Origin of the sequence: Kitasatospora sp. McL0602, from assembly GCF_052076145.1 — a bacterium.
Lineage (GTDB): Bacteria > Actinomycetota > Actinomycetes > Streptomycetales > Streptomycetaceae > Kitasatospora.
Genome location: NZ_CP197246.1, coordinates 5,342,609 through 5,454,874, shown reverse-complemented (window position 1 = coordinate 5,454,874; position 112,266 = coordinate 5,342,609). Strand labels below are relative to the sequence as shown.

At 72.4% G+C, this 112,266-nt stretch carries 103 protein-coding genes, 1 tRNA gene and 2 pseudogenes (2 of these 106 only partly in view); 50 read left to right on the top strand and 56 right to left on the bottom strand.

What is annotated here, in order from left to right; translation table 11 throughout:
* A protein-coding gene (locus tag ACR68M_RS24840) for a DHA2 family efflux MFS transporter permease subunit (protein ID WP_441246323.1) crosses the window boundary here: on the bottom strand, positions 1-1,957 show its 5' portion. It extends 146 nt beyond the left edge of the window; 1,957 of the gene's 2,103 nt are visible here — the first part of the coding sequence; it begins with the start codon at positions 1,955-1,957; its stop codon lies beyond the left edge, outside the window.
* Positions 1,958-2,180: 223 nt separating this feature from the next.
* Here ACR68M_RS24840 and ACR68M_RS24835 point away from each other — a divergent pair, with 223 nt between their 5' ends.
* Positions 2,181-3,062 (top strand): peptidoglycan-binding domain-containing protein, encoded by an 882-nt coding sequence (locus tag ACR68M_RS24835; protein ID WP_441246322.1) that lies wholly within the window; start codon positions 2,181-2,183, stop codon positions 3,060-3,062.
* A gap of 23 nt (positions 3,063-3,085) precedes the next feature.
* Here the strand turns inward: ACR68M_RS24835 and ACR68M_RS24830 are convergent, their stop codons facing one another.
* The 4 genes from ACR68M_RS24830 to ACR68M_RS24815 form a co-directional block, all read right to left on the bottom strand.
* Positions 3,086-3,670, bottom strand: a complete 585-nt coding sequence (locus ACR68M_RS24830; protein ID WP_441246321.1) for a TMEM165/GDT1 family protein — start codon at positions 3,668-3,670, stop codon at positions 3,086-3,088.
* 208 nt (positions 3,671-3,878) lie between these two features.
* Positions 3,879-4,625, bottom strand: coding sequence for an ABC transporter permease (locus ACR68M_RS24825; RefSeq protein ID WP_441246320.1), 747 nt, complete (start codon positions 4,623-4,625; stop codon positions 3,879-3,881).
* Positions 4,626-4,631: 6 nt separating this feature from the next.
* Positions 4,632-6,284, bottom strand: a complete 1,653-nt coding sequence (locus ACR68M_RS24820; protein ID WP_441246319.1) for a dolichyl-phosphate-mannose--protein mannosyltransferase — start codon at positions 6,282-6,284, stop codon at positions 4,632-4,634.
* Between the two features lie 143 nt (positions 6,285-6,427).
* Positions 6,428-7,732, bottom strand: a complete 1,305-nt coding sequence (locus ACR68M_RS24815; RefSeq protein WP_441246318.1) for an MFS transporter — start codon at positions 7,730-7,732, stop codon at positions 6,428-6,430.
* A gap of 121 nt (positions 7,733-7,853) precedes the next feature.
* Here ACR68M_RS24815 and ACR68M_RS24810 point away from each other — a divergent pair, with 121 nt between their 5' ends.
* The 3 genes from ACR68M_RS24810 (at position 7,854) to ACR68M_RS24800 (ending at position 13,985) form a co-directional block, all read left to right on the top strand.
* On the top strand, positions 7,854-8,423 hold the full coding sequence (locus ACR68M_RS24810) for a MarR family winged helix-turn-helix transcriptional regulator (protein WP_441246317.1): 570 nt from the start codon (positions 7,854-7,856) through the stop codon (positions 8,421-8,423).
* Between the two features lie 293 nt (positions 8,424-8,716).
* Positions 8,717-12,610 carry a Pls/PosA family non-ribosomal peptide synthetase gene (locus ACR68M_RS24805; RefSeq protein WP_441246316.1) on the top strand — a complete coding sequence of 1,298 codons (3,894 nt, stop codon included), beginning with the start codon at positions 8,717-8,719 and terminating at the stop codon, positions 12,608-12,610.
* A gap of 4 nt (positions 12,611-12,614) precedes the next feature.
* Positions 12,615-13,985 (top strand): M1 family metallopeptidase, encoded by a 1,371-nt coding sequence (locus ACR68M_RS24800; protein ID WP_441246315.1) that lies wholly within the window; start codon positions 12,615-12,617, stop codon positions 13,983-13,985.
* An 85-nt stretch (positions 13,986-14,070) separates the two neighbouring features.
* Here ACR68M_RS24800 and ACR68M_RS24795 read toward each other — a convergent pair whose 3' ends face one another.
* The 7 genes from ACR68M_RS24795 to ACR68M_RS24765 form a co-directional block, all read right to left on the bottom strand.
* Positions 14,071-15,933 carry a glycosyl hydrolase family 18 protein gene (locus ACR68M_RS24795; protein ID WP_441246314.1) on the bottom strand — a complete coding sequence of 621 codons (1,863 nt, stop codon included), beginning with the start codon at positions 15,931-15,933 and terminating at the stop codon, positions 14,071-14,073.
* Between the two features lie 395 nt (positions 15,934-16,328).
* Positions 16,329-16,829: a hypothetical protein gene (locus ACR68M_RS24790; RefSeq protein ID WP_441246313.1), complete on the bottom strand. Its 501-nt coding sequence runs from the start codon at positions 16,827-16,829 to the stop codon at positions 16,329-16,331.
* Between the two features lie 41 nt (positions 16,830-16,870).
* Positions 16,871-17,434 (bottom strand): DoxX family protein, encoded by a 564-nt coding sequence (locus ACR68M_RS24785; RefSeq protein WP_441246312.1) that lies wholly within the window; start codon positions 17,432-17,434, stop codon positions 16,871-16,873.
* A 120-nt stretch (positions 17,435-17,554) separates the two neighbouring features.
* Positions 17,555-18,322 (bottom strand): hypothetical protein, encoded by a 768-nt coding sequence (locus ACR68M_RS24780; protein WP_441246311.1) that lies wholly within the window; start codon positions 18,320-18,322, stop codon positions 17,555-17,557.
* 76 nt (positions 18,323-18,398) lie between these two features.
* Entirely contained in the window at positions 18,399-19,049 is a 651-nt protein-coding gene (locus ACR68M_RS24775; protein WP_441246310.1) for a bifunctional 4-hydroxy-2-oxoglutarate aldolase/2-dehydro-3-deoxy-phosphogluconate aldolase, read from the bottom strand.
* Complete coding sequence (locus ACR68M_RS24770; protein ID WP_441246309.1) at positions 19,046-20,674, bottom strand: N-acyl-D-amino-acid deacylase family protein; 1,629 nt, start codon at positions 20,672-20,674, stop codon at positions 19,046-19,048. The genes ACR68M_RS24775 and ACR68M_RS24770 overlap by 4 nt, the downstream gene beginning before the upstream one ends.
* A complete protein-coding gene (locus ACR68M_RS24765; RefSeq protein ID WP_441251707.1) occupies positions 20,674-21,942 on the bottom strand; it encodes an alanine racemase in 1,269 nt (422 codons plus the stop codon). The genes ACR68M_RS24770 and ACR68M_RS24765 overlap by 1 nt, the downstream gene beginning before the upstream one ends.
* A gap of 139 nt (positions 21,943-22,081) precedes the next feature.
* Here ACR68M_RS24765 and ACR68M_RS24760 point away from each other — a divergent pair, with 139 nt between their 5' ends.
* From ACR68M_RS24760 to ACR68M_RS24735, 6 genes are all read left to right on the top strand, one after another.
* Positions 22,082-23,107, top strand: a complete 1,026-nt coding sequence (locus tag ACR68M_RS24760) for a sugar kinase (protein ID WP_441246308.1) — start codon at positions 22,082-22,084, stop codon at positions 23,105-23,107.
* Positions 23,104-23,853 carry an IclR family transcriptional regulator gene (locus tag ACR68M_RS24755; RefSeq protein ID WP_441246307.1) on the top strand — a complete coding sequence of 250 codons (750 nt, stop codon included), beginning with the start codon at positions 23,104-23,106 and terminating at the stop codon, positions 23,851-23,853. Before ACR68M_RS24760 ends, ACR68M_RS24755 begins: the two co-directional genes overlap by 4 nt.
* A 37-nt stretch (positions 23,854-23,890) precedes the next feature.
* Complete coding sequence (locus ACR68M_RS24750; RefSeq protein WP_441246306.1) at positions 23,891-24,289, top strand: RidA family protein; 399 nt, start codon at positions 23,891-23,893, stop codon at positions 24,287-24,289.
* A gap of 68 nt (positions 24,290-24,357) precedes the next feature.
* Entirely contained in the window at positions 24,358-24,999 is a 642-nt protein-coding gene (locus ACR68M_RS24745; RefSeq protein ID WP_441246305.1) for a MarC family protein, read from the top strand.
* Positions 25,000-25,078: 79 nt separating this feature from the next.
* Entirely contained in the window at positions 25,079-25,567 is a 489-nt protein-coding gene (locus ACR68M_RS24740; protein ID WP_441246304.1) for a MarR family winged helix-turn-helix transcriptional regulator, read from the top strand.
* Positions 25,568-25,674: 107 nt separating this feature from the next.
* Positions 25,675-27,108, top strand: a complete 1,434-nt coding sequence (locus ACR68M_RS24735; protein ID WP_441246303.1) for a DHA2 family efflux MFS transporter permease subunit — start codon at positions 25,675-25,677, stop codon at positions 27,106-27,108.
* A gap of 72 nt (positions 27,109-27,180) precedes the next feature.
* On the opposite strand, the gene ACR68M_RS24730 is transcribed toward ACR68M_RS24735, so the two are convergent.
* From ACR68M_RS24730 to ACR68M_RS24710, 5 genes are all read right to left on the bottom strand, one after another.
* Positions 27,181-27,846, bottom strand: a complete 666-nt coding sequence (locus ACR68M_RS24730) for a response regulator (protein ID WP_441246302.1) — start codon at positions 27,844-27,846, stop codon at positions 27,181-27,183.
* Entirely contained in the window at positions 27,843-29,111 is a 1,269-nt protein-coding gene (locus ACR68M_RS24725; RefSeq protein WP_441246301.1) for a sensor histidine kinase, read from the bottom strand. The genes ACR68M_RS24730 and ACR68M_RS24725 overlap by 4 nt, the downstream gene beginning before the upstream one ends.
* Before the next feature lie 58 nt (positions 29,112-29,169).
* Positions 29,170-29,997 (bottom strand): ABC transporter permease, encoded by an 828-nt coding sequence (locus ACR68M_RS24720; RefSeq protein ID WP_441246300.1) that lies wholly within the window; start codon positions 29,995-29,997, stop codon positions 29,170-29,172.
* Positions 29,994-30,947: an ABC transporter ATP-binding protein gene (locus ACR68M_RS24715; RefSeq protein WP_441246299.1), complete on the bottom strand. Its 954-nt coding sequence runs from the start codon at positions 30,945-30,947 to the stop codon at positions 29,994-29,996. Before ACR68M_RS24715 ends, ACR68M_RS24720 begins: the two co-directional genes overlap by 4 nt.
* Positions 30,948-31,090: 143 nt before the next feature.
* A complete protein-coding gene (locus ACR68M_RS24710; RefSeq protein WP_441246298.1) occupies positions 31,091-31,528 on the bottom strand; it encodes an Lrp/AsnC family transcriptional regulator in 438 nt (145 codons plus the stop codon).
* 188 nt (positions 31,529-31,716) lie between these two features.
* On the opposite strand from ACR68M_RS24710, the gene ACR68M_RS24705 reads away from it, so the two are divergent.
* A complete protein-coding gene (locus tag ACR68M_RS24705) occupies positions 31,717-32,547 on the top strand; it encodes a tryptophan 2,3-dioxygenase (RefSeq protein WP_441246297.1) in 831 nt (276 codons plus the stop codon).
* Positions 32,544-33,770 carry a kynureninase gene (kynU, locus tag ACR68M_RS24700; protein WP_441246296.1) on the top strand — a complete coding sequence of 409 codons (1,227 nt, stop codon included), beginning with the start codon at positions 32,544-32,546 and terminating at the stop codon, positions 33,768-33,770. The genes ACR68M_RS24705 and kynU overlap by 4 nt, the downstream gene beginning before the upstream one ends.
* Here kynU and ACR68M_RS24695 read toward each other — a convergent pair.
* From ACR68M_RS24695 to ACR68M_RS24675, 5 genes are all read right to left on the bottom strand, one after another.
* The gene (locus ACR68M_RS24695; RefSeq protein ID WP_441246295.1) at positions 33,745-36,711 is read right to left on the bottom strand and encodes a TIR-like protein FxsC; all 2,967 of its coding nucleotides are present in this window, start codon (positions 36,709-36,711) and stop codon (positions 33,745-33,747) included. The genes kynU and ACR68M_RS24695 overlap by 26 nt on opposite strands.
* A complete protein-coding gene (locus ACR68M_RS24690) occupies positions 36,701-37,708 on the bottom strand; it encodes an AAA family ATPase (protein ID WP_441246294.1) in 1,008 nt (335 codons plus the stop codon). The genes ACR68M_RS24695 and ACR68M_RS24690 overlap by 11 nt, the downstream gene beginning before the upstream one ends.
* A 34-nt stretch (positions 37,709-37,742) precedes the next feature.
* Positions 37,743-39,614 (bottom strand): VMAP-C domain-containing protein, encoded by a 1,872-nt coding sequence (locus ACR68M_RS24685; protein WP_441246293.1) that lies wholly within the window; start codon positions 39,612-39,614, stop codon positions 37,743-37,745.
* A gap of 12 nt (positions 39,615-39,626) precedes the next feature.
* The gene (locus ACR68M_RS24680) at positions 39,627-40,004 is read right to left on the bottom strand and encodes a CU044_2847 family protein (RefSeq protein WP_441246292.1); all 378 of its coding nucleotides are present in this window, start codon (positions 40,002-40,004) and stop codon (positions 39,627-39,629) included.
* Between the two features lie 104 nt (positions 40,005-40,108).
* Positions 40,109-41,365 carry a choice-of-anchor A family protein gene (locus ACR68M_RS24675; RefSeq protein WP_441246291.1) on the bottom strand — a complete coding sequence of 419 codons (1,257 nt, stop codon included), beginning with the start codon at positions 41,363-41,365 and terminating at the stop codon, positions 40,109-40,111.
* A 323-nt stretch (positions 41,366-41,688) separates the two neighbouring features.
* Between ACR68M_RS24675 and ACR68M_RS24670 the strand changes: the two genes are divergently transcribed.
* Positions 41,689-42,171, top strand: coding sequence for a hypothetical protein (locus tag ACR68M_RS24670; protein ID WP_441246290.1), 483 nt, complete (start codon positions 41,689-41,691; stop codon positions 42,169-42,171).
* Between the two features lie 26 nt (positions 42,172-42,197).
* Here ACR68M_RS24670 and ACR68M_RS24665 read toward each other — a convergent pair whose 3' ends face one another.
* The 5 genes from ACR68M_RS24665 to ACR68M_RS24645 all read right to left on the bottom strand — a co-directional run bounded on the left by ACR68M_RS24665 (position 42,198) and on the right by ACR68M_RS24645 (position 47,018).
* On the bottom strand, positions 42,198-43,103 hold the full coding sequence (locus tag ACR68M_RS24665) for an amidohydrolase family protein (protein WP_441246289.1): 906 nt from the start codon (positions 43,101-43,103) through the stop codon (positions 42,198-42,200).
* A complete protein-coding gene (locus ACR68M_RS24660; protein WP_441246288.1) occupies positions 43,096-44,730 on the bottom strand; it encodes an acyl-CoA dehydrogenase family protein in 1,635 nt (544 codons plus the stop codon). Before ACR68M_RS24660 ends, ACR68M_RS24665 begins: the two co-directional genes overlap by 8 nt.
* The gene (locus ACR68M_RS24655) at positions 44,714-45,340 is read right to left on the bottom strand and encodes a TetR/AcrR family transcriptional regulator (RefSeq protein ID WP_441246287.1); all 627 of its coding nucleotides are present in this window, start codon (positions 45,338-45,340) and stop codon (positions 44,714-44,716) included. The genes ACR68M_RS24660 and ACR68M_RS24655 overlap by 17 nt, the downstream gene beginning before the upstream one ends.
* 100 nt (positions 45,341-45,440) lie before the next feature.
* On the bottom strand, positions 45,441-46,268 hold the full coding sequence (locus ACR68M_RS24650; RefSeq protein ID WP_441246286.1) for a S1 family peptidase: 828 nt from the start codon (positions 46,266-46,268) through the stop codon (positions 45,441-45,443).
* A gap of 117 nt (positions 46,269-46,385) precedes the next feature.
* Positions 46,386-47,018, bottom strand: a complete 633-nt coding sequence (locus tag ACR68M_RS24645; RefSeq protein ID WP_441246285.1) for a TetR family transcriptional regulator — start codon at positions 47,016-47,018, stop codon at positions 46,386-46,388.
* Between the two features lie 115 nt (positions 47,019-47,133).
* Here ACR68M_RS24645 and ACR68M_RS24640 point away from each other — a divergent pair, with 115 nt between their 5' ends.
* Together ACR68M_RS24640 and ACR68M_RS24635 are read left to right on the top strand one after the other, a co-directional pair.
* Entirely contained in the window at positions 47,134-47,286 is a 153-nt protein-coding gene (locus tag ACR68M_RS24640; protein WP_441246284.1) for a hypothetical protein, read from the top strand.
* A gap of 33 nt (positions 47,287-47,319) precedes the next feature.
* A complete protein-coding gene (locus ACR68M_RS24635) occupies positions 47,320-47,574 on the top strand; it encodes a DUF4190 domain-containing protein (RefSeq protein WP_441246283.1) in 255 nt (84 codons plus the stop codon).
* 99 nt (positions 47,575-47,673) lie between these two features.
* Here ACR68M_RS24635 and gcl read toward each other — a convergent pair whose 3' ends face one another.
* The gene (gene gcl, locus ACR68M_RS24630) at positions 47,674-49,452 is read right to left on the bottom strand and encodes a glyoxylate carboligase (RefSeq protein WP_441246282.1); all 1,779 of its coding nucleotides are present in this window, start codon (positions 49,450-49,452) and stop codon (positions 47,674-47,676) included.
* Between the two features lie 290 nt (positions 49,453-49,742).
* Positions 49,743-50,663: an undecaprenyl-diphosphate phosphatase gene (locus tag ACR68M_RS24625; protein ID WP_441246281.1), complete on the bottom strand. Its 921-nt coding sequence runs from the start codon at positions 50,661-50,663 to the stop codon at positions 49,743-49,745.
* 226 nt (positions 50,664-50,889) lie between these two features.
* Between ACR68M_RS24625 and ACR68M_RS24620 the strand changes: the two genes are divergently transcribed.
* From ACR68M_RS24620 to ACR68M_RS24600, 5 genes and pseudogenes are all read left to right on the top strand, one after another.
* Positions 50,890-52,293 (top strand): FtsW/RodA/SpoVE family cell cycle protein, encoded by a 1,404-nt coding sequence (locus tag ACR68M_RS24620; protein ID WP_441246280.1) that lies wholly within the window; start codon positions 50,890-50,892, stop codon positions 52,291-52,293.
* Positions 52,294-52,337: 44 nt separating this feature from the next.
* Positions 52,338-53,019 (top strand): annotated as a pseudogene (locus ACR68M_RS24615) (PhzF family phenazine biosynthesis protein).
* Between the two features lie 115 nt (positions 53,020-53,134).
* Entirely contained in the window at positions 53,135-53,530 is a 396-nt protein-coding gene (locus tag ACR68M_RS24610) for a hypothetical protein (RefSeq protein ID WP_441246279.1), read from the top strand.
* On the top strand, positions 53,527-54,138 hold the full coding sequence (locus ACR68M_RS24605; protein ID WP_441246278.1) for a hypothetical protein: 612 nt from the start codon (positions 53,527-53,529) through the stop codon (positions 54,136-54,138). The genes ACR68M_RS24610 and ACR68M_RS24605 overlap by 4 nt, the downstream gene beginning before the upstream one ends.
* A 4-nt stretch (positions 54,139-54,142) precedes the next feature.
* Positions 54,143-54,454 (top strand): hypothetical protein, encoded by a 312-nt coding sequence (locus ACR68M_RS24600; RefSeq protein WP_441246277.1) that lies wholly within the window; start codon positions 54,143-54,145, stop codon positions 54,452-54,454.
* Here the strand turns inward: ACR68M_RS24600 and ACR68M_RS24595 are convergent.
* Positions 54,364-55,002 carry a GNAT family N-acetyltransferase gene (locus ACR68M_RS24595; protein ID WP_441246276.1) on the bottom strand — a complete coding sequence of 213 codons (639 nt, stop codon included), beginning with the start codon at positions 55,000-55,002 and terminating at the stop codon, positions 54,364-54,366. The genes ACR68M_RS24600 and ACR68M_RS24595 overlap by 91 nt on opposite strands.
* Before the next feature lie 47 nt (positions 55,003-55,049).
* The gene (locus tag ACR68M_RS24590; protein WP_441246275.1) at positions 55,050-55,511 is read right to left on the bottom strand and encodes a VOC family protein; all 462 of its coding nucleotides are present in this window, start codon (positions 55,509-55,511) and stop codon (positions 55,050-55,052) included.
* A gap of 280 nt (positions 55,512-55,791) precedes the next feature.
* On the opposite strand from ACR68M_RS24590, the gene ACR68M_RS24585 reads away from it, so the two are divergent.
* From ACR68M_RS24585 to ACR68M_RS24575, 3 genes are read left to right on the top strand one after another with little or no spacing between them, the layout of a single operon-like run.
* Positions 55,792-56,136, top strand: a complete 345-nt coding sequence (locus ACR68M_RS24585) for a DUF6879 family protein (protein ID WP_441246274.1) — start codon at positions 55,792-55,794, stop codon at positions 56,134-56,136.
* Positions 56,137-56,149: 13 nt separating this feature from the next.
* Complete coding sequence (locus ACR68M_RS24580; protein WP_441246273.1) at positions 56,150-57,004, top strand: Scr1 family TA system antitoxin-like transcriptional regulator; 855 nt, start codon at positions 56,150-56,152, stop codon at positions 57,002-57,004.
* The gene (locus ACR68M_RS24575) at positions 57,005-57,262 is read left to right on the top strand and encodes a hypothetical protein (protein ID WP_441246272.1); all 258 of its coding nucleotides are present in this window, start codon (positions 57,005-57,007) and stop codon (positions 57,260-57,262) included. It begins immediately after the preceding gene.
* 178 nt (positions 57,263-57,440) lie between these two features.
* Here ACR68M_RS24575 and ACR68M_RS24570 read toward each other — a convergent pair whose 3' ends face one another.
* Positions 57,441-58,214: a maleylpyruvate isomerase family mycothiol-dependent enzyme gene (locus ACR68M_RS24570; RefSeq protein ID WP_441246271.1), complete on the bottom strand. Its 774-nt coding sequence runs from the start codon at positions 58,212-58,214 to the stop codon at positions 57,441-57,443.
* Positions 58,215-58,422: 208 nt separating this feature from the next.
* Here ACR68M_RS24570 and ACR68M_RS24565 point away from each other — a divergent pair, with 208 nt between their 5' ends.
* Complete coding sequence (locus ACR68M_RS24565; protein ID WP_441246270.1) at positions 58,423-58,827, top strand: hypothetical protein; 405 nt, start codon at positions 58,423-58,425, stop codon at positions 58,825-58,827.
* Between the two features lie 321 nt (positions 58,828-59,148).
* Positions 59,149-61,884, top strand: a complete 2,736-nt coding sequence (locus ACR68M_RS24560; protein ID WP_441246269.1) for a bifunctional glycosyltransferase/CDP-glycerol:glycerophosphate glycerophosphotransferase — start codon at positions 59,149-59,151, stop codon at positions 61,882-61,884.
* Between the two features lie 35 nt (positions 61,885-61,919).
* On the opposite strand, the gene ACR68M_RS24555 is transcribed toward ACR68M_RS24560, so the two are convergent.
* Positions 61,920-62,657 carry an SDR family oxidoreductase gene (locus ACR68M_RS24555; RefSeq protein WP_441246268.1) on the bottom strand — a complete coding sequence of 246 codons (738 nt, stop codon included), beginning with the start codon at positions 62,655-62,657 and terminating at the stop codon, positions 61,920-61,922.
* 153 nt (positions 62,658-62,810) lie between these two features.
* Here ACR68M_RS24555 and ACR68M_RS24550 point away from each other — a divergent pair, with 153 nt between their 5' ends.
* Positions 62,811-63,386: a TetR/AcrR family transcriptional regulator gene (locus ACR68M_RS24550; RefSeq protein ID WP_441246267.1), complete on the top strand. Its 576-nt coding sequence runs from the start codon at positions 62,811-62,813 to the stop codon at positions 63,384-63,386.
* 77 nt (positions 63,387-63,463) lie between these two features.
* Here the strand turns inward: ACR68M_RS24550 and ACR68M_RS24545 are convergent.
* Positions 63,464-63,535, bottom strand: a tRNA-Val gene (locus ACR68M_RS24545).
* A 181-nt stretch (positions 63,536-63,716) separates the two neighbouring features.
* Between ACR68M_RS24545 and ACR68M_RS24540 the strand changes: the two genes are divergently transcribed.
* The 3 genes from ACR68M_RS24540 to ACR68M_RS24530 all read left to right on the top strand — a co-directional run bounded on the left by ACR68M_RS24540 (position 63,717) and on the right by ACR68M_RS24530 (position 65,766).
* On the top strand, positions 63,717-64,967 hold the full coding sequence (locus ACR68M_RS24540) for a hypothetical protein (protein WP_441246266.1): 1,251 nt from the start codon (positions 63,717-63,719) through the stop codon (positions 64,965-64,967).
* Positions 64,968-65,050: 83 nt separating this feature from the next.
* Positions 65,051-65,524, top strand: a complete 474-nt coding sequence (locus ACR68M_RS24535; protein WP_441246265.1) for a DUF4442 domain-containing protein — start codon at positions 65,051-65,053, stop codon at positions 65,522-65,524.
* A 29-nt stretch (positions 65,525-65,553) separates the two neighbouring features.
* On the top strand, positions 65,554-65,766 hold the full coding sequence (locus ACR68M_RS24530) for an FmdB family zinc ribbon protein (RefSeq protein WP_441246264.1): 213 nt from the start codon (positions 65,554-65,556) through the stop codon (positions 65,764-65,766).
* A gap of 39 nt (positions 65,767-65,805) precedes the next feature.
* Here the strand turns inward: ACR68M_RS24530 and ACR68M_RS24525 are convergent, their stop codons facing one another.
* A complete protein-coding gene (locus ACR68M_RS24525) occupies positions 65,806-66,660 on the bottom strand; it encodes a patatin-like phospholipase family protein (protein ID WP_441246263.1) in 855 nt (284 codons plus the stop codon).
* 121 nt (positions 66,661-66,781) lie between these two features.
* Between ACR68M_RS24525 and ACR68M_RS24520 the strand changes: the two genes are divergently transcribed.
* Complete coding sequence (locus tag ACR68M_RS24520; protein WP_441246262.1) at positions 66,782-67,303, top strand: TetR/AcrR family transcriptional regulator; 522 nt, start codon at positions 66,782-66,784, stop codon at positions 67,301-67,303.
* Positions 67,304-67,339: 36 nt separating this feature from the next.
* On the opposite strand, the gene ACR68M_RS24515 is transcribed toward ACR68M_RS24520, so the two are convergent.
* The 3 genes and pseudogenes from ACR68M_RS24515 to ACR68M_RS24505 all read right to left on the bottom strand — a co-directional run bounded on the left by ACR68M_RS24515 (position 67,340) and on the right by ACR68M_RS24505 (position 71,911).
* Positions 67,340-68,203: an HAD family hydrolase gene (locus ACR68M_RS24515; protein ID WP_441246261.1), complete on the bottom strand. Its 864-nt coding sequence runs from the start codon at positions 68,201-68,203 to the stop codon at positions 67,340-67,342.
* A pseudogene (locus tag ACR68M_RS24510) lies at positions 68,200-70,748 on the bottom strand (phosphoribosyltransferase). Before ACR68M_RS24510 ends, ACR68M_RS24515 begins: the two are co-directional and overlap by 4 nt.
* Complete coding sequence (locus ACR68M_RS24505; RefSeq protein ID WP_441246260.1) at positions 70,745-71,911, bottom strand: HpcH/HpaI aldolase/citrate lyase family protein; 1,167 nt, start codon at positions 71,909-71,911, stop codon at positions 70,745-70,747. Before ACR68M_RS24505 ends, ACR68M_RS24510 begins: the two are co-directional and overlap by 4 nt.
* 329 nt (positions 71,912-72,240) lie before the next feature.
* Here ACR68M_RS24505 and ACR68M_RS24500 point away from each other — a divergent pair, with 329 nt between their 5' ends.
* Positions 72,241-73,287 (top strand): TerD family protein, encoded by a 1,047-nt coding sequence (locus tag ACR68M_RS24500; protein WP_441246259.1) that lies wholly within the window; start codon positions 72,241-72,243, stop codon positions 73,285-73,287.
* A gap of 38 nt (positions 73,288-73,325) precedes the next feature.
* Here ACR68M_RS24500 and ACR68M_RS24495 read toward each other — a convergent pair whose 3' ends face one another.
* On the bottom strand, positions 73,326-74,054 hold the full coding sequence (locus tag ACR68M_RS24495) for a TerD family protein (protein WP_441246258.1): 729 nt from the start codon (positions 74,052-74,054) through the stop codon (positions 73,326-73,328).
* 308 nt (positions 74,055-74,362) lie between these two features.
* Here ACR68M_RS24495 and ACR68M_RS24490 point away from each other — a divergent pair, with 308 nt between their 5' ends.
* A complete protein-coding gene (locus tag ACR68M_RS24490) occupies positions 74,363-75,466 on the top strand; it encodes a DUF2637 domain-containing protein (RefSeq protein WP_441246257.1) in 1,104 nt (367 codons plus the stop codon).
* An 80-nt stretch (positions 75,467-75,546) separates the two neighbouring features.
* Here the strand turns inward: ACR68M_RS24490 and ACR68M_RS24485 are convergent, their stop codons facing one another.
* From ACR68M_RS24485 to ACR68M_RS24465, 5 genes are all read right to left on the bottom strand, one after another.
* A complete protein-coding gene (locus tag ACR68M_RS24485) occupies positions 75,547-76,623 on the bottom strand; it encodes a DUF475 domain-containing protein (protein ID WP_441246256.1) in 1,077 nt (358 codons plus the stop codon).
* A gap of 55 nt (positions 76,624-76,678) precedes the next feature.
* Positions 76,679-77,254, bottom strand: a complete 576-nt coding sequence (locus ACR68M_RS24480) for a TerD family protein (protein WP_441246255.1) — start codon at positions 77,252-77,254, stop codon at positions 76,679-76,681.
* A gap of 309 nt (positions 77,255-77,563) precedes the next feature.
* Positions 77,564-78,139 (bottom strand): TerD family protein, encoded by a 576-nt coding sequence (locus tag ACR68M_RS24475; protein ID WP_441246254.1) that lies wholly within the window; start codon positions 78,137-78,139, stop codon positions 77,564-77,566.
* 189 nt (positions 78,140-78,328) lie between these two features.
* Positions 78,329-78,787, bottom strand: coding sequence for a peroxiredoxin (locus ACR68M_RS24470; RefSeq protein ID WP_441246253.1), 459 nt, complete (start codon positions 78,785-78,787; stop codon positions 78,329-78,331).
* Between the two features lie 232 nt (positions 78,788-79,019).
* Positions 79,020-79,457, bottom strand: coding sequence for a DUF3052 domain-containing protein (locus ACR68M_RS24465; protein WP_441246252.1), 438 nt, complete (start codon positions 79,455-79,457; stop codon positions 79,020-79,022).
* A gap of 616 nt (positions 79,458-80,073) precedes the next feature.
* Here ACR68M_RS24465 and aceE point away from each other — a divergent pair.
* The gene (gene aceE, locus ACR68M_RS24460) at positions 80,074-82,824 is read left to right on the top strand and encodes a pyruvate dehydrogenase (acetyl-transferring), homodimeric type (protein WP_441246251.1); all 2,751 of its coding nucleotides are present in this window, start codon (positions 80,074-80,076) and stop codon (positions 82,822-82,824) included.
* Positions 82,825-82,897: 73 nt separating this feature from the next.
* Here aceE and ACR68M_RS24455 read toward each other — a convergent pair whose 3' ends face one another.
* Together ACR68M_RS24455 and ACR68M_RS24450 are read right to left on the bottom strand one after the other, a co-directional pair.
* On the bottom strand, positions 82,898-84,613 hold the full coding sequence (locus ACR68M_RS24455) for a serine/threonine-protein kinase (RefSeq protein WP_441246250.1): 1,716 nt from the start codon (positions 84,611-84,613) through the stop codon (positions 82,898-82,900).
* A 115-nt stretch (positions 84,614-84,728) separates the two neighbouring features.
* The gene (locus tag ACR68M_RS24450; protein ID WP_441251706.1) at positions 84,729-86,213 is read right to left on the bottom strand and encodes an MFS transporter; all 1,485 of its coding nucleotides are present in this window, start codon (positions 86,211-86,213) and stop codon (positions 84,729-84,731) included.
* A gap of 316 nt (positions 86,214-86,529) precedes the next feature.
* On the opposite strand from ACR68M_RS24450, the gene ACR68M_RS24445 reads away from it, so the two are divergent.
* The 7 genes from ACR68M_RS24445 to ACR68M_RS24415 all read left to right on the top strand — a co-directional run bounded on the left by ACR68M_RS24445 (position 86,530) and on the right by ACR68M_RS24415 (position 93,460).
* Positions 86,530-87,210, top strand: a complete 681-nt coding sequence (locus ACR68M_RS24445; protein ID WP_441246249.1) for a TetR/AcrR family transcriptional regulator — start codon at positions 86,530-86,532, stop codon at positions 87,208-87,210.
* Positions 87,211-87,253: 43 nt separating this feature from the next.
* Positions 87,254-88,546, top strand: a complete 1,293-nt coding sequence (locus ACR68M_RS24440; RefSeq protein ID WP_441246248.1) for a sensor histidine kinase — start codon at positions 87,254-87,256, stop codon at positions 88,544-88,546.
* Positions 88,543-89,217, top strand: a complete 675-nt coding sequence (locus ACR68M_RS24435) for a response regulator (RefSeq protein ID WP_441246247.1) — start codon at positions 88,543-88,545, stop codon at positions 89,215-89,217. The genes ACR68M_RS24440 and ACR68M_RS24435 overlap by 4 nt, the downstream gene beginning before the upstream one ends.
* A gap of 122 nt (positions 89,218-89,339) precedes the next feature.
* Complete coding sequence (locus ACR68M_RS24430) at positions 89,340-90,485, top strand: alpha/beta hydrolase (RefSeq protein WP_441246246.1); 1,146 nt, start codon at positions 89,340-89,342, stop codon at positions 90,483-90,485.
* Positions 90,475-91,683 carry an acyltransferase family protein gene (locus tag ACR68M_RS24425; RefSeq protein ID WP_441246245.1) on the top strand — a complete coding sequence of 403 codons (1,209 nt, stop codon included), beginning with the start codon at positions 90,475-90,477 and terminating at the stop codon, positions 91,681-91,683. The genes ACR68M_RS24430 and ACR68M_RS24425 overlap by 11 nt, the downstream gene beginning before the upstream one ends.
* 18 nt (positions 91,684-91,701) lie before the next feature.
* On the top strand, positions 91,702-92,076 hold the full coding sequence (locus ACR68M_RS24420) for an MmcQ/YjbR family DNA-binding protein (RefSeq protein ID WP_441246244.1): 375 nt from the start codon (positions 91,702-91,704) through the stop codon (positions 92,074-92,076).
* Positions 92,077-92,230: 154 nt separating this feature from the next.
* Positions 92,231-93,460, top strand: a complete 1,230-nt coding sequence (locus ACR68M_RS24415) for an alpha/beta hydrolase (RefSeq protein WP_441246243.1) — start codon at positions 92,231-92,233, stop codon at positions 93,458-93,460.
* Here ACR68M_RS24415 and ACR68M_RS24410 read toward each other — a convergent pair.
* Complete coding sequence (locus tag ACR68M_RS24410) at positions 93,441-94,415, bottom strand: helix-turn-helix transcriptional regulator (RefSeq protein ID WP_441246242.1); 975 nt, start codon at positions 94,413-94,415, stop codon at positions 93,441-93,443. The genes ACR68M_RS24415 and ACR68M_RS24410 overlap by 20 nt on opposite strands.
* A 103-nt stretch (positions 94,416-94,518) precedes the next feature.
* Between ACR68M_RS24410 and ACR68M_RS24405 the strand changes: the two genes are divergently transcribed.
* Positions 94,519-95,082 carry a TIGR03086 family metal-binding protein gene (locus tag ACR68M_RS24405; protein WP_441246241.1) on the top strand — a complete coding sequence of 188 codons (564 nt, stop codon included), beginning with the start codon at positions 94,519-94,521 and terminating at the stop codon, positions 95,080-95,082.
* A gap of 119 nt (positions 95,083-95,201) precedes the next feature.
* Here the strand turns inward: ACR68M_RS24405 and ACR68M_RS24400 are convergent, their stop codons facing one another.
* Together ACR68M_RS24400 and ACR68M_RS24395 are read right to left on the bottom strand one after the other, a co-directional pair.
* Positions 95,202-96,206, bottom strand: coding sequence for an aldo/keto reductase (locus tag ACR68M_RS24400; RefSeq protein WP_441246240.1), 1,005 nt, complete (start codon positions 96,204-96,206; stop codon positions 95,202-95,204).
* Positions 96,203-96,682: a MerR family transcriptional regulator gene (locus ACR68M_RS24395; RefSeq protein ID WP_441246239.1), complete on the bottom strand. Its 480-nt coding sequence runs from the start codon at positions 96,680-96,682 to the stop codon at positions 96,203-96,205. The genes ACR68M_RS24400 and ACR68M_RS24395 overlap by 4 nt, the downstream gene beginning before the upstream one ends.
* A gap of 106 nt (positions 96,683-96,788) precedes the next feature.
* On the opposite strand from ACR68M_RS24395, the gene ACR68M_RS24390 reads away from it, so the two are divergent.
* Complete coding sequence (locus tag ACR68M_RS24390) at positions 96,789-97,616, top strand: serine hydrolase domain-containing protein (RefSeq protein WP_441246238.1); 828 nt, start codon at positions 96,789-96,791, stop codon at positions 97,614-97,616.
* 26 nt (positions 97,617-97,642) lie between these two features.
* Here the strand turns inward: ACR68M_RS24390 and ACR68M_RS24385 are convergent, their stop codons facing one another.
* Complete coding sequence (locus ACR68M_RS24385) at positions 97,643-98,419, bottom strand: pirin family protein (RefSeq protein ID WP_441246237.1); 777 nt, start codon at positions 98,417-98,419, stop codon at positions 97,643-97,645.
* Between the two features lie 279 nt (positions 98,420-98,698).
* On the opposite strand from ACR68M_RS24385, the gene ACR68M_RS24380 reads away from it, so the two are divergent.
* The 5 genes from ACR68M_RS24380 to fabF all read left to right on the top strand — a co-directional run bounded on the left by ACR68M_RS24380 (position 98,699) and on the right by fabF (position 103,693).
* Entirely contained in the window at positions 98,699-99,853 is a 1,155-nt protein-coding gene (locus ACR68M_RS24380) for a PucR family transcriptional regulator (RefSeq protein WP_441251705.1), read from the top strand.
* A 90-nt stretch (positions 99,854-99,943) separates the two neighbouring features.
* Positions 99,944-100,897, top strand: a complete 954-nt coding sequence (locus ACR68M_RS24375) for an ACP S-malonyltransferase (RefSeq protein WP_441246236.1) — start codon at positions 99,944-99,946, stop codon at positions 100,895-100,897.
* Between the two features lie 23 nt (positions 100,898-100,920).
* Positions 100,921-101,946: a beta-ketoacyl-ACP synthase III gene (locus ACR68M_RS24370; protein WP_441251704.1), complete on the top strand. Its 1,026-nt coding sequence runs from the start codon at positions 100,921-100,923 to the stop codon at positions 101,944-101,946.
* A gap of 110 nt (positions 101,947-102,056) precedes the next feature.
* The gene (locus ACR68M_RS24365) at positions 102,057-102,305 is read left to right on the top strand and encodes an acyl carrier protein (protein ID WP_441246235.1); all 249 of its coding nucleotides are present in this window, start codon (positions 102,057-102,059) and stop codon (positions 102,303-102,305) included.
* A 122-nt stretch (positions 102,306-102,427) separates the two neighbouring features.
* On the top strand, positions 102,428-103,693 hold the full coding sequence (fabF, locus tag ACR68M_RS24360) for a beta-ketoacyl-ACP synthase II (RefSeq protein ID WP_441246234.1): 1,266 nt from the start codon (positions 102,428-102,430) through the stop codon (positions 103,691-103,693).
* An 83-nt stretch (positions 103,694-103,776) separates the two neighbouring features.
* Here the strand turns inward: fabF and ACR68M_RS24355 are convergent, their stop codons facing one another.
* The 3 genes from ACR68M_RS24355 to ACR68M_RS24345 all read right to left on the bottom strand — a co-directional run bounded on the left by ACR68M_RS24355 (position 103,777) and on the right by ACR68M_RS24345 (position 106,131).
* Entirely contained in the window at positions 103,777-104,271 is a 495-nt protein-coding gene (locus ACR68M_RS24355; protein WP_441246233.1) for a DUF3145 domain-containing protein, read from the bottom strand.
* A gap of 357 nt (positions 104,272-104,628) precedes the next feature.
* The gene (locus ACR68M_RS24350; RefSeq protein WP_441246232.1) at positions 104,629-105,057 is read right to left on the bottom strand and encodes an organic hydroperoxide resistance protein; all 429 of its coding nucleotides are present in this window, start codon (positions 105,055-105,057) and stop codon (positions 104,629-104,631) included.
* A gap of 48 nt (positions 105,058-105,105) precedes the next feature.
* The gene (locus tag ACR68M_RS24345; protein WP_441246231.1) at positions 105,106-106,131 is read right to left on the bottom strand and encodes an NADP-dependent oxidoreductase; all 1,026 of its coding nucleotides are present in this window, start codon (positions 106,129-106,131) and stop codon (positions 105,106-105,108) included.
* Positions 106,132-106,239: 108 nt separating this feature from the next.
* Here ACR68M_RS24345 and ACR68M_RS24340 point away from each other — a divergent pair, with 108 nt between their 5' ends.
* Together ACR68M_RS24340 and ACR68M_RS24335 are read left to right on the top strand one after the other, a co-directional pair.
* A complete protein-coding gene (locus ACR68M_RS24340; protein WP_441246230.1) occupies positions 106,240-106,710 on the top strand; it encodes a MarR family winged helix-turn-helix transcriptional regulator in 471 nt (156 codons plus the stop codon).
* A 178-nt stretch (positions 106,711-106,888) separates the two neighbouring features.
* Complete coding sequence (locus tag ACR68M_RS24335; protein ID WP_441246229.1) at positions 106,889-108,400, top strand: LCP family protein; 1,512 nt, start codon at positions 106,889-106,891, stop codon at positions 108,398-108,400.
* Here the strand turns inward: ACR68M_RS24335 and ACR68M_RS24330 are convergent.
* Genes ACR68M_RS24330 through ACR68M_RS24320 form a run of 3 tightly spaced genes read right to left on the bottom strand, consistent with a single transcriptional unit; the run spans position 108,387 to position 111,256 of the window.
* Positions 108,387-109,376, bottom strand: a complete 990-nt coding sequence (locus ACR68M_RS24330) for a 1-aminocyclopropane-1-carboxylate deaminase/D-cysteine desulfhydrase (protein WP_441246228.1) — start codon at positions 109,374-109,376, stop codon at positions 108,387-108,389. The genes ACR68M_RS24335 and ACR68M_RS24330 overlap by 14 nt on opposite strands.
* A 9-nt stretch (positions 109,377-109,385) precedes the next feature.
* Positions 109,386-110,675 (bottom strand): MFS transporter, encoded by a 1,290-nt coding sequence (locus tag ACR68M_RS24325; protein WP_441246227.1) that lies wholly within the window; start codon positions 110,673-110,675, stop codon positions 109,386-109,388.
* Positions 110,675-111,256, bottom strand: a complete 582-nt coding sequence (locus tag ACR68M_RS24320; protein WP_441246226.1) for a helix-turn-helix domain-containing protein — start codon at positions 111,254-111,256, stop codon at positions 110,675-110,677. Before ACR68M_RS24320 ends, ACR68M_RS24325 begins: the two co-directional genes overlap by 1 nt.
* 204 nt (positions 111,257-111,460) lie before the next feature.
* Between ACR68M_RS24320 and ACR68M_RS24315 the strand changes: the two genes are divergently transcribed.
* On the top strand, positions 111,461-112,266 hold the 5' portion of the coding sequence (locus ACR68M_RS24315; RefSeq protein ID WP_441246225.1) for a deoxyguanosinetriphosphate triphosphohydrolase. 481 nt of this gene lie beyond the right edge of the window; the window shows 806 of its 1,287 coding nt (coding positions 1-806); it begins with the start codon at positions 111,461-111,463; its stop codon lies beyond the right edge, outside the window.

Below are 112,266 nucleotides of genomic sequence, written 5' to 3'. Positions count from 1 at the left end.
GCTTGCCGAGTTGGCTGCGGCGGGCGGCGACCAGCTTGATGGCGGCTTCCTCGCCGGGCTCGGTGAGCCGCAGCGGGAGGCCGTTGCGGACGGCGAGGCCCCGGCTCTCGACCTCGCGGGCGGCGTCCTCGATGACGTTGATCGGGACGATCCGGCGTTCGGCGAGTTCGGCGGGCTCGGCGGAGCCCTGGTGGTGCATCTGGAGCAGCAGCCAGCTGGAGGCGGGGTGCAGGTCGAGCCCGGCCTCGGCGGTGATGCGGCGGAAGAGGTCGCGGCGGGCGTCGCGGGTGCTGAGCACCGAGAGGGCGCGGGCGATCTCGTCCAGCGAGGAGCGTTCGACGGGGTTGAGGCCGATCGACTCGCTGAGGTCGGGGGCGGTGACGGTGGAACGGAGCTTCTGCTCGCGGATGAAGAGCGAGAGGACGAAGGCGACGACCGCGACGGGGACGGCGTAGAGGAAGACCCGGGTGATCGACTCGGCGTACGCGTGGTAGATCCCGCTCTGGAGCGCGGGCGGGAGGCCGGCGATGACGTGCGGGTCCGAGGTGACGGCGGCGGGGTTGAAGCCGGGCGGCAGCGGCACGCCCGCGACGGCGTCCGCGAGCCGGTCGTTCAGGCCGCTGGCGAAGATGCTGCCGAAGATCGAGACGCCGAAGGAGGCGCCGATGGAGCGGAAGAACGTCGCCCCGGCGGTGGCGACGCCGAGGTCCTCGTACCCGACGGAGTTCTGGACGATGAGCACCAGCACCTGCATGACCAGGCCGAGGCCCAGACCGAAGACCAGGAAGTAGAAGCTCATCTCGGTGGTGCTGCTGTGCTCGGTGAGCCGGGAGAGCAGGAACAGGCCGACGGTGGTGACGGCCGTGCCGAGGATCGGGAAGATCCGGTAGTGGCCGGTGCGGGCGACGATCTGGCCGGAGCCGATCGAGGTGAGCAGCATGCCGAGCACCATCGGCAGCATGTGGATGCCGGACATCGTCGGCGAGACCTGCATGACGACCTGGAGGAAGGTCGGCAGGAAGGTCAGCGCGCCGAACATCGCGAAGCCGACCACGAAGGAGACCACGGCGACGAGGCTGAAGGTGCGGGAGCGGAACAGCCGCAGCGGCAGCACCGGCTCGGCGGCCGCGCGCTCGACCGAGACGAACGCGACCAGCAGGACGACGCCGAGCACGCCGAGGCCGATGATCTGCCAGGAGCCCCACGGCCAGCTGGTGCCGCCGAGCGAGGTCATCAGCACCAGGCAGGTGGCGACGGAGGCGATCAGGAAGGTGCCCAGGTAGTCGATCCGGTGCTGCCGCTTGGTCTCGCCGGCGTGCAGCACGGCGGCGATGACGACGAGGGCGACGGCGCCGATCGGCAGGTTGATGTAGAAGACCCACCGCCAGCTCAGGTTGTCGACGAAGACACCGCCGAGCAGCGGCCCGAGCACGCTGGTGACACCGAAGACGGCGCCGAACAGGCCCTGGTACTTGCCCCGGTCACGCGGGGAGACGAGGTCGCCGACGATGGCCTGGGAGAGCACCATCAGGCCGCCGCCGCCCAGGCCCTGGAGGGCACGGAAGGCGATCAGTTCGCCCATGTTCTGGGCGATGCCGCAGAGCGCCGACCCGACCAGGAAGATCACGATGGAGGTCTGGAAGAAGCGCTTCCGGCCGTACATGTCGCCGAGCTTGCCCCAGAGCGGGGTGGCCGCCGTGGAGGCGAGCATGTAGGCGGTGACCACCCACGAGAGGTGTTCCAGGCCGCCGAGGTCGCTGACGATGGTCGGCAGCGCGGTGGAGACGATGGTCTGGTCGAGGGCGGCCAGCAGCATCGCCAGCAGCAAGGCGCTGATCGGCACCCAGAGGTTGTGCGGCGTCACCTCCGGGGGGCCTGCGGCCGGGGTGGTGACACGCTGGGCCGCCGGGTCCGCCATGGCCAGCTCCTCGGTGGTGAGGCCCGGCGCGCCGGGCATCTCGACTGATGATCATTCAGTCTGACCATCATGGCCCGGAATACACCGTTCCACGGCATTTGACTGGGCCATCCGCACCCGAGGCCCCACAAACCGTTCACCGATTCGATATCAGCAACAACCGGGACAATCCCTGCCGAGAGCGGATCACCCTCCCTGTCACCGCCTCCGAACCTGCTGCATAATCAGGCGCGTCCGCCACCCGAACCGAGGAGGACCGGCCATGCCGGGACAGCACCCGGGGCACCCGGCCCACCCGGACCACCCGCAGCACCCGCAACGCCCGGAGCACCCCGACTTCGAGGACACCGCCGTCCTCCCGCACATCGAGGGCCCCCCGCTGGTCCGCCCGTACGTGTCGGCGACCACCCCCTCGGTGGCCGACCAGGACCCGGTGCTGCCGGCGCCGGCCTACGAGCCCGTCCCGTACCGGACGACCACCCCCGGGCCCGCCTACGAGTACCAGGGCGGCCGGGCCGAGCGGCGGGTGCAGGAGCGCGGCAGATCCGGCCGCAGACGGGCCGTCATCCTCGCCGCGGGCGCCGGGATAGCCGCCGTGGGCGCGGGCCTCGCGCTCGTGCTCACGCCCTCCGGCGGCGGCACGGCGGCCGCCCTGCCGAGAACGACCGACAGTACGCAGCCGGATCTCCTGCTGCCCGCACCGAGCGTGGCACCGGCCGCCGCGACGAAGTCCGCGAGCCCCTCGGCCTCCCGGACGAGCGCCAGCCGCAAGCCCAGCCCCTCTGCCAGCCGCACCCCGTCGGCCTCGGCCAGTCCGACCCCTCCCCCCACGCCGTCCCCGAGCGCCGTCACCTCCTCCGCACCGCCGCCGCCCGTGACGCAGCCCCCCTCCTCGGCCCCGCCGACCAGCACCGGCCCCCGGACGCTGACCATGGGCATGTCCGGCGCCGACGTCTCGGACGTGCAGCAGCAGCTGGCCGACGCGCTGTTCTGGAAGTACGACAGCTCGCTCGTCACCGGCACCTTCGACGCCGAGACCCAACGCGCCGTCAAGTACTTCCAGCGGATGGCCGCCGTCTCCGGCGACCCCTCGGGCGTCTACGGCCCGAACACCCGCGAAGCCATGGCCAACTACGCCGGCTGAGGAGGCGGGCCCCCGACCGGGCGTCAGCCGGTGACGGCCTTGAAGATGCTGAAGGCCGCCATCAGCAGCATGATGCCCGCCGCGACCTTGACGATCACCTTCATCGGGACGTACTGCAGCAGCTTCTGCCCGCCCACGATGGCGATGCCGCCCACCGCGCAGAGGGCCAGCCAGGCGCCGATGCCGACCGAGAGCGGGTCGGCGTACTTGGCGGCCAGGTTGGCGGTCATGATCTGCGTCAGGTCGCCGAACTCGGCGACGGCGACGACGGCGAAGCTGGCCCCGGCAACCCGCCAGAAGCTCGCGGAGGAGGGCTCCTTGGCCTCGTGGCCGTCCTCGCCGTCGTCCTTGTGCCAGAGCAGCATCAGGGCGCCGAGCAGGAAGAGCGCGCCGGTCACCCCCTCGACCCAGCGCTGCGGCAGCATCGCGAGCAGGCTGCCGGCCGCCAGCGCCAGGCCGACCTGGAGGGCGAAGGCGGCGGCGATGCCGGCGAAGACGTAGCTCGCGCGGTAGCGGGTGCCGAGCACGAGGCTGGCCAGGGCGGTCTTGTCCGGCAGTTCGGCCAGGAAGATGATGCCGAAGGTGAGTGCGGCAATGGTCAGGCTCATCGGTGGCGGGATTCCCTAGGTAGGGCTGCCGGGCCGGTGCTCCGTCAGGGGACGCCTCGGCCCGCCAGCACTGGTCATGGTCACAGCACTGCGGCCGAAGGTCTCGCCGACACCCCCGTACGGGCAGGTGTCCCGGGCGCCGGGCCCACGAATGGGCCAGTATGTCGACGGTCCGGTGGAGGGCTACTCCCCTTCAACAACGACCACCCTACCCGGTGACCCGCCCGCGACCGACCAGCTCCAGCACCACCACGACCGCCACCGCCTCGACCGCGAGCAGCGCGATCAGTACGAAGAGCTGCACCGCCCCGGCCTGCACGGGTGTCGCCCCGCCGAGCAGCATGCCGACGAAGGCGCCGGGCAGCGTGACCAGGCCCACCGTCCGGGTCTGGTCCAGGGCGGGGACGAGCGAGGTCGCGGCGGCGGTGCGGCAGATCTCCAACCGGGCGTCGCGGTCCTCGAAGCCGAGCGCGAGCGCCGCCTCGACCTCGCCGCGCCGCTGGCGCAGCTCGTCCAACGCCCGGCGGCCCGCCAGCGAGGTGGCGGTGAGGCCGCCGCCGATCAGGATGCCCGCGACGGGGATCAGCGAGATGCCCTGCCGGGGCAGCAGCCCGCTGCCGAGCAGCAGGGCGAGCACCGGCAGCACGCCGAGGCCGATCGGCGCCGCCGCCCAGACCCACTCCGGCCCGGCCGTCATCCGCCGCCCGGCCGTCCGGACGGCCACCGTGAACATCAGCACGACGAACAGCGCGGAGGTCCAGAGCGAACCGACCACCCAGGCGATCACCGCCGCGACCGCCGCGAGCTGCACCACCGCCCGCGCCCCTGCCCGCAGCACGGCCCAGCCGTGCCCGAGCAGCCCCCACCCGGCGGCCGCGACGGCGCCGAGCAGCAGCACCCCGGTGATCACGCCGAGCAGCGGGGTGACGGGCAGCAGCTGGTTGGAGGCGGCCACGGGCCGTCAGATCCAGCTGGTGAACCACATCCGGGCCTGCCAGTCCGACATCGGGATCACCCCCGCCGTGTAGAGCGGGTAGAAGAAGAGGAAGCAGCCCATGATCGCCAGCACGATCGCCCCGGCGGCCGCCGCGCCGATCTGCCGCCGCCGGGGCGAGCAGCCGGGCGGGCCGAGGATCGCGCCGAGCATCTGGGCCACGGCCAGGCAGAGGAAGGGCACCAGCACCACCATGTAGAACGAGAAGATGGTGCGGTGCTGGTACTGGAACCAGGGCAGGTAGACGGCCGCGACCCCGGCCAGCACGGCGCCCGAGCGCCAGTCCCGCCGCATCGCCCAGCGCCAGAGCAGGTAGACCAGCGCCGCGCAGGCCGTCCACCAGAGCAGCGGGGTGCCGAGCGCGAGGATCTGGCTGGCGCAGCCGCCGGAGGCGGTGCAGCCCTGGCGGCCGAGCGGCACCTGCTCCCAGTACATGCTGACCGGGCGGCCCTGGACGAGCCAGCTCCACGGGTTCGACTGGTACGTGTGCGGGGTGCTCAGACCGGTGTTGAAGTCGTACATCTGCGCCTGGTAGTGCCACCAGCTGCGCAGGCTCTCGGGCACCCAGCTCATCGACACCTGCGGCAGGGGGACGTCCAGCACCGGCGTACGCGGCGGGGAGAGCCCGGCCCGGCCGTCGGCCCACTGGCGGTCGTAGCCGCCCTTGGTCGCGAACCAGCCCGACCAGGACCCGACGTACACCACCGCCGCGACGCAGACCGTCGAGGCGAAGGCGGGCAGCGCGTCACGCCGGAGCATGCTGCGCAGCGGGCGGCGGGCGCCCGCCCAGCGGCGGCCGGCCTGGTCCCACAGGACGGTCAGCAGGCCGAGGACGGCGAGGATCTGCGCGCCGTTCCACTTCACCGAGCAGGCCGCGCCGAGCAGCAGCCCGGCGGCGAGCCGCCAGGGGCGGAGGCCGAGCCGGACCTCGTCCCCGGCGGTGCCGCCCTCGGCGCGGGCGGCGCGGAGCGTCTCGCGGGTGTGGTCGCGGTCGACCAGGAGGCAGCCGAAGGCACCGAGGACGAAGAACATCAGCACGCCGTCGAGCAGCCCGACCCGGCTCATCACGAGCTGGAGGCCGTCCACCGCCATCAGCAGCGCCGCCGTGCAGCCGAGCAGGGTCGAGGAGAACAGCCGGCGCCCGATCCGGGCCAGCATCAGCACGGTGACGGTGCCGAGCAGCGCGACCGTCACCCGCCAGCCGAAGGGGTGCAGGCCGAAGGCCCCCTCCCCCAGCGCGATCATCCACTTGCCGAGCGGCGGGTGGGCGATGAACTCGGGCGCGGAGGTCAGCGGCACGACCTGCGGGACGGCCAGGATCTCGGAGTTGGCGTTGTCCGGCCAGACGCCCTCGTACCCCTGCTGGAGCAGCGACCAGGCGTCCTTCGGGTAGTACGTCTCGTCGAAGACGAAGGCGTTCGGGTGGCCCAGATCCCAGAACCGCAGCAGCCCGGCGAAGAGCGCCACGGCGAGCGGCCCCAGCCAGCCCGACCGGCGGACGGCCCAGCGGACGGCCGGGACCTGGAGCGCCCAGGCCTGGAGCGCCCTGGCCGTCCGGAGCGGCGGCCAGGCGGAGGCGGTCCCGGGGGCCGGGGTTTCGGTGACTACCGCGTGCGCCATGACCTCGCCGATTCATCTCTGGTGCAACGTGCTGACGGGCAGGCAGCCCCCACTGACACTATGTCGTGCCTGCTGGGATCACCTAGCCCGCCACCCGGGGCGGCCACGGCGGGGGCCGACCCGGGGGTGTGGAGCAACGACGGCTACGCCGCGGTCTGCAGTTCCCGGACGGGGGCCGGTACCGGGGCCGGGGCGGCCGCGTTGTCCTGGGCCGGCGTCAGGTGGTGCCGCAGGCGCAGGGCCAGGGTGACGACCAGCAGGGTGCAGAGCGCCATGGTCGCAAGGTAGAGCGGCCAGGTGCCGGAACCGACCAGCAGGACGCCGACGGCCGGGCCGACCGCGATGGCGATCTGCTTCACCAGGGAGTACCCGGAGTTGTAGGTGCCGAGCAGCCGGGCGGGGGCGAGATCGGCGACGATCGGGCCCAGGGTCGGGGCGAGCAGCGACTCGCCGACGCCGAAGAGCGCGTAGACGGCGACGATCGCGACGGTGGCGGCGAGCGCCTCGCCCCGGATCAGGCCGGCGACCAGGGCCATCGTCCAGGCGCCGAGCCAGACCACACCGGCGGCGGCCATCGCGGTGGTGCGGCGACGGCGCTCGGTGAGCCGGACGACGAACATCTGGAGCACGACGATGGTCAGGCCGTTGACGCCGATGGCCAGGCCCAGGATGGACGGCGGGGTGCCGACGGTGTCGGTGGCGAAGGCCGCGACGCCGGACTCGAACTGGCCGTAGCAGGTGAAGAAGATCAGCCCGGCGAGCAGGCAGAGCCGCAGCATCGCCTTGTCCGCGACCAGCGCCCGCAGCCCGCTCGGGCCGTTCGCGGGGCCCTGCAGCAGCACGGGTGCGGCGGCCGGGATGCGGGCGGCGCCGGTGACGGCGGCCAGGCCGAGGAAGGTGAGCGCCTCGATGGTGAAGAGCCGGGTCAGGCTGGCCGGGTCGGCGGGGTCGACGATCTGCCCGCCGACCAGGGCGCCGATGCTCATACCCAGGTTGACCAGGGTGAACTGGAGCGCGAAGGCCCGCGAGCGGGTCGCCCGGGTGGAGCAGCGGACGATCATCGTGGCCAACGCGGGCTGGCAGGTGGTGACGCCTCCGCCGAAGAGGAAGGAGGAGATCAGCAGCATCGGCGTGCTGGTCGCGTGGCCGAAGGCGAACGCCCCGGTGGCGGCGAGCGCGGCGCCGGCGAGCAGCACCGGGCGGGGCCCGTACCGGTCGATGCCGCGTCCGGTGAACGGCAGCACGGCGAGCGCCGCGAGCGCGAAGACGGTGAAGACCATCCCCGCCGCGAGCGAGCCCAGGCCACGCACCTGGTCCACGTAGACGAACATGTACGGCATCGTGAAACCGCTGCCGAACGCACTGAGCGCGTTGCCGATCTGGACGCGGCGCAGCGGGCCGCCCGCCCCATGACGCCGCTGCCTCTGCTGCTTCACCGTGCCGGTCACCGTGCACACCCTTTCACTGGATACTTTTAAGCTCGGAAGATTTCAGAGCTAAAGTCTATGTAGCGAAAGCTTAACGTGTCAAAGGCTTAAGTCCCGCAGGTCCACGTGGGACACTGGGCCCATGAGCGAACGCAAGCCCGCCGCGCCGAGCTGCACACCCGGCGACGAGCTGGCCATCGGCGCGCAGGTCGCCGCCTATCAGCGGGAATTCCCCGACGTCGACCCCCAGGTGGAGACGATCGTCTCGACCCTCTCCCGGGTAGCTCGGCGGATGGGCGTGGCCTACAGCAGGCAGCTGACCGTGCTCGGGATCACCTCCGCCGAGTGGGAGGTGCTCAAGGCCCTGGTCGTCGCGGGCAACCCGTACCGCCTCGGCCCCGGCGACCTCGCCAAGCGGCTCGGGCTGACGCCCGCAGCGATGACCCACCGGATCGACCGGATGGTCACGGAGGGCCTGGTCACCCGGGAGCGGGACGAGAACAACCGGGTCCGCGTGATCATCGAGCTGACCGAGGAAGGCCGCGACAAGTGGCTGGAGTCGATGCGGATGGCGGCGGTCTTCGAGGAGGAACTCCTCCAGGACGTCACCCCGCAGGAGCGCCCGGCCCTGTCCCAACTGCTCGGCCGGATGCTGCAGCGGATCGAGCAGACCCAGCCGGACGCCCTGGGCCGCACGGACGACCTGACGTAGCCAGACCCACCGACTGCGCCGTCGGGGCGAAATCCCGCCGCCACCGGCGTGGCGTGAGTCACATTCTCGAGAACCGGGCTGACGGACCGTCAGATTGACTGACGCTCCGTCATATCTCTTGCCGACCATGCCTTCCATCTACTGACTGTTCGTCAGATCAGCTCGGGTTCCGACCAGTTGGGACGGAGATCGACCAGTCGGGCGCCCTGGCACTCCACAACGGCGGGGCTACTATCGATGAGTTGTCCGCTTCGGCAGAGGTCACGGAGGGGTACGAGGGACGAGGAGCACCCATGGTCGTCACGACGCAGAGCCGCACCGCACCGGAGCCGGAGGCCTCGGCACCCGCCCTGTTCCCGGGCCGCCCGGCCACCGCACCGCGCACCCTGGTGGACCTGCTGGACGAGACCGTCCGGGCCCATCCGCAGGAGCCCGCCCTCGACGACGGCCGCACCACCCTCAGCTACCGCGCTCTGGCCGCCGAGGTCGAGACCCTGCGGCGGCGCCTCGCGGCGACCGGGATCGGCGTCGGTGACCGGGTGGGTGTGCGGGTGCCGTCCGGCACCAACGACCTGTACGTCTGCATCCTGGCCGTGCTCGCCGCCGGGGCCGCCTACGTCCCGGTGGACGCCGAGGACCCGGACGAGCGGGCCGAGCTGGTGTTCGGCGAGGCGGCCGTCAGCGCCGTCCTGGGTGCCGGGCGCAGCATCACCCCGACCGGCATCACCCCGACCGGCATCGGCACGGACGAGCACGCCCCCGGCCGGCCGGGCCCGGAGCACGACGCCTGGATCATCTTCACCTCCGGCTCCACCGGCAGGCCCAAGGGCGTCGCCGTCACGCACCTGGGCGCCGCCGCCTTCGTCGACGCCGAGGCCGCGCTCTTCCTCCAGGACGAGCCGATCGGCCCCGGCGACCGGGTGATGGCCGGGCTGTCGGTCGCCTTCGACGCCTCCTGCGAGGAGATGTGGCTCGCCTGGCGCTACGGCGCCTGCCTGGTCCCCGTGCCGCGCTCCCAGGTGCGCAGCGGCGCCGACCTCGGGCCCTGGCTGGCCGAGCAGGAGATCACGGTCGTCTCCACCGTCCCCACGTTGGCCGCGCTCTGGCCCGCCGAGGCGCTGAACGAAGTCCGGCTGTTGATCTTCGGCGGCGAGGCCTGCCCGCCCGAGCTGGTGCAGCGGCTGGTCACCGAGGGCCGCGAGGTCTGGAACACGTACGGCCCGACCGAGGCCACCGTCGTCGCCTGCGCCGCGCTGCTGACCGGCGACGGACCGGTCAGGATCGGCCTGCCGCTGGACGGCTGGGAGCTGGCCGTGGTAGACGAGGCCGGCCTGCCCGTCCCGATGGGCGCCAGTGGCCAGCTGGTGATCGGCGGCGTCGGGCTGGCCCGCTACCTGGACGCCGAGAAGGACGCCGAGAAGTACGCCCCGCTGGAGTCGCTCGGCTGGCGGCGCGCCTACCGCAGCGGTGACCTCGTCCAGGCCGAGCCCGAGGGCCTGCTGTTCCTCGGGCGCGCCGACGAACAGATCAAGCTCGGCGGCCGCCGGATCGAGCTCGGCGAGGTCGACGCGGCGCTGCAGGCGCTGCCCGGCGTGGCCGGTGCGGCTGCGGCCGTCCGGACGGCCAAGGGTGGCAACCAGCTGCTGGTCGGCTACCTGGTCACCCAGGACGGCTGGGACAAGGCGGCGGCCGTCGAGCGGCTGCGCGCCGAGCTGCCCGCCGCCCTCGTCCCGCTGCTCGCCCCCGTCGAGTCGCTGCCCACCCGCACCTCCGGCAAGGTCGACCGGAACGCCCTGCCCTGGCCGCTGCCCGGCTTGGAGGGCAAGGGCCCCACCGCCGAGCACCTCTACGGCACCGAAGCCTGGCTGGCCGAGCAGTGGAGCGAGATCCTCGGCGTGCCGGTCACCAGCGCCGACGAGGACTTCTTCGCCGTCGGCGGCGGCAGCCTCGCCGCCGCCCAGCTCACCACCCTGCTGCGCCGCCGCTACCCCTCGGCCGCCGTGCTCGACATCTACCAGCAGCCGGTGCTGCGCAAGCTGGCCCGCCTGCTGGAACGTTCCGCCCAGGGCGAGGGCGCCGTGCGCCCGGTCGCGCCGGTGCCGGTCCGGGCGCAGCTCGTGCAGACGCTGCTGCTGGCACCGCTCATGACACTGGTCGGCCTGCGCTGGACCACCGGGCTGCTGGCGCTCGGCAACGTGCTGGGCTGGTTCGGCGACTACCCGTGGGCGCCGACCGCCTCCTGGTGGCTGGTCGGCGCCGCCGCGCTGCTGCTGTTCAGCCCGCCCGGCCGGCTCGCCGTCGCGGCCGGGGGCGCCCGGTTGCTGCTGCGCGGGCTGAAGCCCGGCAGCTACCCGCGAGGCGGCGGGGTCCACCTGCGGCTGTGGACGGCCGAGCGGCTGGCCGAGCTCAGCGGAGCGACCTCGCTCTCCGGCGCCTGGCTGGTCCGTTACGGGCGGGCACTCGGCGCCCGGATCGGGCCCGAGGTCGACCTGCACTCGCTGCCGCCCGTCACCGGCATGCTCCGGCTCGGCCGGGGCTGCGCGATCGAGGCGGAGGTGGACCTCGCGGGCTACTGGCTGGACGGCGACCTGCTGAAGATCGGCCAGGTCCGGGTCGGTTCCGGCGCGGTGGTCGGCACCCGCAGCGTGCTCTTCCCGGGCTCCCGGGTCGGCAAGCGGGCCGAGGTCGCGCCCGGCTCCGGCGTCACCGGTCAGGTGCCCACCGGCCAGCGCTGGAGCGGCGCGCCCGCCGTCAAGCTCGGCAAGGCCGACCGCACCTGGCCCAAGCAGCGCCCGCCGCACCGGGCCGGCTGGTCCGCCGGCTACGGCGCGACCGGCCTCGCGCTGACGCTGCTGCCGGTGGTCTCCGGGCTCGCCGCGCTCGCCGTGATCAGCCTCTTCGTCCATCCGGACGACACCCTCGGCGCGGCGGTGACCGGCGCGCTGACCGGCCTGGCGCCCGCCACGCTGGCCTTCGGCCTCACCTACGCCGCGCTGCTGCTGGCCGGGGTCCGGCTGCTCAGCCTCGGCCTGCGCACCGGCCACCACCCGCTGCACGGGCGGATCGGCTGGCAGGCCTGGACGGTCAGCCAGCTGATGGACCTGGCCCGCGAGACGCTCTTTCCGCTCTACGCGGGCCTGATCACGCCCGTCTGGCTGCGGGCCCTGGGCATGAAGATCGGCAGCCGGGTGGAGGCCTCCACCGTGCTGGCGCTGCCCAGCCTGACCACCGTCGGCGACGGCGCCTTCCTGGCCGACGACACCCTGATCGCCCCCTACGAGCTCGGCGGCGGCTGGCTGCGGCTCGGCGAGGCGGAGATCGGCGAGCGGGCCTTCCTCGGCAACTCCGGGATGACCGCACTCGGGCGTTCCGTGCCGGACCGGGGGCTGGTGGGCGTGCTGTCGGCCACCCCGAAGAAGGCCAAGAAGGGCAGCTCGTATCTGGGCATGCCCCCGATGAAGCTGCCGCGCGCCGCCGCCGGGGGCGACCAGAGCCTCACCTACGACCCGCCGGCCCGGCTGCTCTGGGCGCGCGGGCTGGTCGAGGTCTGCCGGCTGGTGCCGGTGCTGGCCTCCGCCGCCGTCGGGGTGCTGACGCTGGCGGCGCTCGCCTGGCTGGCCACCACGTCGGTCGCCATGGCCGCGCTGCTCTCCGGGGTGGTGCTGCTGGGCGGCGGGCTGCTGGCCTGCCTGGTGTCGCTGGCCGCGAAGTGGCTGCTGGTCGGCCGGTTCCGCGCGGTCGAGCACCCGCTCTGGAGCAGCTTCGTCTGGCGCAACGAGCTGGCCGACACCTTCACCGAGGTGCTGGCCGTGCCGTGGCTGATCGGCTCGGTGCCCGGCACGCCGGTGATGAACCTCTGGCTGCGGGGCCTGGGCGCCCGGATCGGCCGGGGCGTCTGGTGCGAGAGCTACTGGCTGCCCGAGGCGGACCTCGTGACGCTGGGCGACGGCGTGAGCGTCAACCGGGGCTGCGTGCTGCAGACCCACCTCTTCCACGACCGGATCATGCGGATGGATACTGTGATCCTTCGCGAGGGCGCCACACTCGGCCCTGGCGGAATCGTGCTGCCCGGCAGCACCATCGGGGCCCGTAGCACGTTGGGGCCGGCCTCCCTGGTGATGCGAGCGGAGTCCGTACCGGCCGACACCCGCTGGCTCGGCAACCCGATCGAGGCCTGGCAGGCGTAGCCAGATGGACGCCAGCAGCCAGGGAGCGTACGAACCCGTGAGTCCCAAGCAGGTGCCCGCCCCCGGCGTGGACCCGTACTTCCCGACCCACGGGGACGCCCGCTACCGCGTCCACCGGTACGAACTCGCGCTGGACTACCGCCCCGGCCCCAACCGGCTGGCGGGCTCGGCCCGGCTCAGCGCGGTGGCGGGCGGCGAGCCGCTGCGCGAGTTCGCGCTCGACCTGGCGGAGTTCCGGATCGGCCGGGTGCTGGTGGACGGCAAGGCCCAGCACTACACCCACCGGGCCGGGAAGCTGCGCGTCCGGCCCGCAAAGCCGCTGCCGGCGGGGGCCGCGTTCACCGTCGAGGTGCACTACAGCGGCAACCCGAAGCCGGTGCGCAGCCAGTGGGGCGGCCTGGGCTGGGAGGAGCTGACGGACGGTGCGCTGGTGGCCAGTCAGCCCGTCGGCGCGCCCTCCTGGTACCCGTGCAACGACCGGCCGGCCGACAAGGCCACGTACCTGGTCTCGATCACCACGCCGTCCCCCTACACCGTGATCGTCGGCGGCCGGCTGCTCACCCGGACCACCCACTCCTCCAGCACCACCTGGGTCTACGAGCAGGCCGCACCCACCTCCAGCTACCTGGTGACCGTCTCGATCGGCCACTACCAGAGCGTCCTGCTGACCGAGGCGGACCCAGCCACCCGCCGGGTGCCGCAGACCGCCCACCTGCCGGCCCGGCTGCTGCCGGACTTCACCCACGACTTCGGGCGGCAGGCCCGGATGATGCCTTTCTTCGAGGAGCTGTTCGGCCCCTACCCGTTCGGGGAGTACGCGGTGGTGATCGCCGACGAGGAGCTGGACGTACCCGTCGAAGCCCAGGGCGTGGCCACCTTCGGGACCAACCACCTGGACGGCGCCCGCACTTCGGAGCGGCTGGTCGCGCACGAGCTGGCCCACCAGTGGTTCGGCAACAGCGTGTCGATCGCCGACTGGCGGCACATCTGGCTGAACGAGGGCTTCGCCAAGTACGCGGAGTGGCTCTGGTCCGAGCACGTGGGCGGCCGGACGGCGGCCGAGCACGCGGCCGTGGCGCATGCGCTGCTTGCCGGCCTGCCGCAGGACATGCGGCTCGCCGACCCGGGGAAGAAGCTGATGTTCGACGACCGGCTCTACGAACGCGGCGGGCTGACCATGCACGCGCTGCGCCTCGCGCTCGGCGACCCGGCCTTCTTCCGGATGATCAAGGACTGGGCCGCGATACACCGCCACGGCGTGGTCGCCACCGCCGAGTTCACCGCCCACGCCGGGCAGTACGCGGCGGACGGATCGCTCGACGGGTTCTTCGACGCCTGGCTGTGGGAGACGGCGCTGCCCGCACTTCCCCACTGAGCGGGGGCAGGGGTACGCCGCAGCCCCGGACGAGTGGTCGTCCGGGGCTGCGGGTGGTGGTCCGTCAGAACCAGGATTCAGCGGGTCAGCAGGGGCCGTTGTCGGCCCAGACGCCCCACTGGCCGCTGGCGGTCGGGTCCTCGTTCGTGGTCCACCACTTGTTGGTCCAGTAGTGGCCCTTCCACGAGACCTTCGTGGCGGTCGCGTAGGTGGCGGAGGCGCTCCAGCTCGGGGCTGCCGTGCAGGAGGTGCTCGGCGAGGTCGACGGGCTGCTGGAGGGCGAGCTCGACGGCGAGGAGGACGGGCTGCTGCTCGGGCTGCTCGACGGGGAGCTGCTCGGGCTGCTGCTCGGGCTGCTGCTGGGGCTGCTGCTCGGCGAGGAGGACGGGGAGGACGACGGCGAGGCCGAGGTCGACGGCGCCGGGCAGCTCGCCGCGGAGCCGTCGGTGGCGCTGGCCATCTTGTCGAACAGCGTGGTCTGGGTGCCCATGTCGTACAGCGAGAAGGCGAACGAGCCGCCGAGGCCGTTGCAGTGCGCGTAGTCGAGCTTGGCCTGGATCGACTGGGCGTTCTCGCCCGTCCAGAAGGTGGTGCCGTCGTAGAAGTACGAGGTCTTGGCGGTGTCGTCCCAGTAGGTGTACGCCGGGTTGTCGACGAAGCCGTTCAGCTCCTTGTACATCCGGATGCCGTTGACGTTGCCGGACATGGCAGCACCGGTGGCCGGGCCGGTCGCGCTCTGGAAGAGGCCGTGGTTGGCACCTGCGGGCACGCCCGTCCAGCCGCGGTAGTAGAACGGCACACCCATGTTGATCTTGCTGGCTGGGAAGCCGCCCTTGATCCCGTACTGGGAGTCGCCGACCGTCCACGCCTTGATCGCGTTGTCGATCGAGTACTTGCCGTTGCCCGGCTTGACCGGCGTCATCGGGTCGTTCGGGCCCGAGTAGAGCGGCGCCTGGTGGTTCGTCGGGCCGGTCGCGTCCCACGCACCGTGCATGTCGTAGGTCATGACGTCCAGGAACGTGAGGTACTGGCCGAGCTTGTCGGTCTCGACGTTCTGGATCTTGTCCTGGCCGGCGCCGACCGCCGCCGAGAGGGCGTAGGTCTTGCCGTCGGCCTTGCCCTGGGCGTCCAGCTGCGAGCGCAGCTCGGCCATCAGCAGGGTGTAGTTCTGCTTGTCGGCCGCCGAGGAGTGGTTGCCGGTGTGGCCGCCGCCGCCCGGGTACTCCCAGTCGATGTCGAAGCCGTCGAAGATCCCGGCCGCCGAGCCCGGACCGCCGAAGCCAGCGTCCACGGGCAGGTTGCCCTTGATGAACATGTCGATGCAGGAGGAGACGAAGGCCTTGCGGTTGGCGTCGCTGGCGGCGACGTCGGAGAAGTACTTGGAGTACGTCCAACCACCGATCGACATCAGGATCTTGAGCTTCGGGTTCTTCGCCTTCAGCTTCTTCAGCTGGTTGAAGTTGCCCGTGATCGGCTGGTTCCAGGTGTCGGCGACGCCGTCCACGCTGGTGTCCGCGCCGTAGGACTTCTGGTAGTCCGCGAAGGCGTCCGCCGCGCCGTCACCGGCGTTCGGGTCGTCCTCGTTCTGGGAGGCGGCCTTGGTGGCCTCGAAACACTTCAGCGACGTCGGGTTGATGTTCGCGAAGTCGTAGATCATGTAGTCCAGCTTCCCGGCTATGCCGGTGTCCTGGACGGTCTTCGGGTAGTACGCATTGCCGTACACCGACCACTGGTCGAAGTAGGCGACCTTGATGCCGCCGCTGGTGGCGGGGGCACCGGTGCTGTTGGTGGCGGCGGCCTGGGCGGTGGCGCCGGCACTCAGCACGAGGCCGGTGCCGAGCAGCAGGGAGGCGGCGGTGCCGAGGGCGAGGGCGGCGAGGCTCTTCGGGCGGCGCTTGCGACCCGGCTCCTGGAGAGCCTCTCGGGGAGCGTGGACAGCACGATTCATGGGTGCATGACTCCTGGTTGTGGGGGAACTGCCGTACCTCGTCGGGAGGGACACACGGGGTGGGGCCGCATGGCCAGGGGCATGACAGCTGGGAATCGAGCAGGGGCCTGGTCTGACGGAGGCCGGGATGCGCCGAACCGGCGCCGGAGGTCTGGACCACCGGCGCCGGCCCAGGGGCTCCCTGCACCTGGCATAAAAATGGACTAGACCAACTCCCCCGTCAAGAGCCCTGATTGCCCCTTGAGCCCCCCTTAAGGTTCCCCGCCCCCGCCGCCCGCCCCGGCCGCACCCCGCTGACCAGCAGAACACCGGCCCGCAGGGCAAGCGGGCCGGTGCACGGGTGACGCAGAGATGATCAGGGTCCGTCAGTTCGTACTCGGCCCCTCAGGCCGGATTCAGTACCTCAGGGCTGCGCCGACCTTCGCCGTCACCGTGCCGGAGAGGTTGCGGTTGCTCCGGGCGGTGGCCTGGGCGGTGGCCGAGGCGGCGGTCTCGGGGACGCTGAGCACGACGACGTCCAGCGCCTTCCCGGACGAGTCCTCGAAGGTCACCTCGACGCTGTACCGGTACGCCTTGCTGCCGTGGTTGGTGACGGTCACCGGCACCTCGGACCGGCCGTCCGAAGCCGTGGTCACGGCGCCGAGCATGACGTCCGCCTTGGCGTCGACGCCGTCCGTGACACCCGCCAGCGCGGAGGCGGCGGCGGACTGCGCCGAGGCCGCCGCCGAGGAGACCCCGTTGGCGGCCGAGGCGAGCGCGGAGGCGCCCGAATTCACGACGGCCGCCGCGGAGGAGACGGCCGAGCTCGCGCTGCTGCCGGAGGAACAGCCCGACAGCAGGGCCGCCGCCGTGGCGAGCGCGACGGCGGAGGCGGTACGACGGGGGTGTCGGTGCATGGGGTTGCTCCTCGTTCCGGGGGCTTCCGGGGACCTCCGGCTCACGAGAGCCCGGCGCCGTTCTGGTGCGCGGCCTCGTCGGCGGCCCGCTCCTCGCGGCGGCGGACGACCTCCTGACGGCGGGTGACCACGCTCGCGGCGGAGGCCGCACTGGCGGCGAAGGCCAGCAGGCCGACCCAGGCGCGGTCCAGGTGGTGGCCGCTCACGTGGTCGACGGAGTAGCGGCCCGCGCCGGAGATGCCGAGGGCGACGCCGCACGCACCGAGGAAGGCCGGGTACTCGTAACCGCCGGAGGTGGCGAAGAACCCGCCCGGGGCGTGCACCGAGATCGCGCCCGCCATCGTCCCCGCGACGATCGCGCCCGCAGCGGGCGTCGCCAGCCCGGCGATCAGCAGCACACCGCCGCCCGCCTCACCGAGCCCGGCCGCCAGGGCGCTCTGCCGACCCGGGACGAAGCCCATGTGCTCCATCGCCTTTGCCGTGCCCTCCAGCCCTCCCCCGCCGAACCAGCCGAAGAGTTTCTGGGTGCCGTGCGCGACGAGCACTCCGCCGACAGCGGCACGCAGGGCGAAGAGCCCCAGGTCCTTGCGGTTCAGACAGGTCATGATGAGCCCTCGGATCGTCCCGGCTGGTGGTGGCCCGTCGGAAGACGGTCCGTCTCCCATCCCAGCCCACCGCCGCCACCCCCTCGACCCGGGGACGCCATCCGGGGGAACCCGACCCGGTCAGGTGTCGTAGCGGCCGTCCCACGGGGCGTAGAACCCCATCTGCTGCGGCTCGAGTTCGTACCACTCCTCGTTCCGGTCCGCCATCATGTCCAGCAGGCCCCAGCTCCGGCCCTCCACCTCGATGGTGAACGGCTTGATCCGGATGTCGCCGAATTCCGTGACTCCCAGGCCCGCGAGCATCTCCGCCAGCAGGCGTTCCGCGTGGTCGAGGTCGACGGCGGCTTCGAGGAGGGTTTCGCGGTGGGTGCCGTCGTGGCCGAACATGTGGAGCAGTGCGCGGAGGACACCGCCCCCGACCTGCCTGTCCCGGACGATGTCCGCGAAGAACTGGCCGCCCCGGTGGGTGCCGATGGTCGCCGTACGCCGGTCGGGCCTGTCGGGCCCGTAGGGCATGTGCAGCATCGTCACCAGGCGGCCGGTGGGCTGCGGCACCGAGAGGAGGAGCTGCCGCCAGACGATCCCCTCGTGCTCGCTCGGGCCGGCCTCGACCCAGCCCCACAGCAGGGCCTCCGCCAGCTCGCGGGGCTGGTTGCCGACGGCCTCGAAGAGCCGCTCCATCGAACCGTCCTGGTACTCCACCTGCCAGCTCTCGGCGCCGTGCCGGAAGGTCTGGATGAAGTGGTCGGGCGCGCTCTCCCGGGCGATCACGAAGAACTGGTTGTCGGGCCCGGTGAGCTGGTCCATGGCCTGGCGGAGGGCCTGACGGTCGGACGCGGCGATCACCGTGCCGTCCTGCGACGTGATGAGCAGCGGGTCGGTCGACATGTGCACCTGGCCTCGGGAGACGGACGGTCGAGGCGCTGATCGTATGGGCAGCTCCCGACAGAGCCGGGCGGTGGTGTCAGGCCCGGCCGAGTGCCTGCACGAACCCCCGGGCCCGGCGGGTGATCTCGGGCCAGTCACCGGCGGTGACCAGGTCGGGGTGGACGACTTCGCTGCCCGCGCAGACGGCGAGGGCTCCGGCGGCGAGGAAGTCGGCAGCGTTGGTGGCGTTGACGCCGCCGGAGGCGATCAGGGGGGCGGCGGGGTAGGGGCCGCGGAGGTCCTTGAAGTAGCCGGGGCCGAAGGCGCGGGCCGGGAAGATCTTGACCGCCGCCGCGCCGTGGTCGACCGCTTCGGCCACCTCGGTGGGGGTGAGGGCGCCGAGGATGACCGGGACGGGGGCCGCCGCGACGGCCGGGCGGACGCCCGGGGTGACGAGGTACCGGGCTCCGGCGTCGACGGCCGCCGCCGCCTGGTCGGCGGTGAGCACGGTGCCGACGCCGACCAGGCAGCCGGTGCCCGCCGCGACGGCGCGCCGCAGGTGGGTGGTGACGTCCGGCGTGGTGAAGGTGAACTCGACCCAGCGGATGCCGCCCTCGGCGAGCGCGGCGCAGAGCGCCCCCGCGTCGGGTATCGAGGGGGCGCGGACCACGGCGATGACCCGGTCGGTGGCGAGTTCGGCGGCCAGCTCGGCGGCGAGCGGGTGGGGTGTCACGGTCTGGGGTGTCACAGTCTGGCTCCTAGGGTCCCGCGCCCGTCGGGGCGGCGGCGCAGTGTGCGGCCCGGGAGGGCGCCGGTCGGGCGGGAGTCGTCGATCACGGCGGTGCCGCCGACGAAGACGTACGGGATGCCCTCGGCCGGGCGGCGGGGGTCGTCGAAGGTGGCGGTGTCGCGGACGGTGAGCGGGTCGAGGAGGACGAGGTCGGCGGCGTGGCCGGGGCGGATCAGGCCCCGGCCCCGCAGGCCGAGGCGGCGGGCCGGGCGGCCGGTCATCCGGGCGATCGTCTCCTCCAGGGTGAGGACGCCCTCCTCGCGGCTGTAGTGGGAGAGGTAGCGCGGGAAGGTGCCCCAGGCCCGGGGGTGCGGGCGGGCGCCGGTGAGCAGGCCGTCGCTGCCGACGGTGTGGGCGGGGTGCCGCATGATCGCGCGGACGTTCTGCTCGTGGCCGACGTGCTGGAGGATGGTGGTGCGCAGCTCGTCCGCGAGCAGCAGGTCCAGGAAGGCGGTGGTGCCACTGACTCCCTGCCGGGCCGCCAACTCGGCGACGGTGCAGCCGACTTGGTCAGCCAGACCGGGCCGGTGGACACCGGAGAGCTGGATGGTGGCCCAGTCCGTGACGACGCCGTGGCAGCCGTCGCTGCCGGTCTCCTCGACGGCGGCTCGGATCAGCTCCCGGGCGGCCGGGTCACGCAGCCGGTCCAGAGTCGCGGCGGGCCCGCCCGCGGTGGACCAGGACGGCAGCAGGGCGGCCAGGGTGGTGGAGCCGGGGAGGTAGGGGTAGCTGTCGAGGGTGAGGTCGACGCCGTCGTAGAGGGCCTGGTCGACCAGCTCGAGGAACTCGCCGGCCCGGCCCTCGTTGACGCCGAAGTTCATGGTGGCGTGGGTGAGATGGAGGGCGCAGCCGGTGCGGCGGGCGAGGTCGATCACCTCGGCGTAGGCGTCGAGGGCGCCGGCGCCGTAACTGCGGGTGTGCGGGCAGTGGTAGGCGCCGTGGGCGGCCAGTACCCGGCAGAGGGCGGTGAGTTCGGCGCTGTCGGCGTACATGCCGGGGGTGTAGGTGAGGCCGGCGGAGAGACCGATCGCGCCCTCCCGCAGGCCCTGGGCGAGCAGTTCGCACATCCGGGCGAGTTCGGCGGGGGTGGCTGGGCGGTCCTCCCAGCCGACCACCAGGGCGCGCAGGGTGCCGTGCGGCACGAGGTAGCAGGCGTTGACGGCGAGCCCGGCGGCGTCCAGCCGGTCGAGGTACTGGCCGACGGTGCGCCAACTCCAGTCGAATCCGTCCGGATCGCCGTTCCAGCCCGTGAGTTGGCGGCGCAGCAGCGGGAGGGTGCGGTCGTCGACGGGGGCGTAGGAGAGACCGTCCTGGCCGAGCACCTCGCAGGTGATGCCCTGGCTGGTCCTGGCGTGGTGGGCGGGCTCGGTGAGCACGGCGAGGTCGGAGTGGGCGTGCATGTCGATGAAGCCGGGGGCGAGGACGAGCCCGTCGGCGTCGATGACCCGGGCCGCGTCGGCGCCCTCGTTCGGGGTGATGACGCCGTCGGTGACGGCGAGGTCGGCGCGGCGGCGTTCGGCGCCGGTGCCGTCGACCACCCAGGCGCCACGGATCAGCAGGTCGGGCCGCCACGCGTACGGCATCAGAAGTACGTCCGCACCAGGTCGACCACGCGCGGGAGTTCGGCGTCGGCGGAGTCGAGGACGGGGATCAGTGTCCACTTGTCGAAGACCGTGCAGGGGTGCGAGAGGCCGAGCCGGACGGTGTCGCCGATGCTGACGCCGGCGTCGGCGTCGCGCAGGAAGGCGTGCTGGTCGTTGAGCGCGGTGATCCGGCCGCCCGACGGGCCACGGCCACGTCCACGGACGAGTTGGGGCTCCGGGAAGCCCTCGTCGTACGAGAAGTCGCGCTTGCCGCCGTCGAGCAGCGCGAGGCCGGGCTCGGGCCGGGAGACGACCCGGGCCCAGCCGTGCAGGGCGGAGCGGAAGGGGGTGGCCGCCGCAGCGGAAGGGCGGGCGAGCGGGGAGATGCCCCGGTAGAAGCCGTCGTCGTGGGCGAGGTAGGCGCCGGAGCGCAGCACGACCCGGGTGCGGTCGTCGGCGAGCGGGGCGAGCTGCTCGGTGACGGTGTCGAAGTAGGCGCTGCCACCGGCGGTGATCCACACCTCCTCGGTCTCGAACAGGTCGTCGGAGGCAAGGAGTTGGTGCAGGCGGCCGAGCTCGGTGACGTACCGGGTGACAGCGGCCAGCGAGTCGGCGGTGGCGTCGTGGGCGATGGCGCCCTCGTAGCCGCTGACGCCCGCGAGGCGCAGCTCGGGTGCGGTGTGGACGGCCTGGGCGACGGCGTGGGCCTCGGCGAGGGTGCGGCAGCCGGTGCGGGCGCCGGGGGCGCCGAGCTCGACGCAGACGTCGACGGGGGCGGGGGCGCCGCGCAGGGCCTCGGCCATCAGCTCGACGGAGCGGACGGAGTCGACCCAGGAGGTGAAGCGCAGGGCGGGGTCGGTGGCCAGTTCGGCGGCGATCCAGCGCAGCCCGGCGGGGCCGAGCAGGGTGTTGGCGAGGTGGATGCGGCGCAGGCCGAAGGCTCGGGCGACGTGCAGTTGGGGCAGGTTGGCGAGGGTGATGGCGAGCGCCCCGGCGTCGAGCTGTCGCTGCCAGAGGGCGGGCGCCATGGTGGTCTTGCCGTGCGGGGCGAGGCCGACCCCGGCCTTGGCGCACCACTGGGCCATGGTGCTCAGGTTGTGGTCGAGGGCGCCGGCGTCGAGGGTGACCAGCGGCGTGGCGAGACCGTCGAGGGTCGGGCCGGTCGCCAGGTACTCGGCGGCGGTGAGCCCCCAGCCTGCGGCGGGGACGGCCTTGAACCGCCAGTCGAGCCGCTCGTCGGCGAGGGCCGCCACCCGGGCGCGATCCATCAGCTGCACCAGGACCAGCCTTCCTGTTGCGTCATCCGCAACGGTCGTTGCAAACCTGCTGGCCCTGATCTAACCTCAGGTCCAGACCAATGGTCAACGACCCAGTCTCCGAATGACACCAGCCTCCAGGAGCGCCCAGGTGACACCCCCCGCCTCCGCCGTCTGCCTCGGCGAGTCGATGGCCATGCTCATCCCCGATCCGCCCGGCCCGCTGGAGCTGGCCGAGACCTTCCGGCACAGCTACGGCGGCGCGGAGTCCAACACCGCCTGCACGCTCGCCGCCCTCGGCACCCCCACGGCCTGGATCAGCCGGGTCGGCGACGACGGCCTGGGCCGCCGCCTGGTCGGGCGGATCGCTGCGCACGGCGTCGACACCTCCGCCGTCGGCACCGACCCGGCCCGGCCGACCGGCCTCTACGTCAAGGAGACCGGCTCCGGTGCGGACCACCCGGCGGACCTCGGCGCCGGGCGCAGCCGCCTGCACTACTACCGGCGGGGCTCCGCCGCCTCCGCCATGGGCCCCGAGCTGCTGGCCGACCCGGTCGCCGCGCCGCTGCTCGCCACCGCCGCCCTGGTGCACCTGACGGGCATAACGCCCGCGCTCTCCGACAGCTGCCACCGGCTCGTCCGCACCCTGCTCGCCACGCCCGGCCCGCTGGTCAGCTTCGACCTGAACTGGCGGCCCGCGCTCTGGGCCGGGCGGGACAGGCAGGCGCTGCGCTTCCTGATGAACGCCTCGGACATCGTGCTGCTCGGCGCCGACGAGGCCCGCGAGGTGCTCGGCACCGACGACCCGGCGGCCTTGCGCAAGCTGCTGCCGCGCCCCGGGGTGCTGGTGCTGAAGGACGACGCCCACCGCGCCGTCACCGTTCTCCCCGACGGCGCCGTCATCGCCGAACCCGCCCTGCGGGTCGAGGTGGTGGAGCCGACGGGCGCCGGGGACGCCTTCGCGGCCGGCTACCTCACCGGCACCCTGCGCGGCCTGCCCGAGCGCACCCGGCTGCGGCTCGGCCACCTGGCGGCCGCCGCCGCCCTCGTCTCGCGCGGCGATCTCGGCACCCCGCCCGGCACCGAACTGACCGACCGCCTGCTGGCGTTGGACGAGCCGGGCTGGGCCGCCGTCACGGTCGACCGCAGCGGCTTCCACCTCCCGGGCGCACGGTGAGCAGCTCGACCGTCGCCCGCGCGATGCGCCTGCTCGCCGAACTCGGCCAGGGCGAGCGCAGCTTGGAGCAGCTCGCGGCCGTGCTGGAGGTGCACAAGAGCACGGTGCTGCGCCTGCTCCGCCCGATGGAGGACGAGCGGATGGTCCAGCGCGACGCCGCGCACCGCTACCGCCTCGGCCCGCAGCTCTTCGCACTGGCCGGCCTGGCGCTGGAGCAGCGCGGCATCCGCGCCGTGGCCGCCCCGCACCTGGCCGAGCTGAACGCGGCCACCGGCCAGACGGTGCACCTGGCCGCGTACGAGGGCGGCGAGGTGGTCTACATCGACAAGTACGACTCCCGCCAGCCCGTGCGGATGTACTCCCGGATCGGCCTGCGGGCGGCGCTGCACTGCGCGGCGGTCTCCAAGGTGCTGCTCGCCGACCTGCCACTGACGACACGTCAGGACGTGGTCCGGCAGATCGAGTTCACCCCGTACACCGCGAACACCCTGACCACGCCCGAAGCACTGCTCGCGGAGCTGGAGACCGTCGCCGCGCAGGGCTGGGCGCAGGACCGCGCCGAGCACGAGTCGTACATCAACTGTCTGGCCGTGCCCGTCCGGGACGTCACCGGGCGGGTGGTCGCGGCCGTCTCCGTCTCGGCGCCGGACGTACTGCTGAGCCACCGGCAGGTGCTGGCGCTGCTGCCGGAGCTACGGGCCACCGCCGCCGCGATCTCGGCGGACTGCGGGCTCGCGGCGCACTGAACACCTCCCCCGCCCCGATCGGACAAGGAAAAAAGCGATGAAGTTCGAGGTACGCACCACCGGCGCCCCCGCCCCCGCCTGGGTGTTCTCCCAGGGCGTCCGCAAGGGCCCGATCCTCCAGGTCTCGGGCCAGGGCCCGCAGGATCCGGAGACCTCCGAGTACCTGTACCCGGGTGACGTGAAGGCGCAGACCCTGCGGACGCTGGAGAACGTGCTCGCGGTGCTGGAGGCGGGTGGCGCGACGGTGGAGGACGTGGTGATGTTCCGCGTCTACCTGACCAGGCGGGAGGACTTCGCCGCGATGAACGAGGTCTACGGGGAGTTCATCGACAAGCACCTCCAGGGCGGCGTGAAGCCGTGCCGCACCACCGTCTTCGTCGAACTGCCGCACGAGGCGATGCTGGTGGAGATCGACGCACAGGCCGTCATCGGGTGACGGCCCCTCACCCCCGGGCCGGGCGCGGCAGCTCGGCGGCGCGCCCGGCCTGACGCATGATGGGGATCATGGCCGCCTTCAACCTGAGCAGCGCTTTCGTCACCTTCTTCGCGGTGGTCGGTCCCCCGAAGGTGCTGCTCTCCTTCGCCCACGCCGCCAGGGACCGCGCACCTGCCGAGCTGCGGCGGCTGACGCTGGCCAGCACGCTGGTGGCGGCGGTGGTCGGCGTCGCGATGGCGTACAGCGCGGACTTCCTCACCTCGTTCTTCCACATCAGCGACCAGTCGCTCCAACTGGCCGGTGGCGTGATCTTCTTCATCTACGCCGTCGCCCTGGTGCTCGGCGTGCACCTCGGCGGCTCCTCCGGGGGCGAGGAGGACGCACACCTGGCGAGCCCGCTGGCCGACGGGCTGCGCGAGCTGCTGCTCCCGTACGTCGCCAGCCCGCTGGCGATCACGGCGGTGCTGGTCGAGTCGCTGGAGGAGGACAGCCTCAGCTGGCACACCACCATCGCGGGTGCCTACCTCGCCGTGCTGGCGATCAACTGCCTCTGCGTGCTCGCCCTCTCGCGCATCCTGCGGCGCACCCACCAGACCTCGCTGGAGGTGCTCTCCCGGCTGCTCGGCCTGCTGCTCGCCGCCGTCGGCGTCGAGCTCTTCCTCACCGGCCTGCGGAGCGTCGGCGTCCACATCGCCGAATCGACCTACTGAGCGCCCCCGGCCTCACCCGGTGCACTCCGACAGATGATCCCGTTGCGGAACTATCCGCTACTGGACGTATTCTTGGAGGATGAGCACACAGCCGAACATCCGCGCAGCCCGCGACCTCACCGGCCTACTGGTCCACGCCGCGCACGCGATGAACACCCGCCTGACGCTGGCCCTCGCCGAGATCGACAGCTCCCCGCGCGCGCACTGCGTACTGCTGCACGCCATGGAGACGGAGCGGACGCAGACCCAACTGGCCGAGCTCGCCGGGCTGGACAAGACCACCATGGTCGTCACCGCCGACGAGCTTGAGCGCGAGGGCCTGGCCGAGCGGCACCCCTCCAGCACCGACCGGCGCGCCCGGATCATCGTGGTCACGCCGGCGGGCGAGGAGCGGGTGCGCCAGGGGGTCGAGATCGTCGACCGCGTGCACGCGGAGGCCCTCGGGCTGCTGCCCGAGAACGAGCGTCAGGTGCTCGTCGACGCGCTCACCCGGTTCCAGCAGGCCCCGGCGGTCGAACCCGCCGAGAGCGACAAGCCGGTCCGCCGCCCCCGCCGCCCCCGCCAGTAGCCCACCCGCTGCCGCCAGATAGTCCCGAAAGAAATCGTCTACTACAAAACTATCTGCTAACGTCTCTCTTGTTGCACCGCGCCCCCGTGGAACTGGAGAGCCGTCTGATGTCCGACACCCCCCGCTCGCGCTGGCTGGCCCTGGCCGTCATCTGCGCCGGAATGCTGATGATCATCCTGGACGGCTCGATCGTCACGGTCGCTCTCCCCGCCATCCAGAGCGACCTGGGCTTCTCCTCCTCGGGCCTGACCTGGGTCGTCGACTCCTACATGATCGCCTTCGGCGGCCTCCTGCTCCTGGCGGGCCGACTGGGCGACCTGATCGGCCGGAAGCAGATGTTCGTGGCCGGGCTCGCGGTCTTCACCGCCGCGTCGATGCTCTGCGGCTTCGCGACCAGCCCCGAGCTGCTGATCGCCGCGCGGTTCCTCCAGGGCGTCGGCGGTGCGATGACCTCCTCCGTCGGCCTCGGCATGGTCGTGGCACTCTTCCCCGAACCGGCCGAGCGGGCCAAGGCGTTCGGAGCGTTCGGCTTCGTCGGCGCCGGTGGCGCCTCGCTCGGCCAGGCCCTCGGGGGCGTCCTCACCCAGGGGCTCAGCTGGCACTGGATCTTCTTCGTGAACCTGCCGATCGGCCTGATCACCGTCATAGCCGGCCTCCGGCTGCTGGCCCCCGAACGTGGGCTGGGCCTGCGCGAGGGTGCCGACGCCCTCGGGGCGCTGCTGGTCACCTCGGGTCTGATGCTCGGCGTCTACACCATCATCGAGGCCGGTCCCTACGGCTGGGCCTCCGCGCACACCATCGGCTTCGGCACCCTCTCCGCCGCCCTGCTGGCCGCCTTCGTCGCACGCCAGGCCCGCGCCGCCAAGCCGCTGCTCCCCCTGCGAATGTTCGCCTCACGCACCGTCAGCGCCGCCAACTTCGTCCAACTGCTCATGCTCGCCTCGGCGTTCAGCTTCCAGGTGCTCGTCGCCCTCTACCTGCAGAACGTGCTGCACTACAGCGCCGCCCGCACCGGTCTGGCGATGCTGCCAGCCGCGCTCACCATCGGCACCGTCTCGCTGTTCATCTCGGCCCGCGCCATCACCCGCTTCGGCGAGCGCAACGTCCTGCTGACCGGCCTCGCGCTGCTCGCCGTCGGCATCGGCCTGCTCACCCGGCTGCCCGCCGGTGGTGCGAGCTACGCCGTCGACCTGCTGCCCACGATGCTCGCCCTCGGCGGCTTCGGCCTGGCGATCACCGCACTCACCGCCCTGGGCATGTCCGGCGCCCGCCCTGACGACGCCGGTCTGGCCTCGGGTCTGTTCAACACCACCCAGCAGGTGGGCGCCGCCCTCGGCGTCGCCGTCCTGACCATGCTGGCCGGCTCACACAGCAAGGAGCTCGCCGCCTCGGGGGCGACCGAGGCGACCGCCCTGACCGGCGGATTCCACCTCGCCTTCGCCGTCAACACGGCGCTCCTGCTGCTCGCCCTGGGCATCGCCGCCGCGACCCTGCGGAGCTCGGCCGCCCGCACCCCGGCCCCGGTGGTCGTGCACGCCTGACCGGACCGCACCGAGGGGGCACTCCCGGCCGAGAGGCCGGGAGTGCCCCCTCGGCACGTGCGCAGCAGGCAGCTACTGGCCCGGTTCGGGCCGGGCCAGCCCCGCCTCGTACGCGATGATCACGGCGTGCACGCGGTCGCGGGCGCCGATCTTCGCCAGCACGCGGCTGACGTGGGTCTTGATGGTGGATTCGGAGAGCACCAGCAGCTCGGCGATCTCGCCGTTGGTCAGCCCGCGTGCCACCGCCTGGAGCACCTCACGCTCGCGCTCGGTCAGGGCGGCCAGCCGCAGGTCGGGCTCGGCGGTGGTGGTGACGCCCCGTTCGATGAAGGTGTCGAGCAGCCGCCTGGTCAGCGCCGGGGCCACCACGGCGTCGCCCGCCGCGACGGCTCGGATGCCGGCCAGCAGCTCCTCTGGCTGGGCGTCCTTGAGCAGGAAGCCGCTCGCCCCGGCGCGCAGCGCGCCGTACGCGTACTCGTCCAGGTCGAAGGTGGTCAGCACCAGCACCCGGGAGCGGCTCCCCGCCGCGATGATCCGGCGGGTCGCCTCGATGCCGTCCATCCCCGGCATCCGGATGTCCATCAGGACCACGTCCGGGCGCAGCTCGGCCGCCTGCCGGACGGCCTCCGCGCCGTGCCCGGCCTCGCCGACCACGCTGGTGTCGGGGTTGCTGTCCAGCAGCATCCGGAAGCCGAAACGCTGCAACGGCTGGTCGTCGACGATCAGCACGGTGGTCAAGGTCGGACCTCTTTCTGAGCAGTGGGCAGTGTCGCGTGCACGGACCAGCCGCCGTCCCCGGTGGGCCCCGCCTCGGCCCGGCCGCCCGCGAGGACGGCCCGCTCCGTGATGCCGACCAGGCCCTGCCCGGTCCGGCCAGTCTGCCCGGTGGGCGGGGCCTGCGGTGCACCGTCCCGGCGGCCGCTGTCCTGGACGCGTACGTCGACCTCCCGGCCGGTGGCTCGCAGCGTCACCCGGACCTCCGCCGCCGGGCCCGCGTGCTTCAGGCTGTTGGTCAGGGCCTCCTGGACGATCCGGTAGACCGCGAGCTGCACCCCGGGCGTCAGCGCGTCCAGGTCACCGGCGGTGCGGTAGGAGATCCGCGGCCCGGCCTCCTGGATGCGCTCCAGCAGTGCGGCGAGGTCGGCGATGCCCGGCTGCGGGCTCAGCTCGGCGTCACCGACCGGCCCGTCCGGGCGTTCGCGCAGCGCACCGAGGGTGCGGCGCAGCTCGCTGAGCGCCTGCCGGCCGGTGCCCGCGATGATCCGCAGCACCTCCGCGCTGCGGGCCGGGTCGGCGGCCGCCGCGTACGATGCGCCGTCGGCGAGGCCGATGATGACGGCCAGGTTGTGGCCCACGATGTCGTGCATCTCGCGCGAGACGCGGGAGCGTTCGGCGAGGGTGGCCAGCTGGACGCGCTGCTCGCGCTCCACCTCCAGGCGGTCCGCCCGATCGGCGAGGGCGCTCAGCTGGGCCTCGCGGACGCGGACCACCAGGGCGAGCGCGGCGGCGGCGGTGGCCGCCGAGTAGAAGAAGAACAGGCTGTTCAGCTCCTGGCGCTCGAACGGCACCACCCGGAAGGCGGCGACGGTGAGCGCCCCGGCGCTGCCGAGCGCCGCCCAGGGCAGCCGCCGCAGCGGCTCGTACCGGGCCACGGCATACAGGGCGATCATCAGACTGGTCGCGCTGTGCAGCGCACCGCCGAACCACCACTGCACCCCGCAGCCGACCAGCACCACCGCGAGGACGGCCGACGGCGCCCGCCGCCGCCACATCAGCGGCAGCGCCTGGGCCAGGAGCGTCACCACCAGGACGGCCGGATGCGGGTGGTGCTGCTTCAGCACGTCCCCCAGGCCGGCCCCCAGCACCAGGAGCGCCAGCAGCGAGTCGAGGCCCACCGGGTGCGCGCGGTCCAGCCGCCGCAGCCGACGGCCGAGACCGAGCACCCGCCGCGCGAACGGGCTGCGCCACAGCACGTCGAGCTCGGTCGACGGGGAAACGCTCACGATCACATCCTTCCGCAACCGGCCGGCCCCTGGCGCTCCTGGTGCCCTGGCGACAACGCTAGGCGTCGCTGCGCTTCAGGCGCCACGCCGCACCGGCGAGGGCCAGCGCGACCCAGCCGGCGAAGACCGCGAGGCCGGCGCCGGGGGTGAGGGTGTTGGCGGCGTGGTGCAGGGCGAAGACCGAGCCGCCCGCGTTGCCGGGGAGGTAGGGGCTGAGGTCGTTCTTCAGGGTGGTGGGCAGCAGGCCCGTCAGGACGGGCAGCAGCATCAGCGACACCACCAGCAGCCCGATGCCACCGGCGACCGAGCGCACGAGCGCGCCGAGCGCGACCCCGAGGACGCCGACCAGCGCGAGGTAGACCCCGGCGCCGAACAGGCTCCGCAGCACACCGGAGGAGGAGAAGGTGAGCGCGATGTCCTTGCCGTGCAGGAAGGATTCGCCGCCGAGGAAGGCGACCAGCGCGCCGACCGTGGCGAGCACGAGGGCGATCACGCCGTACGTCGCGGCCTTGGACCAGAGCACCGGCAGCCGGGTCGGGACGGCGGCCAGGGTGGAGCGGATCATGCCGGTGGAGTACTCCCCGGCGGTGATCAGCACGCCGAGTACGCCGATCGCGAGCTGGGCGAAGTCCAGGCCGGCGAGCGCCAGGCCGACGGCGTCCTTCGCCTCGCCGCCGGGGCCGTGGTGGAACTCCCCCGGGGAGTAGTTGGCGGCGGCGATCAGGCCGAAGGCGATCAGGAAGAGCAGCGAGAGGCCCAGCGTGATCCAGGTGGAGCGGAGTGACCAGAGCTTGGCCCACTCGGCGCGCAGCACCCGGCTGCCGGTGACCTTGTAGGCGGGTCGCTGGGTCTGCGCGGGTACGCGCTCGACGGTCAGAGTGCTCATGCGGCGCTCCCGGTGACGGTGGTGGCGGAGACAGGGCCGACGGTGGTGCCTCCGTGGTACTCGACGGATTCGCCGGTCATGGCCATGAACGCCTCCTCCAGCGAGACGGCCTGCGGGGTCAGCTCGTAGACCGGAATGCCGTGGTCGAAGGCGGTCTCGCCGATCTGGCGGGCCGTCAGGCCGGTGACGTGCAGCTCCTCCGAGCCGGCCGCGCCGGTGATCTCCACGTCCGGGCCGAGCAGCAGCTCGCGCAGCCGGGTCGCGTCGCCGGTGCGGACCAGCACGCTGTGGCCGCCCGCGTCCTCGATGAGCCGGGCGACGGTGGTGTCGGCGAGCAGCTTCCCGCGGCCGACCACGATCAGCTTGGTGGCCGTCAGCGCCATCTCGCTCATCAGGTGCGAGGAGACGAAGACGGTGCGACCCTCCTCGGCGAGCCCGGTGAGCAGGTTGCGGATCCAGAGCACGCCCTCGGGGTCGAGGCCGTTGACGGGCTCGTCGAGCATCACCGTCTGCGGGTCGCCGAGCAGCGCGGCGGCGATGCCCAGGCGCTGGCCCATGCCGAGCGAGAAGGCCCCGGCCCGCTTGCGCGCGACCTTGGTGAGGCCGGCCAGCTCGATCACCTCGTCGACCCGGCGGCGCGGGATGCCGTGGGTGAGGGCGAGCGTGTTGAGGTGGTTGAACGCGGAACGGCCGGGGTGGATCGACTTGGCCTCCAGCAGCGCGCCGACCTCCTGGAGCGGGGCGGTGTGCTGGGCGTAGCGGCGGCCGTTGACGGTGACCGAGCCGCTGGTGGGCGCGTCCAGGCCGACGATCATGCGCATCGTGGTCGACTTGCCCGCGCCGTTCGGGCCGAGGAAGCCGGTGACCACACCCGGCTCGACGGTGAAGTCGAGGCCGTCCACGGCCGTCTTATCGCCGTACCTCTTGACCAGCTGGTGGATCTCGATCATGGGTTTCGTCCTTGCGTCCCGGTGCTGAGCCTGGCCGTCAGCGGCCATGACCCAACCGTAGGAACTCCGCACCCCCGAAACCCCGGCACCACGGGATGATCCTCGCCGCCGAGCGGTACCGCGGTACCACCGGCCATAAGCCCTCAGGCGGAGGGCACGACCGGCCGCCAGGGCACCGGGCTGGAGAGGATCATCGAGCTGCCGGGCTGCCCGTACGCGCCGAGCCGGTCGATCAGCTGCTCGAACTCGGCCATCCCGGCCACCGCGACCAGCAGCATGCAGCACGCCCCGCCGGTCACCCGGTGCAGCTGCAGCACCTCCGGCCAGCGCGCGACCTGCGGGTCACGGAGCACGCAGCGCGGCCCGTAGCACTGGATCTGCACCAGCGCGGTGACGGCGAGCCCGGCGCGGGCCAGGTCGATGTGCGCGTGGTAGCCGCTGATCACGCCGTCCGCCTCCAGCCGCCGCACCCGCTCGGCGACGGCGGGCGAGGAGAGGTTCACCCGGCGGGAGAGCTCGTTGTACGAGAGCCGGGCGTCGCTCTGCAGTTCGGCGAGCAGAAGGCGGTCGACGGCGTCCACGGGTGCTCCTGGGGTGGCTGGTTTCGGTTCACTAGGCTTGATCGGGAAAAGACCTTCTGTTCGCAAGGCGCGATGCCCGATCCGGTGCCTGCCGCCCATTCATCCACGGCCTGCACCGCCGCACAATAGTCCCCGGCCGTCATGTCGTGACGGACCATGCGAAATCGGGTGCGCCGGGAGGAACCGTCATGAGCCAGGCCAGTGTGAGTACGCCGAGGCTGTCGTTCGGCCCCGAGGACGAGCCGGAGACCGGCACCCCGTACTCCCAGTACGTGCGGCTGGAGACCCTGCACAGCCTCCAGCACCCGCGCAGCAAGGTCGACGCCGAGCTGTCGTTCATCATCACCACCCAGGTCATGGAGCTGCTCTTCGACCTGCTGCGGCACGAGTGGACGACCGCCCAGCACGCCCTGCGCGAGGACGACCTGCCCGCCACCGTCGCGGCGCTGCGGCGCGGGCAGCACGTCCAGGACGTGCTGGTCAGCTCCTGGGACCTGCTGGCGACCATGACGCCGCTGGAGTTCAACGCCTTCCGCCCGGTGCTCGGCGAGGCCTCCGGCTTCCAGTCCTCCGCCTTCCTCCGGCTGGAGTTCCTGCTCGGCAACAAGAGCGAGAAGCTGCTCACCATGTACCAGGGCGTCCCCTCGGTGCACGGCGAGCTGACGATCGCCCTCCAGTCGCCGAGCCTGTACGACGAGGCGCTGGCCCTGCTCGACCGGCGCGGCATCCCCACCCCGCACGAGGCCACCACCGCCCGGCACCAGGCCTCCGCCGAGGTCGAGGCCGCCTGGGCGCAGGTCTACACCGACCCGGCGCACGCCGAGCTGGCCCGGCTCGGCGAGGCCCTGCTCGACACCGCCGAGCGCGTCACCCGCTGGCGCCAGCGGCACTACTCGGCCGTCAAGCGCTCGATGGGCGCCAAGCCCGGCACCGGCGGCTCCAGCGGCCTGACCTGGCTCAAGCAGTCCGCCGACCAGGACGTCTTCCCCGAGCTGTGGAACGTGAGGAACGAGCTGTGACCCCGAGCCGCAAGGACTGCGAGGCACTCGACGCCGCGGACCCGCTGGCCGGCTTCCGAGCCGAGTTCGTGCTGCCCGAGGGCGTGGTCTACCTCGACGGGAACTCGCTCGGCGCACTGCCCGCGCGCACCTCCGAGCGCGTCCGGCAGCTGGTCGAGGTCGAGTGGGGCCAGGAACTGATCCGCAGCTGGAACGACGCCGGCTGGTTCGCCCTGCCGCACACCCTCGGCGCCCGGGTCGCCCCCCTGGTCGGCGCCGCGCCCGGCCAGGTCGTGGTCTGCGACACCACCTCCGTCAACCTCTTCAAGCTGCTCTCGGCCGCCCTGCGGCTGCGCCCCGGCCGCCGGACCGTCCTCGCCGAGCAGGCCGCCTTCCCCACCGACCTCTACATCGCCGAGGGCGTGACCTCGATGATCGAGGGCGCCCGCACCCAGCTGCTTGACCACGCCGGGCAGCTCGACGCCCTGCTCGGCGACGACGTGGCGGCCGTCGTGCTGTCCCATGTCGACTACCGCACCGGCGAGTTGCTCGACATGCCGGGCATCACCCGGCGTGTCCAGCAGGCCGGCGCCCTGATGATCTGGGACATCTGCCACTCCGTCGGCGCCCTCCCGATCGAACTCGACGCCTGCGGCGTGGACTTCGCCGTCGGCTGCACCTACAAGTACCTGAACGGCGGGCCCGGCTCGCCGGCCTTCCTGTACGTCGCGGAGCGCCACCAGGCCGCCGCCGAGCAGCCGTTGAGCGGCTGGTTCGGCCACGCCCGGCCGTTCGCCTTCGAGCCCGGCTACGAGCCGCTGCCGGGGATCGGCCGGTTCCTGACCAGCTCGCCGTCGATGCTCGGCCAGGCCGCCCTCGGCGCGAGCCTGGACGTCTGGGAGAAGGCCGATCTGCAGGCCGTCCGGGCGAAGAGCCTCGCGCTGACCGACCTCTTCGTCAGCCTGGTCGAGCCGCTCGGCCTGGAGGTCGTGACGCCGCGCGACCACGAGCGGCGCGGCAGCCAGATCGCCCTCCGGCACCCCGACGGCTACCCGGTCGTGCAGGCCCTGATCGAGCGCGGGGTGATCGGCGACTTCCGGGCACCGGATCTGATGCGCTTCGGCTTCACTCCGCTGTACGTCTCCTACTGCGACGTGTGGGACGCGGCGCGGCACCTCGCCGAGGTGCTGGACTCCGGCGAGTGGCGGGCCGAGCGGTTCAACCAGCGGGGTGCGGTGACATAGGGCTGTCCGGCCCGTCCAGCCCCTCCGGGCCGGGCGGGCTGACCCGGCTGCCGGGCGGGCCGCCCTCCGCGAAGGCGTTGGGCAGGCTCTCCCAGGCGGGCGGCACCGGCGCCACCGGTATCCGCGCGGTGCGCGCCACCTCGACGATCCGCCAGGCGAGCCGGTAGACCGCCAGCTCGTACCGGGCCCGCTGCTCGGGCGCGGCCGCCAACCCGAGCAGCCCCTCCGTCGCGTACTCCTCGACGGTGTTGTCGATGTAGCGCAACTGCCCTGCCACCTCGGGGAGTTCCTCCGGACGGACCGGCTCCCACAGCGCCGGCACGATACCGCTCGACCAGCCGTCACCACCTGCGCGGTGCGCGAAGGCCGCCCACTCCCGGCCGCAACGCTCCTCCCGGAAGTAGCCCGGCGAGTAGAACGGCACGAAGACCCGGCACCCCGCGAGCGCCTCGGCCGCCTCCTCGCGCGGCAGCCCGCCGCCACCGAGGAACCCGGCGGGCACCGGGGCGGGCAGGTCGGTCAGGTCCATCACCACCTCGCTCAGATCCGCGAAGAGCTGCTCCACCAGCTCCCGCCGCCCCGCCTCCGCACCCGCGCCGGGGCGGCCGAGGTGGTTGTGGCTGAGGTAGAAGTACGGCGCCACCGGCGTCCTGGCCGCCGACGAGGCGGCCGGGTTGCGGGAGAACAGGAAGGTCTCCCCCGGCATCCGGAGCCAGACCAGCTGATCGGGCCCGGCCTGCTCCCGGACGGACCGCATCAGATGACGGACCGTCAACTCCGGTCTGCCACCCGGCTCGCCGTCCTTGAGCAGCCGGAACAGCTGGCCGGCCAACGAACGCCCGGTCTGCGGCCGGACGCCAATCAGCTGGTGCACCGCCGACCCGGCCTCGGCGGGCTCGGCCGGTGCCTCCTGCCCCTCGGCCACCCAGCCGTCCAGCACCACCAGCCGGTTGGGGGCCGGGCTGCCCCCGACCAGGTCGAGCAGATCCGGCCAGTACAGCGAGGCCTGCCCCGGCACCTTGACCGCGAGCTCGCCGATCCGGGTGCTGGTCACCTCGCCGCCGACGTAGACCACCAGGGTGTCCCGTGCCTCCTCGGCCGCCGCCTGCAACGCCCGCCGGAAGTCGTGCAGGCTGTGGATGCCGAGCCAGAGCCGCTCCCGGTCCAGCCCGACCAGCCGCCGGCTGAGCAGCGCGCCCGCCAGGTTGTTGAGGTCGGTGCGGTGCACCAGGCCGCCCAGGTCGAGCGGCGCGTCCGACTGCGGGGCGGCCAGCAGCAGCACGGCACGGGAGCGCTCCGGATCCGGCAGGGCCAGCGCCCGCCCGGTGCCGGGCGAGGGCACCGACCGGACGACGGGCGAGCTCGGGCCGTCCAGCATCCGCAGCGCGGCCGGGCTGATCAGGGCGAAGGGCTGCCGCTCGGCCCCGACGACGACGCCCGGCCCCTCGGTGGCCGCCAGCGCCGCGATCTCGTTGGGGGCGCGGCCCGCCCGCGCGGCGATCTGTTCACCGACCCGGGCCAGCAGGCCGACGGTGCGGTGGGTGGTCGACCGGGGAAGCGTCCGGAGCAGCAACTCCCGTACTCCCGGGCGGAACTCGAAGTGGTCGCGGTGCCCTTCCCGCTCCCTGAGCAGGCCGCTGACCACCACCTCGGCGAGGTGCTGGGGCTGCGGTCGGGCGAAGCCGGCGGCCTGGAGCAGCCGCATCACCGGGAGGGCCGGGGTGGTCAGCGCGGTCAGCCCGGCGAGCGTGAACGCCTCCGGCGAGGCGACCGAGCGGAACCTCAACACCAGCTCTTCAGCGGCGAGTTCGTCCGGCTCGGGCCCGGCCGACGCACCCACCCCGGCCGTCAGGCCGACCGATCCGACCAGCAACGCGGCGCCGACCACCTGCCCGCCGCTCGGACTGCCCACCAGGTGCGCCCAGTTGGCGATCCACCCGGCCCCGGGCTCCAACACCGGCACCGGCAGCTCCCCCGCCCCCGGCCCGTCCTCGGCGAACGGAGCGAAGTCGTACGCCGCGTTGGGTGCCCCGGCCTCGGGCGCCGACAGCAGCCCCGGCAGCACGGGCAACGCGCCGAGCCGCCAGAGCCGTTCGGGCAGCGGCTGGACGACGGCGACGGGGGCGCGCCGGGCGAGCGCGTGCAGCGTACGGCGCCAGCGCTCACCCGGCGGGCCCGCCCGCCACTGCGGGCCCATGCAGTCGCTCAGCACCAGGACGGCCGTGCGGGTGCCGTGGACCTGCCGGCGCGTGAGCCGTCCGTCGTCACCGAGGCCCGAGAGCACCACCTGCCGGAAGGCGCCGGTCTGCTGGAGCAGGGTGCGCAGCTCGTGGGCGAGTTGGCGCCACAGACGCATGGTCGGCCCGCAGTCCAGCACCAGGTGGAGATCGAGCCAGCGCTCCAGGCTCGGGCGCAGCACCGGCAGCCACTGCACCTGCCCGGGGCCGCGCAGCGCCTCGGCCAGCCGGTGGGCGGTGGCGGTCTCGTCGAGCAGGGAGCTGCGCGGGTCGGGCACCCGGCGCTTCAGCGGGCGCAGTGCCCGTTGCAGGGCCAGTGGCCGGGGCAGCATCGGCGTGCTCGGGGCGGGCACCGGCGCGGCGGCGGCGAGTCGGGCCGCCGGGTCGTCGGAGGGGAGGTGCAGGGCGGTGCGGACGGCCTGGCCGTCGGCCCTGGCGGTGCTCCGGGCATGGCCACCCGGGCTGCCCGGCGAGGCAGGGTCGCCCCCGGTGCGGCGGGCCCGGTGGCCCGCCGCACCACCGGCCGGGTCGGCGTCGTCGCTGCCCGGGGTCGAGCGGGCGGCGAGCCAGAGCAGCTCGGCCAGCTCGACGGGCTCGGGCGCGGCGCGGCCGAGTTCGGCGAGCAGAGCGGTGAGCCGGTCGAGGCCGCCCGGGGGCGGCCGCCGCCGGACGGCCTCCGGCAGCGGCTCCTGGTCAGAACACATCGTCGTCCTGGCCCCGGCTGAGGTAGGGCATCACCTGGGCGGCGAGCGCGGCCCGGTCGGCGGCTTCGGCGAGTTCGGGGCGGGAGGTCAGATAGATCGCGTTGAGCAGCTGGTCGGTGGCGAGTTCGCCGTCCTCCCGCCGGGTCAGGAACACCCGCAGGATCTCGTCCACCAACTCGGCGTCGGAGCCGGGCAGGTGGGCCTTCACGATGGACTCCAGCTCGGCCCCCTCGGGCCTGCGCAGTTCGAGCACCACGCAGCGCCGCAGGAAGGCCGCCGGGAACTCCCGCTCGGCGTTGCTGGTCAGCACGGTGAACGGGAAGGCCCGGCAGCGCACCCGCCCGCCCAGCACCGGCGCCCGGCCGCGCCCGTCGGCCGTCAGCACCTGCGCCTCGGGCAACTGGGCGGCGGTCCGGACGAGTTCGTCGATCTCGTACTGGCCGTCCTCCAGCACGTGCAGCAGGTCGTTGGGCAGGTCGAGGTCGCCCTTGTCGATCTCGTCGATCAGCAGCACGCGCGGTCTGCCGTACGGGAGCAGTGCGGTGCCGAGCGGGCCGAGCCGCAGGTGCTCGTCCAGCCCGGTGCCCGGCGAGCCGGAGCCGGCCTGGTTGGCGGCGTAGAGGCGGGAGAGCGGGTCGTACTGGTAGAGGCCGTCGCGCAGGGTGCTGCGGCTGGTGATGTTCCAGCGCAGCACGGGCCCGAGGCCGAGTTCGCGGGCGACGGCGTACGGAAGGCTGGATTTGCCGCTGCCGGGCGGGCCGGTGACGAGCAGCGGGCGGCGCAGGTAGAGAGCCGCGTTGACGAGTTCGACCGTCTCGGCGGTGGGGCGGAAGGTCCCGGCCCGGTGCGCGGAGGGGGCGGTGCAGGGGTCGGTGCCCTCGGCGGGCGTCGCCAGGGCGGGGCCGCCGTCGAAGGTGCGCCAGGGCGGGGGCGCCGGGAGCGCGGCGAGACCGTCGTGGGGCTCGTCGGTGCCCCGGTAGATCCGGGTCAGGGGCATGGGGCTGGCTCTCTCTCCTGCTGCTGGTCGGCTGCTACTGGTCGACTGCCGCTGCTCGGCCGGCGGTCGGGACGACCCGGTAGGGCCGGTGCGGGCTGGGCAGCACCTCCGGGTCCTCCCAGAGCAGGACGAGTCCGTCGGCCCAGTGCCCGGCCGGGTCCTCGCTCTCCTCCGCCTGGTGGCGCAACTCCTTGATCCGGCACGGTAGATCGGCCGGTGGCACTTCGGCCAGCTCCTCCGCAAGTCTGGCAAGGAACCGGGCACTTCGGCAGGTGCCTTCTCGGGCATGGTCGGCTGCGGCATGGTCGGCCCTGGCATGCTCGGCGCCGCAGGGCTGCCCGGCCCACAACACCGCCGGGGCACCGGCCTTGAGCGCGGCGGCGAGCAACTGCTCGAAGGGCGCGCCCTTCGGCGGACCGCCGAGGGCGGGCAGCGCGGTGCGCTCCGGCGGGCGCAGCTGCTGGTAGAAGCGTCGGCTGTCGGGGGGATCGTCACACGGTACGGGGTGCAGTTCGGTGCCAGAACTGCCGCGCAGCACACTCCACTTCATCTCCAGCTGGCGGCGGTCGGCCGCTGCCGCCCGGCGCTGCTGGTCGACCACGACGACGGCGTGATCGGCGCCGAGCGGGCCGAAGTCCGTCCGGCGGCGGGCCCAGCTGTGGACGGGCTGGGTGAGCCACTTGCGCGGCAGCACGAAGATGATCAACTCCGTCCCGTCGGGCTCCAGCAGACCGATCTCCCGGTCGATCCGGTCACGGACGAAGCCCGCCAGCCGGGGCTTGGGCACCGTGCTGCTGTGCGGCTCGCCCAGCACGCCGTCACGGATCGCGGCGATCGTGACGTGGAACATCCCCGGCCCCGCACCGCTCGGCCCGATCTCGACCAAGATCGGCCGCCACCGGCCGACGGCCGGGACGGAGGCGGCGGCGGGCGGGCGCCCGGGGTGGTCCGCGAGCCAGTCCCGCAGGCCCCGGCCGAGCGCGTCAGCGCCGCCCGGGTCGCCAGGGGCGCTCGGAGCATGCAGGGGGCTCGCGGCGACCCGTTCGACGAAGGCCACCACCGGGTGCCGGCCGTCCGACTGCTGCGGCACCTCCGCGAGCAGGTACCAGCAGGCCTCCCAGAGCGTGGCCGGCCGCTGCGGCGGGTCGGGGCAGCCGAGGGTGCCGACGGCCGCCCGGTAGAGCTCCAGCGGGTCGGCCGCCGACGTGGCCCCCACCAGCAGGAGGCGCAACTCCCGTACCGCCGAACGCGGCAGGGCCGCCCCCGGCAGAAGATCGGCCAGCTCCGGCACGTACCGGGCGAGCGCCTCGGCGGGCAGCATGTGGCCCAGCCGGACCGCCGGGCGGCTGCGGTCTCCCGCGCCGCGCCAGAGGGTGTCCTGCGCCGCCGTGACCAGACCGACCACCTCCCCCGTCCCCGCGATCACCACCGGGCCGCCGCTGAACCCCGGGGCGAGCGGCATCCCGGTGCCCTCGTGCTCCAACTGGACGAGCTCACCGCCGATCCGGAACCCACCCCTGGTCAGCCGGATCTCGCTGCTCAACCCGCCGTCGTGCCCGGCCGGGAAGCCGTACGCGGCCAGCTGCGGCGTATGCAGGCCGGTCCAACCGTGCAGCGGCGCGAACCGCGCGGGCTCGGCGCTCTGCGCGGGTACGGGTTCGTCCAGGACCAGCACCGCGACGTCCCCCGTGCCCCCCGGCCCGTCGGGCCACGGGCCGCGCCGCAGCACTGCTGCGCCGAGCCCCCGCCCTGCGGCCTGGTTGACCAGCCGGACGACGGCCCGCTCGACACCCGCCACGACGTGGGCGCAGGTGAGCACCCAGCGGTCGGTGACGAGGATGCCCGCACCCGTCGTCGGGGCCGGTCCCTCGGTGGTGACCCGGGCCAGCCAGCGCACGTCCCGCATCGGGGGCCGCCGTCAGGGGCCGGGGCTGTCTCGGCCGGGCGCCCAGCTGAGTCTGACCGTCAGGTGCGCGTCGGCGGCCGTACGGGCGATCAACGCGCCTGCCTCGGCGGAGAGTTTAACGCCGAACTCGATCTCCACCTCGTCCGGCGCGAGGCTCCCGCCCCGGAAGACGGCGAGTGCCGACTCCGCAGCGGCCCGCACCCCTTCGAGCGCCTGCTCGAAGGACTCCGCCGCCCGGCCGACCCCGGCCCCCGCGCTCCGGCCGACCGGCTGCATGCCGTCCAGCCCGTCGGCCGCCCAGTCCGCCCCGCCGGCCCCCTCGACCCGGACGACGGCCCCACCGGCGGTCAGGAACTCCGCGTACTCCTCCGGCACAACTCCCCCAACCACTCGGCGAAAGCTGTGCCGATGGTCGCACGCCTCCCCGCACCGGGGGAACCACCGGTCACCCGCCAGGTACGCAGACGAACTTCCCGCACCTGACGGACCGTCTCTCAGTGGCGGCCCCGGCGGCGGGAGACCAGGACGGCCACGCCACCCGAAACCAGCAGGCCCGACGCCAGCAGCCCCACCGGGAGGGCGAGGTCACCGCCGGTCTCGGGCAGCTCGGGGCCGCCCGAGCCGGAGCGGCTCGGGGCGGGGGTGGGGCTCCCGGTCGGCCCCGGCTCAGTGGTGGACTCGCTCGGGCCGGGCGTCGGGGTCGGGGTCGGCGTGGGTGTGGGCGTCGGGGTGGGGCTCTCGCACTCGGGGAAGTCGCCGGTGAAGGGGTACGCGTGGATCTCGTAGCCGCCGGTGCCCTCCTGGATCAGGTTGCCCGCGAGGTAGACCCTGCCGTTCACCCCGGGCTGGGAGAGGGTCATCGTGCCCGCCGGGTTGCCGCCCATCACCATGCCCTGGAACTGGGCGGAGCCTCTGATCGCGGCGTTCGTCGCGGTCGGGAAGTTCCACACCAACCCAGGCCGCAGGTCGGTCAGTTGGTCACCGGGCAGGCCGGTACCGGTGTAGGTGTTGATCAGCGCGGTGGGCGAGAGCATGTTCACGATGACCGTCGCCCCCGCCGGGATGTTGGCGAAGGTGAGACCGATCTGACCGCCCGAACTGCCGGCCAGGTCGCCGGTGACGTTGAAGATCTGCCGCGCGCTGGTGCCGTCGCCGGTGAAGGTCGCGTCGCTGGCGGTGAGCGTGACCGTGCCGGTCACGGCGGTCTTGGCCGCGCACGCGGAGAGCTTCTCGATCACCGTCACCAGTGGCTTGAACTGGTCAGCCGCGGCGGCGTCCTTGATCGCCTGCCCGGTGGGGGTGGGCGTCACCGTCCCCGTGAGCGTGCCGCCGTAGCGGAGATTGCCCCAGACCGTGGTCCTGGAGTCGGAGCCGCCGAGGAGGACGCTGTTTCCGGGCTGCACCGTCACGTCACCGCCGACGGTCACATGGTCCGTGCCGCTCGGCGGCGGCACCCGCGAGCCGACCCCGACGACGCCCATGTTGAACGATCCGCCGCCGTTCTTGTCGACTGTCAGACTGCCGAGGGTCACCACCTTGCCCTCGACCTCGGCCGCCCGCCCCCGGGCGAGGTAGTCGCCGCCGGTGAAGACGTTGATCGAGGCGTCCCGCCCGGCGAAGTCACCGTTGTTGGGGGCGGGGTAGACGGCAGGGCAGTCCGGCCCGGAGCAGGCCCCCAGCGGTGGCGGCAGCGGCGCCGCACTGCCGGGCAGCCCGAGGGCGACCGGCGCGAGCGCCAGGGTCGCGACCACCCCCAGCCGCAGAAGCGTGGTTGAGCTCAGCCGAGCAACACGGCGGGGTACGGCGCGAGCCACGGGTAACCTTCCGGTCCGGACCAGATCCGCCCGGAGAGGGGCAGCCGACCCCAGCCATTACAGGCGACACCCACCCGCCCGCCCTGCAGCCGTGCCCGCGCCACGCGGCAATTCGCCCGAGCGGCGGAGCCGATCACCACCCCCGCCCCGGCCGCTGCGGCGCGCCGGGCCGGTGTTAGCGTGCTGAGCGGCTCCGCCGGTGGAGCCGCTCCCGGCCCGGACCACCCGGCCACCGCCGTCCCCGAAGGGTGCCCTCCACCATGGCCAAGCTCCTCCTGAGCCTGCACGTCCTGGCTGCCATCCTGTTCATCGGCCCCGTCGCCGTCGCCGTGAGCATGTTCCCGGCACGGGCCAAGGTCGCCCTCGCCGCAGGCCCGGACCAGGCCTCGGCCGCCGCCTCCGTCCGGCTGCTGCACCGGATCACCCAGGTCTACGCCATGCTGGGCATCGCCGTGCCGGTGATCGGCATCGGCACCGCGCAGGTGATGGGCATCATGAACCAGACCTGGCTGATCGTCGCGACCGTGCTCACCGCCCTCGCCGCCGCCGTCCTCCTGCTCCTGGTCAACCCGGCCCAGCAGGCCGTGATCGACGCCCTCGGCGACGAGCCCCCGGCCGACGGCCTGGCCCGCGCGACGGGCGGCCTGCGGCGGCTGCCGATGACGGCCGGCGTCTTCAACCTCCTCTGGGCCGTGGTGACGGTCATGATGGTCGTCCGCCCCGGCTCCACCACCGGCGCCTGACGCTCACCGCCTGCGCCTGACGCTCGCTACCGGTCGCGGGCGCTCCCCGGTACGGCGAACAGCCTCGCCGCGTTGTCGTGGCACACCGCCCGCAGCCACTCCTCCCCCAGCCCCAGCCCCGCCAGGGCCCGCAGTGCGTGGACGTACGGGTAGGGGATGTTGGGGAAGTCGGTGCCGAGCAGGATCCGGTCCTGGACGTCCAGCAGGCGCAGGAGTTGGTCGGGCGGGAAGGGCGCCATCTGCTCGGTGAAGGCGGTGAACGCCATCGTGGTGTCCAGGTGCAGGTACGGGTACCGGGCCGCCAGGTCGAGGAAGTCGGCGTACTCGGGCAGCCCCATGTGGGCGACGATCAGCCGGAGCCGTGGGTGCCGGGCGAGGACGGCGCCGATCGGGCCGGGGCCGGTGTGCTTGCCCGGCACCGGGCCGGAGCCGCAGTGCGTGACGACCGGGGTGCCGCTCTCCGCCAGCAGGCCCCAGACGGCGTCCAGCTGCGGGTCGGCGGGGTCGTAACCGCCCACCTGGAGGTGGGCCTTGAAGACCCGGGCACCCTTACTCAGTGCCTCCCCGACGTACCCTTCGGCACCCTCCTCGGGGAAGAAGGTCGCGGTGTGCAGGCAGTCCGGCGTCCGGGCGGCGAACTCCGCCGCCCAGGCGTTGAGCCAGGCCGCCATCCCCGGCTTGTGCGGGTAGAGCATCGCGGTGAACGCGAGCACCCCGAACTCACGCAGTCGGTCGAGGCGTTGCTGCTCCTCCTCGCGGTAGGTGATCGGCCAGGGCCGCCCGGTCAGCGGCCCGGCCGCGTCGAAGTACGCCCACACCTTGTCGAGCACCCGCTCGGGCATGAAGTGGGTGTGCACGTCGATCAGCCCGGGGAGGCCCAACTCCTGCCAGAACGCCCGGACTTCGACTGCCTCGTCGGCGATCTCAGGCATGCCGGGCCCGCGCCAGGATCGCCTCGGTGTCCACCCCGGTCGGCAGCGTGCCGTACGCACCGCCGTGGTCGCCGCCGAGCCGGGAGGCGCAGAACGCCTCGGCCACCGCCGGGTCGCCGTGCCGCACCAGCAACGAGCCCTGGAAGGTGAGCGCCATCGCCTCGGCGAGCCGCCGGGCCCGGTACTCCAGGTCGGTGAGGTCGCCGAGCTCCTTGCGGAGCGAGGCGACGGCCGCATCCAGGCGGCGGTCCGCACCGGCCGCCTCGTCCAGCTCGCCGAGGAAGGCCTCCAGGCTCGCGGGCCGCCGGGCCATCGCCCGCAGCGCGTCCAGCGCCGCGACGTTGCCGGAGCCCTCCCAGATCGAGACCAGCGGGGCCTCCCGGTAGAGCCGGGGCATCCCCGACTCCTCGACGTAGCCGTTGCCGCCCAGGCACTCCAGCGCCTCGGCGGCGTGCGCGGGGCCGCGCTTGCAGACCCAGTACTTGGCCACCGCGAGGCCCAACCGCCGCACCAGGGCCTCCTGTTCGTCCCCGGCCAGGGCGCGGTCGGTGGCGGCGGCGAGCCGCATCGCGACGGCGGTCGCGGCCTCGGACTCGACCACCAGGTCGGCCAGCACGTTGCGCATCAGCGGCTGGGCGTCCAGCGCCGCGCCGAACGCCCGCCGGTGGGTGGCGTGGTGGAGCGCCAGCACGGCGCCCGTCCGCATGCCGGAGGCGGCGCCCAGGGTGCAGTCGAGCCGGGTCATGTTGACCATCTCGATGATCGTCGGGACGCCGCGCCCCTCCTCGCCGACCAGCCAGCCCACCGCGCCGTCGTACTCGATCTCGGCGGAGGCGTTGGAGCGGTTGCCGAGCTTGTCCTTGAGCCGCTGGATCAGGATGCGGTTCCGGCTGCCGTCCGGCAGCACCCGGGGCAGCACGAAGCAGCTCAGCCCGCCGGGCGCCTGGGCGAGGGTGAGGAAGATGTCCGACATCGGCGCCGAGGTGAACCACTTGTGCCCGGCCAGCCGGTACGTGCCGTCGCTCTGCGGGATGGCGGTGGTGGTGTTGGTGCGGACGTCGGAGCCGCCCTGCTTCTCCGTCATCGACATGCCGGCGATCAGCCCGCGCTTGCCGCCCGGCTCGCGCAGGCCGAAGTCGTACACCGAGGAGGCGAGCAACGGCTCGAAGCGGTCGGCGAGTTCGGGCGTGGCCCGGAGTGCGGGGACGGCGGCGTAGGTCATCGAGATCGGGCAGCTGTGGCCCGCCTCGACCTGGCCCCAGAGGTAGAACTTGGCAGCTCGGGCAGTGTGCGCGCCCGGCCGGTCGTCCCGCCAGGGCGCCGCGTGCAGGCCGTGCGAGACGGCGGTGTCCATCAACTCGTGCCAGGCCGGGTGGAATTCGACCTCGTCGATCCGGTTGCCGTAGCGGTCGTGGGTGCGCAGCACCGGCGGGTGCTCGTTCGCGAGGCGGCCCCGCTCGGCGGCCTCGGCGGTGCCGGCCGTGCGGCCGAGCTCGTGCAGCTCGGGCTCGGCCCAGTCGGCGCCGGCCCGGCGGAGCGCGGAGAGCAGGGTCGGGTCCTCGGCCAGGTCATGGCCCTGGCCGTGGAAGTCGGGCACCTGGTTGGTGACTTCATGCGTGGGCGGCATCGGGCTCTCCAACGGTCGGGGCTCCCAGGGCGCGCAGCGCGAAGGAGACCATGGCGGGGATGAGGTCGTCCGGCGGCGAGCCGGTGGCGAGGGGGCCGACCAGCGCCTCGGCGACCGCGCCGACGAGGGCCGCGGCGGTGAGTTCGGCGCGCTGGTCGGGCAGCTGGCCGGTGCTGATGGCGTCGGCGATCTGCTCGGCGATCAGATCGCGGAAGGCCCGGCGGAAGACCAGCCGCTCGGTGTCCACGACGGCGTCGGCGGGCTCGGCGAGCAGCGCGTAGGCGAGCCGGGGGGCCTTGAGGGCCCGCGCGGCGAAGGTCTCGACGACGGCGCTGACCTTGCCCCGGGGTGTGCTCTCCCGGGCGGCCGCCTCGGTCACGGCGGCGACCTCACGCCCTACCACCAGGCGGAACAGCTCGACGGAGAGCTCGGCCTTGTTGGCGAAGTGCTGGTACATGCTGCCGGTCGCCATCCCGGCCCGGTGGGCGACGGCCGCCATCGAGCACCCGCCGTAGCCGCGCTCGCCGAGCAGCGCGACGGCGGCCCGCAGCACGGCCTCGCGCTGCGCGTCGAGCCGGGCCTGCACGGCCGGGGTGCGTCGGTATGCCATATCAAGAATTGAAGCACTGATTCAGTACTTCGAACAGGGGCACGGGCCGGTCACCTCACCGGCCCGCGCCACCCGCTCGCACTGCTCCGTACCTACGGCCCTACGGGCGCGGCAGCGTGCAGCCCGCCAGCGTGAGGTCGAGCTTGTTGCCGGCGCCGAAGCAGGCCGGGATGCCGTACGTCTCCTCGGCGTAGTTGATGCCCTGGTGGACGGTCACGTTGCCGCTCTGGTCCACCTCGCAGGGGTTGTTGACGGTGCAGGTCTCACCGTTCTCGTTGCCGGTGTTGTTCACCGCGACGAGCAGGCCGGTGGCCGTGTCGATGACCGGCGAGCCCGAGGTGCCGCCGATGGTGTTGCAGCTGGAGGTGTAGCGGACGGCGTCCTTGAACGTCCAGTCGCCCTCCTTGAGCCGGTAGACGAAGCCGTCCACGTTGCAGGAGTACGTCCGCTTCCAGTAGCCCGACACCACCTTGATCGCGGCGCCCGCCGTCGGGTGCGCCGTCGAGATGGTCAACGGGCTGATGCCGTAACGGGACTTGATCGTCGAGTAGGTGCTGCTCAGCTGGTAGATCGTCACGTCCGTGTCGGTCATCGTGCTGTACGCGACCTTGGTCGCGCGCAGCGTGGCCAGCCGGCCGCCGCTCGCGCTGAGCAGGGTGAAGCTGCGGTTGGACGACTGGCCGACGACGACCTGGCCGGGCGACGGCATGCCGGTCTCCAGGCAGTGGCCGTTGGTGAGGACGAGCGCCGGGTCGGTGTCGACGGAGTTCGGCATCCGCACCACCGATCCGGAGCAGTCGCTGAGCGCCACCGTACCGGCGTAGTTGACGGTGACGGCCTGCGCGGCATTGGCGGGGGCGGCTCCGGCCAGGGCGGTGGCCCCGGCGAGCAGCAGGGCCGTGAGCGCGCCGATGAGCGGCTTCTTCATGAGAGTGCCTCTCGGAGTGGGGGTTCCCGTGGGGGTTCCCCCAAAGCTGGCGTGAGCATGCCGCCCTGTCAATACCGGTGCGTCAACTGCCAGTTGAGTACGTCAGACCCACCCTGGTCACCCGTCGCGCCAGTGGGTGCGCCCGACCCCGATCAGCCGCAGCTGCGTCTGCGCCGTCCGGGCGATCCGCCGCTGCTCGGCCTCGGTCGGCGCGTCCAGCAGGGCGGCGGCCGTCGAGACCATGTGGTCGACGTACAGCCCGGCGAGCATCCGGATCTCCTCCGCGCTCCACCCCTCGGAGACCGGCTGCGCGGCGAGCACCTCCCCCACCTCCCCGGCGAACCGCCGGAGTTCACCGCCGATCGCCTCGCGCACGGCCTGCACGCCGCCGTGCCGCTCGCGCGCGAGGAAGCGGACGTGCGCCCGGTGCTCGCGGACGTGCCCGGCGATCACCGCGACCGTGCGGTCGATCCGCGCCTCGGCCTCCCCCTGCTGGGCCAGCGCCGACCGGATCATGACGTGCAGGCTGGCGAGCGACTCCTCGACCAGGACGACACCGAGCTCCGCCAGGTCCCGGAAGTGCCGGTAGAACCCGGCCGGCGACATGCCGGCCTCCCGCGTCACCTCCCGCACGCCGAGGCCGCTGAGGTTCTGCTGCTCGAGCAGGCGCAGGCCCGCGTCCAGCAGGGCTCGGCGGCTCTGCTGCTTCTGGGCCTGTCTGACTCCGGGGGCACCGGCGGTGTGACTCACATCATTCAGTAAACAACTGTTTGCCGAGTTGCGCCAGCGTAGAGTGGTCCCCGGAAGTCAGCGAACACTTGTCAGCTGAAATCACCCTGCTCCAACTCCCGCAAAGGACCCGGCCGTGCTGCTCTTCGTCATCGTCGCCATGGGCCTCCTCATGGGCGCCGCGATCCACGTCTCCCTCCCGGTCTTCCTCGCGGCCACCGCCGCGATCACCCTCTGGCTGCTCGCCTTCGGCACCCGCGAGGGCCTCGCCCGCGCCAAGCGGCGCTGACCACCCTCACGGAGAGTCCCTGCCATGGACATCATGACCAAGCGACAGACCATCGAGGACGCCGACCAGATGGCCGTCGCCTCCTTCATCCTCGGCCTGCTCGGCCTCCTCGTCTTCAACCTGGTGCTCGGCCCGTGCGCCCTGGTCCTCGGCACCCTGGCGCTGACCCGCCGCACCGCCCGCCGGGGCCGCGCCCTGCTCGGCCTCGCGCTCGGCACCGCCGACCTGGCCCTGCTCGCGGTCTCCGTCCTGAGCAGCCACCACACCATCTGGCAGCTCGGCGCATAACGGCCGCACCGCACCGACGGCTCGGGCCCGGCTGCTCCCCCAAGAGGGAGCAGCCGGGCCCGAGCCGTCGTCAGGATCCTGCGGTCAGATCAGCAGCGATCAGACCAGCGGGCGGATCGCCGTGGGAGCGTCACCGGGGGCGGTGGCGATCTCCTCCCACTCGTTGACCTTGTCGATGTCGGCGGCCGCCATCGAGATGTTGGTGACGCGCTCCAGGATCGCCTCGACGACGACCGGGACGCGGAACTCGGCGGCCAGCTTCTTGGCCTCCTCCAGCGCGGGCAGCAGGGCGTCCGGCTCGGTGACGCGGATGGCCTTGCAGCCCAGGCCCTCGGCGACCTTGACGTGGTCGACGCCGTAGACGCCCAGCTCCGGGGAGTTGAGGTTCTCGAACTCCAGGTTGACCTGGAAGTCGATCTCGAAGTTGCGCTGCGCCTGGCGGATCAGGCCCAGGTAGGCGTTGTTGACCAGCACGTGGACGTACGGGATCTTGTGCTGGGCGCCGACGGCCAGCTCCTCGATCATGAACTGGAAGTCGTAGTCACCCGAGAGCGCGACGACCGGGGTCTCCGGGTCGGCGGTGGCGGCACCGAGCGCGGCCGGGATGGTCCAGCCGAGCGGGCCGGCCTGGCCGCAGTTGATCCAGTGGCGCGGCTTGTAGACGTGCAGCATCTGCGCACCGGCGATCTGCGACAGACCGATGGTGGTGACGTAGCGGGTCTCCGGGCCGAAGGCCTTGTTCATCTCCTCGTAGACGCGCTGCGGCTTCATCGGCACGTTGTCGAAGTGCGTCTTGCGCTGCAGCGTCGCCTTGCGCTCCTGGGCGGAGGCGGCCCACTCGCTGCGGTCCTTGAGCTGACCGGCGGCCTTGAGCTCGCGGGCGACCTCGACGAAGAGCTCCAGCGCGGCCTTGGCGTCCGAGGCGATGCCGAAGTCCGCGGCGAAGATCCGGCCGATCTGGGTCGGCTCGATGTCGACGTGGACGAACGTGCGGCCCGCCGTGTAGACGTCCAGGCCACCGGTGTGGCGGTTGGCCCAGCGGTTGCCGATGCCGAGGACGAAGTCCGACTCCAGGAAGGTCGCGTTGCCGTAGCGGTGCGAGGTCTGGAGGCCGACCATGCCGGCGTTCAGCTCGTGGTCGTCCGCGATGATGCCCCAGCCCATCAGGGTCGGGATGACCGGCACGCCGGTCAGCTCGGCGAACTCGACCAGCAGCTCGGGCGCGTCGGCGTTGATGATGCCGCCACCGGCGACGATCAGCGGACGCTCCGAGGCCTGCAGCATCGCGATGGCCTTCTCGACCTGCGCGCGGCTCGCGGTGGGCTTGTAGACCGGCAGCGGCTGGTACGTCTCCGGGTCGAACTCGATCTCGGTCAGCTGGACGTCGATCGGCAGGTCGATCAGGACCGGGCCCGGACGGCCGGAGCGCATCAGGTGGAAGGCCTGCTGGAACACGCCGGGGACCTGGGCGGCCTCCAGGACGGTGGTCGCCGCCTTGGTGACCGGCTTGGCGATCGAGGCGATGTCGATCGCCTGGAAGTCCTCCTTGTGGAGGCGGGCGACCGGCGCCTGGCCCGTGATGCAGAGGATCGGGATCGAGTCGGCGATCGCCGAGTACAGGCCGGTGATCATGTCGGTGCCGGCCGGGCCGGACGTACCGATGCAGACACCGATGTTGCCGGCCTTGGCCCGGGTGTAGCCCTCGGCCATGTGGGACGCGCCCTCGACGTGGCGGGCCAGCGTGTGCCGGATCTCGCCGGACGCCTTGAGCGCGGCGTAGAACGGGTTGATCGCAGCGCCCGGCACGCCGAACGCGACCTCAACGCCTTCGAGCTTGAGGATCTCAACTGCGGCGCGGGCGGCTGTCATACGAGGCATCGGGTTACTCCTGCGGTCAGCCCGTGGTGATCGGGGGTCTCTCCCCGCTCGCGGCCTCACTCCTCGGGTCTCGAACTTGCGAGAACCCTTGGCAGTCACTTCCACGATGCGGAATGCTAGTTTTGGTATGCGGAAGCAACGTAAGCCGAGCCTCGCGCAGCCGTCAAGGGGCGTCTCGCCGGGCGGGCCGCACCGGCGGCCCTTCCGGGGCTCGTCCAGGCTCTGGGAACGCAAAAATGGCGGGGGAGACGGATGTCTCCCCCGCCACAGCGGGACCTGCGGTGAAGGCTCTACACGAACGTGAGGTACGCGAGGCTGCCGAGCCCGGCGACGGTGCAGTAGATCGCGAACGGCGTCAGCGTCTTCGTCTCGAAGTACTTGGTCAGGAACCGCACCGCGACGTACCCGGCGAAGAAGGCCGCCACACTGCCCGCCAGCACCTGGCCACGGATGCCGTCCCCGGCCGGGCCGAGCAGGGCCGGGACCTTGAGCAGGGCGGCGGCGGCGATGACCGGGGTCGCCAGCATGAAGGAGAAACGGGCCGCGTCCTCGTGCGAGAGGCCACGGAAGATGCCGGCGCTGATCGTGACGCCCGAGCGGCTGATGCCGGGGAACAGCGCGAGGATCTCGGCCGCGCCGATCCGGAGGGCCTCACCGAAGCCGAGCCGCGCGATCCGGCGGTCCGAGAGCTCCTCGTGGCTCAGCTGCTCCTCACCCGGCCCGGGGGCCGCTCCGGCACGGCGGCGGCCGGTGCCACCCCGGCGCAGCCGCTCGGTGCCGTACAGCACCAGGCCGTTGAGGGTGAGGAAGATCGCGGCGGGCACGGGCTTGCCGAGCGCGGTGCGGAAGACGTGGTCGAGCGCCAGGCCCGCGATGCCGACCGGGACGGTGCCGACGACCAGCAGCCAGGCCAGCTTCTGCTCGACCGTCTCTATTCGGCGCTCGCGGGCGGAGGTGTAGAAGCCCCGCGCGACCCGGACCCAGTCCCGCCGGAAGTAGACGATCAGCGCGAACGCGGTGGCCAGGTGGAGGCCGATCAGTACGTTCAGGTAGGGCGAGTTCTCACCGGCGACGTCGAGGTCCTGCTTCCAGTGGCCGCCGAGCAGCGCGGGCACCAGGATGCTGTGGCCGAGGCTGGAGACCGGGAAGAGCTCCGTGACCCCCTGGAGCAGTCCGACGCCGATGGCTTCCGGGTAGGTCAAGAGAGACATCGGGGCGCTTCTCCAGTGGCAGGCCGAGGGCACGAGGGCGGGAGCCCCCCGAACCTACTACGGCCCTGTAGACGCATCGTCGAGTCCGTACGAGTGTTCACCCACTGGCCCTCGGGGGTTAACCGACGCCTCATCCGGGGCGAGGCTCCGGGCCGCCCCTCCCGGCCCCGGCCGCGCCGTGCAAAAATTCCCGGATCTGCCGTCGACGCCCCTGGGGGGAGTTCACATGCGAGAAAGCCTGCGGGCCGAGGGGCGTCGCCGCTCCGGGAACCATCGCAACCTCGAACTGGGCCTGGTCCTGTTCGCCGTCGCCATCTGCCTGGCGGGCTGGGTCGCCACCGAGATCACGATGAATGACCGGATCCCCGGCAGTCTCGCCGGCATCGGCGGCAGCCTCACCGCGTGCGCCGTGGCCGCCCACCTCGCGGTGCGGCGGTTCGCCCGGTACGCGGACCCGCTGATCCTGCCGATCGCCGTGCTGCTCAGCGGCTTCGGCCTGATGCTCCAGCACCGGCTCGACATCTCGTACGCCCTGGTCTACAAGAGCACCTACCAGCGGTTCCCGAGCGCGCCCTCCCAGGTGATGTGGATGTTCATCGCGGTGCTGGCGGCGGCCGCGCTGATCGTCTTCGTCAAGCACCACCGGTTCTTCCAGCGGTACGTCTACGTGCTGATGGTCGGCGCGCTCATCCTGCTGGCCGCGCCCGTCTTCTCCCCCACCGACAGCTACGGCGCCAAGCGCTGGATCAAACTCCCCGGGATGCCCTCCTTCGAGCCGGACGAGTTCGTCAAGCTCGCCATCACGATCTTCTTCGCCGGCTACCTGATGGCCAACCGGGACGCCCTCGCCCTGGTCGGACGCAAGGTCTGGGGGCTCAGCCTGCCGCGCGGGCGCAACGCCGGGCCGGTGCTGGCGATCTGGGTGATCAGCCTGCTGGTGCTGATCTTCGAACGCGACCTCGGCACCTCGCTGATCTTCTTCGGTGTCTTCATCGTGATGCTCTACATCGCGACGGAACGCACCAGTTGGGTCGTCTTCGGCCTGCTGATGGCCGTCGGCGGCGCAGCGGTGGTCGGCTCGGTCGAGCCGCACGTGCACGGCCGCGTCGAGGCCTGGCTGCACCCGCTCGACATCTACCTCCCCGTCCACGACAAGGCGCTGATCTCCGACCAGCCCGCCCAGGCCCTGTTCAGCTTCGGCACCGGCCACCTGCTCGGCACCGGCCTCGGCCAGGGCCGACCCTGGCTGATCAGCTTCGCCGGGCGCAGCGACTTCATCTTCACCACCATCGGCGAGGAGCTCGGCCTGGCCGGAGTCACCGCCGTGCTGCTCCTCTACACCCTGCTCATCCAGCGCGGCCTGCGCACCGCCGTCGCCCTGAGCGACCCCTTCGGCAAGCTGCTGGCCAGCGGCCTGGCCTCCGCCATCGCCCTCCAGGTCTTCGTCGTCGTCGGCGGCGTCACCGGCCTCATCCCGCTCACCGGCAAGGCCCTCCCCTTCCTCGCCGCCGGCGGTTCCTCCCTGCTGGCCAACTGGCTGCTGGTCGCCCTGCTCGTCAAGCTCAGCGACGCGGCGGGCCGCACCGCCCTCGAACCGGCCCCGGCGGCGGAGCCCGTCCTCACGGCCTGAAGCCCCGGGCCCCAGCCTGTCGTCGGCTCTGCTTGGATCGGTGCATGAGCGATCTTGAGATCCTGCGCGTCTTCGTCGGGCCGGACGGCACCGGGGGCAACCTGCTGGGCGTCGTCCACGACGGGGGCGTCCGTCCCCGGCACCGAGGCCCGGCAGCAGCTCGCCCTGGAACTCGGCTTCAGCGAGACGGTGTTCGTCGACGACCCGGCGGGCGGCCTGGTCGACATCTACACCCCGGGGCTCCGACTGCCCTTCGCCGGGCACCCGCTGATCGGCACGGCCTGGGCCCTGGCCCGGCGCGGCCACCAGCCCGCCGCCCTGCACCCGCCGGCCGGGCCGGTCCCGACCTGGGTCTCCGACGGCCTCACCTGGCTGCGCGCCGACCCGGCCTGGGCCACCGGCCGCCGCACCGAGCAGTACCCCTCCCCCGCCGACGTCGAAGCCCTCCCGGCCCCGCCGCCCGGCGAAGGCTGGCTGTACGCGTGGTCCTGGCTGGACGAGCCCGCCGGCCGCGTCCGCACCCGGGGCTTCCCCCGCCGCCCGGACGGCGTCATCGCCGAGGACGAGGCGACCGGCGCTGCCGCCATCGCCCTGACCGCGGAACTCCGGCGCGGGCTCGACATCCGCCAGGGCGTCGGCTCCCAACTCCTCACCCGCTACGACGACTCCGGCCCCGCCCCGCTCGTCTCGCTCGGCGGCCGCGTCGCCCCGGCCGACCGATGTTGACGGTGAGCATGCCAGTGCACCCGGTTACCTTCAGCTACCATGGGTAGTCTGAATGACAGTCAGGCCACCCGGAGTTAGCCTTTCTGTGCGGGCCGACGAAGGGAGACGGAGCAGCATGCCCCACTGGCAGATGCTTCTGTACGGAGCAGTCGGCGGCGGTCTGATATCTCTCCTGACCCTCTACCGGTTCATCCAGGGCAAGCGGCGCTGGCCCTGGCGGGTCAGGAACGGTCCGACCTTCGGGCTCTACCTGACGGGCGAGGTGATCCGCGTGGTGCTCGGCTCGGTCGTCGCCTGGGGCCTCGCGGCCTCCGGCCAACTGGGCGCCCTCGGCGCCATGATCGTGGGGGCCGGGGCCCCGGCGATCCTCGACAAGTGGCAGAGCATGGGCCCGCAGCTGTACTCCCCGGAGCAAGTCTCCCCGGCCAGACCCCACGGCATCCCGAGGGGAAGAGAGTCGCACGAAGACCTGACCACGGCGAAGATCTTTGAAGGCGGTGCCCAGCTATGACCGGTCAACTCACCGACGTACTCGCCCGACGAGGCCCCGGCTACGACCTCCGTCCGGCCGAGAGCAGCCCGCGCACCGGCACCTGGGGCCGTGTCCTCGACGCGGCGACCCACCGTGGTCCGGGCTACACCCCGGCCTCCGCCGAGGAGTTGACCGAGCACGAGGCGACGGCCCGAAAGGCCCGGAACCAGCTGGCGGAGTTCCTGCACGCCTCCTTCGGCCGCATCCTGGCCGCCAAGGAGGCGCTGGAGGCGATGAACTCCGCCACCGGCCCGACCGCCCACGACTACCGTGTGTCGGCCGAGTACGAACTGCGGGGCTTCCTGGAGTACTTCCACGCCGAGTGGCCCCCCGCCATGGCCGCCCTCCGAGATGCCGTCGGCCCGCTCGACCTCCGCACCCGCTACCTCATCGCCCGCCTCAATCGCCTCCAGCACACCCGCGTCGCCGAGATGGAACGCCTCGCCGACGAGCTGGCCGGCCACCCCGGCACGCCCTGCCCCACCGCCGAGCCCCGCACCACCGAGCTCTCCTTCGCCCGCGCCACCTACGTCACCGCCGGCGAAGTCCGCTCCCTGGCCAGCCTGCTGCACGCCGCCGTCCGCTGACCTCGTGACCGAGCCCGCGCTCCTGCCGCCCGCCCTACTGGTCCTGTGGCGGGCCGGCGGGGGGCTGCTCACCGCCTCCGGTGTGGCCGTCTACGGGCCGGAGGACCTCGGCGAGCGCAACACCACCTACGAAGTCGCCCGGTACGCTCCGGGGTTCCTGCTCTTCGGTGACGACAGCGGGGGCCGCGGCTTCCTGCTGCGCGCAGGCGACCCGCACTCGCCCGTCTACTCCTCGGACTTCGGTGACCTCGACCCGGACGACTTCGAGACCGAGGCCCCGGACTTCCCCACCTGGTTCGCCTCGCTGGCCCCCTGATCACCGACCCTCTGATCACCGGCGCCCTGATCACCGGCGCCCTGACGGCAGGCGGGCCCCAGGTACGTGTGCACGTGCGCGGCGCTGCCGTCCAGCCGCCGCCAGTCGGCCACCTCGGTGCCGACCAGCTGCCATCCGGCACGCTCGTACAGCGCGACGGCCGCCGTCGCCCGGGTCTCCACCTCCAGCACCGGCCGCAGCCCACGCCCCGCCGCCTCGGCCGCAGCCCGCGCCAACAGCAGCCCGGCCACCCCACGCCCCCGGGCCGCCACCCCCACGAAGAGCCGCGCCACCGCCGCCAACCCGTCCTCAGGCAGGCCCACCCGCCCGGCCAGCTCCACCCCGGCCCGGCACAGCACCACCTGCCCCACCACCTCCTCCCCCACCAGAGCCACCCACCCACCGACCGCCCCCACCGGCGTCAACCACCCCTCCGGCTCCCCCGGCCACACCACCGGGTACCCGTCCACCGCATGCACCGACACCAACGCCGCCACACACCCGGCCAGATCCCCGCTCCGCCGCTCCCTGATCACCACATCGCTCATCGGACGATCATCCCAATTCCCGTGGGTTCCGCACCGGTGACGCCACATCAGTCCAGGCAGAACTCGTTGCCCTCCGGGTCGGCCATCACGATGTGACCGGCGCCCAACGGCGGAGCGGGCTCGTAGCGCCGCACCCGCGTCGCCCCCAGCCCGACGAGCCGCTCACACTCGGCCTCCAGCGCCGTCATCCGTTCCGCTCCCAGCAGCCCGGGGGCCGCCCGCACATCGAGGTGCACCCGGTTCTTGGCGACCTTGCCCTCCGGCACCTGCTGGAAGAACACCCTCGGGCCGAGCCCCTCCGGGTCCTCGATGGCCGACCGCGAGTTGCGCTCCTCCTCCGGCACCCCGACCCGCGCAAGGAACTCGTCCCACGCAGCCAGCGGATCGGCCCCCTCCGCCAACTCGACCCCGGGCGGGGCGGGGTGGACGTAACCCAAGGCCTCGCGCCAGAAGGACGACAGCGCCCTCGGATCGTGAGCATCGAAGGTGATCTGGACGTGGCGGCTCATCAGTGTGCTCCGTTCACAGCAGATTCAGGGCCCGGCCGGGCCCTGAAGCCCACTCTGACATCCGACGCGGACAGAGCCGGGTCCGCCATCCGGCACTACGCCGATTCCGACCAGGCCTGCTCAATCGCAGCCAGCGCCACATCCCACGGGTACTGCGCCCGATCGCTCTCCTTCGGGGCGCCCGGCACGAACTCGGCCTCCCCGAGCAGCACCCGCACACCGGCACCGCGCAGCGTCTCGACGCTCCGGTCGAACTGCGGATGCCCTGCCAGACCGGATCATGGCCGCCACGACCGGGCGCGGAGTCAGCGTGCGCCGGGCCAGGATCGTCTCCGAGCCCATCAGCGCCTACGTCCGCTTCGAGTACGACGTCACCGCTGGGAACACTGCCGCCGGTGAGCAGGTTCGCTGGCTGCCGCGCCGACGGGCCACCGATCTCGCCCTGCCTGGCAACGACTTCTGGCTGTTCGACAGCGCCACGCTGCTGCTCAACCACTTCGACGGTGACGGCAACTTCACGGACCACGAGCTGATCACGGACCCGGCGGTCAGCGAACTGTGCGCCGCCGCGTTCGAAGCGGTCTGGGACCGATCCATCCCGCACGAGGAGTACCGGCCGCGCTGACCGGTCGACCACGATGCCCGCCAACCTCGCTCCCTCCAGCATCCAACAAGCCCGCCGCGCCCTGGGCCTGCGCCTGCGTGACATCCGAAAGGATGCCTCGCTCAGCGCGCGGGCCCTCGCGCGGCTGGCCGGCTGGCACGAGTCGAAGTGCTCGCGCATCGAGCACGGGCATGCTGCGCCGTCGGACACGGACATCAGAACCTGGACCTTGCACTGCGGGGTACCCGAGCAGGCGGTAGACCTGATTGCCACGGCACGGGGCATCGAGGGCGCCTACATCGAGTGGCGCCGCATCGAGCGCTCTGGGCTGAAGCGCGCCCAGGAAGCCGTCCTGCCACTGTTCGAGCGGACACGCCGCTTCCGGATGTACCAGTCGTGGGTGGTCCCCGGGCTGCTCCAGACGCCCGGACACACCCGGGCTGTGCTGGAGACCATCGTGGCACTCCGGGGCGTGCATGACGATGTCGACGAGGCTGTCGCCGTCCGCATGGAGCGCCGGAAGGTCCTCCACACAGGGCATCATCGCTTCGCGATCCTCATTGAGGAGTGGGTACTCCGCACGCTGATCGGTAGCGTCGATGTGATGGCCGGACAGCTCGGGCACCTCATCGCGATGATCGACCCGCCGGAGCCTGTCCGCGCGGCCGCCGGGGAGCTCGAACGGCTGCTGGGCTACCCGCCGTCGATCACCCGGGTCGAGAACAGCCGTGACTTCCGGGTGTCGGTCCGGTGCCCTTCGATCGACACCGACGAACTCCTGATGCAGGTGTACGCGGTGCTCTGGCAGGGCTACCGCTACGGGCACAGAAGAACCGAACGATGGCAGCGGGTCTGGGTGGACTTCCACCCCGAGCCAGAGGAGGCGTAGGTGTCCTGGGTCGAGTACTACCCGAAGAGGTACCCCGGCCTGCACTGGGAAGCAGCCGACCACACGGGCACAGGCTTCGTGCTCGCCGAGACCGACACAAGAGGCCGGATCGCCCTCGCGAACGTCAACAACCCCCGCAACGTACTGGTCGGCACCCCCGAGGAACTGACCGCCCTGAAGGACGCCTTCGCGGCCGGCCTCTTCGACCACCTGCTGGCCGGGCCTCCAACGACCCCAGCCGCCGAGATTCAGCAGTAGATCATTCTCAGCTGGACCACGCTGAGCCCAATGGGGTGCAGATGATGCCCAGGGAGACCGACTCGGGGTCGTCAGGCCGGGTCGGCGGCTGCGCCGCAGGCCGGGCGGTTTCCGCAACCCCGGGCCCGGTGGCGCGCGCAGGGGCGCACCACCGGCAGGTGCGTCACACGTGCGCGTTCTACTCGTTCGGGTCCCACTCTGCGAGCTGCTCCATCGGCTCGGTGTTGCCGGTGGTCTCCAGGCGGTCGAGCGGGATGCGGTCGTAGCAGTAGAGGACCAGTTCGCTCGCTGCGCCTCGCATCGCCATGTCGCCCGGCTCCGCGTCGGCGGCGAGGTCGTCGCAGCGGACGCCGTCGGCGTTGAGGGTCAGACGCCAGGAGCGGCCCTCGGTCGCGTGCAGGTCGATGGTCGCCGGCTTGAACGGCCAGGGGACGGTCGTGGCCGAGACGGTCGTCAGGAACTCGTCGACGCCCTCGACCGCGACGTCCGTCGGCAGCGGCTGTGCGGCCCCCTGGGTGAGCTGGGCGTCGTAGGTGTGGACGGCAAACTCCTGGATCTGGTGCCGGGCCACGGCTCCGCTGGTCTCCGGGGCCTGCGAGCGGCCCCACCAGGTCCAGCAGCCGCGGTCCGGGCCGGCCTCGCGCATCGCGTCGAGCATGAGCTCGGTCGACTCGGCGAGCCAGGCGTCCAGGGCTTCGCGGTCGCGGGGCGCGGTCGGGGCGCCCTTCGGGTCCGTCCTCGCCGGGGGCTCAGCACCCGGGCCCGCCGCGACGATGGCGGCCTGGCGGCGGCGGCCGTCGCCGAGGTGCTGTGCCAGTTCGCGCAGCGTCCAGTCCGGGCAGGTCGGGACCTGGACGTCAAGGTCGGGGGCGGACGCGATCGCGGCGCGGAACGCGGCCGAGCGATCTTCGATCAGCCGCAGGACCTCGGGGAACTCCAAATTGTTTTGCACGTCGGTTGTGTATCACGGCGCTCCGGGCGCCGGGTAGCGAATTAGCGCAGCCACCAGGCCCCTACCAACTCGCTGCTCGACCGTCCGGGCTGACTATTCGTCGCAGGGACGAATAGCTGGCGGCGACCGCCGCACCGGCGGTGAACTTCTGCCGGGCGCCAGCGGGCGCCCAGCGTCTGTAGCCGCCTCCGTCCCTGGAAGGACTTCCATGCTGTCTGCCCGTTCCACCCGCATGCTCGCGGTGGCCACCCTCAGCCTCGGCGCCGCACTGGCCCTCAACCCCAGCCAGGCGTTCGCCGCCTCCGAGGGCAACTACTCGATCGGCTCGGGGTCGTGCACGGCCATCGAGAAGATCGAACTGCACTGGGTCAACGGTGCCTACCACGACGAGATGGCGAACGACCCGACCCAGAACTCGGCGAGCGACCCCTACTGGTGCCGCTTCACGGTCATCGACAACGGCACCACCATCTGGAGCTCGGCTCCCCCCACCGGCAGCGGCGCCCAGTCCCCGTGGTTCTACGACGGTCCGGGCCACTCCATGAAGGCCTGCGTCCAGCGCTACTACAACGGCACTCCCCAGGGCTCCCCCAGCTGCGGCCCGCTCAACTGACCTTCGCGCCCGTCGCAGCCCGCCCAGCTCCACCAGTTGCCCCCAGCCGCAGGACGCGGCTGGGGGCAACTCGCGTCTCCCCCGCTGCCGCGGCTGCGGCCGTACAACCATCCGGCTCCTTGCGGTGTCCTACGGGCCGACATCGAGGCTGCACCCTGCCCGATGCCGAACGTCAAGCTGTCGTACGCCTTGTGAACTCGTGTACGTCATCTTGCCGTGGTAGTCCCCCTCCGCCCTCCCGAGAGTCTCCCCATGTCGCAAGCACCCCAGACACCGCAGGCACCGCAAGCACCCCAGGTACCCAAGGCACCGCAAGCCCGCGTGACCGTCGTCGTCCCCGTTCACAACGTCGAGGAGTACCTCCAGGAGTGCCTCGACTCCCTGGCGGGGCAGACGGCCTTCGGCGAGTGCCAGGTGATCATCGTGGACGACGGCAGCACGGACGGTTCGCGCTCCATGGCCGGGGAGTTCGCCGAGGCGCACGCCAATGTCCTGCTGCACGTGCAGGAGAACGCCGGGCTCGGAGCGGCGCGGAACACGGCGATGGATCTGGCCAGCACCGAGTTCATCATGTTCTGCGACTCGGACGACATCCTGCCGGAGCGGGCGGTCGAGACCCTGCTGGCAGCCGTCACCTCGGAGCCGGGCGTCCCGGTGGCCGCCGGGATGATGGAGACCTTCCCGGACCCGACGCACTGGGCCTGGCAGGGAGCGTTCGAGTTCAAGCAGGATCTGCGGGTGATCGACGGCATCGCCGAGGCGCCGACACTGGTGCACAACGCGAGCGCCTGCAACAAGATCTTCGATCTGTCACAGATCCGGGAGTGGGGCCTGCGGTTCAGGGAGGGCGCGCACTTCGAGGACGTCTGGCTGGTCCTGCCGTTCCTGCTGCGGGCCGAGCGGATCGCACTCGTCCGCGAGGTGGTCTACCGGTACCGCCGGCGGCCGGGCGGTTCGATCATGAACTCGCTGTTCACCCGCCCGCAGAACTTCTGGGACCACCTGGCGGCCGACCTGGCGCTCGTGGCGCTCCGCGAAGGACTCGACACCCTCAAGCACGAGGCCCTCGACCAGTTCGTCGTCCGCAGCTTCCAGGGCTTCGCCATGCGCGCCTGTCGCCAGTTCGAGGGGGCGGAACTGCGCAGCCTGTTCGAGCAGGCCAAGGCGCTCTACCGGGGTGTCAGCGTGGCGGACCTGCAGGCGGCCACCGTCGACACCGCCCACCGCGTGCCTGTCGTCGCCTGCCTGACCGACGACTTCGAGCTGTTCGCCCACCCCGAGCAGGTCACCGGCGTGCGGGCTCGGGCCGGGCAGTTGTACCTCGACCACCAGGTGTCCAACGACCTGCTGCCCCTGCTCGCGGTGAGCGGATTCGCCGCGCGCGTCGAGCAGTTCGTGCCCAGCGCGGACGGCGAGACGATCGCGATCTCCGGCCGACTGGACCTGAACGGGCTGCGCCTCGCCCTCCCGCTGGCCGCGAAGCTGACGCTGGAGGTGGTCGGCAGCGAGATCAGCGTCCCCGCCGAGAACGGGCTGCGCGGCGATCTGGTGGACAACCACGGGGACAAGGCCTGGACCGGCTTCCGCGCCGAAGTCCCCACCCGGGCCCTGCTCGACGGGCGGCACACCCTGAGCCTCACTCTGCACACCGACACCGGCCCGGTGACCCGTACCTGCGTCACCACCGTCGGCTACCTGCGCAGCGCCCGCACCCTCCAACTGCCGACCTGCCGGGTGCTGCCCGGCTGGGGGCGCGGCGACCAGGCCGTCCTGGAGGTCCGGACCGGGTCGCGGTCCAGGCAGCGGCGCTCCTGGGCACTGACGCTCGCCGGCCGCGATCTCGTCCACAGCGCCCGCCGCAGCCCGCTCTGGCGGGCCCGGCTGGCGCGCCTGGCCAGCAAGCCCTTCATGGCCGGGCGCGACATCTGGCTGGTGGGCGAACGCCCCGACTCCTTCCAGGACAACTCCGCCTACCTGTTCCGCCACCTGCGCAGGACCCGCCCGGACGTGCGGGCCTACGCCGTCGTCGACAGGTCGAGCCCCGACGCGGCCGAACTCAAGGGCCTGGGCCGGGTGGTGAACCACAGCTCGTGGCGGCACAAGTTCCTCATGCTGCACGCCTCGACCTTGGTGAACTCCTACGACATCGACGCGTACTCGCTGCCGGAGGGCTGGGACCGCGACACCTACCTCAAACACCTCGGCTGGCGCACCGGGGCCCGCCGCGTCTCCCTCCAGCACGGCGTCGTGCACCAGGACGTAGCCCGTGGCATCCACCGGTCGAAGACCGGCCTCGACCTGCTGGTGACGACCACCGCCGCCGAGACCGAGCACATGGACCAGTGGCTGGACTACCGCGGCACCGCCCGGCAGCTCGGCCTCCCCCGCTTCGACTCCCACATCCCCGAACGCGGCCACCGGCGCCTGCTCGTCATGACCACCTGGCGCAACTACCTGGGCACCGCCTCGTACGGAAGGACCAGGAGCAGCAGGTCGTCGAGCTTCGAGGGCTCGACGCTCCAGAGCTTCCTCTCCGGCCTGTTCGCCGACCGGGGGCTGCAGGCGGCTCTGGAACGGCACGGGTTCGTCCTGGAGTTCCTGCCGCACTACGAGACCCGCAGGCACGTGTCCGAGCTGGTCCCGCAGGACGGCCCCTACCGCCTGGTCGACCTCACCGACCGGACCTTCCAGGACGTCCTGCGCGGCTGCGACCTCTTCGTCACCGACTGGTCCAGCACCGCGTTCGACGTCGCGTACATGGGCACCCCGATGGTCTACGCCCAGTTCGACGCCGAGGAGTACTGGGCCGACCACGCCCGCCCGGGGTACTTCGACTTCGCCCGCGACGGCTTCGGCCCGGTCTGCGCGACCGTCGAGGAGACCGTCCGGGCGCTCATCAGCTACCTCGACTCCGGCTGTGTCCGGGAGGAGCTCTACGACAGGCGCGCCGCCGAGTGCTTCACCCTCCCCGGCGGAGACAGCTGCGAACGCGTGGCCCAGGCCATCCACGACCTGGAGCCCCCGCTCGACTCCCCCCTCGGGGGCCACCGCCGCTGAGACGACTCCTCCAACAACTGGCGAACTGTCAATTCTCAGCTCTGGGCGGTGGGGCGCACGACGATCTCGCTCACGTCGACGTCGGCCGGCTGTTCGATGGCGAAGGCGATGGCGCGGGCGATGGCCTCCGGCGCGATGGCCATCGTGTCGCGTGCTGCGGACAGTTGGGCCCGTACCTCGGGGTTGGCGGCGCCGTCGATGAAGTCGGTCCTGGTGAAGCCGGGCGAGATGATCGACACGCGGAGAGCGCCGCCGGCCTCCTGGCGCAGACCCTCGGAGATGGCGCGCACGGCGATCTTGGTGGCGGAGTAGACGGCCTGGTTGGGCACGGTGCGGTAGGCGGCGGTGGAGGCGGTGTTGACGAACTGCCCGAAGCCCTGGTGGCGGAAGACCGGCAGGGCGGCGGCGATGCCGTAGAGGACGCCCTTGATGTTGACGTCGATCATGTCGTCCCAGTCCTCGACCCGCAGGTCGTCGAGGGGGGAGACCGGGCCGATGCCGGCGTTGCCGACGAGGACGTCCAGCCTGCCGTAGCGCTCGCAGGCCAGCCCGACGAGGGCGGCCACGTCCTCCTGGCGCGTCACGTCGGTGACCGCGCAGGTGGCTTCGCCCCCGGCTTCGACGATGCGGGCGGCCAGGCCCTCGAGGCGTTCGCGCCGCCGCGCCCCCAGGACGACCTTCGCGCCCCGAGCGGCGAGCAGGAGTGCGGTCGCCTCGCCGATCCCGCTGCTGGCGCCCGTGATGGCGACGACCTTGTTCTCGATTCCCGGCATGATGCTCCTTCTTCTGGGCTTCGTCGGGTTGCGGCGGAGGCCGTAGAGTAGAAAGTGGAGGCGCCGCCGGTTCGTCGTCAGGCTAAGCGGCGGAGCCTCCACTTAGCAAATGCGAAGGATGCCGGATGAAGGATGGAGCATGGAGTGGAGCCGATGACCGATGAGCCGTCGCGTCCCCTGAGGGCCGATGCCCGGCGGAACAGGGAGAAGATCCTCGTCGCTGCCACGCGCGTCTTCGCCGAACAGGGGCTGGACGCGCACCTGGAGCACATCGCCAGGCAGGCGGGCGTGGGCACCGGCACCCTCTACCGGAACTTCCCCACCCGGGAGGACCTGATCGAGGCCGCCTACCGCAACGAGCTGGCCCGACTGTGCGACGCCGCCCCCGACCTCCTGGCGACGATGCCCCCGCGCGAGGCCCTACGCGCCTGGATGGGCAACTTCATCGACTACGCCACCGCCAAGTTCGGCATGGCCGACGCCCTGCGCGCCGTCGTCGCGTCCGGCGCCGACCCCTACGCCCGCAGCCACGAGATGATCCAGGCCGCCCTGACGACGCTCATGGATGCCGCCCGCGCCGCCCGCGCCATCCGGTCGGACATCAGCGCGACCGACGTGTTCGCCGGTCTCACCGGCGTGGCCCTCACCTCGTCCGCGGCCGAACAGCGCGGCCAGGCCGAACGCCTGCTCGACCTCGTCATGGACGGGCTGACCAGCAACCGCCCCTGACCCGAAAACGGAGAGGCCCAGGGCTGACGCATGGCGTCCGACCTGGGCCTTCGTGGTGCTCCTGCTGATCAACTCGGTGGGCGCAGACGGTTTCGAACCGCCGACATCCGCTTTGTAAGAGCGGCGCTCTACCGCTGAGCTATGCACCCCTGTCATGGCGGCACCGGTGAGTGGCGGCGCACGACGAGAGCCAAGACTACCTGGTCCGGCGGGTGGCGTGGTGCAGGTTTCGGGGTGACGGGGTGTTCGGGGTGAGGTGCGGGGTGCCGGAGGGGGTTGGTGATCGGCGAGAATGTGGGGAGGTAGGTGGAGCCGAGCAGGGAGCGTGGCGTGAGAGTGGCCGGCGGCGGTGGCGGGCGGGGCGGCTGGTTCCGGCGGAACGAGGGACAGCGGACGGAGGCGAAGGCGGCGCGGGATGCGGCGCAGGAGGCCTTCTACCAGTTGGACTCGACGCAGCGGGATGTCCAGCTGGCCGTGGAGACCGTGCGGGCGGCCGAGGAGAGCGGGGCCTCGCGGCAGGTGCTGGCGGAGTTCCAGGACATCTCGGCGCGGATCGACCAGGTGACGGTCGGGTATCTGGCCGCGCTGGACGCCCACGATCTGGATGCGCCCGAGCTCGACCCCTCGGTCGCGCACCGCGCACAGCAGGACTTGGAGCAGTCCCGGCGCGAGCTGGTCGCGAAGCAGACCGAGCTGGAGAAGTACCTCCAACGGCTTCAGCCGCTGATCCAGCATGCGGAGGCGCAGCTGGTGCGGGTGGTGCCCGCCGTGGAGAAGGCGAAGCGGGCGCTGCTGGGGGCGACGACGGCGCTGGAGGCCGTCCGGGCGGCCGGGATGCAGGCGGCCGACCTGGCAGGGCGACTGGCGCAGCTCGCACCGGAGTTGGGGCGGCTGAACGAGGGCGTGGCCAGGCACGGGGTGACGGAGACGCTGCGCCGGGCGGACGACGTGGCGCAGCGCGCGGAGGCGATCCGGGAGTCGGCCGAGCAGCTGCCGGAGCGGGCACGGGAGATCGACCGGCGGTTGGCGAGCCTGCGGACCCGGGTGCAGGCGCTGGAGACGCGGGCCGGGAGCGTGGAGCCCGCGCTGAGCGAGCTGCGGCGGCGGTTCAGCTCGGACTGCTGGCAGGATCTCCAGCGGGTGCCGACCCAGACGGTGGAGGCGGCGCGCTCGGCGCAGCAGAAGCTCGCGGAGGCGGCGAAGGCGCGGGACGAGCAGCGCTGGCCGGACGCGACGGCGGCGATCGGCGCGGTCCGGGCGCTGCTGGAGACGGCGGACGGCGCGGTGGCCGGGGTCGGGGAGCGCCTGCGGCTGCTGAACGAGGTCGAGCACGACCCGCACGGCGAGATCGAGCGCACCCGGTTCACCCTGCGGGACGCCCAGCGGCTGGCGATGGCGGGGCGGCAGTCGCCCGACCCCCGGCACGCAGGCCCGCTCGACTCCGCGGTGACCCGGCTGGACCGGGCGGTCGCGACGCTGGAGGCGGCGGGGCGCCACCCGGACTACTGGCAGTTCCTGACGGAGCTGGCGGGGGTGCGGGAGACGGCGGCACAGGTCGTGACGATGATCCGGGGGCACTGACTCGGCAGCACCCGGAGGGGGCGCCCGGAGCTGGTGATCCAGATCACGTTACCAGCCAGTAACTACCTTGCTAGGGTCGCCCCATGGCACGCAAGCGCACCATGAGCGCCACCACCTTCCGCCGCGGCATCAACCTCTGGCCGCCGTTCCTGTTCGCGGGCATCCGGGTCCTCGCCATCTCGCCGGACTTCCGCTTCGCGAAGGTACGGCTGCGCCTCGGGCGGCTCAACCGCAACTACGTCGGCACCCACTTCGGCGGCTCGATCTTCGCGATGACCGACCCGTTCTGGATGCTGCTCGTGCTGCGCAACCTCGGCCCCGGGTACGTGGTGTGGGACGCCGCCGCGGAGATCACCTTCGTGTCGCCGGGGCGCGGCGACATCTTCGCGGAGTTCGTGCTCACCGACGACCGGCTCGCCGAGATCCGCGAGCTGACGCAGGAGGGCAAGAAGGCGCTGATCTGGTTCGACACCGAGGTGCTGGCTGCGGACGGCACCGTCGTCGCGCGGCTGCGCAAGCAGGTGTACGTCCGGGAGAAGCGCGCCCAGCGCACGTGATCGCCGGCCGGCCTGGGTACGCTGCCCACATGCCTCGCTACGACTTCCGCTGCCGCACCTGCGGCGCGACCTTCGAACTCCGCCGCACGATGGCCCAGGCCAACGACCCGGCGGTCTGCCCCGAGGGGCACCAGGACACCGTCAAACTGCTCTCCGCCGTCGCCGTCACGGGTGGCGCCCCGCAGCAGGCCCCCAGTGGGGGCGGCGGGGGCGGGTGCTGCGGCGGAGGCTGCTGCGGCTGAGCCCCGGCGCCGGCCCTCAAACGGAAGATCGGGCGGCGCTCAGTCCGTGCCGGATCCGGTCTTCCACGCGGGGCTGAGCCTGCCGACGGCATCGGCGGCTTGGCGCAGACCCGCCCGGTAGGCCGGCTCCCAGGCTGCCCGGTCGCTCAGGTCCGAGCCGAAGGCGTGTATCGATGCCGGATCGGGCTCGATGGTCACCACGGTGTGCGCTGCGGCGACCGCAAGCTCCTGGTGGAGCAACTCGCGTGGGAACAGGTGCGCCTGTGGGTCGATGACGACGAGCGTGCGGGCTCCGGCGGCGAGGCGGGCGTTGGTCGCCGACTGCAGGGAGCCGTCCATGTACCGGCGGCCGTCGATGGTGATCGGTGGGTAGATCCCCGGGAAGGCCGTGCTCGCCGCCACCGCGGAGGCCAGCGGTGCGCCACTGGCCCGGTCGAAGACCTCCTGCTCGCCGGTCTCGGCGTCCAGCACGGTGATGAGCAGCTTCCGGTCCGGCCACCGCTCCGCGCCGACCAGGGCGCGCATCCGGGCGACATGCGCCTGCTCGGGTCCGGTCTCGGCGGCGAGCGCGATCCGGCCCACTCGGCGCCGGGCCTCGGCCGGGTTCGACGCGGCATCGCGGAGCACCGCGAACGCCTCACCCAGCCGGTGCCCGTCCACCTGCGGCGGGGTGCCGTCCGAGCCGGCGGGGCGCACCGGGGTGGCGAGCCGGGCCGGGTCCTGACCGGCGGCCAGCACTGCGCCGACGATCGCGCCGGTCGACGTGCCGACGATCAGATCGGCCTCGCCGAGATCCACCCCGCCACGGCGCAACCCGCAGGCAAGCCCTGCCATCCAGGCCGCACCAACAGGGCCTCCGGCACCCAGCGCGAGTGCCCGGTCGAGTGTGTGCACGGCTGTCTCCTCCCGTTATTGAAACAGTCGTACCATATACTGACGCAGGCTCAGATCCGCACTACGGAGAGGACGATCCACCGTGGGGCGACCCCCAGACCCCGCCCGGCGGGAGCACACGTTGGCGCGAGCGACCGACTACGTACTTGCGCACGGCCTGGCCGGGTTGAGCCTGCGGCCGCTCGCCGCAGCGCTCGACACCAGCCCGCGAATGCTGCTCTACGACTTCGGCAGCAAGCAGGAGTTGGTGGCCGCGGTCCTCGCCGAGGCCCGCCGGCGCGGTGCGACACGGTTGGCCGAGAACCTCCCGCCGGAGGCAGCCTCCCCGGAGGAGCGCCTACGCGGCATCTGGGCCTGGATCAGCGCACCCGAGCGCGCCGCGTTCGTCCGACTCTTCTTCGAGGTGCACGCCGACGGCCTGGTTCACCCCGAGAACTACCCGGACCAGGCCGAGGCGATCACGGGCTGGTTCGACACACTCGGCGCCACGTTCCGCGACATCATCACCGGCCCCGACGACACCGTCACCCCCACGCTGGTCATGGCCGTCATCCGGGGCCTCCTGTTCGACCTCACGACCACCGGCGACCACCACCGCACCGACCGCGCCCTGGACCGCTTCTGCGAACTCCTCCGGCCCTGAACGAGGGCAGGCGCTCACGCCCCCGCCGCCGGAGTGCTACCCGTTGACCCGAGCCTCGACGTCCTTCCGGACGCCTCCCGCGCGGACGCGCTCCAGCATCTGGCGGACGATCTCCTCGCCCGCCGCGACACCCGCCTGGGTCAGCGCGGTGACGCCGGGCGCCGTCCAGCCGCTGTCGGCGAGTTCGCCGTGGCCGGGGCGCCAGGCACGGTCGGCGGCCAGCAGGAGGTCCGCGTCCAGCAGCGAGTCGCCCGCCGCGAGGATGGTCGCCGCACCGGTCCGCCGTTCGACCTCGGCGAGCGCGGCGCTCTTGCTGAGCGGGCCGGGCACGGCGTAGATCTTGCGGCCCTGGAGCGAGACGGACCAGCCACGCTCGTCGCACCAACCGGTCAACTCCTCGACCCAGCCCTCCGGCAGCTGGGCGCGCTCGACCACCAGGTACGCGAAGAGGTGGTCGGCCACGCGACGCTTGAGCGTCCACTCCGGGTCGGCGGTGAGCGCCAGGTGCTCGACCACCTCGGCCAGCGGCGCGCTGCCCGCCGCCAGGCGGGCGCGCACCTCGGCCTGCCACTGCGCATCCGGCACACCGTCCACCAGCAGGTGCCCGCCGTTGGCGCAGATCGCGTACTGCGGGATCCAACCGGGCGTCGGGCCGGGCAGGCTGACGCGCTCGTACTGAGCCCGGGTCCGGGTGGTGGCGGGCACGAAGAGCGCCAGCCCGGCGAGTTCGGCGAGCAGCCTGGCGGCGTGCTCGGTCATGAAGGAGAGTGCCTTGCCGTCGTGCACCTCGACGGAGAGCAGCCTGGGCGCCAGCCGGTCCGGCATGTCCAGCGCGAGCGCGCGGTTGGAGTAGATCAGCGTGCGGTCGAGGTCGCTGGCGACCAGGTACTGAGCGTTCACGAAGACATCCCTCTCGTCACGGCAGTCACGGCGGTCACACCAGTCACGGCAGGCGCAGCGGTCACGGCCGTGCCGTCGGCCCCGGTCGCGCCCCGGCTGTAGTGGGGGTGGATCAGGCCGACGCACGAGTAGGGCAGGTCGTCGACCTCCTCCACCGGTACGCCGCGCTGGGCCGCGAGCAGCCGGATGTGGTCGAGATCCGCCCCGGCGCCTCGACGGGCGAGCACCCGCCACGGGACTCTGCGGAGCATCACCCGGGTCGTCTCGCCGACGCCCGGCTTGACCAGGTTGACGTTGTCGATGCCGTACTCGGCGCTGATCCGCTCGACGGCGGCCCAACCTGCCCAGTCCGGCGTACGGTCGGCCGTCGCGAGCTGCTCGGCGGCGGCCACGGCCTCCGGGCGGACCGCCTCGAACCAGCCGCTGACGGCCGTCAGGAACTCCCGCGACACGTCCGCGTCGGCCAGCTCGCGGTAGTACTTCGCGCCGTGGAAGTCGGCCGGGCCGATCAGGTCGGCGCGCAGCACGGTGCGCGAGATCAGGCCGGAGACCGTGGAGTTGAGGCAGGCGGACGGGATGAGGAAGTCGTCCCGGGTGCCGTAGGTGCGGACGCAGCCGCCGGGGTCGGCGAGCACCGCCAGCTCGGGGTCGAAGCCGGTGCCGTCGAGGGCTTCGGCCAGCTCGCGGGTGATCGCGCCCTTGCCCGTCCAACCGTCGACGAAGACCACCCGAGCCGGGTCGTGGTGGTCGGCCAGGTAGCCCATGGCCGCCTGGTCGATGCCCCGGCCCCGGATGATCGAGACGGCGTAGTGCGGCGTGTCCAGGCCGTGCGCGAAGGCGAGCCAGCGGCGGATCAGGACACCGACGGGCGTGCCGGCCCGCGCCAGCGAGGCGAGCACCAGCTCGGGGCCGCGCTCGCGCCACAGGGTCTCGGCGACGGTACCGACGGCCAGCGCCATCCGGCGGGCCGAGGTGGTCAGCGCGGCGCGGTAGAGCTCCTGGTACTCGGCGGTTGGCTGGTACTCCACCGGCAGCGATTCGGCGTAGTGCGCGCCACCGGTCTGGACGGCCTCCTCGCGCTCCTCGACCGGGGCCTCCAGGTGGACGGCCGAGAGGTCGGTGAGCAGCCAGCTCACGTCCTCGGCGGCGTAGGAGGAGAACTCGGGGCCGTGCAGCGGCTGCGCGTTGCTGGCGTCGACAGAAGATCTGGCATCGCTGGAATTGGTCATGGCGATGGTCACAGCACTCCCTGCTCAGGGCGGTACGAGGGAAGGACGACCAGGACGACCTGGTCCGTCACGCGGCGCAACTGCCGCAACAGAGCCTGCCCGCCCTCATGCAGGGCAGGGGTGTCGGCGACGTCGTCGACGACCAGCACGACCGCGTCGAAGCGGCGCGCCGGGTCGTCGCCCGGGGCCACGTTGTACGCGTACCGCGCGGCCTCCCCGTCCGCCGGGGCGTCGTGCGCCGGGAAGATCAGCCGGGTACGGATCGCATAGCCGGGGTGGTCGACCGCGAGGACGGGCGAGCGCGTCGTGGTGGAGAAGAACACCCTTTCCTCGCCGAGGAGTTCGCCAAGCGCACCAGCGATCCGCAGCGGCGCGTACATCAGCTCCTCGAAGCCGAGCACCAGCACCCGCCGCGCCTGCCCGACCAACTCCGCCGAGGCCACCGCCGAGGCGACCTCCCAAGCCACTCCCGGCAGCACAGCGTCGAGTTGCTCCCGGTGCTCGGCGGTGAAGCCGTGGCGGCCGCCGTCCGGGAGGTCGACCGGCCAGGCGGGGTGGACTCGGACCACGGGGGCGAGCGGACCGGACGGGAGAACGGGGTCGGGCACGGCGGCGGCGATCAGTTCGCGGGCCCGGGGCAGGATGTCGGCGGGCAGCTCGACCCCGCCGTCGGCGGTGGCCAGGAGGTCGAGCCGGGCGCCCAGTTGCGCAGCGGCCTCGGCGAGCCGGGCACGGTCGGCCGCCGTCCGGAGATCGACCAGCGCGACCACGACGTAGTGGCTGCGGGGGTGGACGGCGTGCAGCGCACGGATGGTGTTGAGCACCGTCGTGCCGGTGGAGAACTCGTCGTCGACGAGGACCAACGGCCCGTCACCCGCGAGGAATTGCGGGTCGGCAGGGAGCAGCAGGTGCGAGGTGGCGTGCGAATGCTCCTCCTCGAACCCACCGACCGCCGCCACCCCCGCGACCGGCCGTCGGGTGGAGTGCAGATACGGCACCCCCAGCCCGTCGGCGACGCTGTGACCGAGTGCCGTGGCCGTCTCGGCGTACCCGAGCACCACCGCCCGGTCAGCCGATGAGCCGAGCAACTTCCGTACTCTAACGCCGAGTTCGAGACCAGCACCGTGCACGACGGCCGGGCGCTGCGGGATGTGCTTGCCGAGCACCTGGGAGACCAGCAGATGGGCCCGCTTGGGGTTGTCCCGCACCGCGAGCCCGAGCATGTCCGTCAGCTCCGGCGAGCCGACCAGCCGCACCCCCAGCCGATCGGCGACCCACTGGCCGGACCACTCCTCCACACCCACTCCGCTGCTCACAGGCTCGCTCCCAGCAGTTCGACGAAGCTGACGTCCTCGCGCGCGACGCCGAAGACCTCCGCCCGCAGCAGCACCCGCTCGGCCCAGGCGCGGTGCGGCTTGGCCTCGTTCATCTTGTTGGTGTACGCCGAGCGCAGCACCCCGCCGCCGCCCTGGTGCTGCTGGAGGATGTCGCGGGCGTCGGAGTACTCCTCGTGCGTCACCACAGAGAGGGCGTGCACGGCCGGTACGTGGCTCGGGTGGATGCAGGTCTTGCCCAACAGGCCGTTCGCGCGGTCGAGTTCGATCTCGCGGATCAGGCCGTCCAGGTCGTGCTCGATGATCCGCTGGCGGACGCCTTCGGCGGGCGGGCCGGCCTCCGCGAACGGGGTCCGGCGCAGCTGGGGCTTGAACATCCGTTCCTGGACGGGGAAGTACTCCCAGACCGGGCCGGTGACGGTGTAGCCGCTGCCGTCGGCGCGGCCGAGGACGTTGACCACGTCACCGATGACCCCCGCGACGAGCGAGACGTCGTAGGCCGTCAGGTCGGGTGAGCGGCGCAGCCCGTACGCCGAGCAGAGGTCGGTGACGCCGAGCCGGACGGCGAGGATGCGTTCGCGGTACTTCGCCAGCAGCCGGGCTATGCCGAAGAGCTGTTCGCGGCGGGTCTCCAGGTGGGCCAGCTCGGGGGATTCAAGCACCGGCATCGCGAACAGCCGGTGGCCGGAGGCTGCTTCGGCCTCGGTCAGGGCGTCCAGGAAGGAGCGGCCACTCTCCTCGGTGAACTTGGGGAGGACGTACCCGCTGAGCAGCCCGGCGGCGGGCCCGAGGCGCCGGGTCAGGTCGGTTATCTGCTCGGCCGTCCGGACGCGGACGAAGAGCAGTGGGAGTTCCCCGGCGCCGGGGGCGGCCAGCGCGGGCAACTGCGCGACGAGGTTGCTCTCGGCTCCCTGCACCTCGTGGTCCGCGATGGCGTCCTCCAGGCAGAGCACCATCGAGACCACGCCACGTGCGGCCTGCTTCCGGATGTCCGCCTGCAAGGTGGCCCGGGTGGCGGGGCTGTAGAGCGTCGCGCCGAGGGCGGTCGAGAGCACGGCGGAATCGCTGTGCCGGTCGAAGGCTGCGGGCTGTTCCAGGAAGAGTCTGCTGCGGACGTCGTCGGCAAGGTGGCCGAAATGGCGCAAGATGCTCTCCCCAGGGGGTCGGTCGGAAGGCGAGTATTCAACTGACACCGATGCCGGTACTGACGGTCGGCGGTGTCCCTGTCACTGGATAGACGGACGGCCCGCCCCGATGGTTCGCCGGACCACACAGGACCCGGGCAGAACAGCAGAACGGCGGAACAGCTGGTTGGCCGCCCATCGTACGGATGAATCGGACCGCGCCCAGCCGCGAAACATCGAATTCTCGGAAGATTACCGCCCGCTTCACAGAAGCCACTCCCCGGCCACTCCCCCGACTGTCGGACACCCGCATTGTCGGCAGGGGTGACGAACAGGCAGGATGGTGCGCCATGACGCACGTGATGGCCAAAGGCGCCAATATCTCGCTGACGGCTGCCGCAGTGCGCGCCGTGCTGTGCTGGCAGGTGACCCCCGGTTCGCCCGAGGTGGACGCCTCCGCGCTTCTGCTGGGCCCGGAGGGCAAGGTCGGTTCGGACATCGACTTCGTCTTCTACAACCAGCCGAGCCACCCCTCCGGACTGGTCCGGCACCAGCCCGGAGCGCACCCGGCAGGCAGCGGCGAGGCCTCCGACACCGTGGAGGTCGACCTCGCGCGGCTGCCGGCCGAGGTGCACCGGGTCGTCCTGGCCGCCTCCGCCGAGGGCGGTGCCTTTCCCGAGGTCACCGGGCTGCGGCTGGTCCTGCGCGGGACGGGCATCGGCGCCGTTGCCGAGGACAGCACCCCGATCGCGGAGTTCGACATCACGGACGCGGGCGAGGTCAGCGCCCTCGTCGCGGCCGAGCTCTACCGCCGCGACGGCGGCTGGAAGTTCCGCGCGGTCGGCCAGGGTTACGCGACCGGCCTGATCGGCCTGGCCACCGACTTCGGCATCACCGTCGAGGACGAGGACTGCCCTGCCGACAGGGCACCGTCCGCGACCTCGGAACCCACCTCGGAGCGCCCGCCCGAGCCCACGCCGGCGCCCACGCCCACCGTCACCTACAGCGACGACGAGCCGGACACGTACACCCTCGCACCCGCGCCCGCGATGCCCGCCACGCTGCCGCCACTCCCGCCGCTCCCCCCGCCGCAGCCCGGCTACAGCTTCCCGTACCCCCAGCCCGCCCCAGCCCCCACGCTCACCCCCGCGCTCACCCCCGACCACGCACCCACGGCGTACGCCTACCCGGCCGCGCAGCCCCCGACCCAGCCGGCGCCGGTCCCGCAGCCTCCGACCCAACTGGCACCGTCCCCGCAGGCCCTGAACCCGCAGGCCCCGCCCCAGCAGTCGACGTACGGCTACGGCTACCCGCCGCCGCCCGTCCAGCCCCCGTACTACTCGGAGCAGCCGACGGTCGTCCTGCCGCCGCAGGGCCCGCAGTTCCAGAACCGCTGACGCACCACCCCACCGAAACCGGCCAACAGCCGGGCGGCCTACTCGGACGGCGTCTTGTAGCCGCGCTGCCACTGCATGCCGAAGCCGTACAGCCGGTCGAGGTCGGACTGGAATCCGTGCACGTACCGCACCTCCCGACGGACGGTCAGCTGGCCGTCACCGGTGTTCTCGATCAGCACCACCGCACACGAACGGGCCGTCGCCGCCCGCTCGTCGAGCTGGATCTCCAGGCGCGGGCCGCTCTGCGGCACGATGGTGAGGGTGGCGTGGGTGCTGTCGAAGGCGGGGGTGTCGTCGTAGATGTAGACGAAGATCAGCAGGCGCTTGAACTGGTCCTTCTTCTCCAGGTTGATGTACATCGTCTCGCCGGAGGGCGCTCCGTACACGTCGTCGCCGCTGAGCTTGATGTACGGCGGGCGCTGGAGGTCGCCGAAGAGCTTGCCGAGCGGCTGCACCACGCCCCGGGTGCCGTCGGCGAGTTCGTACATGCAGGCCAGGTCGAGGTCGACGTTGACCTGCTGGCTCTGGTACGAGTCGGGCTCCATCGGGCGCAGGATGCGCGGGTCGAAGAGCCGGCGCAGGGCGCTGCCCCGGGAGCGGTCGGAGGTGCGGGTGCTCCAGTGCAGGTTGACGTACAGGTAGCCGGTGGTGGCGGCGTGGCCCGTGATGGCGTGCTGCGGCTGCGACTTGGTGAGGGTGATCTTGTGCTGCCCACCCGAGTCGAAGGTGTTCCGATCCCCTTTCAGGAACTCCCAGACCGAGACCATCGTGTCCTCCCCAAAGCCGCCTGCTCGACCGTCCCGGCGCCCGTGCTCCCGGCGACGTGCTCCATCGTGCCCGGGATCGGGCCCGCTCGGCCAGCGGACCGGCAGGTTCGCCCGTGCCCGAAGTTCCTACCCAGTCGGGCCTCCGGACTCACCGTCAGCACCCGGTCGACGGACCCAGTGTCAACTCCCGTAGGATGCGGTTCCCTCGGACGCGATATCGTCTCCCCGCACACACGCTCGGCGGGAGCCGGCCCTGTGTCGTCAGAACGACAGAAATTCCCCTGCGGAAAGCCGAGGCCCGACCCGCGATGAACCTCACCCCCACCCAGCTGGTCTGGACCGTCGTCGGCGGTTCAGCCCTGCTGTTCATAGCCGTCATGGTGGCGACCCTGCGCGTGAAGAACAACAAGGTCGACGAGTCCGCGGACTCCTGGGAGCGCACCGAGGAGCGCCGTCGCCGCAAGGAGCTGGTGTACGGCATCGCCTCCTACGTCCTGCTGTTCTGCTGCGCGGGCGTCGCTGCCGCCCTCTCCTTCCACGGCCTGGTGGGCTTCGGCATGGAGAACCTCGGCCTCTCCGGCGGCTGGGAGTACCTCGTCCCGTTCGGTCTGGACGGCGCCGCGATGTTCTGCTCGGTGCTCGCGGTGCGCGAGGCCAGCCACGGTGACGCGGCGCTCGGCTCGCGCCTGCTGGTCTGGGTCTTCGCGGTCGCGTCGGCCTGGTTCAACTGGGTGCACGCGCCGCGCGGCGGCGGGCACGACGGTGCGCCGCAGTTCTTCTCCGGCATGTCGATCTCGGCCGCGATCCTCTTCGACCGCGCGCTCAAGCAGACCCGCCGTGCGGCGCTGCGCGAGCAGGGCCTGATCCCCCGTCCGCTGCCGCAGATCCGGATCGTCCGCTGGATCCGCGCCCCGCGCGAGACCTTCGCCGCCTGGTCGCTGATGCTGCTGGAGAACGTCCGCAGCCTGGACGAGGCCGTGGACGAGGTCCGCGACGAGCGGCAGGCCAAGCTGGACGCCAAGCTGCGGGCCCGCAACGCCGACCGGCGCGAGCGCGCCGAGCTGAAGGCCATCTCGCGCCAGGGCGGCATGCTCTCGCGTGGCCGCGGCGGCCGTCAGGTGCCCGCCCTCACCGCTGCCGGGGCCGGCGACGGCCAGTCCGCTTCGGAGCCTGCCCTAGCCGGCACAGCCGCAGCAGGAACCGCAGGTGAGGACCCGATGGCCAAGGTCGGCCCGTCCGCACTCGAACCCGCCGCGCTGAGCGCCGGCCGCCGCCCCCGGGCAGCCGTCGAGAGCAGCAGTTACGACGGCTTCGGGACGATCGACCTGACCTCGGACGACGACACCCTGGCCATGCCCAAGCTCGACTCGCTGGAGCGCAAGCTCCGCGCCATCGAGAAGCAGCTCGGCTGACCACAGCACTGAGACAGCAAGCAGAGAGGGGCGCGGTGATCCGCGCCCCTCTCTGCTCTACCCGAACGGTCAGCCGGGCGTCAGGCGGAGGACTCGACCGCCTGCTCCCGCTTGTTGCGGACCATCGACGACAGCAGCGCCGCACCGATGAAGGCGACACCGATCAGGCCGGTGACGATCTCCGGGATGTGGTACTCGATCGAGATGAGCAGGATCAGCGCCAGCGCGCCGATCGCGTAGTGCGCGCCGTGCTCCAGGTAGACGTAGTCGTCCAGGGTGCCCTTGCGGACGAGGTAGACCGTCAGCGAGCGGATGTACATCGCGCCGATGCCGAGGCCCAGGGTGATCTGGAAGATGTTCTGGGAGATGGCGAAGGCTCCGACGACACCGTCGAAGGAGAACGAGGCGTCGAGCACCTCCAGGTAGAGGAAGAGGAAGAACGCCGCCTTCCCGGCCACCTGGACGATCGACTTCCCGGACTTCTCGGCCTCCTCCTCAGCGGCCTCCTCGTCCTCCAGGCCCGACTCGAAGACACCCGAGAGACCGTTGACGGCCAGGTAGGTGGCGAGGCCGAGCAGCCCGGCCAGCAGCACCGTCTCGGCGCTGTCACCGGCGAAGAGGTTGGCCGAGACGGCGAGCAGCACCAGGGCGATCACCGAGGAGAGCGCGTCGAGCTTGCCGATCCGCTCCAGCGGCTTCTCCAGCCAGCTCAGCCAGTTGAACTCCTTCTCCTCCAGGATGAAGTCGAGGAAGATCATCAGCAGGAAGATCCCGCCGAAGGCCGCGATCGCCGGGTTGGCGAGCTCCAGGTACTGGCCGTAGGTGTGACCGTCGTGGGTCTTGCTGGAGTCGAGCGCCAACTCGATGACGGTGGCCGGGTTCAGATGTGCCGTCAGGCCGACGACGAGCAGCGGGAAGATCAGCCGCATACCGAAGACGGCGATCAGCACGCCGACGGTGAGGAAGATCTTCTGCCAGAACGGGTTCATCCGCTTCAGGACGGTGGCGTTGACGACGGCGTTGTCGAACGACAGGGAGATCTCTAGGACCGAGAGAATCAGCACCACGCCGAATCCCTCCGCCCCCCAGATCAGGCCGGCTGCGATCAGGCCGACGATCGTGATGGCGAAGGACCATCCGAATGTGCGGAGGAACACGGAGTCAGTTACCTTTCGGAAAATCTGGACTTCGGCGAAGTCCGGGCAGGAAGCATTACAGTACGTTTACTCCGAAATCCAGGGCAATGCCGCGCAGGCCGGAGGCATAACCCTGCCCGACCGCACGGAACTTCCACTCACCCTGGTAGCGGTAGAGCTCGCCGAAAATCATCGCCGTCTCACTGGAGGCGTCCTCGGTGAGGTCGTACCGCGCGATCTCCGCGTCGTCCACGGCGTTGACGACGCGGATGTACGCGTTGCTGACCTGGCCGAAGCTCTGGATGCGAGCATCGGCGTCGTAGATCGAGACCGCGAACGCGACCTTGTCGGCCTGTACGGGGACGAGATCCAGGTTGACCACGACGACCTCGTCGTCGCCCTCGCCGTCACCGGTGAGGTTGTCACCCAGGTGCTCGACCGAACCCTCGGGGCTCTTCAGGTTGTTGTAGAAGACGAAGTACTCGTCGCCCATCACGCGGCCGCTGCTGCAGAGCAGCGCACTGGCGTCCAGGTCGAAGGGGGCACCGGTGGTCGACCGCGCGTCCCAGCCCAGACCGATCCGGACCTGCGTCAGGTTCGGCGCGGCCTTGGTGAGCGAGACGTTCCCGCCCTTCGCGAGCGTGACACTCATGGCTGTACTTCCTCCAGTTCCCCCGTCGCCGGGGCTCCCGTCCCAGGCGCACACGTCCCTCGTGTGCCCCACGGTGCCGCGGTCGGGCGCACCCTAGGTGTATGCCTCCGCGGCCCCCAGCGGGCACTTACCAACCCGCTGAACTTGCTGAACTCCGTCTGCGCGAACGGCCTGACAGAACGGCCTCACAGGGCCTGACAGGGCGCGACACAGACAGAGGCCGGGGCCGACGGGAGTGGTTGGCTCCCGATCGACCCCGGCCCCAAGACTAGGCGTCAGATCTCCGGCTCGGACATCGACCCCGAAGGCTCAGACGTTGACCCCGAAGTCCTGCGCGATCCCGCGCAGCCCCGAGGCGTAGCCCTGGCCGATGGCGCGGAACTTCCACTCCGCACCGCTGCGGTAGAGCTCGCCGAAGACCATCGCCGTCTCGGTGGAGGCGTCCTCGGAGAGGTCGTACCGGGCGATCTCCTGGTTGTTGGCCTGGTTGACCACGCGGATGAAGGCGTTGCGGACCTGGCCGAAGTTCTGGTTGCGGTTCTCGGCGTCGTAGATCGAGACCGGGAAGACGATCTTCGCGACCTCGGCGGGCACGCCCGCGAGGTTGACCTTGATCGCCTCGTCGTCGCCCTCGCCCGCACCGGTCAGGTTGTCACCGGTGTGCTCGACGGAGCCGTCCGGGCTCGTGAGGTTGTTGAAGAAGACGAAATTGCCGTCCGCGCCGACCTTGCCGGTCTCGTTGCAGAGCAGAGCGCTGGCGTCGAGGTCGAAGTCGGCACCCGTGGTCGTCCGGACGTCCCACCCCAGGCCGACGATCACAGCGGTCATGCCGGGCGCCTCCTTGGTGAGCGAGACATTGCCGCCCTTGCTCAGGCTGACTCCCACTTGTCCTCCCAGATTCGTGAGGCACGCGTGCCCCCGTGGTTCTGTCTCCTGCCAACGGCCCGATCGTAGTGCCGGGTTCCCCGGTTCGGACGCGACACGGCCCGACGCGGCCGCAACTCGTCGTACCGGGACACGTCCGGGGTACGAGCGGTGGCGGCCCCGCCGGGCCGGGGAGCCTGGGAGGGCGGCTCAGAGCGCGTCGACGGCGGCCAGGTAGGCCTGGGTGTCGCGGGCGTCCGGGAGGCCGTTGACGATCGACCAGCGGACGACGCCGGTCTTGTCGATCACGAAGGTGCCGCGCACGGCGCAGCCCTTCTCCTCGTCGAAGACGCCGTACGCCTTGGAGACCTCGCCGTGCGGCCAGAAGTCCGAGAGCAGCGGGTAGTCGAGGTTCTCCTGCTCGGCGAAGACCCGGAGGGTGAACGGCGAGTCGTTGGAGATCGCGAGCACCTGGACGGAGTCGTTCTGCAGGCGCGGCAGCTCCTGCTGGATCGCGCAGACCTCGCCGGTGCAGACACCGGTGAAGGCGAACGGGTAGAACACCACGACGACGTTCTTCTCGCCCTGGAAGTCGGAGAGCTTGACGAGCTCGCCGTGCTGGTTCTTCAGCTCGAAGTCCGGAGCCTTGGTGCCGACCTCGATGGCCATGGAGTGGACCTTCCTACGCGGATGCCGCGGCGTGCGCCGCGCGACTAACCCGCATCCTTGCATCCGTTCGGGCCGAATCCGCCGAACGGGTGAGACTCCGGCACTCCAGGGGCCCGGTTTCGCCCTCGGTGAACACGCCTCCCGGCGGCACCTACAAGCCCTCCCCCGGGTATGGCGGAGCCCCGCTGGAGGAAACTCCAGCGGGGCTCGTTTCTGCCGTCTGAAACCTGGCTCAGCGCTTGCCGGAGCGCGCCGCCTTCGGCGAGGCCAGGCGGGTGCCGGCCCAGTCCTTGGCCATGGAGACCGAGCTGGTCTGGGCGAGACCAGCGGTCTCGGCAGCCTCGGCGATCTCGTGCGCCTCGACGTGCCCGTCACGGCCCGTCTTGGGGGTCAGCAGCCAGACGAGGCCGCCTTCAGCCAGGTACTGGAGGGCGTCGACGAGGGCATCGGCCAGATCCCCGTCCTCCTCGCGGTGCCACAGCAGGACGCCGTCTGCGACGTCGTCATAGTCCTCGTCGACGAGTTCGGTGCCGGTGACGTCCTCGACGCCCTCACGAAGCTCCTGGTCACAGTCTTCGTCGTACCCGAGCTCCTGGATGACCTGGCCGGTGGTGAAGCCGAGACGGTTCGCCGGGTTGGACTTGTCCGCGGGGTCCGCGGTCGCGCTCACGGGAATAACCTCCAGTATTCGGCTCGGCATCATGCCGAGGCTTGGCCGTAGTCCACACGGGACCGGCGGTTCGCGCAAGTACCCGCCCCCCGATCCCACCCAAAGGTTGACGTCTCATGGCAAGACACGCCGATGGATGTGCTGGGAATCACACCGATTTGCCCTTTTCTGGGCGCCTCCATGATGCTGCGGATGCCGACCTTCGGGGCGACAGGACCGATCGGCCCAGTCAGCGGCCTGATCCGGCCGTCCGCGAGCGGCCCGACCGGGCAGCCGGCCGAGCCGCTGACCGAGCAGCTGACCGAGATGCGAACGGCATTCGGGACGCACGCCCTCGCGGGCGTAGAGTCTCCTGTTGGCCCTCACCTCGACCGGCCGCCATCGGCGGGTCGAGCGCCTGAAAACCTCAGGTAAAGGTCGGACCACCTCTTCGTAGCACCCGGTGGTGAACGACGGGCAACGCCGCCCGCCGAACACCACCCGACCGTGCCGCTCAGGGAGACAACCTGACGTGCAGCGCGGTTACCGATCGGTAGAGATGACGGATCTCCGAGTTGCGGTAGACGATGGAGGCGGCGCGACACACCTCAGTAACGACCGACAGTGAAGGAACAGCGTGGCTTCCGGATCAGATCGCAACCCGATCATCATTGGCGGCCTTCCGAGTCAGGTCCCGGACTTCGATCCCGAGGAGACCGCGGAATGGCTGGAGTCGCTCGACGCGGCCATCGACGAGCGGGGCCGTGAGCGCGCCCGTTACCTGATGCTCCGCCTGATCGAGCGCGCCCGCGAGAAGCGTGTCGCCGTGCCCGAGATGCGCAGCACGGATTACGTCAACACCATCGCCACCAAGGACGAGCCGTTCTTCCCCGGCAACGAGGAGATCGAGCGCAAGGTCCTCAACGCGACCCGCTGGAACGCGGCCGTGATGGTCTCCCGGGCGCAGCGTCCGGGCATCGGCGTCGGTGGGCACATCGCCACCTTCGCCTCCTCCGCGTCGCTGTACGACGTGGGCTTCAACTACTTCTTCCGGGGCAAGGACGCGGACGGCGAGTCCGGCGACCAGATCTTCTTCCAGGGCCACGCCTCCCCCGGCATCTACGCCCGTGCCTTCCTGCTGGACCGGCTGACCGAGCAGCAGCTCGACGCCTTCCGCCAGGAGAAGTCGAAGGCGCCGTACGGCCTGTCCAGCTACCCGCACCCGCGGCTGATGCCGGACTTCTGGGAGTTCCCGACCGTCTCGATGGGCCTCGGCCCGCTCGGCGCGATCTACCAGGCCCGGATGAACCGGTACCTGGAGCACCGGGGCATCAAGGACACCTCCGACAGCCACGTCTACGCCTTCCTCGGCGACGGCGAGATGGACGAGCCGGAGTCGCTCGGCCAGCTCTCGCTGGCGGCCCGTGAGGGCCTGGACAACCTGACCTTCGTCGTCAACTGCAACCTGCAGCGCCTCGACGGCCCGGTCCGCGGCAACGGCAAGATCATCCAGGAGCTGGAGTCGCAGTTCCGCGGCGCCGGCTGGAACGTCATCAAGCTGATCTGGGACCGCAGCTGGGACCCGCTGCTCGCCCAGGACCGCGACGGCGTCCTGGTGAACAAGATGAACACCACCGTCGACGGCCAGTTCCAGACGTACGCCACCGAGACCGGCGCGTACATCCGCGACCACTTCTTCGGCGGCGACCTGCGCCTGCGCGCGATGGTCGAGAACATGACCGACAAGCAGATCCAGCACCTCGGCCGTGGCGGTCACGACCACGCCAAGGTCTACGCGGCGTTCAAGGCGGCCCGTGAGCACGTCGGCCAGCCGACCGTGATCCTCGCCCAGACCGTCAAGGGCTGGACCCTCGGGCCGAACTTCGAGGGCCGCAACGCGACCCACCAGATGAAGAAGCTCACGACCGAGGACCTCAAGCGCTTCCGCGACCGGCTGCACCTGCCGATCACGGACAAGCAGCTCGACGAGGGCTACCCGCCCTACTACCACCCGGGCAAGGACTCCGAAGAGATCCAGTACATGCACGACCGCCGTCGCGAGCTGGGCGGTTACGTGCCCACCCGCAAGGTGCGGCCGCGCCGGCTGGAGCTGCCGGGCGACGAGGCGTACAAGGCGGTCAAGAAGGGCTCGGGCAACCAGACCATCGCCACCACCATGGCGTTCGTCCGGGTGCTCAAGGACCTGATGCGCGACAAGGGCATCGGCAACCGCTTCGTGCCGATCGCGCCCGACGAGTACCGCACCTTCGGCATGGACTCGCTCTTCCCGTCGGCGAAGATCTACAACCCGCTCGGCCAGACCTACGAGTCGGTCGACCGCGATCTGCTGCTCGCCTACAAGGAGTCCCCGAGCGGCCAGATGCTGCACGACGGCATCTCCGAGGCCGGCTGCACCGCCTCGCTGATCGCCGCCGGTTCGTCGTACGCGACGCACGGCGAGCCGCTGATCCCGGTCTACGTCTTCTACTCGATGTTCGGGTTCCAGCGCACCGGTGACCAGTTCTGGCAGATGGCCGACCAGCTGGCCCGCGGCTTCGTGATGGGCGCCACGGCGGGCCGCACCACGCTGACCGGTGAGGGCCTGCAGCACGCGGACGGCCACTCGCACCTGCTCGCCTCGACCAACCCCGGCGTCGTCGCGTACGACCCCGCGTACGGCTTCGAGATCGCGCACATCATGCAGGACGGCATCCGGCGGATGTACGGCTCCAGCGCCGAGCACCCGCACGGCGAGGACGTCTTCTACTACATCACGCTCTACAACGAGCCGTACAAGATGCCGGCCGAGCCCGAGAACGTCGACGTCGACGGCATCCTCAAGGGTCTGCACCGCTACGCTCCGGCGACGGCGGGCCAGATCCCGGCTCAGATCCTCGCCTCCGGCGTGGCGGTGCCGTGGGCCCTGGAGGCCCAGCGCATCCTCGCCGAGGAGTGGAACGTCAAGGCCGACGTGTGGTCCGCGACCTCGTGGAACGAGCTGCGCCGCGACGCCATCGAGGCGGAGGAGTTCAACCTCCTGCACCCCGAGGAGCCGCAGCGCGTCCCGTACGTCACGCAGAAGCTGACCGGCTCCGAGGGCCCGTTCGTCGCCGTCTCCGACTGGATGCGTGCGGTGCCGGACCAGATCTCGCGCTGGGTGCCGGGCGCCTGGCAGTCGCTGGGTGCGGACGGCTTCGGCTTCGCCGACACCCGTGGCGCCGCTCGCCGCTTCTTCCACATCGACGCGCAGTCGGTCGTCGTGGGCGTGCTCACCGAGCTGGCCAAGCAGGGCAAGATCGACCGCCACGCGCTGAAGGAGGCGATCGACCGCTACCAGCTCCTGGACGTGGCCGCCGCCGACCCCGGCGCAGCGGGTGGCGACGCCTGACCTGAGGTCAAGCCCTGAGGGGCCGGGTTCCGTCTCGTACGGGGCCCGGCCCTTCTGCGTTGCAGGACGGTCGTCACTTGACGGTGAAGGTGTTCAGGATGGTGGTGAACTGCTGCTGGGCCTGCGTCCAGTCGCCGGCCGGGGCACCCAGGTAGATCGCGTACTCGGTGCCGTTCGGGGCGATGAAGGCCTCGTCGGCGGCCACCCGGGGCCCGCGTTTGGCGTCCGTCCAGCTGAACTCCCAGAGGGCGCCGTCGCGGCCCTGGTAGACGTTCGGCTGGAGCACGATCCGGGTGTAGTCGGGGAGGGTGCCGACGGTCTGCTCCAGCTGGAGCAGGTGCGACTCGGAGCTCTGCGCGGCGCCCGGCGTCACCCCGAAGCGGAGCAGGTGGGCGCCGCCGTCCGGGGAGTAGTCGATCTGGCCGTTGGTCTCGCTCCGGGTCCAGCCCTGCGGCACCGCGACGCGGAAGCCACCCGGGTCGTCCACCCACCGGTAGCCGGCCGGGGCTGCCGGGGCTGCCGGGGCGGCAGGGGCAGTGGCGCTGGGCTGGGGGGCCTGGGGAGCCTGGACGGTCTGGATCTGGGTCTGGGTCTGCGTCGCCTGGACGGTCTGGGTGGCCTGGGGCGTCGGGGTGGGTGTCGGGGTGGGGGTGGGAGCAGGCGTCGGCGTCGGGGTGGGTGTCGGTGTCGGTGTCGGTGTCGAAGAGATGGAGACGGCTGCGGCGGGGGCGCTGCCGTGCGAGCCGCTGTTGACCACCGCGAAGGCGACGCCGCCCACCAGCATGGCCGCCACTGCGGTGGCGCCCGCGATCAGCCACCGGCGGCGGCGCCCGGGGGCGGCGGGCTCAGGTCGCGGCGGGAGCGGCGGCGGCGTGGGCGGGAGCGGGGGTGCCGGGTAGCCGCCGGGTGGGGTGGACTGGGTCGGCAGTTCGGGGGTGGAGCGCTCGGTGACGGGGTGCAGCGAGGTGCCGGAGGTGCGGGCGGCAGCCACCTCCTGGAGCATCCGGAGGGCCTCGTCGGCGGTCGGCCGCTCGGCCGGGTCCTTGCGCAGCAGGGCCTCCAGGACGGGCGCCAGCAGGCCCGCGTGGCGGGGCGGCGGCAGCGGGTCCGCGATGACCGCGTGCAGGGTGCTCAGGGTGGTCGTCCGGTGGAAGGGGGATTCGCCCTCGACCGCCGCGTAGAGGGTGGCGCCGAGCGACCAGAGGTCGGACTCGGGGCCGGGCCGGTGGCCCATCGCCCGCTCGGGGGCGATGTAGTCGGGCGAGCCGACGATGTCGCCGGTACGGGTCAGCCCCGGGGAGCCCTCCAGGCGGGCGATGCCGAAGTCGGTGAGCACCACCCGGCCGCCGCGTTCGAGCAGCACGTTGGCGGGTTTCACGTCCCGGTGCAGGACGCCGAGCCGGTGCGCCTCCGCCAGCGCGGGGAGGATCTGGGCGCCGACCTCGGCCGCGTCGCGCGGCAGCAGGGTGCCCTCGGTGGCGATCACCTCGGCGAGCGAGCGGCCGTCGATCAGCTCCATCACGATCCACGGGCGGCCGTCCTGCTCCAGCACGTCGTGGACGGTGACCACGCCGGGGTGCTTCACCCGGGCCGCGGCCCTGGCCTCCTGCTGCATCCGGGACTGCAGACCGGGCAGTTCGCTCTCCGGCACCCCGCTGACGGTCAGCTCCTTGACCGCGACATCGCGGTCGAGCAGTTCGTCCCGGGCCAGCCAGACCGTGCCCATACCGCCGTGCCCGAGGCGCTCCCCGAGTCGGTAGCGCCCTGCGAGTAACCGTCCGCCGTCCACCCTTCCAGTCTCGACCCCGGCCGAACCGCCCGCACTCGGGTACGCCGGAGGGGCGCGGGGGCCTGCCCCGCGCCCCTCCGGGCTCGTACGTGGTGCCGTCAGATCAGTGGTGCCGTCAGATGTGGACGGCCGGGCCCGCGTCCGTCGTGCCGCGCTTGGTCAGCAGGCCGAGGACGGCTGCCGCGAAGGCGACCACGGCCGCGACGGCGAAGGCCATCGACATGCCGCTCACGAAGGAGTGGTGGATCGCGGAGGAGAGGCCCTGGACGGCCTGCGCCGGGGTGCCCGGCGGCATCGGCGGGGTGATGCCAAGCTGGGCGGCCTGCTTGAGGCCCTCCCCCGCCGCGCCGGGCGGGAGGGTCTGGCCGACGTCGGCGAGGTTGCCCGGGAGGACGGAGCTGACCTTCGAGGCCATCACGGCGCCGAGCACGGCGGTGCCGAGACTGCCGCCGACCTGCATCGCGGCCTGCTGGAGGCCGCCCGCGACGCCGGAGAGCTCCAGCGGTGCGTTGCCGACGATGACCTCGGTGGCGCCGACCATGACCGGGCTTATGCCCAGGCCCATCAGCACGAACCAGAGCGACATCACGCCGGTGCCGGAGCCGGTGTCCAGCGTGGACATCCCGTACATCGCGGTGGTGGTGAGCAGCATGCCGACGACGATCGGGATGCGCGGGCCGACCTTGCCGATCGCGGCACCGGCGGCGGGGGCGCCGACGATCATCATGCCGGTCATCGGGAGCAGGTGGACACCGGCCTGGACGGGCGTCATGCCGTGCACGTTCTGCAGGTAGAAGGTCACGAAGAAGATCGCGCCGAAGAACGCGAAGGCCATCAGGATCATCAGCAGCGTGCCGGCCGAGAGCGGCACCGAACGGAACAGGCTGAGCGGGATGAGCGGCTCCTTCACCCGGGTCTGCCAGAACGCGAAGCCGATCAGGGCGAGCACCGCGCCGCCGAGGAAGAGCAGCGTGCTGCTGTCGGCCCAGCCCCAGGTCGGGGCCTTGATGATGCCCCAGACCAGCATGAACATCGCGGCGCTGAGCAGGGCGATGCCGGGGACGTCGAAGGACTTCGCGGCGTTCTCGGCCCGGACGTCCCGCAGTATCCACAGGCCGAGGGCGAGGGCGGCGAGGCCGACGGGGATGTTGATGAAGAAGACCGACTGCCAGCTGACGTGCTCGACCAGCAGGCCGCCGACGATCGGGCCGGCCGCGGTGGAGGCGCCGATGACGCCCGCCCAGATGCCGATCGCCATGTTGAGCTTCTCGATCGGGAAGGCGCCGCGCAGCAGGCCGAGGGCGGCGGGCTGGAGCAGCGCGCCGAAGAGGCCCTGGAGGACGCGGAAGGCGATCACGGTCTGGATGTTGGTGGCGAAGCCGATCGCCGCCGACGTGGCGGCGAAGCCCGCCGCGCCGACCAGGAAGGTCGTCTTGTGGCCGAAGCGGTCACCGATCTTGCCCGCGGTGATCAGGAAGACCGCGAGGGCGAGCAGGTAGCCGCTGGTGACCCACTGGATGTCGGCGGGCGAGGCGCCGAGGTCGTTCTGGATGACGGGGTTGGCGATCGCCACGACGGTGCCGTCGAGGGCGACCATCATCACGCCGACGGCGACGGTGAGCAGCGTGAGCCAGGGGTGGCCCTGCAGGCTGCGCCGTCCGGCGGGCAGCGCAGGGGGCGCCTTCTCGGTGTTGACGACGGACTGACTCATCTGCGGGGCCCTCCGGTGGGGTGCGACACGGGAGTGGCGCCCTGGCCCACCCGTCCCCACGAGTCGTCCGGCCGGAGGGCGCCACACGCCAGCGACAATATGTCAGCCTCTGACATTCGGCAAACACTGACTTCTGCTGACGCCTGACATATGGCAGAGCGCTATATCGTGGTGACCACACCCCGGACGTCGGAAGGCACCCGCCATGGCCGTGCAGCTCGCGGACCCCACTCAGCCCCACCGGGTGCTCGGCCTGCGCGAACGCAAGAAGCAGCGCACCCGGGACGCCCTGGTCGAGGCTGCTCACCGGCTTTTCCTGGTGCAGGGCTACGCGCACACCACCGTGGACGAGATCGCCGCCGCGGTGGACGTCTCGCAGCGCACGTTCTTCCGGTACTTCGCCAACAAGGACGAGGTCGCGCTCGCCGTCCTCGCCGACGCCGAGGACCACTTCGTCGACAACCTGCGGGCCCGCCCGGCCGACGAGAACCCGCTCCAGGCGCTGCGCAACGCCATCGTGCTGACCTGGCGCGAGCTCGGCGCCACCCCCGAGGACGGCCCGAGCAGCATCACCTCGGCCCTGGAGCTCATCCAGATGATCGAGAACACCCCCACCCTGCTCGCCGCCCACCTCCGCCGGATCACCGAGCAGGAGCTGATCGTCGCGGGCATCCTCGCCGAACGCGAGGGCCTCGACCCGGCCACCGACCTGCGGCCGCGCGTCATGGCGGCGGTCTTCGGCGGCGTGCTCCGCTCGGCCCACCTCTCCTGGAGCGCCGACACCGACGGCTCCGACGCCAGGAGTTCCGGCAGCGAGGGCATGATCAACCTGATCGAACGCCACTTCGACCAGCTCGGCCCCGCCCTGGCCGACGCCTGGCGCTGACGGGTACCCCGGGGGCGTACGCGGCTGGGCATAGCCTTGCCGCATGAACGCCCGCTCCCTGCCGGCCAGCCTGCTGCGGCCCTCCTCCGACCACTCGGTGCTGCTCTCCGACGCCGCCAGCCGGTGGGTGCGGCTGCTCCCGTACGTGCTGGCGCTCGGCGCGGCCGCCACCCTGCTGCCGACCGGGGTGGGGGTGCTCACCAACGACTACGGGCTCACCCCGGCGCTCGCGGGCGGCCTGGCCGTCGGGCAGGCGGTGCCGCTGCTGCTGTCCGTCAGCCGTCCGCTGCCGGCCTGGTGGATGGTCGCGGTGGCCGATCTGCTGACCGGGCTGCTGATCAGCTTCGAGAGCCGGGAGGGGCACGCGGGCTGGCCGTGGACGGTGCCGGGGCTGATCGGCTACACCCTGCTGATGATCCCGCTCTCGCTGCGGGAGAGCCGCCGCACGCTGGTCGCCGTCTGGCTCGCCACGGCGGCGGGCTGCCTCGGGCTCAGCCTGCTGCCGCTCACCCATGCCGGCGCGAACAACAGCCTGCTGGCCCTCGCGCTCTCCGGCGTCACCCTGCTGATCGGCGGCGCGCTGCGCGAACGCGCCGAGGCGCAGCGCCGGTTGACCGAGCAGGAGCAGATCAGCGAGGCCGAGCGGGCCCGCCGCACGCTGCTGGAGGAGCGGGCCAGGATCGCCCGCGAGCTGCACGACGTGGTCGCCCACCACATGTCGGTGATCACCGTGCAGGCCGACAGCGCGCCGTACCGGATCACGGGGCTGCCGCCGGAGGCCGTCGAGGAGTTCGCGGGCATCGCGGCGGCGGCGCGCGGGTCGCTGACCGAGATGCGGCGGCTGCTCGGGGTGCTGCGCAGTGCCGAGGCGGGCTCGGAGAAGCTGCCGCAGCCGGGGCTGGACGACCTGCCGCAGCTGGTCGAGACCGTCGCCCAGGCGGGGGTGCGGGCCGAGCTGACCGTCACCCCGGAGGTCGCCGGGCTCGGCGAACTGCCGCAGGCCGTCGGGCTGTCGGCGTACCGGATCGTGCAGGAGGCGCTGGCCAACGTCGTCCGGCACGCGCCCGGGGCCGAGGTGTGGGTCTCGGTCTCCGCCGAGGGCGCCACAGAGGGCCCGGCCGAGGGCGCTGCGCTGCGGATCACCGTCGTCAACGCCGCCCCCGCCTCGGACGGGCCGCCGCTGGAGCCCACGGCGGGGACGGGGCACGGACTGACGGGGATGCGTGAACGCGTCCGGCTGCTGGATGGGAGGCTGGACACCGGCCCGCTCCCGGAGGGCGGCTTCCGGGTCGCGGCCGTCCTGCCCGTCAACCGCCTTCAGGAGCCCGCTGCATGACCATCCGTGTGATCATCGTCGACGACCAGGCCATGGTCCGGGCGGGCTTCGCGGCCCTGCTGAACGCCCAGACCGACATCGACGTGGTCGGCGACGCCGCCGACGGCGCGCAGGCGCTGGAGGTCAGCGGGCACACCCACCCCGACGTCGTGCTGATGGACGTCCGGATGCCCGTCATGGACGGCCTGGAGGCCGCCCGCCGGCTGCTCTCGCCGCCGCCCGGGGTCGTCCACCGGCCCAAGGTGCTGATGCTCACCACCTTCGACATCGACGACTACGTCTACGAGGCGCTGCGCGCCGGGGCCAGCGGCTTCCTGCTCAAGGACGCCCCGCCCGCGGACCTGATCGCCGCCGTCCGCGTCGTCGCGGCGGGCGAGGCCCTGCTCGCGCCCTCCGTCACCCGCCGCCTGATCGAGGACTTCGCCCGCACCCGCCCGGCCCCCCGCCGCGACCCGGCGCTGCGCCTCAACGGTCTGACGCCCCGGGAGACCGAGGTGCTGGAGCTCATCGCCCGCGGCCTCTCCAACCAGCAGATCGCCGAGAAGCTGGTGCTCGCCGAACAGACCGTCAAGACCCACATCGGCCGCATCCTCGGCAAGCTCGACCTCCGCGACCGCGCGCAGGCCGTCGTCCTGGCGTACGAGTCGGGGCTGGTGACCCCCGGGGCGTAGCCGACGCCTGGGCGTAGCACCCAGGTATGACCCCGTGGTTGGCCCCCTGGTGTGACGTCCGGGGGGCCGTCGTCTTCCTACCTTCCCTCCTGTCAGGGACGAGGAAGGCGGAGGGGCCGGGGATGGGTACGCGGATCAGAAGGGCCGTGGCGGGTGCCGTGCTGGCGCTGGCGGCGGTGGGCGGGGTCGGCGGCTGGGCCGTCGGGCAGGGGCAGGCGGCGGCGGTCGGGGTGCCCGGGGCCGGGGTCGCGTGGACGAGTGACACCACGCTGGGTGTCCGGCTGCCGGAGCCGGGCGTGACGGCCCCGGCGGAGGTCGCGGAGTTCTTCGCGGGGCTGCCGCTCGGCCGGCAGGACGCGCTGGCCGTCCGGCACCCGCTGGTGGTGGGCAACCTGGACGGCGCCCCCGTACCGCTGCGCTACCGCGCGAACCAGCTGGCGCTGGCCGAGGAGCGCGAGCGCGAGCTCACCCGGGCCGCCGGGCCGGGGCTCACCGCGCAGGAGCGGGCCGACGCCCTGGGCCGGGCCGAGCGGTACGCCTCGCTGGCCGGCCGGCAGATCCTGGCCTTCGACCCGCGCGGCCACGGCCTCGTCGCCGAGGTCTTCGGCGAGCTGACGGCCGGGCGGCCGACGGCCGTCGTCGTCCCCGGCGCGGACATCGACCTGATGAGCTTCGACCGCACCCAGGACCCGTACGGCGCGCCCGCCGGGATGGCCCGCGCGCTGAGGCAGGCCACCGGCGACCGGCTGCCGGTGATCGCCTGGGCCGGGTACACCACCCCGCACGGCATCGGCCTGGACCTGGCCACCTCCGACCTCGCCGAGGCGGGCGGCGCCCGGCTGACGCGCTTCCTGGACGGGCTGGCGGTGCCCGCCACGCTCTTCTGCCACAGCTACGGCTCGGTGGTCTGCGGGCACGCCACCCTGCACCCCGGCCGCACCACCACCGCCGTGGTCTCGCTCGGCTCGCCCGGGATGGACCTCGACCGGGCCGCCGACCTGCCGGTGCCGCTCTGGGCCGCCGAACGGAACAGCGCGGACTGGATCGGCGACGTGCCGAACGTCTCCGTCCTCGGTCTCGGCCACGGCGCCGACCCGACCGGCCGGGGCTTCGGCGCCCGGGTGGTCTCCGCCGCCGGTGCGCACGGCCACTCCGGCTACTTCGCCCCCGGCACGGCCTCGCTCGCCAACTTCGCCGCGATCGCCCTCGACGAGCCCGCCCTCGTCCGGTGCGCCGCCACCTCCCAGGAGTGCCGCGATGCTCACTGACCTCCGCAAGGCCGCCGCCCGGGTCGACGCGAAGACCCCTGTGACGCGTGACCGGGCCCTGGACGGGCTCCGCGCGCTGGCACTGCTGGCCGTCCCGCTCGGGCACTGGATGCTCGGCGGCCTCACCCTCGACGCGGGCGGCGGCCTGCACAACGCCAGCCCGCTCAGCTCGCTCGGCTTCCTCGCCCCGCTCAGCTGGGTGCTCCAGATGCTCGGGGTGTTCTTCCTGGTCGGCGGCCACTCCTCGGTGAAGTCCCTGGAGCGGGCCCGCGCCAAGGGGTCGAGCACGGCCGCCTGGCTGCGCGGCCGGTGCGCCCGGCTGCTGCGGCCCGTCCTCGGGGTGGCGGCGGTCTGGGCCGGGCTGATCCCGCTGCTGCGCGGGCTCGGCGTGCCGGAGGACACCGTGCACACCGGCACCGTGCTGGTGGTGCAGCCGCTCTGGTACATCGGCGTCTACCTCGGGCTGACCGCTCTGACGCCGTACTGCGTGGCCGCCGGGCGCCGGCTCGGCGGGTGGGCGGCGGCGCCGCTGCTCGCCGTCGTCGCCGTGGTCGACCTGCTGCGGTACGGGCCGTGGGCCGAGGCGATGCCCTCCTGGCTGGGCCTGCTCAACCTGCTGCCGGGCTGGATGTTCGCCTACCAGCTGGGCACCTCCTGGGCACAGGGCCGGATCGGCCGGGCCGGGGCGCGGGCCCTGCTGCTCGGCGGCGCCGCGCTCTTCGCCACCCTGCTGCTGGCCTTCCACTACCCGGCGAGCATGGTCGGCGTCCCCGGCCAGGACCGCACCAACTCGCACCCGCCGTCCCTGCTGGTGCTCGCCCTGGCCGCCTTCCAGTGCGGCGCCGCGATGCTGCTGCGCGAGCGGCTCGGACGGCTGCTCCGCAGGCCGCTGCTCTGGCTGCCGGTCGTGGCGGTCAACCTCTCGGCGATGACGATCTTCTGCTGGCACCAGACCGCGATGTTCACCGCCGGCACCCTCGGCTCGCTCCTGGGCAGCGTCCCCGGCCTGACCACCGCGCCCGACTCCCCCGGCTGGGCCCTCGCCCGGCTCGCCTGGATTCCCGTCCTCGGCGCCCTGCTGACCGTGATCGCCCGGTACACCCGCCGCTTCGACGGCCCGTGGGCCTCCCGGGGCTGGAAGGCCGTGGCCGGGGCGGGGGCGGCGCTGTTCACCGTGTACGCGCTGGGTGTGGTGTGACGCCGTATCCTCGTCGCCATGGTGACGTTCAATCAGTTTCTGGCCATGGGCCTGGCCCTGCCGCGCACGACCGAGCGGCTCACCTGGGAGACGCAGGTGACCCTGCGGCTCGGCGAGAAGATCTTCGCCATGGGCGACCCCGACAGCGGCTCGGTCTGCGTGAAGGCCTCCAAGGAGGACCAGACCGAGCTGATCGCGGCCGAGCCGGAGATCTACTCCGTCGCGCCGTACGTCGGGCGGCACGGCTGGGTGCTGGTCAGGCTCGCCGCCGTCGACCCGGCCGAGCTGCGGGATCTGCTCACCGACGGCTGGCGGAGCATCGCCCCCAAGAAGCTGCTCCGCGAGTACGAGGCCGCGTCCGGTTCGCCTTCGCGTACGTCCGAAGACACCTGAACGTGCGGGGCTGGACATGTGAGGCTTCCCACAGTTTAGACTCTGCACGCCTCCCGCTCCGAAGACCTACGCTGGCTGACGAGTAGTAGGCGTTTCGCACCACCATCGGGCCCCGCCCGCTGTGCCGGTAGAGGGTCCGAGGGAGTTGTCGCCAATGCAGCGCAGCAGTTCGATGCGGCACATCTGGATGCGGCGCAGTGCGATCCAGCGACGACGGATCAAGCGAGTCCTGATAGGCGCCTTCGCCGCCTCGGCCGTGCTGGTGGACGCCGGAGCAGCCGCCGCGCAGGCCGCCGCCGCCAACGAGCAGGTCGCCATCTCCACCCCGCCGGCCGGCAGCGCCGCCTGGGTCGCCGACCACTCGCTGGGCCGCGCCCTCCCCGACCCGGCCACCGCCGACGCCACCACCGTCGCCGCCTTCTTCGCCTCGCTCACCCCCGAGCAGACCCTCCGGCTGGTCGCCGAGTACCCGCTCGTCGTCGGCAACCTCGACGGCGCCCCCGTCGAGACCCGCTACCAGGCCAACCGCGTCGCGATCGCCGCCGAGCGCGACCGCGCACGGGCCCGCGCCGCCGACCAGAAGCTCGACGCCACCACCCGCGCACTGGCCACCTCCCGCGCCAACGACAGCGAGGGCCTGCTCGCCAAGGGCCGCCAGATCCTCGCCTTCGACCCGCGCGGCCGGGGCCTGGTCAGCGAGGTCTACGGCGATCTCGGCAGCGCCCAGCGGGTCTCCGTGCTCGTCCCCGGCTCGGACGCCGACCTCGCGCACTTCGACCAGACCGCCGACCCGCTGCGCTCCCCCGCCGGGATGGCCCGCGCCCTCGTCGCCGAGGAGCACCGCCAGGCCGCGGACGGCCACACCGCCGTGATCGCCTGGACGGGCTACGTCACCCCCTCCGGCCTCGGCCCCGACGCCGTCACCTCCCGGCTCGCCGACGTCGCCGCCCCGCGCCTGGAGCGCCTGCTGGCCGGCCTCGCCGTCACCAGCGCCCCCGACGCCCCGCCCACCCTCTTCTGCCACAGCTACGGCTCGGTGGTCTGCGGCGTCGCCGCCCCGAAGATCCACGACACCCGGACGACCGACGTGGTCGTCTTCGGCAGCCCCGGCATGGGCGTCCAGGGCGCGGCCGAACTCGGTGAAGGCGTACGGGTCTGGGCCACCCGCAACCCCACCGACTGGATCGGCAACGTCCCCTACCTGGAGGTCGGCGGCCTCGGCCACGGCTCCGACCCGACCGGCAGGGACTTCGGCGCCGTCGAGATCTCCTCCGCCGGCGCCGCCGGGCACACCGGCTACCTCTCCCCCGGCACCGCCAGCCTGCACAACTTCGGCTCCATCGCCCTCGGCGACTACGGCGACGTCACCCACCCGCAGAGCTAGGGCCTGCCCCGTACAGCTCGGCGATCTCCCGTGCGGCGTCGGCGAGTTCGGCACGTACGGAGTCCGGGGTGAGCACCTCCAGATCGGCGCCGAAGGGCAGCAGCAGGCGGGCCGCCTGAACGGCCGGGAGGCCGATCTCCAGCTCCGTCCAGTCGGCGGGCTCCGGCGGCGGGGCCAGCAGCAGACCGGCGTGCAGCCGCAGGAACATGTCCAGCCGGCTGTGCCTGATCCGGACCAACACCCGTACGTCCAGCGGCCGTTGCTCGACCTGGTCACGCAGCTCGGCCCACAGCTCCGCCAGCCCGAGCCCGGCCCGGCGGCGTACGGGCTCCGGCCCGGCAGCCGCCGCGAGCACCCGGTCGGCCCGGAACAGCCGGGGAGCGCCGTCCAGATCAGCGACCAGGTACCAGACCCCCGCCTTGCTCACCAGCCCGTACGGGTCGACGGTGTACTCGCTGGGTGCGGTGGCACCGCCGTGCCGGTACCGCAGGGCCAGCCGCTGGTCGGCGAAGACCGCGCGCTGCAACTCCCCGAGATCGGCCGCCTCGGACGCCGCCCGGAACCAGCGGGCCGGGTCGACCAGGATGCGTTCGCTGGTGCGCTCGGCGCCCGGCCGGTGCGGGGCGGGCAGCGCGGCCATCACCTTCCGCAGGGCGGAGCCGATCGCGCCGCCGAGCCCGAGGGCGTCGTGCGCCCCCTGCGAGGCGAGCACGAAGAGCGCCCGCGCCTCGTCGCTGGTCAGCCCCGTGACGTCGGTGCGGTAGCCGGGCAGCAGGTTGATCCCGCCGTGCCGCCCGCGCTCGGCCCAGACCGGCACCCCGGCGGCCGAGAGCGCCTCGACATCCCGGTACACGGTGCGGACCGACACCTCCAGCCGCTCGGCCAGCTCCGACGCCGACACCTGCCCCCGGGTCTGGAGCAGCAGCAGGATCGAGAGCAACCGGTCGGCCTTCACCGGGCCAGCCTAGAACGCCCCGAATACCTGACGGCAGGTGTCAGGTATCACCGGCAGAGTGCTCCTCGTAGCCGAACCCGCACCACGACCGAGGAGCCACCCCGTGAACGACCCCCGCCCGTCCTACCAGCGCGCCCTCGACCAGCTGGCGAAGCTGATCGCCACCATCACCCCCGAGCAGCTCGAACTGCCCACCCCCTGCACCGAGTACGACCTGCGGACGCTGCTCGGCCACACCGTCGGCGGCGTGCACCGGATCGCCTACGTCGGCGAGGGCGGGCACTCCAACGACGTGCCGGCGACGGTCGGCGAGATCGACGACGACGCCTGGCCCGCCGTCCTCGACCGGGCCCGCACCCGCGTGACGGCCGCCTGGGCGGACGCGGCCACCCTGGACCGCCCCGCGATGGCCCCCTGGGGGGAGGTCCCCGGCCGGGCCGCGCTCGGCGGCTACGTCATGGAGGCCGTCACCCACGCCTGGGACATCGCCCATGCGACCGGCCAGGAGGCCGCCCTGGACGACGAGTTGGCCCTGACCGCCCTCGCCGTCGCCGAGCACGTCCTCCCCGCCGAGCCGCGCGGCGGCGAACTCCCCTTCGGCCCCGTCCGGCCCGCCCCGGCAGACGCACCCCCGTACCGCCGCCTCGCAGCCTGGCTGGGGCGCTGACCTGCCTGCGGCGTTGACCTGACTGGGGCGTTGACCCCAGGGGCGCGGGGAACTGCGCGAAACGGCAGGCTCCCGACCGCAACTCGCCTCACCTGACAGTCAGTTGCATCCTGCAAGCGCTACTCGCGACCGGCCGACGTGAAGGTCATGTCGGCGTAGCGGTTGCCCGCGACGTGCCCCGCGATGGGCTCCAGCTCGGCCAGCTCCGCCGAGGTCAGCACCAGCGTCGCCGCGGCGGTGTTCTCCGCCAGGCGGGTCCGCTTGCGGGTGCCGGGGATCGGCACGACCGTCAGGCCGTGGACCTCGGCGCGCTGGTGCACCCAAGCCAGGGCGATCTGGGCGGCGCTGACGCCCCGCCCGGCCGCGATCTTCTGGATCGGCGCGACCAGGGCCGCGTTGCCCGCCGCGTTCGGGCCGCTGAACTGCGGGTGGTGGCGCCGGTAGTCGTCCGCGCTGAGCTGCTCCGCCGCCGCGAACGCCCCGGTCAGGAAGCCCCGCCCGAGCGGCGAGTACGGCACGAAGGCGATGCCCAGCTCGGCCGCCGCCGGGACGGCCGTCTGCTCGACGTCCCGGGAGAAGATCGACCACTCGGACTGGAGGGCGGCGATCGGGTGCACCGCGTACGCCTCCCGCAGCTCGTCACCCGTCACCTCGGAGAGGCCCAGGTGGCGGACCTTGCCCGCCCGCACCAGCTCCGCCATCGCACCGACCGACTCGGCCAGCGGGACGGCCGGGTCACGGCGGTGCATGTAGTAGACGTCGATGTGGTCCACGCCGAGGCGGCGCAGGGAGGCGTCGACGGCGGTGCGGACGTAGGCGGCGTCGTTGCGCACGCCCCGGTAGGTGGGGTCGTCCGCGCGGCGCTCGATGGCGAACTTGGTGGCCAGCACGACCTGGTCGCGGTTGGCCCGGACGAACGGGCCGATCAACTCCTCGTTGGCGCCGGAGCCGTAGACGTCGGCGGTGTCGAAGAGGGTGACGCCCAGGTCGAGGGCGGCGTCCAGGGTCGCCAGCGCCTCGGCGGTGTCGGTCGGGCCGTAGAACTCGCTCATGCCCATGCAGCCGAGGCCCTGGACCCCGACGACGGGACCGTGCGTGCCGAGCTGGGTGGTGGGGATGCTCATGCGCTCTGTTTCCTTGTCCGGTCTGCCTGTCCGCTGCCGGTCATGCCCGCGTACAGGTCGATCTTGTAGTCGAGGACGGCGAGGGTCGCGTGCAGATCGGAGATCTGCTGCCGGACGGCCTCGCGGTGGGCGATCAGCAGCTCGCGCCGGTCGCCGGAGGTCTGCGCACCGGCCCGAGCCAGCTCCACGTAGCGGAGCATGTCCGCGACGGGCATGCTGGTCAGCCGCAGCCGCCCGAGGAAGGCCAGCCGGGTCAGGTCGGCGTCGCTGTAGCGGCGCTGGCCGGAGTGCGTGCGGTCGACCGGGTCGAGCAGGCCGATCCGCTCGTACCAGCGCAGCGTGTGGGCCGTGAGCCCGCTCGCGGCGGCGACCTCGCTGATGCTGTGCCGGGGGGTGCGGTCGGCTTCCACGCTCGGCGCGGTGTAGGCCTCGCCGCAGGTGAGCGGGTCGAGACGGATGGGTGCGAGCGTTGCCACGGTGGACCCCCAGGTTTCGGCGACGAGTACGAAGCTACTGAGTTAGAGCGCACTCCAAGCAAGCCTCCCACGCGGGCCGCTGGTCCGGGCTGGTTAGAGTTCGGCCATGGAGAGCTTGCGGATGATCGAGAACTGGCCGGTACCGAACGCGGCGACCGCGGTGGTACGGGCTTCGGACGGCGCGGTGCTGGGCACCCACGGGCCGCAGGACCACCTCTTCCCGCTGGCGTCGGTGACCAAGCTGCTCACCTCGTACGCCGTGCTGGTCGCGGTGGAGGAGGGCGTCTTCGAGCTGGACGACCCGGCCGGGCCGGAGGGCTCGACCGTCCGCCACCTGCTCGCCCACACCTCCGGGCTGGCCTTCGACGAGCACCGTGCGATGGCCACCCCCGGCACCCGGCGGCTCTACTCCAACGCCGGGTTCGACGTGCTGGCGGACGCCCTCACCAAGGCCTCGGGCATCTCCTTCGCGGACTACGCGGCGGAGGCGGTCTTCACCCCGCTCGGCATGCGGGCCACCCTGATCAACACGGCCCACCGCTCACCGGCCGGCGCCGGCGGCCTCTCCACCGTCGCCGACCTCGCCCGCTTCGCCGCCGAACTCCAGGCCCCGCGCCTGCTCGACCCCGCCACCGTCCAGGCCGCCACCCGCGAGGTCGCGTACCCCGGCCTCAGCGGCGTCCTGCCCGGCTACGGCCACCGCCGCCCGAACGACTGGGGCCTCGGCTTCGAGATCCGCGGCGACAAGTCCCCGCACTGGACGGGCACCACCAGCTCCCCCGCGACCTTCGGCCACTTCGGCCAGTCCGGCACCTTCCTCTGGGTCGACCCCACCGCCGGAGCCGCCTGCATCGCCCTCACCGACCGCGACTTCGGCCCCTGGTCCGCAGAAGCCTGGCCGGCCTTCACCGACGCCGTGCTCGCCGAACTGTAAGAGCAACCACAACAGGGGCGCGGCCGTCAGCCGTACGCAAGTCCGCTGTGCATCTCCCAGAGCAGCAGCTCCGCCCCGTCCTCCCCCGCCGTCGGGTCGACGAAGGCGGGGCCGGTGGCGCGGACGCTGTCGCCGGGCGACAGGGAGCGGCCGCCCCCCTGCGGCCCGGGGACGGTGCGGAAGCCCACCGAACCCGCCGTCAGGTGCAGGTAGCGGTACGGCGCCTCCGGCAGCACGGGCAGCGGCTGCCAGGGCCCGGCCGTGACGAGGTACAGCGCCGCGTCGCTGCGCCGCAGGCGGAGGGCGTCCGAGTCGGCGTCCCGGGCCAGGCCCGAGGCGAGCAGGGTCAGCCCGTCCGGCTCGGGGGTGACCCGCCGCAGGCCGTACGAGGGGACGGCGTCGAAGGTGTCCGGTTGGAGCCACATCTGGACGAACCGCACCGGCACCGCCGAGCCGCCGGCGTTGCGCTCGGTGTGCGTGACGCCGGAGCCCGCGCTGAGGTGCTGGACCATGCCGGGGCGGACGACGCCCGCGTGGCCGTCGCTGTCGCGGTGGGCGAGGGCGCCCTCGACGACCCAGGTGAGGATCTCGGTGTCGCCGTGCTTGTGCTCGTCGAAGCCCGCGCCGGGGGCGAGGGTCTCCTCGTTGCAGGCGAGCAGGGCGCCGAAGTGGATGTTCTTCGGGTCGTAGTGCCCGGAGAAGGAGAAGGCGTGCCTGGTCTCGATGCCTTCGGCGGGGGTCGAGCGGTAGCGCTCGGCGCTGCGGCGGAGGTCGGCCCTGGGCCGGTCGGGTACGTCGGTCACGGGGACCACGGTAGCGGGTGTGACGGGGACCACCGGGTGCTTCCGGTGGGGGGTGTGCACGAGCACCCTCCATGGTGAGGCAGTCTTGTTCCTGTGCCAGCCGCTTCAGCGAATTCCGACAAGAAGACCGCAGCCAAGAAGGCCGTCGCCGACAAGGGCGCCGCCAGGAAGGCCGCGCCCGCCGAGGCCACACCCCCGAAACCGGAGGACCCGCCCCGCCCGGCCCGCCGTGGCCGCCTCACCGCCCAGGAACGCCGACTCGCCACCGAGCGGGCCGAGCTGCGCGCCGCCACGCTCAAGCGGCTGGAGAAGTCCTCGGGCAAGCTCGCGACCGCCGCGATCTCGCGGATGGACGACCAGCTCGGCTGGTACCGGCGGATGCCGCCGGAGCACCGCTCGTGGATCGGCCTGGTCGCCCAGGCGGGCATCGCGGCGTTCACCGAGTGGTACCGCCACCCCGACGCGCCGCAGGCGATCAGCACGGACGTCTTCGGCACCGCGCCGCGCGAGCTGACCCGGGCCATCACGCTGCGCCAGACCGTCGAGCTGATCCGCACCACCATCGAGGTGATGGAGGAGGCCATCGAGGAGGTGGCCGCCCCCGGCGACGAGGCCGGGATGCGTGAGTCGGTGCTGGTCTACGCGCGGGAGATCGCCTTCGCGACCGCCCAGGTCTACGCCCAGGCGGCGGAGGCCCGCGGCGCGTGGGACGCCCGGTTGGAGGCGCTGGTCGTCAACAGCCTGCTCTCCGGCGACGCGGACGAGGGCGTGCTCTCCCGGGCCGCCGCGCTCGGCTGGGGCCAGCCGAGCCAGGTCCGGGTGGTGATGGGCAGCGCCCCGGACGGCGACAGCGAGCTGGTCGTGGAGGCCATCCGACGGGCCGCCAGGTATGCCAAACTCCACGTGCTGACAGGCGTGTTGGGCAAGCGGCTGGTCGTCGTCGTGGGCGGCGACAAGGAGCCGGTGCACGCCGCCCGTGCGCTGATCGGGCAGTTCGCGCCCGGCCCGGTGGTGGTGGGCCCGACGGTGGGCGATCTGCTCTCCGCGACCCGCTCGGCGCACGCCGCCGCCGCCGGCCTCAAGGCCTGCGCCGCCTGGCCGGACGCGCCCCGCCCGGTGCTGGCGGACGACCTGCTGCCCGAACGCGCGCTGGCGGGCGACCAGGCCGCCCGGCGCCAGCTGGTGGAGGAGATCTACACACCGCTGGACGAGGCCGGATCGGCACTCCTGGAGACGCTGAGTGTCTACCTGGAGCAGGCGTCCTCGCTCGAAGGCGCCGCCCGGATGCTCTTTGTGCACCCGAATACCGTGCGCTACCGGCTGAGACGTGTGACTGACGTCACGGGCTATGCTCCGTCCGACGTGCGTTCGGCCTTCACTCTGCGCATCGCGCTTGCGCTGGGCCGTCTTGGCGCCGGCGTCGAACAGGGTTGACCGGTCTGTAGAGACTCCACAATCCGAGGTGCTTTTCTTCGTTACCGTCGCCTACCCGCCCCTGGGTGCCTGGCGAGAGAGGGTTGAACCGTGCTCGTAATCGTTGCCCCTGGACAGGGTGCCCAGACCCCCGGATTCCTCCGCCCCTGGCTGGAGCTGGACGGCGCTGCCGACCGGCTGCGGCGGTGGTCCGACGTGGCCGGGCTCGACCTCGTCCACTACGGCACCGAGGCCTCCGAGGAGGAGATCAAGGACACTGCCGTCGCGCAGCCACTGCTGGTGGCCGCCGGTCTGCTCACCGCCCGTGCGCTCTTCCCGGACGAGGCCGAGGCGCGCCGCCTGGTCGGCGCCGTCGCCGGTCACAGCGTCGGTGAGATCACCGCCGCCGCCGGGGCCGGGGTGCTCAGCGCCAAGGACGCACTGGTCTTCGTCCGCGAGCGCAGCCTGGCGATGGCCGAGGCCGCCGCGACCACCGCGACCGGTATGACCGCCCTGCTGGGCGGCGACCCGGAGGCCGTCGCGGCCAAGCTCGCCGAGCACGGCCTGACGGCCGCGAACAACAACGGCGGCGGCCAGATCGTCGCGGCCGGCACGCTGGAGCAGCTGGCGGCGCTCAAGGCCGACCCGCCGGAGGGCTCCCGGGTGATGCCGCTGAAGGTCGCCGGGGCGTTCCACACCTCGCACATGGCCCCGGGTGTCGAGCGGCTCGCCAAGCTGGCGCCGACGCTCGGTATTGCCGATCCGCAGGTCGCGTATGTCTCGAACAAGGACGGTGAGGTCGTCGGCAGTGGTGCCGAGGTGCTGAGCCGCCTGGTGTCGCAGGTCTCCAACCCCGTTCGGTGGGACCTGTGCATGGAGACGCTGCAGCAGCTCGGTGCCACCGCCGTGATCGAGCTGGCTCCGGCCGGCACTCTCACCAACCTGGTCAAGCGCAACCTCAAGGGCGTGGCGACGCTTGCCCTCAAGACCCCCGCCGAACTCGACAAGGCCCGCGCGCTCGTCGCGGAGCACGCGAACCACGGCGGTCAGGAGCAGAGCGCATGAGCACACCCGAAAGCGATTCCGTCGTGCCCCGGATCAAGCCCGTCAGCGGCGCCGCCCACTCGCGGATCCACGGCGTGGGCGGTTACCGCCCCGTCCGGGTGATCCCGAACGCCGAGGTGCTGGAGTGGATCGACTCCTCGGACGAGTGGATCAGGACGCGGAGCGGCATCGCCGAGCGCCGCTGGGCCGGCCCGGAGGAGACCGTCGCCGAGATGTCGGTGCAGGCCGCCGGCAAGGCGATCGCGCACGCCGGGATCGACCCCGCGCAGATCGGCGGCGTGATCGTCGCGACGGTCTCGCACCTCAAGCAGACCCCGGCGATCGCCACCGACATCGCCCAGCGCCTCGGCTGCGGCACCGCCCCGGCCTTCGACATCTCGGCCGCCTGCGCGGGCTTCGGCTACGGCCTGAGCCTGGCGGACGGCATGGTGCGCGGCGGCAGCGCCGAGTACGTGCTGGTGATCGGCGTGGAGCGGCTGAGCGACCTGACCGACCAGTCGGACCGCTCGACGGCGTTCATCTTCGGCGACGGCGCCGGCGCCGCGATCGTCGGCCCGTCCGACACTCCCGGCATCGGCAAGGTGATCTGGGGGTCGGACGGCTCGCAGAAGGACGTCATCTCGCAGACCCAGGCCTGGGACACCGCCTTCGCCAAGCCGGACGCCGTCAACGGCACCGGCGAGGAGCAGAAGTGGCCCGCGCTGCGGATGGAGGGCCAGGCGGTCTTCCGCTGGGCCGTCTGGGAGATGGCCAAGGTCGCCCAGCAGGCGCTGGACGCGGCCGGCATCACCGCCGACCAGCTCGGCGCCTTCATCCCCCACCAGGCGAACATGCGCATCACCGATGCGATGATCAAGAAGCTGGAGCTGCCGGATTCGGTGCCCGTCGCCCGCGACATCACCGAGACCGGCAACACCTCCGCGGCCTCCATCCCGCTGGCGATGGAACGCATGCTGGAGAGCGGCGAAGCGCGGAGCGGAGACCTCGCGCTGATCATCGGTTTCGGGGCGGGTCTCGTGTACGCCGCGACAGTCGTTACTCTCCCCTAGGCGTCACCGCCTGATTGACCGCCGTGTCCCGCACCTGCGGACACACGGCACCCGAACTGCCGACTGCCCGCCGGGCAGCGGTCGACCCACAGTGAAGAGGAGCAGCCGATATGGCTACCAAGGACGAGGTCCTGGCCGGTCTTGCTGAGATCGTCAACGAGATCGCCGGCATCCCGGCCGAGGACGTCGAGCTCGACAAGTCCTTCACCGACGACCTTGACGTCGACTCGCTCTCCATGGTCGAGGTCGTCGTGGCCGCCGAGGAGCGCTTCGACGTGAAGATCCCGGACGACGAGGTCAAGAACCTGAAGACCGTCGGCGACGCCGTGGACTACATCCTCGCCAACCACGAGGCCTGATCCGGTCGGTGTACCACTGACCGGCCGGTCGGCCGGGGTGTTCGCACCCCGGCCGGCCACCCCTCCCCCTCCCCTCGGCCTCTGCGCCACCACTCCAGCCCCACGTGAAAGAAGAAGAACCAGTGACCGCTGAAAACCGCACCGTGGTCGTCACAGGTATCGGCGCCTTCACGCCGCTCGGCAGCGATGCCGCCTCGTTCTGGGCGGGCCTGCTCGACGGCCGTTCCGGAGTGGGCCAGTTGACCGAGGAGTGGGCCGCAGACCTGCCCGTCCGGATCGCCGCGCGCGTCGCCGTGGAGCCGGGCGAGATCCTGCCGCGTCCGCTGACCCGCAAGCTGGACCGCTCGGCGCAGTTCGCGCTGATCGCCGCCCGCGAGGCCTGGGCCGACGCCGGGTTCGAGACGCCCGCCACCGACGAGTCCTCCAAGCTCGCCCCCGAGCGCCTGGGCGCCGTGATCGCCTCCGGCATCGGCGGCGTGACGACGCTGCTCGACCAGTACGACGTACTGAAGGAGAAGGGCGTCCGCAAGGTCTCCCCGCACACCGTCCCGATGCTGATGCCCAACTCCCCGGCGGCCAACGTCGGCCTGGAGGTCGGCGCCCGCGCGGGTGTGCACACCCCCGTCTCCGCCTGCGCCTCCGGCGCCGAGGCGATCGGCTACGCGATCGAGATGATCCGCACCGGCCGCGCCGACGTCGTGGTCGCCGGTGGCACCGAGGCCGCGATCCACCCGCTGCCGATCGTCGCCTTCGCCAACATGATGGCGATGTCCAAGAACAACGACGAGCCCGAGCGCGCGTCGCGCCCGTACGACACCGGCCGGGACGGCTTCGTGCTCGGCGAGGGTGCCGGCGTGGTCGTGCTGGAGTCGGCCGCGCACGCCGCCGCCCGTGGCGCCCGCGTCTACTGCGAGGCCGTCGGCCAGGGCCTCTCCTCGGACGCCCACCACATCGCCCAGCCCGAGCCCACCGGCTCCGGCGTGGCCCGCGCGATCGCCGACCTCTTCGCCCGCAACGACCTGGACAAGGCCGAGATCGTGCACGTCAACGCGCACGCCACCTCGACCCCGCAGGGCGACGTCGCCGAGCTGAAGGCCCTCCGCAAGGAGCTGGGCGAGCACCTCGACCACATCGCGATCTCGGCCACCAAGTCGATGACCGGTCACCTGCTCGGCGGCGCCGGCGGCATCGAGACGGTCGCCACCGTCCTCGCCCTGCACCACCGCACCGCACCGCCGACCATCAACCTCGACAACCTGGACCCCGAGGTCGACGCCGACGTCGTGCGCGACAAGCCGCGTACCCTCCCCGAGGGCCCGATCGCCGCGCTGAACAACTCCTTCGGCTTCGGCGGCCACAACGTCGTCCTGGCCTTCCGCAGCGTCTGACGCTCACGCAGTCGGCCGAGCACAGCAGGGGCGCGGGGCACTCGGTGCCCCGCGCCCCTGTTCCGTTCCCTCAGACCGCCACCTCAGACCACCTGGTGGAGCCACCGGACGGGAGCCCCCTCGCCCGCGTACCGGAACGGTTCGAGCTCGTCGTCCCAGGGCTTCCCGAGCAGCCGCGCCAACTCCGCCTCCAGGTCCGTCCCTTCGCTCTGGGCCCGCAGCAGGACGGCCCGCAGCCTGTCCTCGGGGATCAGGATGTCCCCGTGCAGGCCGGTGACGGCGTGGAAGATGCCGAGCGAGGGCGTGCTGCTGTAGCGCTCGCCCTCGGCGGTCGCGCAGGGCTCGCTGGTCACCTCGTAGCGGATGAGCTGCCAACCGCGCAGCGCGGAGGCCAGCTTCGAGGCCGTGCCGGGCTCGCCCTGCCAGGAGAGCTCGGCCCGCCAGTGGCCGGCCGCGGCCGGTTGGCGGATCCAGTCGAGGCTGACTCGCACACCGAGCACCCCCGCGACCGCCCACTCGACGTGCGGGCACAGCGCGCGGGGCGCGGAGTGGATGTAGAGCACACCACGTGTCGTCACCGGGACCTCCAGGCAGTGGACGAGGGTCGCCTTCCCCAGCTGCCTCGTACCCGTCGCCGTTCTGGCCCTGACTGCCGACCGTCTGCTGTCTGACTACCTAGTGCCCCCATGGGACTCAACTTATTCGACATTAGGTCATCAAGTTGAGCAAAACGGACAACCTTTCGCACCATGCTAGTCGGATACCGGGCGTGGTCCAGCCTTCGTTCGGATCTCTCCCCCGAACGGCCCCATCCGGGCAGCCACCACCGTAGCGCCAAGCCCCCGGCCACGTCTGACGCTCCGTCCGAAAAGCCGGGACGCCCCTGCAGCGGGGGCTGCAGGGGCGTCGGTCCGAGCGGCGACTCAGGGCGCGGGTCAGACCAGGCTGAGCGCCACGTCGATGTTGCCGCGGGTGGCGTTGGAGTACGGGCACACCTGGTGGGCCAGCTCCACGAGCTCCTGCGCGAGGGCCGCCTCCAGGGCGGGCAGCTTCACGGCGAGGTCCACGGCGAGGCCGTAGCCGCCAGCCGCGTTCGGGCCGATGCCGACCTTCGCGGTGACCTCGGCGCCGGTGACGTCCGCCTTGGCGCGGCGGGCGACCACGAACAGCGCGCTCTGGAAGCAGGCCGCGTACCCGGCCGCGAACAGCTGCTCGGGGTTGGTGCCCTCGCCGCTGCCGCCGAGCTCCTTCGGCGGGCGGACTGTGATGTCCAGCAGGCCGTCGGAGGAGGCGACGCGGCCGTCACGACCGCCCTCAGCGGTGGCTATGGCGGTGTAGGCGATCTTGGTGGGCTTACCCGACATGAGTGGTACTCCTTGGTGCAGTGAGGGACGGGGAGAGCGGACGGAGCGTCAGGAGGCGAGCCGGACGACCATCTTGCCGGTGTTGTCGCCGCGCAGCAGGCCGATGAAGGCCTCGGCGGTGTGCTCCACGCCGTCGACCACGGTCTCGTCGTAGGTCAGCTTGCCGTCGCGCAGCCAGCCGCCGACCTCGGCGACGAACTGCGGCTGCAGCTCGGTGTGGTCGTTGACGAGCATGCCGCGCAGCTGGAGCCGCTTGCCGATCGCCATCGCGAGGTTGCGCGGCCCGACGGGGGCCGTGGTGTCGTTGTACTGGGCGATGGCGCCGCAGAGCGTGACCCGGCCGTGGGCGTTCAGGGTGCTGATCGCCGCTTCGAGGTGGTCACCGCCGACGTTGTCGAAGTAGACGTCGATGCCCTCGGGGGCCGCCTTCTCCAGCTGCTCGCGGACGGGGCCGTCCTTGTAGTTGAAGGCGGCGTCGAAGCCGTAGCCGTCGACCAGCTTGGCGACCTTCTCGGCGGAGCCCGCCGAGCCGATCACCCGGGCGGCACCCTTGAGCCGGGCGATCTGGCCGACCAGCGAGCCCACGGCACCGGCGGCGCCGGAGACGAAGACGGTGTCGCCCTCCTTGAAGGCGGCGACCTCCAGCAGGCCGGCGTAGGCGGTCAGGCCCGGCATGCCGAGCGCGCCCAGGTAGTAGGAGAGCGGCGCGAGCTCCGGATCGACCTTGACGGCGTGCGCGGCGCCGAGGGTGGCGTACTCGCGCCAGCCGAGCCCGTGCAGCACGGCGTCCCCGACCTGGAAGCCCTCGGCCTCGGAGGCGACGACGTAACCGACGGCGCCGCCGTCCATCGCCTTGCCGAGCTGGAAGGGCGGCACGTACGACTTCACGTCGTTCATCCGACCGCGCATGTACGGGTCCACCGACAGGTAGGCGTTGCGGACCAGGATCTCCCCCGGGCCGGGCTGCCGGACGGGGGCCTCGACCAGGGCGAAGTTCTCCGGCGTGGGCCAGCCGGACGGGCGGCTGGTCAGCTGCCACTCACGGCCGACGGTGGGCGTTGCGTGCTCAGACATCGTTGCGCTCCCTCGGGGTGCTCCCCGGTAGTACCGGACAACCTGAAAGGTTGACCCAATGAAGCAATCGTGAGGTGAAAGGTTCACCTTGTCAAATGTTCAGCTACGATGGGAGCCATGGAGAACAAGCCGTCCCAGGCCGCCCAGCCCCCCGCCGACGCGATCACCCGCGAGGTCGTGGACCTCATGGCGGGCCTGGTCGCGCTCTTCCACCGCGAGTACGAGGAGGCAGCCGCCGCCCGCTCGCTCACCGGCGCCCAGGCCAAGGTGCTCGCGCTGCTGCGGCGCGGCCCGATGCCGATGCGCCACATCGCCCAGACCCTGAGCTGCGAGCCGTCCAACATCACCGGCATCGTCGACCGGCTCGAAGCCCGCGACTTCGTCACCCGGCAGGCCGACCCGCAGGACCGCCGGGTCAAGCTCGTCGCAGCCACCGAGGCCGGCCAGCAGGCCACCGAGGAACTCCGCGAATCCCTCAACTTCGCCCGCGAGCCGCTGGCCGCCCTCGACGCCGACGAACGGCTCGTCCTGCGCGACCTGCTGCGCCGGATGCTCGAAGGCGCCGGGCCCGAGCTCTAGGGCCCGTCTGACAATTCGCGTCGGCGCGGCATCTCCGCCCATAGCGGGCGAATTCGTACGCACATTCCCATTGAATCGAACTCGCGTGTAACCGTAGGCCCTGCCGAGCCGTCTATCTGGTGAGACCCCGCACCAGCCGGCCGGTTTTTTCCGAGCGGCCGTACAGAGAGCGCTGACGATGACCGACGCCAAGACCCGGCCCGCCAAGGGCAGCCCCCGCAAGGGCAGCCCAGGTAAGGGCGGCTCCACCTCGCCCCGAGCCCGGATCGCTCGGGCGGCGGGAGCGACGGCCGCCGTGCTGGTGCTCGCCACCGTCGGCGTCGGCGCCTGGTTCTACCAGCGCCTCGACGGCAACATCACCACCTTCTCCCCCGAGGGCATCGCGACCAGCCGGCCCCCGGCCGCCGTCCCGGTCTCCGGCGGCGGCCGACCCGTCAACGTCCTGCTGCTCGGCTCGGACAGCCGCCTCGGCGGCAACGACAGCCTCGGCGGCGGCGCGGCCGGGGTCGGCAACTCCGACACCGCGCTCCTGCTGCACGTCTACGGAGACCACAAGCACGCGGTCGCGGTCTCCATCCCGCGCGACACCCTGGTCACCATCCCGGCCTGCAAGCTGCCGAGCGGGCAGTGGACCACCCCGCGGACCGGGCAGATGTTCAACTCGGCGTTCAGTGTCGGCGAGTACCCGCAGGGCAACCCGGCCTGCACCCAGAACACCGTCGAGGCGCTCACCGGCCTGCGGGTCGACCACACCGTCGTGGTCGACTTCAAGGGCTTCGCCGCGATGACGGACGCCGTGCACGGCGTCGACGTCTGCGTGCCGAACGACGTCGACTCGTTCGGGATCAAGCTCACCAAGGGCCGTCAGACCGTCTCCGGCCAGCAGGCCCTGGACTACGTCCGGGCGCGGCACGGCTTCGGCGACGGCTCGGACATCGGCCGGGTCAAGCGGCAGCAGGCCTTCCTCTCCTCGCTGATCAAGAAGGTGCAGGGCCAGGGCTTCGACCTCACCACGCTGCTCCCGCTCGCCGACGCCGCGACGAAGTCGCTCACCGTCGACCCGGGCCTCGGCACCGCGCTCAAGCTCGCCGACTTCGCGCAGTCGCTGCGCGACATCAAGCTGGGCGACATCAGCTTCGTCACCGTGCCCTGGCAGTACCAGGGCGAGCGGGTGGCACTCGTCCACCCGGACGCCGAGGTGCTCTGGCAGCTGCTGCGCGAGGACCGCACCCTCGACGGCCACCTGACCGGCCAGGCCGGGCCGGCGCCGGTCGTCCCGGCCACCCCGGCGGCGGCGCCCGTCACCGACAGCACCCCGCTGGTCGTCCTGAACGGCACCCGGGTCGGCGGTCTCGCCAAGCACGCCGCCGACGCCCTCAAGGCCAAGGGCTACCAGGACATCACCCTCGGCGCCGACACCGCCGTCCGCCGCACCACCCTGATCAGCTACCCGACCGCGCACCAGGCCGCCGCGCAGCAGCTCGCCCAGTCCTTCCCCGGCGCCGAACTCCGGGCCGACCCGGACGCCGACTCGATCACCGTCACCCTCGGCCGCGACTACGCCCCCGACGGCACCGCCCCCACCGACGCCCCGAGCGCCCTCACCCTCCCCACCGCCATGCCGACCGGGATCGCGCAGAACACCCGTACCGCCGACACCGACCTCTGCTCCGACCTCAGCTTCGGCTGACCGGCACCGGCTGCTGGTCCGGGTCCGGGTCCGGGTCCGGGTCCGGGTCCGGCAGCCCCGTGACCACCACCGTCAGCCGCGTCCCCGGCGCGAACTCCCCTGCGGCGGCCAGCTCGTGGACGGCCAGCAGCGTCTTGGCGACGTACCGCAGCTCCGGCGCCAGGCCGTGCGCGCGCTCGAACTCCGCCGCGAACGCGGTCAGTTCGGGCGACACCCGGCCGTAGCCGCCGCCGTGGTGGCCGTGGTCGATCCGCCAGTTCGCGAACTGCCGTCCGTACGCCGCCTGGTGGAGCCCGGCGACCTCGCGCTCCAGGTAGCCCTCACCCCGCAGGACGGCCACCCCGAGCGCCCGTGCTCCCGGCGGCAGGCCCGCCGCGATGCCCGCCAGCGTGCCGCCGGTGCCGACCGGGCAGCAGAGCACGTCCCGCTCCCCGAGGCCGGGGATCTCGGCCGGGACGGCGGCAGCGCCGTGTACGGCTGCCGCATTGGAGCCGCCCTCCGGCAGCACCAGCCACCGCCCGTCCCGCCGCTCCGGACACTCCTCGGCGGCGTCCGTGCCGTCCTCCGTGCCGTCCTCCGGGCCCTCCGCCGTGCCGTTCACCAGGCCGCGGTACCTGGCCCGGGAGACGAACCGCAGCTCCATCCCCGCCGCCTCGGCCGCCCGCAGCGACCAGTTCCGGGGCCGCCCGGCCAGCTCGTCGCCCCGGATCACCCCGATGCTGGCCAACCCCAGCTCGGCAGCGGCCGCAGCCGTCGCCCGCACGTGGGTCGAGTACGCCCCGCCGAAGGTCAACAGCCCCGTACGCCCCTGGGCCACCGCCTGCGCGAGGTTCGGGGCGAGCTTGCGCCACTTGTTCCCCGGCACCGTCGGGTGCGCCAGGTCGTCCCGCTTCAACCGCAGCTCGACCCCCAACCGCGCCAACCGCTCGTCCACGAGCACGGTCAGCGGGGTCGGCAGCGCAGCGGGCAGGAGCATCCGCCCAGGCTACCCAGCGACCGGCACCGGCTCCCGCACCGTCGTGGGCCGGGCCGCCGTCCCCTCGGGCAGGTCGCGGAGCCTGCGCAGCGGCGACCCCCAGAGGATCAGCGCCGCCAGCGGCACACCGGCCGTCGTGATCCACATCGCCGTCCGGATCCCCAGCGCGGTGGCGAGCAGGCCACCGGTCAGCGCACCGACCGGGATGCTCCCGTAGTTGAGCACGGCGCAGCTCGCACTGAGCCGCCCGAGCAGCTCCGGCGGGCAGTAGCGCTGCTGGAAAGTCGACTTGATGACATTTCCGGCCACGACCCCGGCCGTCACCCCGAAGCTGCCGACGACGTACAGCAGCAGTCCGGCCCCGCCGGAGGTGAGCGGGATGAGCAGCGCCAGCAGCGGCAGCCCGAGTTCGAAGAGCAGCATCGCCCGCGCCGTGCCCGTCCGGGCGGCCACCCGCCGGGCGACGGCGGCGCCGACGATCCCCCCGGTCGAGGCCAGCGCGACCAGGACGCCCACCAGGCCGGGTGTCACGCCCACCTCGCGGACCAGGAAGACCACCAGGATCGACTGGTACCCCGTCAGTGCGAGGTTCGAGACCGCCCCGAAGACCGTGAGCGTGCGGAACCAGACATCCCCGGCGACCAGCCGCAGCCCCTCGGCGATCTCCCGGCCGATCGCCCGCCGCCCACCTCGGGCGGGAGCCGGTTCGCGGTGTTCGATGCGGCCGGTGCAGCAGAGCGAGACCAGGAAGGTCACCGTGTTGGCGAACAGCCCGTTGGCCGGCCCGGCGAGCTGGGTGAGCAGTCCGCCGCCGCCGAGCCCCACGATCTGCGCGGCGGAGGCACTGCCGTGCAGCTTGGCATTGCCCTCGGCGCGGTCCGCGGGCCCGAGCAGGGCCGGGAGATAGGCGGTGCAGGCGGTCTGGAAGAAGACCGAGGCGGCGCCGGTGCCGAGCGCCACGAGCACCAGCTGCGCCATTGTCAGCAGGCCCAGCCAGGCGGCGACGGGCACCGTTGCGAAGAGCACCAGCGAGACGGCGGAGGCCGTCTGCATGATCGGCCGACTCCGCAGCCGGTCCACCCAGACGCCCACCGGCAGCCCGATCAGCAGCCACGGCAGCCACCCGACGGCTGCCAACAGGCTGACCTGGAACGTGGACGCGTTCAGCGCGGTGACGGCGATCAGCGGCATCGCCATCCGGGTGACGGCGGTGCCGAACCCGTTCGCCGTCTCGCCGGACCACAGCAGTCGGAAGTCGCGGTGCCGCCGCAGCAGCCCCTTGAGCAGCGCCTCACTCATCACGCGCCTCCGGCCCTGGGCATGGCCCGGATCTGCACGATGACCGGCCGGGCGTCGGGCTCTGCAACGGCCCCCGGGCCCGGCACATGGCGGGCGACGACGGCGAGCAGCTCGTCGTTCAGAGCGCGCAGCTGGGCAGGGGTCATCCGCAGGTCGTTCCAGTCGGTGATCGAGCACATACCGCGCCAGTCGCCCTCCCACTCGGCGGCGATCGAGTCGGCGACCCGCTGGTGCTGGAGCCGGAGCAGCTCCTGAAGGTAGACGGAGACCGCGCCGCGCGCCGCCGGGTCATCGGCGAAGTCGGTGGTGTTGAGCACCGTCTGGACGGCCGTCCTGCGCCACCAGCGCTCACGCTTGGTGCCGCGCCCGACCTCCTCCTCGATGAAGCCGTGCTCGGCGAGCAGGCGCAGGTGCCAGCTGACCGTGCCGGTGCTCTCCCCCAGCTGCTCGGCCAGCCGCGCGGAGGTGGCGGAGGTGCCGTCGGCGAGGACCTCGAGGATGCGCACGCGCAACGGGTGGGCGACGGCCCGCAGACTGCGGGCGTCGAGCCGACGGCCGGTGCGGGGATCGGGAGCGGTCATACCGGCGAATCTACAGATGCAGAGAAGTCTCTGCATAGAGTTCTCTGCAAAGGAATCTCTGCACTGTCCCGGAGACGGGTCATCGGGAGGCACGTCGTCCGATGGACCGTCACCGGCGGCGCACGAGGCCCTGCCGCAACCGACGCGCCGTCATACCGATCGCGCCGGTGCAATGTCGGCGGTGCGGCGTACGGTGATTTGCATATGGATGACACCGCGCACCGATCAACCCCCTACGACCCCTCCGCCGAGGCCCGCTGGGTGCCAGAACCGGACAAGCGCCCGGGGCGGACGGCCTTCGAGCGCGACCGCGCCCGCGTGCTGCACTCCGCCGCGCTGCGCCGGCTCGCGGGGATCACCCAGGTCGTCGCGCCGATGCTGAGCGACTTCCCGCGCACCCGGCTGACGCACTCGCTGGAGTGCGCGCAGGTCGGGCGGGAGCTCGGGGCGGCCCTCGGCTGCGACCCGGATCTGGTCGAGACGGGCTGCCTGGCCCACGACATCGGCCATCCGCCGTTCGGCCACACCGGCGAGGAGGCGCTCGACCAGGCCGCCGAGGCCTGCGGCGGCTTCGAGGGCAACGCGCAGTCGCTGCGCATCCTCACCCGCCTGGAGCCGAAGCGCTTCGCCCCGCTCGACGAGGCCCCCGCCCGGCTCGCGCCCTGGCCCGGCCACAGCGTCGGCCTCAACCTGAGCCGCGCCGCGCTCGACGCCGCGACGAAGTACCCGTGGGCCCGGGGCGCCCACCCCACCGACCCGGCGTCCACCAAGTACGGCGTCTACGCCGACGACCTGCCGGTCTTCCGCTGGCTGCGCAAGGGCTCACCGGCCAACCGCAAGTGCTTCGAGGCGACCGTCATGGACTGGTCCGACGACGTCGCCTACTCCACCCACGACGTCGAGGACGGCCTCCAGGCGGGCCACATCGACCCGGCCGCACTGCGCTCCGCCGAGGAGCGCGCCGAGCTCTTCAAGATCGCCGAGCGGTACGCCCCCGAGGCCGGGGCCGA

Excerpts from the sequence above, each read along its gene's own strand:
- ACR68M_RS24425 (WP_441246245.1), top strand. The coding sequence starts at position 90,475 with ATGCTCACTGACCTCCGCAAGGCCGCCGCCCGGGTCGACGCGAAGACC.
- ACR68M_RS24835 (WP_441246322.1), top strand. The coding sequence starts at position 2,181 with ATGCCGGGACAGCACCCGGGGCACCCGGCCCACCCGGACCACCCGCAG.
- ACR68M_RS24785 (WP_441246312.1), bottom strand. The coding sequence starts at position 17,434 with ATGACCTGTCTGAACCGCAAGGACCTGGGGCTCTTCGCCCTGCGTGCC.
- ACR68M_RS24390 (WP_441246238.1), top strand. The coding sequence starts at position 96,789 with ATGGAGAGCTTGCGGATGATCGAGAACTGGCCGGTACCGAACGCGGCG.
- ACR68M_RS24415 (WP_441246243.1), top strand. The coding sequence starts at position 92,231 with ATGCAGCGCAGCAGTTCGATGCGGCACATCTGGATGCGGCGCAGTGCG.
- ACR68M_RS24400 (WP_441246240.1), bottom strand. The coding sequence starts at position 96,206 with ATGAGCATCCCCACCACCCAGCTCGGCACGCACGGTCCCGTCGTCGGG.
- ACR68M_RS24635 (WP_441246283.1), top strand. The coding sequence starts at position 47,320 with ATGACCAAGCGACAGACCATCGAGGACGCCGACCAGATGGCCGTCGCC.
- ACR68M_RS24695 (WP_441246295.1), bottom strand. The coding sequence starts at position 36,711 with ATGTGTTCTGACCAGGAGCCGCTGCCGGAGGCCGTCCGGCGGCGGCCG.
- ACR68M_RS24655 (WP_441246287.1), bottom strand. The coding sequence starts at position 45,340 with ATGGCATACCGACGCACCCCGGCCGTGCAGGCCCGGCTCGACGCGCAG.
- ACR68M_RS24770 (WP_441246309.1), bottom strand. The coding sequence starts at position 20,674 with ATGCCGTACGCGTGGCGGCCCGACCTGCTGATCCGTGGCGCCTGGGTG.
- ACR68M_RS24795 (WP_441246314.1), bottom strand. The coding sequence starts at position 15,933 with ATGAATCGTGCTGTCCACGCTCCCCGAGAGGCTCTCCAGGAGCCGGGT.
- ACR68M_RS24420 (WP_441246244.1), top strand. The coding sequence starts at position 91,702 with ATGGTGACGTTCAATCAGTTTCTGGCCATGGGCCTGGCCCTGCCGCGC.
- ACR68M_RS24670 (WP_441246290.1), top strand. The coding sequence starts at position 41,689 with ATGGCCAAGCTCCTCCTGAGCCTGCACGTCCTGGCTGCCATCCTGTTC.
- ACR68M_RS24445 (WP_441246249.1), top strand. The coding sequence starts at position 86,530 with ATGGCCGTGCAGCTCGCGGACCCCACTCAGCCCCACCGGGTGCTCGGC.
- ACR68M_RS24590 (WP_441246275.1), bottom strand. The coding sequence starts at position 55,511 with ATGAGCCGCCACGTCCAGATCACCTTCGATGCTCACGATCCGAGGGCG.
- ACR68M_RS24660 (WP_441246288.1), bottom strand. The coding sequence starts at position 44,730 with ATGCCGCCCACGCATGAAGTCACCAACCAGGTGCCCGACTTCCACGGC.
- ACR68M_RS24800 (WP_441246315.1), top strand. The coding sequence starts at position 12,615 with ATGGACGCCAGCAGCCAGGGAGCGTACGAACCCGTGAGTCCCAAGCAG.
- ACR68M_RS24340 (WP_441246230.1), top strand. The coding sequence starts at position 106,240 with ATGGGAGCCATGGAGAACAAGCCGTCCCAGGCCGCCCAGCCCCCCGCC.
- ACR68M_RS24490 (WP_441246257.1), top strand. The coding sequence starts at position 74,363 with ATGAACCTCACCCCCACCCAGCTGGTCTGGACCGTCGTCGGCGGTTCA.
- ACR68M_RS24605 (WP_441246278.1), top strand. The coding sequence starts at position 53,527 with ATGACCGGTCAACTCACCGACGTACTCGCCCGACGAGGCCCCGGCTAC.
- ACR68M_RS24335 (WP_441246229.1), top strand. The coding sequence starts at position 106,889 with ATGACCGACGCCAAGACCCGGCCCGCCAAGGGCAGCCCCCGCAAGGGC.
- ACR68M_RS24440 (WP_441246248.1), top strand. The coding sequence starts at position 87,254 with ATGAACGCCCGCTCCCTGCCGGCCAGCCTGCTGCGGCCCTCCTCCGAC.
- ACR68M_RS24750 (WP_441246306.1), top strand. The coding sequence starts at position 23,891 with ATGAAGTTCGAGGTACGCACCACCGGCGCCCCCGCCCCCGCCTGGGTG.
- ACR68M_RS24810 (WP_441246317.1), top strand. The coding sequence starts at position 7,854 with ATGAGCGAACGCAAGCCCGCCGCGCCGAGCTGCACACCCGGCGACGAG.
- ACR68M_RS24745 (WP_441246305.1), top strand. The coding sequence starts at position 24,358 with ATGGCCGCCTTCAACCTGAGCAGCGCTTTCGTCACCTTCTTCGCGGTG.
- ACR68M_RS24450 (WP_441251706.1), bottom strand. The coding sequence starts at position 86,213 with ATGATGGTCGCCCTCGACGGCACCGTCGTGGCGATCGCCAACCCCGTC.
- ACR68M_RS24820 (WP_441246319.1), bottom strand. The coding sequence starts at position 6,284 with ATGGCGCACGCGGTAGTCACCGAAACCCCGGCCCCCGGGACCGCCTCC.
- ACR68M_RS24620 (WP_441246280.1), top strand. The coding sequence starts at position 50,890 with ATGCGAGAAAGCCTGCGGGCCGAGGGGCGTCGCCGCTCCGGGAACCAT.
- ACR68M_RS24595 (WP_441246276.1), bottom strand. The coding sequence starts at position 55,002 with ATGAGCGATGTGGTGATCAGGGAGCGGCGGAGCGGGGATCTGGCCGGG.
- ACR68M_RS24780 (WP_441246311.1), bottom strand. The coding sequence starts at position 18,322 with ATGTCGACCGACCCGCTGCTCATCACGTCGCAGGACGGCACGGTGATC.
- ACR68M_RS24480 (WP_441246255.1), bottom strand. The coding sequence starts at position 77,254 with ATGAGTGTCACGCTCGCGAAGGGCGGGAACGTCTCGCTCACCAAGGCC.
- ACR68M_RS24790 (WP_441246313.1), bottom strand. The coding sequence starts at position 16,829 with ATGCACCGACACCCCCGTCGTACCGCCTCCGCCGTCGCGCTCGCCACG.
- ACR68M_RS24805 (WP_441246316.1), top strand. The coding sequence starts at position 8,717 with ATGGTCGTCACGACGCAGAGCCGCACCGCACCGGAGCCGGAGGCCTCG.
- ACR68M_RS24470 (WP_441246253.1), bottom strand. The coding sequence starts at position 78,787 with ATGGCCATCGAGGTCGGCACCAAGGCTCCGGACTTCGAGCTGAAGAAC.
- ACR68M_RS24345 (WP_441246231.1), bottom strand. The coding sequence starts at position 106,131 with ATGTCTGAGCACGCAACGCCCACCGTCGGCCGTGAGTGGCAGCTGACC.
- ACR68M_RS24765 (WP_441251707.1), bottom strand. The coding sequence starts at position 21,942 with ATGGATCGCGCCCGGGTGGCGGCCCTCGCCGACGAGCGGCTCGACTGG.
- ACR68M_RS24430 (WP_441246246.1), top strand. The coding sequence starts at position 89,340 with ATGGGTACGCGGATCAGAAGGGCCGTGGCGGGTGCCGTGCTGGCGCTG.
- ACR68M_RS24720 (WP_441246300.1), bottom strand. The coding sequence starts at position 29,997 with ATGAGCACTCTGACCGTCGAGCGCGTACCCGCGCAGACCCAGCGACCC.
- ACR68M_RS24550 (WP_441246267.1), top strand. The coding sequence starts at position 62,811 with ATGACCGATGAGCCGTCGCGTCCCCTGAGGGCCGATGCCCGGCGGAAC.
- ACR68M_RS24830 (WP_441246321.1), bottom strand. The coding sequence starts at position 3,670 with ATGAGCCTGACCATTGCCGCACTCACCTTCGGCATCATCTTCCTGGCC.
- ACR68M_RS24365 (WP_441246235.1), top strand. The coding sequence starts at position 102,057 with ATGGCTACCAAGGACGAGGTCCTGGCCGGTCTTGCTGAGATCGTCAAC.
- ACR68M_RS24685 (WP_441246293.1), bottom strand. The coding sequence starts at position 39,614 with ATGCGGGACGTGCGCTGGCTGGCCCGGGTCACCACCGAGGGACCGGCC.
- ACR68M_RS24530 (WP_441246264.1), top strand. The coding sequence starts at position 65,554 with ATGCCTCGCTACGACTTCCGCTGCCGCACCTGCGGCGCGACCTTCGAA.
- ACR68M_RS24690 (WP_441246294.1), bottom strand. The coding sequence starts at position 37,708 with ATGCCCCTGACCCGGATCTACCGGGGCACCGACGAGCCCCACGACGGT.
- ACR68M_RS24325 (WP_441246227.1), bottom strand. The coding sequence starts at position 110,675 with ATGAGTGAGGCGCTGCTCAAGGGGCTGCTGCGGCGGCACCGCGACTTC.
- ACR68M_RS24610 (WP_441246279.1), top strand. The coding sequence starts at position 53,135 with ATGCCCCACTGGCAGATGCTTCTGTACGGAGCAGTCGGCGGCGGTCTG.
- ACR68M_RS24330 (WP_441246228.1), bottom strand. The coding sequence starts at position 109,376 with ATGCTCCTGCCCGCTGCGCTGCCGACCCCGCTGACCGTGCTCGTGGAC.
- ACR68M_RS24495 (WP_441246258.1), bottom strand. The coding sequence starts at position 74,054 with ATGGTCTCGGTCTGGGAGTTCCTGAAAGGGGATCGGAACACCTTCGAC.
- ACR68M_RS24320 (WP_441246226.1), bottom strand. The coding sequence starts at position 111,256 with ATGACCGCTCCCGATCCCCGCACCGGCCGTCGGCTCGACGCCCGCAGT.
- ACR68M_RS24580 (WP_441246273.1), top strand. The coding sequence starts at position 56,150 with ATGCCCGCCAACCTCGCTCCCTCCAGCATCCAACAAGCCCGCCGCGCC.
- ACR68M_RS24565 (WP_441246270.1), top strand. The coding sequence starts at position 58,423 with ATGCTGTCTGCCCGTTCCACCCGCATGCTCGCGGTGGCCACCCTCAGC.
- ACR68M_RS24435 (WP_441246247.1), top strand. The coding sequence starts at position 88,543 with ATGACCATCCGTGTGATCATCGTCGACGACCAGGCCATGGTCCGGGCG.
- ACR68M_RS24625 (WP_441246281.1), bottom strand. The coding sequence starts at position 50,663 with ATGTCTCTCTTGACCTACCCGGAAGCCATCGGCGTCGGACTGCTCCAG.
- ACR68M_RS24715 (WP_441246299.1), bottom strand. The coding sequence starts at position 30,947 with ATGATCGAGATCCACCAGCTGGTCAAGAGGTACGGCGATAAGACGGCC.
- ACR68M_RS24555 (WP_441246268.1), bottom strand. The coding sequence starts at position 62,657 with ATGCCGGGAATCGAGAACAAGGTCGTCGCCATCACGGGCGCCAGCAGC.
- ACR68M_RS24535 (WP_441246265.1), top strand. The coding sequence starts at position 65,051 with ATGGCACGCAAGCGCACCATGAGCGCCACCACCTTCCGCCGCGGCATC.
- ACR68M_RS24500 (WP_441246259.1), top strand. The coding sequence starts at position 72,241 with ATGACGCACGTGATGGCCAAAGGCGCCAATATCTCGCTGACGGCTGCC.
- ACR68M_RS24650 (WP_441246286.1), bottom strand. The coding sequence starts at position 46,268 with ATGAAGAAGCCGCTCATCGGCGCGCTCACGGCCCTGCTGCTCGCCGGG.
- gcl (WP_441246282.1), bottom strand. The coding sequence starts at position 49,452 with ATGCCTCGTATGACAGCCGCCCGCGCCGCAGTTGAGATCCTCAAGCTC.
- ACR68M_RS24585 (WP_441246274.1), top strand. The coding sequence starts at position 55,792 with ATGGCCGCCACGACCGGGCGCGGAGTCAGCGTGCGCCGGGCCAGGATC.
- ACR68M_RS24735 (WP_441246303.1), top strand. The coding sequence starts at position 25,675 with ATGTCCGACACCCCCCGCTCGCGCTGGCTGGCCCTGGCCGTCATCTGC.
- ACR68M_RS24705 (WP_441246297.1), top strand. The coding sequence starts at position 31,717 with ATGAGCCAGGCCAGTGTGAGTACGCCGAGGCTGTCGTTCGGCCCCGAG.
- ACR68M_RS24350 (WP_441246232.1), bottom strand. The coding sequence starts at position 105,057 with ATGTCGGGTAAGCCCACCAAGATCGCCTACACCGCCATAGCCACCGCT.
- ACR68M_RS24665 (WP_441246289.1), bottom strand. The coding sequence starts at position 43,103 with ATGCCTGAGATCGCCGACGAGGCAGTCGAAGTCCGGGCGTTCTGGCAG.
- ACR68M_RS24740 (WP_441246304.1), top strand. The coding sequence starts at position 25,079 with ATGAGCACACAGCCGAACATCCGCGCAGCCCGCGACCTCACCGGCCTA.